Source organism: Rhizobium cerradonense (assembly GCF_030182455.1).
Lineage (GTDB): Bacteria > Pseudomonadota > Alphaproteobacteria > Rhizobiales > Rhizobiaceae > Rhizobium.
The window spans coordinates 1-113046 of the sequence record NZ_JAQJCK010000003.1 but is presented as its reverse complement, the minus strand read 5'-3'; the positions used below and the strand labels follow the sequence as shown (position 1 = coordinate 113046).

Here is a 113046-nt window from a genome sequence, read left to right as displayed (position 1 = left end):
TGAAGATCAGAAACGTGATTCATAAGGGGACGCAGGTTCATCGAAGAGGATGATGCCTCCGGCTTGCAGCCGGCCTTCGTGCCAAAACTACGGCGAATTATTTCCTTCCTCCAGGATATGGAACAAGAGGAGGAATTGCGGACGGTGCCGAGTTGGAAAGCCCATCTACTCACCGGCGACCGCAAAGGCACTTGGAGCCTCTTTGTCACGAAAAACTGGCGACTGACGTTTCGGATAGACCGGACAGAAATTGAGATCATCGACCTCGATTATGAAGATTATCACTAGGAGATGGCCATGAACGCTTTACAGGGCATCCGTATGAAAAACCCAGCCCATCCGGGCGGGTTCGTCAAAAGCGAGATCATTGAAGCTCTTGAGCTTTCCGTCACCGACGCAGCCAAGGCGCTAGGCGTTACGCGCCCGGCCTTGTCCGCGCTTCTCAATGAACGAGCCCACCTATCGCCAGAAATGGCTCTCAGAATCGAGAAGGCATTTGGCGTGTCTATGGATACGCTGATGCGGATGCAGAATAGCTACGACATTGCTCAAGCCCGGAAACGGGAGGGAGAAATCAAGGTGGCACCGTTCAAAGGCAAGCCAAATGATCCGCCATCGACCGCAACCTAAGGACCGCCAACCGGCGACTAAGCTCCCGCCTCCCGCCGCGCCAGAATCTTGTCGATCCGCATGCCGTCCAAATCGACGATTTCGAAGAGCCAGCCGTCGAATGTAAAGCTCTCGCCGACCTCGGGGATATGACCGAGTTGGTAGAGCGCGAAGCCCGCGAAGGTGTGGAAATTGTCTTCGGAACGCTCGCGCAGGCCGAGCCGCTGGAAAGCGTCATAGGCCGGCATCATGCCTTCGATCAGCAAGGAGCCGTCGGCCCGCTCGACGATATCCGGTCCTTCGTTCTCCATATCCGGCAAGTCGCCGGCGATGGCCTCCAGCAGGTCGGTCTGTGTGACGATGCCTTCCAGGCTGCCATATTCATCGATGACCATGGCGAGACGGACAGGCGCGCGTTTGAAGCTCTCGAGAACCTTGAAAACGGCAGTTGCTTCATGAACGATAAGAGGCTGCCGCATAACCGCTATCGGATCGAGCGATTGGCCGTTGAGGAGTTGGTCGAGAAGATCCTTCTTCAGGATCATGCCGATCGGTTCGTCGATCGTCCCGCGACCGACGAGAAGTTGGTCGAAACGGCTTTCGCGAATAGCCTTCAGCATCTCCTCTGGCGAGTCCTCGGCATCGATCCAATCGACCTCCAACCTCGGCGTCATGATATCGGAGACATCGCGGTCGCCGATGTTGAAGACGCGTTCGACCAATTCCTGCTGCGCCTGTTCCAACAGGCCTGCTTCCTGGCTTTCGGCGACCAGCATCTTGATTTCCGCAGGCGAATGCAGCGAGCCTTCACCGGCGCCCGGCCGCAGGCCAAAGAGGCGCAAAACCATATTGCCGAGACCGTTCAGCACGAGGATCGCCGGGCGGAGCAAGAACAGAAACAGGCCCAGCGGCCGCACCACGCCGAGGGCGGTGCCTTCGCTGCGCTGCAATGCCAGGCTCTTCGGCGCAAGTTCGCCAAGGACGATGTGCAGGGCCGTAATGATGATGAAGGAAATCACGACAGCCACGGCATGCGATCCGGCAGCGGCCCAGGAGCCAGGCAGAAAATCGAGAAGCGGCTCCAGGAGATGGGCAAGCGCCGGTTCTCCCACCCAGCCAAGAGCAAGCGAAGATATGGTGATGCCGAGCTGAGTAGCCGCGAGATTGGCGTCGAGATTGTCGACTGCCCTTTGCAAGGCGGTCGCGTTCATCCGCCCCTCGGAAACTAGTTCGGCCACGCGACTGCGCCGAACGGAGACAAGCGAAAATTCGGCCGCAACGAAGAAACCATTCGCAGCGACGAGCAGCAATACGGCGAGTATTCCGAGGAAATCGAAAATACCGCCATCAAATCCAGACATACTTCCCTTCCGGGCGGATTAGCGCCACGTATTATTGATCGAGAACAAATCTAACACGCTTTTTGGCTGTGCGGCAGCCGAGGCGGCAATTTCTTGTCGATATGGGAATAGCTTTTCCTTTTTCCAATCGGAAAGAGGCGCCTCAAGCTATTTCCCGCAGTTGCTCCGCGGTCTGCAGGTCGACGGAAACAAGCTGTGAGACACCCTGTTCGGCCATGGTCACGCCGAAGAGGCGGTCCATGCGGGCCATGGTGATGGGATTGTGGGTGATGACCACGAAACGCGTCTCGGTCGAGGCCGCCATCTCGTCCATGAGATTGCAATAGCGCTCGACATTATGGTCGTCGAGCGGCGCGTCCACCTCGTCCAGCACGCAGATGGGGGCCGGATTGGTGAGAAAGACGGCAAAGATCAGCGCCATCGCCGTCAGCGCCTGCTCGCCGCCGGAAAGCAGCGTCATGGTCTGCGGCTTCTTACCCGGCGGACGAGCGAGAATTTCGAGGCCCGCCTCCAGCGGATCGTCGGATTCGATCAGTTGCAACTCGGCCGTGCCGCCGCCGAAGAGATGGGTAAACAGCCGCTGGAACTGCACATTGACAACGTCGAAAGCAGCGATCAGCCGCTCGCGGCCTTCGCGGTTGAGGCTCTGGATCGCACCGCGCAGCTTGCGGATGGCGTCGATGACATCATCACGCTCCTTGATCAAGGCCCGCAGCCGTTCTGTCAGTTCCCTGCTTTCCTCCTCGGCGCGCAGGTTGACGGCACCAAGGCGCTCGCGCTCGATCTTAAGCCGCTCCAGCTCGCGCTCGACCTCGCGCAAATCGGGAATATTCTGCCCCGCCGACAGGCCGGCAAGCCGCAGCACCTCATGCAGTTCGACATTCAGCGTCTGGCGGATGCGCAACTCGCTTTCCTGGCGGCGCTCGCGGGCGGAAACCAGGCGCTCCTCGATACGGCCACGCTTTTCACGGCTTTCCGCCAATTCCGACAGTGCCGTGGCGGCCTGACGATCGGCCTCGCGCTGAACGATTTCCGCCTCGACCAGGCGGTCGGCCGCGGTGCGGCGCGCCTCCTCCGCCTTCTGCAATTCATTCATCAGCGCGCGGCGCTTGTCATCAAATTCATCCGGGGCAAGGTCCAGCTCGGCAGCTTCATCGCGCGCCTCTTCCTCACGGTCGCGCAGGGTCTGGATATGCTCTTCGGCGCTGGCGGCGCGCTGGCGCCAACCGTCACGCTCCTGGCGAATCGCCAGGATGCGGCGCTGCCGGGCCTCATTTTCCCGATTCAGCCCTTCGTAACGGGCACGCGCTTCGGCAAGCGCGCCGCGATCCGTGGCGACCTCCGCCTGCTGGTCGCGCAGCTTCAAGTCGATGTCCGCCAGATCGGGCGCATCCTCTAGTTCGATACGGGCATTTTCATCTCGCACCGCCACCTCTTCCATCTGCGCCTGCAGATGGCTGGCAGCTTCCGTGATGACATCGCGACGGCGGATCAGATCGCCGGAGGCGCGCTCGGCCATCGCCAATGCTTCGCGAGCTTCCGCAAGGTGGCGGGCAGCGAGCCGGCTGGTATCACGCGCAACGACAAGACGGGATTCCTCGGCCCGGATCGCGTCGCCGGCAATCGCCAAACGCTCCTCAGCCTCAGCCAGGATATCGCGCGCCACCTCGGCTTCGGCCTCAAGCTCCGCAAGACGATTCTTCTGTGCCAGCCGCAGAGCCGCCGCGCTGGGAGCGTCTGCCCCGGTCACATGCCCGTCCCAACGAAATACGGCGCCGTCCTTCGTCACCAGCCGCTGGCCTGGCTTCAATGCCGGCATGAGGCGCATAGCGTCTGCGGCAGTGACAAGGCCGATCTGGCGCAAGCGTCGCGTCAATGCCGCCGGTGCGCCCACATACGAAATCAGTGGCACGACACCGTCCGGCAGGGCAGGATCGGCCGCGCCGCTGCCATTGTCGGACCAGTGGGCGGGCGCTTGCGGATCCAGCGGCGATTCCAGATCGTCGCCAAGAGCTGCGCCGAGCGCGGTCTCGAAGCCACGGTCGACGCGCAGCTCTTCCGCAACGGGTGCAAATGCGCCCGAGGTGGCTCCCGCCGCGAGCATATTGGAGATCGTGCGCGCTTCCGTTTCCAAGGCATTCAGCCGCGAACGGGCTTCATCGACCGGCGCGCGCGATAAAGCCTCCGTCTCGCGAGCCTTGGAGAGGGCCGCCTCAACGAACTGGATCGCCACCTCGGTGTCGGCGACGACATTTTCAGCGGCTTCGACCACGTCGCGCTTTTCGCCAGGATCCGGCAGGGCGGCTATCTTTTCATCGATCGCAGCGAGCTCCCCGTTGGCCTCATCCATCTGCCGTTCCAGCCGCATCTTCCGGTCGGCAAGATCGCGGATGGCGCGCTCGAGCTGATTGCGGGCGGCGGCGGCCTCGGCGCGCTCGGCAGTCAGCCCGGTAAAGATACGCTCGCTATCGGCCAGCTTCGCGGCAGCCTCCTCGAAAGCCTCGCGCGTTTCCTCGGCAAGCCGGCCGGAATCGGCGAGAATATCGGCGATATCGGCCTCCTCCGCATCGAGCTTTGCCAGGATTTGGGCATTATCGGCAACGAGGCGCTCTTCACGGCTGATGTCTTCGGCCAGTTGTGCCAGCCGCCGGGTCAGCTCGTCTCGACGCCGCAGAATGCGGTTGGCATCCTCTTCAAGCTGGGTGCGAGCAATTTGCAGACGCTGCAATGCGGCGGCGGCTTTTGCCTCTTCTTCGCGCAGGTCCGGCAGCTTGAAGCTGGCAATGCCCTGCGCCTTCGCCGCCTCCATTTGTATCTGCGCCTTTTCAGCGACCAGAACGGTTGCCTGCTTGAGCGCGTTGTCGGCCTCCGCTTCCGCCTCCTTCGCCTGCACCCAATGGATATGCAGGAGCATCGCCTCGCGGGCGCGGATGTCGGCGGACAACATCTTGAACCGGTTGGCCTGCCGCGCCTGGCGCTTCAGGCTCTCGATCTGGCTCTCAAGCTGCGAGGTCACGTCGTCGAGACGCTCGAGGTTGCCTTCGGCGGCGCGCAGACGAAGCTCCGCCTCATGCCGGCGCGAATGCAGGCCGGAAATGCCGGCGGCCTCTTCAAGAAGCTGGCGCCGGGCCTGTGGCTTGGCCTGGATCAACTCGCCAATGCGCCCCTGCCCAACCATCGACGGCGAACGCGCGCCGGTCGAGGCATCGGCGAATAGCAGTTGTACATCCTTGGCACGGGCTTCCTTGCCGTTGATGCGATAAAGCGAGCCCTGCTCGCGCTCGATGCGGCGGGTGACCTGGATTTCGTCGCTGTCGTTAAAGGCGGCCGGCGCCGTGCGGTCGCTATTGTCGAGATAGAGGCCGACTTCCGCGGTATTGCGCGCGGGACGATTGCCGGAACCGGAGAAAATGACGTCGTCCATGCCGGAAGCGCGCATGTTCTTGTAGGAGTTCTCGCCCATCACCCAGCGCAGCGCTTCGACCAGGTTGGACTTGCCGCAACCGTTCGGGCCGACGACGCCGGTCAAGCCGCGTTCGATGACGAATTCCGCCGGCTCCACGAAGGATTTGAAGCCGACGAGACGAAGCCTGTTGAACTTCATAAGCGCCACTCCCCCTCTCCGCGACAGCGGGGGAAGGAAGAAACCCCATCAGAAGTGAGGCACAAAAAAACGGGCGCGCGGGTTTCCCCGCCGCCCGCCGTTTCGAAAAGGCACGGATCAGAGAAGGCTATCGATGAGCTTCGACATGGCACCAACCGACATGTCCCCTGCATAACGCTTGCCGTTGATCAAGAAGGTCGGCGTAGCATTGACGCCGAAGTCTTTGGCTGCGCGTTCCCTAACTGAGTTGACATCATCCAGAAGCTTCTGGTTCGTCAAGCATTTCGTAAAGCTATCCTCAGTAAAACCGGCAAGTTTCGACATTTGCAGCAGCGCGGCACGGCCATCGACATCCGGTGAAGCCCAGGCGATTTGCTGTTTGAACAGCATATCGACCATCGGCAAGTACTGTTCCTGCGGCGCGCAACGGGCCAGCATGAAGGCGGCGGCAGCGCGCGGATCGAAGGGGAATTCGCGGATGATGAAGCGAACCTTGCCGGTGTCGACGTATTTCTGCTTGATCGCGTCGAAGGTGGTAACGGCGAAATGCGCGCAGTGCGGGCAGGTCAGCGACATGTATTCGACGATCTTGACCGGCGCGTCTTCCTTGCCGAGTGCGATTTCCGGCAAGGGGCCGGGCTTCAGCACCTCGTTCATGTCGACATTGCCTTCCGACGACGGGACTTCATCCTCCGGCGAGGCAGCGGTGTTGGTGGTCTCCTGCGCACCACCGACCGTGGTGGCGTTTGCGGCGGATGCGGTGTCGGCAAAGGCAGCGAACGCCATAGAGAGGGCCGCAACGGCGGTGCCGCCCAGCAGGTGGCGTTTGGTCAAGAGCATGTCGGACATCGGCATATAGTCACCCGTCGTTTAAGAGGTCTTTGAATGGTTCACTGCGATATAACGGCTAGTTGCTGCGAACAAGGCACGGTTGACCAACTTTCTTCAAAGAATTGTGACCTACCGAAGACAAAGAGGTTAAATTATCGTCAGAATTCGCAGGGATGGGCAGACGGCCGTGAAGATGAGCCACTATGCGGCACTATCTTCGATAAATCTCACGGCGATTTCCGATTCGAACAATCAGAATTCGTATAGCGCTATCTTCGATATGCGCGATTACCCGGCAGTCTCAGACCCGATATTTCCAAAAGTCACCAAGATCAGAACCTTTCAAGGCCTCGCCGATGGAGCGCGGATTGTCCAGCTTGGAAACACGCTCATGGAGAAATTTAAGAATGCGTCGCGAAGTCTCATGTCCGAGCTTTTCGAGTTCGCGCTCCGCAGATCGCTGAAACTCAATCGTCCACGCCATAGCGCGCCATTAACTCAGCCAAAGAAACAGTATCGCTCTCGCCCCGGCGAAACTCTTCCAGGCGTTTCTCCGCAAGATAGATATCCTCAAGATCGTCCAGGTGCTCGAGGATTGCCTCACGAGCATAAAAGCTTTTGCTGCGCCCGGTGCGCTTGGCAAGCGCATCGAGCCTTGCTTCAATTTCCGGCGGAAGCCGCAGGGCCAACATCATCTTATCTCCCAAAATAGAGCTATCTTTTACCCCGCTTCCAAACCATCGCGGTGCCCAATCTCTGAATTGCCGCACGCAGTTTGTCGTCCTCGATCCCGTCCATCATGTCTTCCAGCTTTCGCGCCGCCTCGCCCTTTAGCGGCGGGGGAGTGCGGGAGCGTTTTGAAGTGATGGAAACAGGCTTTTGGACGATGCGGATCTGGCTGACGGCATGGAAGCCGAAGAAGCCGTTGATGCGCTGGATCAGTTCGCCCTGCGCATGGGTCAGGAACAGGGCGCGGGCGCCCTCGCAGGCGACGGTCAGCACGCCGGGCTGGTAACCGCCGTCCTCGCCCGAACCGCCGCGTTTGGCCCAGGCAATCTTTTCCGGCCGCGTGCATTCGGCAAAATCCTCGCCTGCGATCTCGTCCCAGGAGCCAAGCAGCGCCGTGTTGATGCCAGCGCGCTTGGCCAAGACGGGATCGACGATGCCGTTGGTCAGCTCGGAAATCTGCTTTTCGCCACGACGCGGCATTTTTAACAGGCGATATTCGCTCATTTTGAGGCTATAGTTCGCTCCCCAGCGTCTCAACGAAGCATTGGCGCAGCAGGAATGTCAAAGAGAACCGCCTTTTCTGTTCTGTAAAAGAGCGTGAAATGATCTCCACTCCTGCACTGCATTGTTACGCATCAGCCCCGCTACAACAAGACCAAGAAGGAAAAACCCCAGAGCCAATAGCTGTAGAGGGAACACATCCTTCTGACCGGTATGCCAGGCAGCAACGAGCAATACGACCGAGGAAGCGGCATATACGCATACCGCCATCATGAGGAAGAAAAACACACCAAACGCATGATAAATCAACTGCGAACGACGAGAGCGCTTCGTTCGTTGCGGCTGAAATTCCTGCTTGAGATAGACGGTAAGAAATTTGAATGGCTGCGTGTGCAACAACTTCCACATCGCGTAGTAGACAAGCGACAAGAAAAGAATTTCCGCTGCGCAGATATTCAGAAGCCCCAGGTTGGGACTCGCATTCAGTAGACGATCGAAAAGCTCGATAAGCATGATGAATTCTCCTTGATGGCTGACTTCTAGGCAGCCCAATATTTTCCGACTTCCGTTTCCAGCATAGTTGCGTCTAGAGAGTTGGATGTAATCGCTTGATCGAAGGAAATTATGGACCTTTCATCGCAAATATCCTCCCTGTCTGGAAAGCTGCTTGCCTGGTACGACCGCCATCACCGCGACCTGCCCTGGCGCGTCTCGCCGCCGATGGCAGCGCGCGGCATCCGGCCCGATCCCTATCATATCTGGCTCTCCGAGGTAATGTTGCAGCAGACCACCGTGCCGGCGGTCAAAGCCTATTTCGCCAAATTCCTGGAGCGCTGGCCGACGGTTGATGATCTTGCGGCGGCGCCCACCGACGATGTCATGGCCGCCTGGGCCGGGCTCGGCTATTACGCCCGCGCCCGCAACCTGAAGAAATGCGCGGAGGCTGTGGCGGCGGAACATGACGGTCGGTTTCCCGACACCGAGGACGGGCTGCGGGCCTTGCCCGGAATCGGCGACTATACCGCAGCGGCGGTCGCGGCCATTGCATTCAACCGGCAGGCGGCTGTCATGGACGGCAATGTCGAGCGGGTTATCTCCAGGCTATATGCCATCGCCACGCCATTGCCGGCCGCGAAACCATTGATGAAGCAGAAGGTGGCATTGCTGACGCCAGCCGATCGTCCCGGCGATTTCGCGCAGGCGATGATGGATCTGGGGGCGACGATCTGCACGCCGAAACGGCCGGCCTGTTCGCTCTGTCCCTTCAACAATGCCTGCGAGGCATTGCGGCTGCATGATCCCGAACATTTTCCGGTCAAAGCGGCAAAGAAGGAAAAGCCGATGCGCCAGGGTGCCGCTTTTGTGGCGGTGAATGACGATGGTGAAATTTACCTGCGCCGGCGCATCGCCAGCGGCCTGCTCGGCGGCATGACCGAAGTGCCGACCACCGGCTGGACAGCACGGCTTGACGGCGAGACCAGTGCTGCGGCCGCCCCCTTCCCGGCCGACTGGCAGGCGGCGGGGAGCGTGACGCATGTCTTTACTCACTTCAAACTGCGGCTATCGATCTATCGCGCTCAAGTGGCATCGAACACTACCCACAATGACGGATGGTGGGAGCCGGTTACAAATCTTGAAGCCCAGGCGCTGCCCACCGTCATGAAAAAAGCGATCATTCAGGCTATTCCACGCGCATTCACAAAGACCAAGACATTCGAAAAGGCAGGACATAATTCATGACGACGGAAATCCGGCACATTGTCTTCGACATCGGCAAAGTGCTTCTTCACTATGATCCGAGCATTCCTTATGGCCGCCTCATCCCCGATGAAGCAGAGCGAACCTGGTTCTTCGCCAATGTCTGCACAAATGAATGGAACATCGAGCAGGATCGCGGCCGGACGTGGGAAGAAGCCGAAGCGCTGCTGATCGCCGACCATCCCGAGCGCGAGGAACAGATCCGTGCCTTCCGCAAATATTGGCACGATATGGTGCCGCATGCCTATGACGATAGCGTCGCCATCATGGAGAAGCTGATTGCCGAGGGCCGTGACGTCACCATGCTGACCAACTTTGCCTCCGATACGTTTCGTGAAGCGCAGACGCGCTTCGATTTCCTCTCCAAGCCGCGCGGCGTCACCGTGTCCGGCGACATCGGCCTGATCAAGCCGGACGTTGCTATCTATGAGGCGCATGTGAAGAGTTTCGAGCTCGATCCGGCCTCGACCATCTTCATCGACGATTCGCTTGCCAACGTCGAAGGTGCAAAGGCTGCGGGTTGGAATGCAGTCCATTTCACCGGCGCCGAGAAGCTGCGCAGCGATCTCGCCGCCTACGGCATCCAGGTTTGAGCCCATGATTTTCGATCCGGCAGAACGCATCACCCTCTTTCATGACGCGATCAACAGGCTCGATTTCGAAGCAATCGAGGATTTCTTCGCGGAGAACGCCACCTATGTCTCGAACGGCGTCGGCAGCCTCGCAGGTCGCGAGGCAATCATGGAGGCCTTCCGCGGCTATTTCGATACCTATCCGGATCAAACCGCAGTCAATTCATTGGTGGAAACGCTGACGCCGCTTTCCGGCCGGAGTGTCTGGTCCGTCCGGGCAACGAACAGCAAGACCGGTAAGCCGCTGATCCGCGAGGGCGAAGAGACGATCACCTTCGACGAAGACGGACGCGTCGTCCGGGTCGAAGTGACGGACTATCAGGAATTCTAAGCCGTCAGGCAAAAAAATGGCGCCCAGGATTCGAGAATCCTGGGCGTCTCGCCTTCCTCCCTAACTGGAGGTACTCGACGGAAGAAGGCGGATATGCGGATCCGGCCGCGGCACCATCCCGATAGTCGGGAAAGGCTTTCGGGTAAAATTATGCCGCTGAAAATAGTTGGAATTATTCCACCTTGGCCAGATCATTGCGGACGATCGAACGCAGCTCGTCGATCGGGCGCAGGGAATGCCCATCGTCGAAGTGCCAGAACGTCCATCCGTTGCATGCATCAAGGCCCTGGACTTTCGCACCGAGGCGATGAATGGAGCCCGCTTCGCCGCCGGAGGCGACCGTGCCATCGGCGCGCACGATGGCACTGTAGCGACGCCTCGCATCCGTCAGCACCTGGCCGGGCTTGATGAGGCCACTTTCGATCAAAACGTTGAAGGCAACGCGAACTTCAGCCTTCTTGCCTGTCATGACGGTCAGTTCCGCCTTACCGAGCGGCTCGACGGCGGCGATGCGGGCGCTGGCCGCATCGATGTAATCCTGCTCGCGTTCGATGCCGACGAAATGACGGCCGAGACGCTTGGCGACGGCACCGGTGGTGCCAGAGCCGAAGAAGGGGTCGAGGATGATGTCGCCGGGCTTGGACGATGCCATGATGACACGGGCAAGCAGGGCTTCCGGCTTCTGCGTCGGATGCGCCTTCTTGCCGTCCTGATCCTTCAACCGCTCGCCGCCGCTGCAGATCGGGAACAGCCAATCGGAGCGCATCTGCACATCGTCATTGGCTGCCTTCATGGCGTCGTAGTTGAAGGTGTAGCCCTTGGCCTTGGCGTTCGGGCTCGCCCAGATCATCGTTTCATGGGCGTTCTGGAAACGACGTCCCTTGAAATTCGGCATCGGATTGGTCTTGCGCCAAACGATGTCGTTGAGGATCCAGAAGTTCAGATCCTGCATCGTAGCGCCGACACGGAAGATATTGTGATAGGAGCCGATGACCCAGATGGTGCCCGTCGGCTTCAGCACGCGACGGCAGGCGAGAAGCCAGGCGCGGGTAAAGGCATCATAAGCCTCGAAGGAGGCAAACTGGTCCCATTCGTCGTCAACGGCGTCGACAAGCGATTGATCGGGGCGGTGCAGCGTACCGCCGAGCTGCAAATTGTAAGGCGGGTCCGCGAAGATGACGTCGACGGAATGGGTGGGCAGTGCTTCAAGAGCGGCTACGCAATCGCCCTTGATGATCGTGTCGACCCAAGAGCCCGGCGTTGCGGAAGTCCTGAGGTCGGCAAGCGGGAAAACTGACGCCATGTGATACTCGCTGTTACACTTACTCGATACGATTAACTGAGTGTTATGGTTACCTAAGTTGGTTACCAAAGGCTAAAGCGGCGGGCGATTTGAGAAATTATTCGCGGCATAGAAAAATAACAGCGAATGCGATAGAACATTCTCATGGATCGAAACGAAACGATAACGCGGCTTAAAAACAACGCGGACGCCATCCGGGCGCTCGGTGCAACGTCGCTTTACCTTTTCGGCTCTGTTTCCCGGAATGAGGCGCAACCATCGAGTGATGTGGATATTTTTGTCGACTATGACCCGGCTAGTCGTTTCAATGCTTTCGATCTGATCAGTATCAAGTTCTTGCTCGAAGAAGATCTTCATGCGCCTGTCGACATTACGACCAGAGATGGGCTACATCCCCGCCTGAGACCGGCGATCGAACGCTCGGCGACGCGGGTATTTTGATGCCGCGGGAATTTAGACACGCGCTCGAGGACATACGCGCAGAACTCCGCGGTATCAGCAAAGCCGCCATGGGAAAAACACTGGACGACTACCGTAGCGATTGGCTGTTTCAACACGCCGTCCAGCGCGCCATAGAAATCATTTCGGAGGCAAGTCGGGCCATGCCCGACGATATCAAAGCTCTGAGGCCGGAGATTCCGTGGCAACAAGTCAAGACCATAGGAAACATATTGCGTCATCAATATCATGGCCTATCCGACCAGATCATCTGGGGCGTGGTCGTCGACGAGCTACCGGCCCTAGAAATTGCTATTGATGCCCTTTGCCTGCGGTTCGGTGTTGATTAGCTCGTCATGCACCGCGCGGCTATCCGCCGGTGCCTCTTCCCTCTCATTCATTCCGTAATCACGCACCACATGGGCTATGCGCAGCCGATAGTCGGCAAATATCACCCCTCGCCCGGCCTTTTGCGCCGCCCGGTGCGTTTCACGATTGCGCCATTCCTTGACCGCCGCCTCATCGCGCCAGAAGGAAAGCGAGAGAAGCTTACCGCGTTGTGTCAGGCTCTCGAAGCGTTCGATGGAGATGAAACCGTCGATCGTTTCGAGTTCTGCGCGCAGCTTGCCGGCAAGATCAAGATAGTGATGACGCTCGCCGAGATAGGGAATGACTTCGAAAATGACGGCGATCATGGCGTCACCTTTGGGCCGTGCGGTAGAGACACGTTTTTCAGGAAGATGCGATCTTCCCTGATGATGAAGCGTTCGTGGCGGGAGAAATCGTAATTCGCCTTGCCGAGCGGATCGGCTGCGAGGCGGGCGCGATAGGCTTCATAGGCAGCCAGGCTCTCGACATTGTAGACACCATAAGCGGTCGTCGCCGAGCCCTCGTGCGGGGCAAAATAGCCAATGAGGTCCGCGCCGTTGCGTGGGATGACCTGGCCCCAGGCCCTGGCATATTCGGCAAAGGCGTCCTTTTTGAAGGGATCGATCTCATAGCGGATGAAACAGGTGATCATGGTTGTCTCCTTTGGTGATGGAGATGTTGTCGCACATTGCGCGACGTCTATGCTTCGGTTACGATCGAAGTATGAAGGAAGGTCCTGACATCGCGCAGATAGGTGCGCTCATTGGCGATCCGGCGCGGGCGAATATGCTGACCGCGCTGATGGGCGGCCGTGCCCTGACTGCAACGGAGTTGGCGGCGGCCGGCGGTATCACGCTGCAGACGGCGAGCACGCATCTGTCGAAGCTCGAAGCAGGCGGGTTGCTCGCGCAACGCAAACAAGGCCGGCACCGCTATTTCGCGCTGGCCGATGACGGCGTCGGCAAGCTGCTCGAAAGTATCATGGGCTTCGCCGCTACGCGAGGGCACCTGCGCCACCGCCCCGGTCCGAAAGAGCCGGCCCTTCGCAAGGCACGCATCTGCTACGACCATCTCGCCGGTGATTACGGTGTGCGCATGCTCGACAGCCTGATTGCGGCCGGTGCGATCTCGGCTCTCGATGACGGCTTGAGCCTGACGGAGCGCGGCGAAAAGCATCTCACCTCGATCGGCATTGATGTGAATGGGCTGCGCTCGACGCGGCGCCCGCTCTGCCGCTCCTGCCTCGATTGGAGCGAACGCCGGGCGCACCTCGCCGGCAGCCTCGGCAAGGCGCTGCTTTCCAACTTCTTCGACAAGGGCTGGGCGCGGCGATCGGAAAACAGCCGCTCGATCCTGTTTACATCAGAAGGCGAACGCCGGTTTCTGGCGCTTTTTCCCATCGACGCGGATGCGACGAACCAAGAACGCGACGGTGTCGACGCCTGAGTGTTGAGACGTCGCTCCAATGAAGGGCGCAACATCATCGGCGCCAGAACATCCAAACTATGATTTACCCAACGATCGCAAAAGCTTCGCGCGTCGAACCCGAGGGCGTCCGTACGGGGGATCGGCCGATCCACTGCACATGTTTCTGCAGGATAGACGCAGCCTCCTCCGTCCGCCCCTGGCGCAGGGCCGCAAGGATGGCGCGATGGTCGTGGTCTGTGCGTTTTTCCCAGCCCGATTGCCAGGCGGAGAAGAGGAAGCGAGCGCTGGCGGCATGCAGATCGTCGATCGATGCGAGCAGCCGCGGCATGCCGCAGGGCGCGAGGATCAGGCGGTGGAAGCGGCGGTTCGCCTCCTCCCAGGCGCGGACATCGGCAGCCGCATCCCCTTCCCGCGTCGCCTCTTCGGCGGCATCGAGAATTGCCGGCGTCAGGTGCTGCGCGGCATGCTTCAGCGCCAGCCCCTCGAGGGCAGCCCGCATTTCCGCGACTTCGCGAACTTCCTTGAGATCGAAGGAGGCGACGCGGACACCACGGCGGGGCACGTTGATCGCCAGGCCTTGAGCCTCCAGCCGCCGGAATGCCTCGCGCACCGGCACATGGCTGGCACCGAACTCCTCGGCAATATGATCCTGCCGCAACCGCGCATCGGGTGCGATCTCGCCGCGGATGATGCGGTCGGCAAGCACCCGGCTGATACGGCTGGCAATCGTGTCGTCGCGCTCTTTGGCCATGGCCGATCCTTAAAGATGACGATCGGCCTTGTCGAGCCATCCTGATCAAGCGCGGTGACAACTTGACTTGGTGCATATGCACAAGCATAGTAAGTTCATGCAAACCGAAGACGATCTTGGTCCCCTTGCGTGCCATTGCCTGGCGACTCGGCAACTGGCGAGGCACGTCTCGAAACTTTACGAGCGCCATATGGCGCCAACCGGCATAACCAGCACTCAGTTTTCACTCCTGAATTTCCTCCGCCAGAATGAGCGGATGACCATGAACGAACTGGCGGCAGCAATGCTAATGGACCGCACGACCCTGCTGCGGGCCGTAAAGCCGCTGCAACAACAGGGGCTGATCATCAGCGCGCCCGAAACGGAAGGGAGCCGTCGGCTGCTGTTGGAGCTATCGCCGGCCGGGGAAAGCAAGATTGCAGAGGCGGAGCCCTGCTGGCGGGCGGCTCAAGAGGAATATGAGTCGCAGGTTGGCCAACTGCACGCAAAAAGCCTGCGCAGCGACTTTTTCAACATGACCCACCACGGTTGACACATTAAGTCAGGCCCGAACCTTTCCGCCAGTGCATTACTGCCATGTCTGCTCATTGGTTGAGCTTTGCCGGAGCATCGTGTAAAGCCGCACGATCCATTTCAGAGCAGGCCCCAAAAAGTGCGAAGCGGTTTTGCACAAGGCCATGCCAATCCAGAGCCCCTTCAAAGGCAGTGTATTCTCATGAGCAATGGCTTCGATCTCATCATCTTCGACTGCGACGGCGTTCTGGTCGATTCGGAAATCATCGCAGCGGATGTTGAATCCAAGCTCCTGACGGAAGCGGGTTACCCGATCAGCGCCGAAGAAATGGGCGAGCGTTTTTCCGGCATGACCTGGCAGAACATTCTGTTCGAAGTCGAGCGTGAGGCGAGCATTCCGCTCTCGGCTTCGCTGCTCGACAAGTCCGAGAAGCTACTCGACTTGCGGCTCGCCAATGACGTCAAGGCTATCCCGGGCGTTCCTTTTGCCCTGTCGCGCCTGCCAATGCCGCGTTGCATCTGCTCGAATTCCAGCTCCGCGCGGATCGACATGATGCTTTCCAAGGTCGGCTACAAGGAGCTGTTTGCGCCGCACATCTATTCCGCCAAGGATCTCGGTGCCGATCGCGTCAAGCCGAAGCCGGATATTTTCCTGCACGGTGCCAAGCAGATGAACGTTCCGCCGGCCAACGTCATCGTCGTCGAAGACTCGGTCCATGGCGTCCAAGCAGCGCGTGCCGCCGGCATGCGCGTCATCGGCTTCACCGGCGCTTCGCACACCTACCCTTCGCATGCCGACCGGCTGACGGATGCGGGTGCGGAAACAGTCATCGCCCGGATGATGGATCTGCCCGGCGTGGTCATGGCGCTGGCGGAGTGGGAAGGGGTTTTGTGAGGCAATAGGCAATAGGCAATAGGCAATAGGCAATAGGCAATAGGCAATAGGCAATAGGCAATAGGCAATAGGCAATAGGCAATAGGCAATAGATGTTGCAGCTATATTGCCGGCAGTAGCAAGGACAAGGTGACCTTTTACTACTGCCTACTGCCTGATTCCAACCCTACTGATGCTTCTTGCGAACGGGCTTCTGGCCCTTTTCGGCCTTCTGCGGCCCCTGATCGAAGCTGATCTGAACAACCGTGAAGCCACCGGAGCCGCCGGCGACGTTGATGTCGTTGTCGGTGAAGAGGAACTGCGTCGTGGTTTCGCCCGGCGGGATTTCGGCGGTGAAATTGACGGTCTTGCTATAGAGCGCGGTGTTGTTGTCCATGACGGCGACATGGATCGGCATGGTCACCTTGCCGGGGCCGCCCACCGGGCCGGCGACAAGACGGCCCTGCGCAACGATATTGATGCTGAGGCTGGTGCCGTCGGTCGTGCACTGGCGCGTCGCCTGGGCGAGCGATGCCTGATAGGTCAACTGGTTCGGATCGTCCTTGGCGCCCTTGGCGTAGGTGCGGTAGCTGGACGCCTCATCGCGGATGACGACTTGTGGGCATTTGCCGGCGACATAGGATTGGCCGCCGGTCACCTGCGGCGCGGGGCTGGCGGCGGATGGATTGCCCGCCGCTGCCTGCGGCGCCACCGTCACATCCGTTCCGGACTGCTTGTCGCTACCGCCGAAACCAAGAGAACTACAACCAGCCAACAATGCCAGAAGCGAAGCGGAAAAAAGACGACGCGAAACCCTGCCAAACACTATATATTCCACCCTCTGCAATAATTTACATTATCGGCCTGCAGCCTGTTCGACGGGCCTTTTATGACACTTGGCGATGGTCTATACCAGCGGCGCAGCGAAAAATCGATTGGGTAGGCACCGTTTTGGCTCACTTTTCGACCTCGACAGATTGGCGCAAGCCGCCGCCCACCGGACGGAGCCGTGCGGGCATTGCGCAAACGCGAAAACCACGCGGCTGATCCGACGCAAAAAGACGGGCTGCCATCGCTTCGTTCTTTTACTCTCTCACCTCACCACTCCGGCAATTTTGCGACCAAAGGAATTCTAGACCGTGGACTATATCTCAACGCGGGGAGAAGCCCCTGCCCTTGGCTTCTGCGACGCCCTTCTGGCCGGCCTTGCTCGTGATGGCGGGCTCTATGTACCCCGTGAATGGCCGACGCTTAAGAAAAAAGAGATTCGCGCTTTCCGTGGCAAGAGCTATCAGGACGTCGCCTTCGCCGTGCTGTCGCCTTTCACCAACGGCGAAATTCCGGATGACGTCTTCCGCGGCATGATCGATGAAGCCTATGCCACCTTCCGCCATCCGGCCGTGACGCCGCTGGTGCAGACAGGTCCGAACAGCTTCGTGATGGAGCTTTTCCACGGCACGACGCTTGCCTTCAAGGATGTCGCCATGCAGTTGCTCGCACGGCTGATGGATTATGCCCTGGAAAAGCGCGGGCAAAGGGCAACCATCGTCGGCGCCACCTCGGGCGACACCGGCGGAGCGGCGATCGATGCCTTTGCCGGACGCGAACGCACCGACATCTTCATCCTCTTCCCGCATGGCAAGGTCTCGCCGGTGCAGCAACGGCAGATGACCACCTCGACGGCGGCCAATGTGCATGCGCTGGCGATCAACGGCAATTTCGATGATTGCCAGAATCTGGTCAAAGCCATGTTCAACGACACCGCCTTCCGCGACCGCGTCAAGCTTTCGGGCGTCAACTCGATCAATTGGGCGCGCATCATGGCGCAGGTGGTCTACTACTTCACTACTGCCGTCGCGCTCGGCGGCCCCGACCGGAAGATTTCCTTCACCGTTCCAACCGGCAATTTCGGCGATATTTTCGCCGGCTACGTCGCAAAGCGCATGGGCCTGCCGATCGACCGGCTGGTGATCGCCACCAACGAGAACGACATCCTGGCTCGCACGCTGAAAACCGGGCGCTACGAGATGCGCGAGGTCAAGGCCACCACCGCGCCGTCGATGGACATCCAGATCTCCTCCAACTTCGAACGGCTGCTGTTCGAAGCCCATGACCGTGACGCGTCGAAGGTGCGCGCCGCGATGGAAAGCCTGAAACAATCGAAGGGCTTTTCGATCAGCGAAGGCGCTCTGAAGACCATCAAGAAGGACTTCCGCGCCGGCCGCGCCAGCGAAAAACAGGTCGCCGCGACGATCCGCAAAACACTCGACAACACCGGCTATTTGATCGATCCGCACACCGCCATCGGCGTCTTTGTGGCGGAGAAAAACGAGAAGCCGGCGAGCCCGATGGTGACGCTCGCGACCGCACATCCGGCAAAATTCCCCGCCGCAGTAAAATCTGCATGTGGTATTGACCCGGCGCTTCCGACGTGGCTTGCTGGACTGATGAACAGGGAGGAGCGTTTCGACGTCCTTGATCCCGAGCTGAAAGCCGTTGAAACTTTCATCGGCAAACATGCCCGGGCGGGGGAATGATAAACGCAGAAAGACAGACGATGACAGTGGAGTGCACCCGGCTTGCGTCCGGGCTGACAGTAGCGACCCAGACGATGCCACACCTCGAAAGCGTGGCACTCGGCGTCTGGATCAAATCGGGTTCGCGCAATGAAACCGAAGCGGAACACGGCATCGCGCATCTGCTGGAACACATGGCGTTCAAGGGCACGGCCCGTCGCACGGCGCGTGAGATCGCCGAGGAAATCGAGAATGTCGGCGGCGAGGTCAATGCCGCCACGTCGACCGAGACAACCTCCTATTATGCCCGCGTGCTGAAGGATCATGTGCCGCTCGCCGTCGATATCCTCGCCGATATCCTGACCGAATCCGCTTTCGACGAGGATGAATTGCAGCGCGAAAAGCAGGTCATCCTGCAGGAAATCAACGCTGCAAACGACACGCCCGACGATGTGGTCTTCGACAAATTTTCCGAAGTCGCCTATCGCGGCCAGACGCTCGGCCGGGCGATTCTCGGCACGCCGGAAACCGTCGTCTCCTTCACGCCGGGACAAATCCGCGGTTATCTCAGCCGCAACTACACGACCGACCGCATGTTCGTGGTGGCCGCGGGCGCTGTCGATCACGAAAGCTTCGTGCGCCAGGTCGAAGAGCGCTTCTCCACCCTGCCGACACAGCCGTCGGCGCCGCCCGTCATCGAGCCTGCGCGTTATATCGGCGGCAATATCCGCGAGACGCGCGACCTGATGGATGCGCAGATCCTGCTCGGCTTCGAGGGACGCGCCTATCACACGCGCGATTTCTATTGTTCGCAGATCCTTGCCAACATCCTCGGCGGCGGCATGTCCTCACGGCTGTTCCAAGAAGTGCGCGAATTCCGCGGGCTCTGTTACTCCGTCTATGCCTTCCATTGGGGCTTTTCCGACACCGGCATTTTCGGCATCCATGCCGCGACCGGCGGCGAAAACCTGCCGGAGCTGCTGCCGGTCATCGTCGACGAGCTGCACAAATCCTCCCACAAGATCGAACAGCAGGAAATCGAGCGTGCCCGCGCCCAGATCCGCGCGCAGTTGCTGATGGGTCAGGAAAGCCCGGCGGCGCGCGCCGGCCAGATCGCGCGACAGATGATGCTCTACGGCCGACCGATCCCGAACCAGGAAATGCTGGAACGGTTGCAGGGCATTACCATCGATCGGCTGACGGATCTTGCCGGCCGCCTGTTCTTCGACACGGTGCCGACGCTGTCGGCGATCGGGCCTTTGGAGCAGTTGGCGCCGATGGAAGATATCGTGACATCCTTATCATCGTCGACCCCAGCCTCCATAAGCGCGAGCGGCTAAAACCGCATCGCGCGCCGATGGGTTCAATCTTCCGGGGAGTACTGGGCGGAATGCAAAAATCGGTCTTTCGGTTTCTGTCACGTCATCCGGACGCGGTTGAACTCGAAAACGCGACCTATCTGCTGCGTCTGCCACGCTATTCCGATTTCAATCAATGGCACCGGTTGCGAGCCGAAAGCCGGCGCTTCCTGGAACCCTGGGAGCCGACCTGGCGACATGACGAACTGACCGAGGGCGCCTACCGCGCCCGTGTCATCAGGGGAAAACAGGAATACAGTTCCGGCCAGGCCATTCCACTTTTTATTTTCCTTAAAGAGAATATGACCTTGCTCGGCGGCATTACGATTGGTTACATCCGTCGTGGTGCTGCACAAAGCTGCATGATTGGCTATTGGATGGGTGAGCGGCATTCAGGCCAGGGCCATATGTTCGCCGCACTTCAGTTGGTTATACCCTATATCTTTTCCGGACTTGAGTTGCACCGTATTGAAGCAGCCTGTATTCCGGATAATGAGCGTAGCATGCGGCTTTTGGAAAAGGCCGGTTTCCAGCGAGAAGGTCATTTGCGCGGTTATCTAAAAATTAACGGTCAGTGGCGTGATCACGTGATGTTTTCCCGGTTGGCGTCCGACGCCGACCCGATTAGAAAATCCGACAAGCGATGACGGCCGATCTCCCGCCTGCCCCGCCGTTGACGAAATGGTTCTCCGCGATCGTCGCGACGCTCGCGGCTGTCATGCTGTTCGTTCTTGCAGGCATGGCGCATGCAGCCGAACCCGTGAAGATTTCACGCGACGACACCGCGCTTGACCTGACGGCGACGACCGAAATCTACACCAATCAGGGCGAGGCCTTCCAGGTCTCCACCGCCGCCGGCGCCGACGGTATTCGCCGCCGTATTGAGGTACGATCCTCGTCGCCGAACCATCAGGGCGACTGGGCCGTCTTTGCGCTCGCCAATGTCTCGGAAGAACAGCTCGAACGCGTCATCGTCGCGCCCCACTTCCGTCTGGTGAATTCGAAATTGTTCTGGCCGGATCTCGGCTCGCAACGCATCATCGCGATTACGCCGAGCGAAGGCTTTGCTCTCGACCGGCAGCCGAGCGACGAGGCGGATGTCTTCCGCATCACACTGAACCCCGGCGCAGTCGTCACCTTTGTCGCCGAACTCTCCTCGCCGAACCTGCCGCAGCTCTATCTCTGGGAGCCGAACGCCTACAAGGACACGGTCAACGCCTTCACGCTCTATCGCGGCATCGTGCTTGGCATTGCCGGTCTGCTCGCGGTGTTCCTGACCATTCTCTTTGTTGTCAAAGGCACTTCAATGCTGCCAGCGACAGCGGCGCTTGCCTGGGCGGTGCTCGGCTATATTTGCGTCGATTTTGGTTTTCTCGGCAAACTCATCAGCATCACCTCCAGCGATCAGCGAATATGGCGCGCCTGTGCGGAGGTGGCGCTCGCATCGAGCCTGGTGATCTTCCTGTTCACCTATCTGAACCTCAATCGCTGGCATGCGCATCTGGGCTATGTGACCCTTGCCTGGGTGCTCGGTCTCGCGCTTCTCTTCGGCGTCGCGATCTATGATCCGTCGATCGCGGCCGGCGTCGCTCGGCTATCGCTGGCGCTGACGGCAACGGCGGGCCTGCTGCTGATCATCTATCTCGGCTTCAGCCGCTATGACCGCGCCATTCTGCTGGTGCCCGCCTGGGCGCTGATCCTGGTCTGGCTGTTCGGCGCCTGGATGACGATCACGGGCAAGCTCGACAACGACATCATCCAGCCGGCGCTCGGCGGCGGCCTCGTGCTGATCGTGCTCCTGATCGGTTTCACCGTGATGCAGCACGCATTTGCCGGCGGCGCATTTCAGCAAGGCCTGTTTTCCGATCTCGAGCGGCAATCCCTGGCGCTCACCGGCTCCGGCGATACCGTTTGGGACTGGGACGTGGCGCGCGACCGCGTGGTGACGACGCCGGATATCTCGATGAAACTCGGCCTGTCGCCCGGCACCATGCATGGCGCGGCGCGCAACTGGCTGCCGCGCTTGCACCCCGACGACCGTGATCGTTTTCGCGCGACGCTCGACGTACTGCTTGAACATCGTCGCGGCCGGCTGAACCACGAATTCCGCATTCGCGCCGAGGATGGGCATTTCCACTGGCTGTCGATCCGCGCCCGGCCGGTGCTTGGCTCGAACGGCGAAATCATCCGCTGCGTCGGTACCGTCGTCGACGTCACCGAGCAGAAAAACTCGATCGAGCGGCTGTTGCACGACGCGCTGCACGATAATCTGACCGGCCTGCCGAACCGCCAGGTTTTCATCGACCGCCTGCAGGCCGTTCTCACCTTGGCGCCGGAAGGCAATCAGGTGCGTCCGACGGTGATGGTGATCGACATCGACCGCTACAAGCTGGTCAACGATACGCTCGGCGTCGCTGCCGGCGACAATATCCTGATCGCGCTGACGCGGCGCCTGCGCCGCCTGATGAAGCCGCAGGACACGCTGGCGCGGCTCTCCGGCGATCAGTTCGGCCTGATCCTCGTTTCCGAGCGCGACCCGGCCAAGGTCGCCGATTTCGCCGATGCGATCAGCAAGGCGATCATGGTGCCGATCAATTTCGCCAACCGCGAAATCATCCTGACGGCGTCGATCGGACTGACGTCCTGGGTCGACCAGCAGGAAAGCGCTATGGGTCTCTTGAGCGATGCCGAACTCGCTATGTACCGCGCCAAGCGCGCCGGCGGCAATCGCGTCGAGCCTTTTCAGCCTGCATTCCGCAGCTTTGGCACCGACCGTCTGCAGCTTGAAACGGATCTTCGCCGCGCCGTCGAACGCAAGGAACTGTCGCTGGTCTATCAGCCGATCGTTCGGCTGGAAGATGCCGAAGTCGCCGGTTTCGAGGCGCTGATGCGCTGGGAGCATCCGAAACGCGGCAATATTCCGCCGTCGGAATTCATCCCGATCGCCGAGGCTTCCGACATTATCGGCCCGCTCGGCATGTTCGCGATGGAGCAGGCAACCAACGACCTGATGGCCTGGCAGCGCCAGACCGGCGACCTGCCGCTCTTCGTTTCCATCAATCTGTCCAGCGTGCAGCTCCTCAACAACGAGCTCTACGATGATGTCCGCGCCTTGCTCGCCAAAACCCATTGCGAGCCGAACCGCATCAAGCTCGAATTGACGGAATCGCAGGTGATGGAGAATCCGGAACAGGCCCGCCTCGTGCTCGGCAAGCTGCGCGAAGCCGGCATCGGCCTGGCGCTTGACGATTTCGGCACCGGTTATTCCTCGCTCTCCTATCTCACCCGCTTCCCGTTCGACACGATCAAGCTCGATAAAGCGATGGTGCGTGATGAAAGCGACAAGAAAGCCGTACTTTTGCGTTCGGTGATCTCCATGGCCCGCGAGCTCAACATGCGCGTCGTCGCCGAAGGCATCGAGTCGGAAGAGGATGCGCTGGAACTCGCCAAGATGGGCTGCGCCTACGGCCAGAGCTTCATCTTCGGCCCGCCCATGGGCTCGGACTCGGTGCTGCGGCTGCTGAAGGAACGCTTTCCGCTGACGAAGCGCGCGTAGCCGATAACCTCCCACGCCTGGGAAAGGTTTGTACAGCGCTCGCGCTTCAGACGCCCTCCTCCTTTGGAGAGAGGGCAAAATCATGCTTCGCCAATCACTTGCCGTATATATTCCAGCTTCGTCACGACCGGGGGCGACAGGATGAAGGGATAGGAATCCGGCTGCCCCATGCTGCGCTGGATGGAATTGATCGCGACGCTCAGCGGTATCCAGGCGCTGACGAGCTGTTTGGCACTCTCAGCCTTGTAAGGATTGAAATCCACCTCCACCGCCATTTCGTGATAGCCACGGGGATCGACCGCCAAGCCGAAGGAGCGAGCGGTCTCCAGCGTGTCGACGATGTGAAGATAGTGCGCGAAACATTCGGCAAAATCTTCCCAGGGGTGGGCGCTGGCATAAGCGCTGATAAAACTTTCCTGCCAATTCGGCGGCGGGCCTTGGTCGTAGTGTTGCTGCAGGGCCGCGCCGTAATCTACGCGCTCATCGCCGAAGACGGCGCGGAAGGCGTCGAACCGATTGCGGTCGCGGATCAATTTGTTCCAGATGAAATGGCCGGTCTCGTGGCGAAAATGCCCGAGCAGCGTGCGGTAAGGCTCGTTCATCGACGTGCGTGCCTGTTCGCGTGTCACATCGTCGGCCTCAGCGGCGCGGATGGTGATGAGCCCCTCCTCGTGGCCGGTCGTCGCCGGCACAACGGTGCCGCCCTGCACCTCGTCCTCGAGGAAGTCGAAGACCAGCCCACCCTTGGGATCCTGTTGGCGATTGGGATGCGGCAGGTTCCAGCGCAACAGTGAATAGAACAGATGCCGCTCGGCCTGGCCGATGCGCCGCCAACGGTCTATACCCTGCTGGCTATCCGTATTCGGCACCAGCCGGTTATGACGACAGGCAATGCAAAAGGGGTCGGGGTCTTGGGCTTCGACCATCCAGTTGCAGATATCGAGCGTGGCATTGGCGCAGAAGCGGACAATACGCGTCGGCTCGGCAACAAGACGCCAATTCGGCACCTCATCAGCCTCCAGTGCATACATCGCAAGACGCTCGGGAACAAAGCCGAGCTGATAGCCGCAGCGCACGCATTGCCGGTTATCGAAATGCACTGGCTGGCCACAATGGTCGCAGGCGAAAAGCCTCATGGAAAGCTCTCCAAAACTTGGCCACGACGGGTATAAAAGACGAGCATAAAAAGAGCCTGTCGCGAATTCGTGACAGGCTCTTTTACTGCGCCGCGCGTTTGACGGCACGCGAAAGGGCGCAGCACTTGACTTGTCGCATACCGAACCGCTGGATTACATGCGGTCTACTGCGCCCTTGGCTTTATCCTTGGCCTTGCCAACAGCTACCTGGGCCTTACCTTTGGCCTTCTGGGCCGTGCCTTCGGCGCGCATGCTCTTGCTCTTCGTAGCCTTGCCAGCAACCTGTTTGGCCTTACCAGCCGCCTCGTTGGCTTTGCCGGATACCTTGTCACTCATGCTGCCCATAGCGAACGCCTCCTCATTCAGCACCGGCGGAGTTGTCGGTGCGGTGACAAGGAAACGTCATTAACAATATTTCGTTCCACAAGGGCGTGGACGGCTCAGGCATGCCCCGCATGCGGCGACAACATGGCGGCATTGATGCCCATCAAGGCCAGGGCGCGTTCATACTTATCGTCAAGGCTGCGATCGAAGATCAGCTCCTCATTGGCCGGGCAGTTGAGCCAGCCATTATTGCTGATTTCCGCTTCCAACTGACCCGCGCCCCAACCGGCATAGCCGAGCAGCATGGTAGCGCGCCGCGGCCCGCCACCCTTGGAGATGGCGCGCACGATGTCCAAGGTCGCCGTCAGGCTGATATCGTCGCTCACCGGAATGCTGCTGTCGCTGATATAGTCATCAGAATGCAGGACGAAGCCGCGGCCGCTTTCGACCGGGCCCCCGGTCTGGATCGGGAAATCACGGGCGACCGGCGGCAGAAGAATAGCGTCGTCATCCTTGATCATTTCGAGATGCAGCAGCACGTCGGTAAAGGTCAGGTTCTGCGCACGATTGATGACGAAGCCCATGGCGCCGGCGGCGGAATGAGCACAGATATAGATCACTGTGCGATTGAAATTCCGGTCTTCCATACCAGGCATGGCAATCAGGAACTGGCCGTCGAGAAAACCTCTTTCGCTTCTATTCTTCAGCGTCGATAGGGACATCGTACCTCCTGACTGCAGTCTGTAACTGCGCCCCTCGAAAAGAAGATGGGGCAATGTCATAAATCAATCAACTGAAAATGATCATTTCTTTTTCGCGCCGTTCTGGCACAGGCCTGCGCCATCCGGTAAATCCTTGTTCCATGACCGGAAAACTCTCTTTTATCCCATTGTTGACAATGCTGACCGCCGCAACGCTGACCGACGGCACCGCCCATGCCGCCATGAGCGACTGGGCAAACAACGAGGGCGGGCGCATGCGGTTGGTGGCGCTGGCGCCGGATGCTCAGGGCCATATCCGTGCTGCTCTGCAGATCGAGCCTGCACCCGGCTGGATCACCTATTGGCGCGAACCCGGCGAAAGCGGAATTGCGCCGCAGGTAAACCCGGCGCCCGATGGCGGCATTACGCTGGAAAAAACCAGCTACCCAACGCCCAAACCGATCGTCGTCGGCAAGATCCAGGAAATCGGCTATGATGAGCCGGTGACATTGCCGCTCGATTTCCGTGTCAACGGCAAACAGCCGGTGACACTCAACCTCACCGCCTTCATCGGACTCTGCAAGGACATCTGTATTCCCTTCCAGACCCAATTCTCTCTGCCGTTATCGGCTGCCGGCCAATCGACGCCGCACGAACAAGCCCTGTTGGATGCCGCCGATGCGTCGCTGCCGCAGGCTCCTTCCTCGGATTTTGCCGTCGAAAATCACCAACTTTCGCCCGATGCAAAAACTCTTTCACTGCGCCTGACGCTGCCGGAGGCAACAGGAAGCACTCCATTGATCTATGTCACCGGCCCGTCCGGGTATGTCTTTTTCAAACAGGCCAACGGCACACGCGACGGCAGGACTTTTGCGACCGACATCGCGATCGGCAAGCTTCCGAAGAATTACGATATTAAAGGCAAAAGCTGGGGCATCCTCGTCATCGACGGTGAACGCGCCATGGAAACCACGCTTGCGTTCGAATAGCGCGGATCTATAGTTTCGCCCGACCATTTTCACTCAAAGGGCGGCGGTTCAGCCGCCCTAAATTGCGACCCCAAGGAGAGTGCCATGACCATCGCTATCGGCGATAAACTGCCTGCCGCCACCTTTAAGGAAAAGACCGCCGACGGTCCGGTGGAGCTCACCACCGACCAGCTTTTTGCCGGCAAGCGCGTCGTGCTTTTCGCCGTCCCCGGCGCCTTTACGCCGACCTGCTCGCTGAACCATCTGCCGGGCTATCTGGAAAACCGTGATGCTATCCTCGCAAAGGGCGTCGACGACATCGCCGTCGTTGCCGTCAACGATTGGCATGTCATGGGCGCGTGGGCGCAATCCTCCGGCGGCATGGGGAAAATCCACTTCCTCGCCGACTGGAACGCCTCTTTCGCCAAGGCGCTCGGCCTCGATATCGACCTTTCCGCCGGCGGCCTCGGCATCCGCTCGAAACGCTATTCGATGCTGGTGGAAGACGGCGTGGTGAAGACGCTCAACATCGAGGAAAGCCCCGGCCAGGCAACCGTGTCGGCCGCGGCAGCGATGATCGAGCAGCTTTAGTCTTCGATTTCGGCAAAGAGGCAAAGGAGCGCGTGGAGTGCTGCTTTGCCTCAATCATCTTGATGGAAATAGCTGTCGAGATCACGATGGCCTTCAAGTACATTCAAGACTTCAAAAACATCGTCGACATAATGAAAGAAGATTATGTAGCCCCGAAAGGCAAAGCTACGCATATCATGTCGGAGTTCTGGCCGGGGACGCCCCATACGGCCAGGTAGCGACGCAAGATCAGAGCATTTGCGGCGCAATGAGGTCGTAAATTTCAAAGCTATCTTCTGACTACCACTCTCATGCGCGATAAATGTCAGGATATTGAGAAAGTCGTTTTGCGCATCTGTCGTATAGCGAAGCCGAGCCACTCAATACCCTTCTTTGGCAAGTTCAGCTGCTCTGGCATCTAAAGCTGCACCAAGCTCCTCATCCGAGATGTCGCCCCCGCTCGCAATTGATGCCTCCAGGGTGAGCCGTAACGATGCGATTTTCGCCTCACGCTCCTCTACAAGACGGAGACCTTCGCGGACGACCTCGCTGGCAGAGCTGTAGCGCCCTTCTTCGACTGTTTTTTCGATGAACTTTTCCCAACGATCACCAATCGAGACGTTCATAGGGATCATCCTTCTTGCAGTTTCGGTCCTTAGCCAAATAACACATAATGCGCAGTATATAGCATTCGGCTGCATCGGTGCAAATCGCAGCACGTTTGCCAGCGATGAATGACATATGCTCACCACCCGCCTCTTTTTCGCCGCATTCTCCTCGTTACAACACGTAATGTTATTACATTATGGAAACCACCCATGCCCTTTAACAACCCCTTCGCCGCATCCCTGATCGGGCGGTCGGCCTTGATGCGCCTCGCCTTCGTTGCAATCGGCATCGCAATTCTCTGGGCCACGATCGGCTGGGCGGTGGCGTTGGCATGAGTGCTCAGATCCGTCTCGACAACCTCACCGTCACCTATGAACGCCATCCAGCCGTGCATCACGTTTCTGGTGCCTTTCAGGCCGGCAGCCTGACGGCGATTGCCGGACCGAACGGGGCGGGCAAGTCGACGCTCCTGAAGGCGATCATCGGCGAATTGAGACCGGCGGAAGGCTCGATCGATCGAGGCGCGCTGACGCGCAATGATTTCGGCTATCTGCCGCAGGCGGCCGATATCGTCAGGCGTTTTCCGATCTCGGTGGCCGATACCATCATGCTCGGCGCCTGGAAAAATTCCGGCGCCTTCAGGCGTTTCTCACACGCGGATGCCGAGCGTGCCCGTGATGCGCTGGCGGTCGTGGGCCTGGCGGGCTTCGAGCGTCGGCACATCGGCTCACTCTCGGCCGGGCAATTCCAGCGCGTACTTTTTGCGCGGCTGCTGCTGCAAGATGCCCGCGTCATCCTTCTCGACGAGCCCTTTACAGCCATAGACCAGCGCACGACACGCGACCTGCTCGATATTGTCTTACGTTGGCACGGTGACGGGCGCACGGTGATTGCGGTGCTGCATGATTTCGATCAGGTGCGCGCGCATTTTCCGGAGACGCTGCTGATCGCCCGTGAACTCGTCAGTTGGGGCCGGACAGAGGATGTGATGAGCTCCGATAATCTCATTAAGGCGCGGGCCATGGCGGAGCGTTGGGACGAGGACGCCGAAGACTGCTTGCCGGAACGGGCGCCTACCCATCGGGGGTTAGCGAAGCGGGAGCCGGCCGAATGACGGCCTATGACATCTTCCTCGCGCCCTTTGCCGATTACGGTTTCATGCGGCGCGCGCTCGTCGCCTGCCTTTGCCTCGGGCTCGGCTCCGGACCGATCGGCGTCTTCCTGATGCTCCGGCGGATGAGCCTGATGGGCGACGCCATGAGCCATGCCGTACTACCGGGGGCGGCCATCGGCTATCTGATTGCCGGCTCGCTGTCGCTGACGGCCATGGGTCTTGGGGGGCTTGTCGCCGGCCTGTCGGTGGCGCTGCTCTCGGGACTCGTCAGCCGCATGACAGTGCTGCAGGAGGATGCGAGTTTCGCCAGCTTCTATCTGACGTCGCTCGCGCTCGGTGTGCTCATCGTATCGCTGCGCGGCTCCAATATCGATCTTCTGCATGTGCTCTTCGGCACCATCCTCGCGATCGACGCCCCTGCCCTCTACCAAATCGGCGCGATCACCACGGTGACACTCCTGGCGCTCGCCGTCATCTATCGGCCATTGGTGGTGGAATGCTTCGATCCCGGTTTTCTCCGCGCCGTCGGTGGCCGGGGCGCGGTCTATCATTTCCTCTTTCTGCTGCTGGTGGTGCTCAATCTCGTCGCCAGCTTCCAGGCACTCGGCACGCTGATGGCGGTCGGGCTGATGATGCTGCCGGCGGCGATCGCGCAGCTTTGGTCGCGCAGCCTGCCGGCGATGATGGCGATCGCAGCGGCAACCGCGACCGCGTCGGGCTATATCGGGCTCATCGCCTCCTATCACCTCGAATTCGCTTCCGGTCCGACCATCATCATCACGGCGAGCCTGATCTACGGCTTTTCCATTCTCTTCGCACCCTCGGGCCTCGCCCGCCGGTTTATTCCCCGTCCCCATCTCAGGGGCTAATTTCGATCAAGGAGATTATCGTGACCAGACACAGACTGCTTCTCTCCGCTGCGCTGCCGGCCTTCATCGCCTTCGGCATAGCGGCGCCCGCTTCGGCGGAAACCTTGGATGTCGTCGCCTCCTTCACCGTGCTTGCCGATGTCGTCAAGCAGGTTGGCGGCGAGCATGTGAAGGTGTCGAGCCTTGTCGGCCCGAACGGCGACCCCCATGAATTCGAGCCTTCGCCGACCGATGCCAAGAGGCTCAATGCCGCCAAGGTCACCTTCGTTAGCGGCGAAGGTCTGGAAGGTTGGATGGATCGGTTGATCAAGGCTTCCGGCTACAAGGGCACGCCGATCGTCGTCTCTGACGGCATCAATACCCGCACCATGGTCGACGACGGCAAGACCGTCACCGATCCGCATGTCTGGAACAGCCCGGTCAATGTGAAGATCTGGGTCGCCAATATCGAAAAGGCGCTATCCGCCGCCGATCCGGCCGACGCCGCCGATTTCAAGGCCAATGCTGAGCGCTATACCAAGACGCTGACGGATCTCGACGCCTATGCGCACAGCAAGTTCGACAAGATTGCAGAGGATCGCCGTAAGATCCTGACCAGCCACGACGCGTTCGGCTATTTCGGGCGTGAATACAACGTCACCTTCCTGTCGCCGCTCGGCGTCTCGACCGAGACCGAAGCCTCGGCCGCCGGCGTCGCCAAGCTGATCGAGCAGATCAGGACCGAACATGTGATGACCTATTTCTTCGAGAATTCGAATGATCCGCGCCTGGTCAAGCAGGTCGCCAAGGCCACCGGCGCGCAGCCCGGCGGCGAACTCTACGTCGAGGCCCTCTCCAAGGCCAATGGGCCGGCTCCGACATATGAAAAAATGTTCCGTTATAACGTTGATCAACTCGCCGCGGCGATGGCGAAATCGAGCTGAGACAGCAGGACGAGCATGGCTGCAGGCATTTGCCTGCGGCCTTTTCATTCAAAGATCGAGAGCGAAGACCAGCAGGTCGGGGACGCGCCGCTTGACCATTGTTTCATAAGAAGTTATATAACCAGTTATGTAAATTGAAGCAGGAATGCGGCGTGGCTGAAGATATCGTGAAATCGCTGGGTTTCCTCTGCCTCGGCAGCCGCTTTCGCCGCATCGGCGAGCGCCTTCAGGCCGATACCCAGCAGATTATGGGAGAGCTCGGCGTCTCCCTCCAATCCGCCCAATATCCTTTCCTCGCGGCGATCGACCGCGCCGGCCCGCTTACCATCGGTGAGCTTGCCCAGGCTGTCGGCATCACCCAGCCAGGGGCCACGCGGACCGTCTCGCAGCTTCTGGAACTGGGTTACGTCGACATGCAGGCCTCACCCGAGGATCAGCGCCGAAGACTGGTTTCCCTAACACCGGAAGGACAGGAACTCGTCGATTACTCGAAACGATCAGTCTGGCCGCGCATCGAACAGGCTGTCATCGAGCTCTGCGGCGAGAGTTCCGGGCCGATCCTGGAACAGCTTACTGCAATCGAGAACGGGCTTGCCGAAGCGCCGCTTGCCCGTCGAGGCAAACTCGACAAGGAGCAGAAACCATGAGCCATATTCTCGACCGCCCGGCCTGGAACGCCCTTCGAACTGCCCATGCGACACTGGCGGAAGGCAACGAGCGCGCCCGCCGCTATCCGCCCTCCATCGTGCCCTTCGCAGCCCCCGCCGATGATACGGCGGAAAGCCTCGAGGCTCTGGAAAATCTGCCGGCCGCTGACGAGGCCATGGCACTCGTCGAAGCCAATCCCATCGCAATCCCGCCGAGACTGACGGTCGTCTCCGAAGGCAAACTGGTACAGATGATCGCCGAACGGCCTTATCAGCAGATCTCGGACAGCCGGATCGAGCCGCTGACGGAAGCCGATGCAGCGGAGATGCTCGTATTGGCTACGCTGACCAAGCCCGGTCCCTTTACGCTCCGCGCCCAAAGCCTTGGCACCTTTTGGGGCGTGAAGACTGACGGCCGCCTCGTCGCCATGGCTGGCCAGCGCATGCGCCAGCCAGGTTTTGCCGAACTCAGCGGCCTTTGTACCCATCCCGATTTTCGGGGACGCGGCCTCGGCACCCTGCTCTTCCGCTTCGTTGCCGGCGAGATCTCCGCGAGGAACGAAACCGCTTATCTGCATGCATATGCAACGAACGCGCCGGCCATCTCGCTTTACAAGGCGATGGGTTTTCGCCTGCGTTCCGAGATGAATCTCACCATCGTCACGCCCCGGCAGTCAGCGTGATCAGGGCCTGTCGCTCTAGTTAAATATTGAGATCGAAGACCAGCAGGCCGGCAAGTCCGCCATCGGTCGAGGAGACGAGACGCTCACCGACGGCAACGTGTTCGGGATGCACGAGATAGGCGTCGCGCGCTTCAGGGCTCTCGAACGTCACCACAAAGCCATCAACGAAGCCGCCATGCAGCCCCTCCGGCGAGACATTCGGCCCGTATTTGACATCGAGAATGCCGGGAATGACCTGCTGCAAGGCGGCGACGGATTCGAAAAGCTCCTTTTTCTCATCCTGTGTCATGGCGGATTTGAGCCGCAGGAAAACGCAATGCAGGATCATATTTATCTCCCTAGCTATTTTGGCGCAGCATAGAGGGAAAGGGCTGAGGGGCAAGATGTGGGGTTACGATGTTTGGGCTTTTTGGTGATCGCCCGCTATAGCGGCTTTTGGGCTATTGCGGCTGTCGGTTTACAATGGTGGGAACTCGGAAAGCCGCACCAGACATTAATACCACCTACGTCCTTGGATGCAGCCCATCGCATCTTGGCGGATATAGTGCTGACGTTGAGCTCGATTCCCTTTCACTGATTCAACTCGAGAATTTCGATGTACGCACGCGACTTAATGATCTGGCTACATGACCGACTTGCGCAAGTCGGCACTTTTGACCAAATGCAGAAGCGCTTTGAGACACTTAGGGGCCATAACCTGTTGCCTCGCGGGAAAGAAAACGCGGACCAAAGGCTATCCGACGAGCATATCGCGAACGCTGTTCTATCGTTTGGGCATCCGCTCCCGGGTTACGGAGGTCATGCATCGCTTATTCTTGGAAACTTGTGCCCCGTTGGCGGCGAATCGGCTGCCTATCGCGGCACGAAGTCTTTGCGAGACGCAGTCGCTGCTCTTGTCGGAGACACCGGTGAAGCTTCCGATCTCGTTCGTTTCACCCTGTCTGTTGAACGGGATTTTGGAAGTGATGAATATGGTGCGGTTATCCGCTCCAAAGGGCCGGAAGGAATAAAGACGACCTCCTACGTTTCAAAATATGCCCTTAGCCTCCTTCGACCAGGAGCCGAGGAGAGATACAATCACGATAGGTTGGACAGGCTTTCGGCGGTCGAGAGGGCGCTAGGTCCGAGGTTTTTTCAGGACCTAGCGCGTGATGTTGCAATTTCCCGATATATAGACCAACCGTTCAAAACCGATTGGCGTGAGTACGAAACCGAAGAAGAAACAGCCGCGTTTCACAAAAGACTCGGTGCCCGCACCTCATCCCACTTCCTTAATCTCCGTGTCGATGCCCAAGTTGCATGGCCAAAAGAACCGACGAGAATGCAGTTCGGCGGGCATAACCTTGTGCTCTTCCCAAAGACAAGGGACTATTCGCATTCAGTTAGCATCGATCTCACGCATGAACGCATGTCAGCGGAAGCCGCGCGTACATTGATAAGCCGGATGCTGAGCATCATGTCTTGGTGCTATGATCAGCCCGCGTCGGTGCATGAGGGCTGGTCCGGCAATCCAGTTCCCATGCCGGTGTCACGGAGGGATCTGGCCTCTATGGCGATGAACGAGTGGCATTTCTATCGCACACTGCCGTCCGATGAGAACCTGACGCGATGCCTTGCATATTATCGCGATGGATTAAACGCGGACTCGGTGGGGTTGGGTAGCCACGCCGTTCTCAGCTTCTTTCGTGTCTTTGAAACCCGCTATGATAAGAAGAAAAAGGTTATCGACTGGGTCAATTCCAACTTTTCTGACGTCGAGAAATCGATCCGGGAAAGTGCTCTTATGGCGTTTGAGGCAGACCGCTTATCGGCGAATGTCGACGCGGGCACATACATCTACGAGAATTGCCGCGTAGCGACCGCCCATGCGGCGCGAGATAGGCCATCTGATCCGGATGGAGCTGAAGAGTTGCGGCGGTTGTTGAATGCGTCGGAGGTAATTCGCCGCCTTGCTCGCTTTTTTATTGAACAAGAGTTCAATTTCTCGTCGTCATACTTATCTGATCGCCCCCTGAAAGCAGGGCAAGCAGCAAGCGATGGCTCTTTGCTACCTCCAGGGCCACCGTTGTGAACCTAAATGATTGCAATTCCGCTATGAACGTCACAGCTATTGACACCGCAAAAGTGTCTCGAAGGATTTTAGCGAAGAACTTCCGCTCCTCCTCTTCCGTCGGCTGGCGCAAAGCGACCATCCAAACATCGCCTCGCGACGCTACTTCCTCTTAAACGGCTCCATGCCCTTGCGCGCCAGTTCGTCGGCGCGCTCGTTTTCCGGATGCCCGGCATGGCCTTTGACCCAATGCAATGTCACCTGATGCCGGTTGCGGGCTTCCTCGAGCGCTTGCCAGAGTTCGGCGTTTTTCACCGGCTTCTTGTCGGCGGTTTTCCAGCCGTTTTTCTTCCAGCCGAAAATCCACTTGGATATGCCATCTTTGACATAGACGCTGTCGGTATAAAGATCGACTTCGCATGGCGTCTTCAGCGCGCCAAGCGCGGAGATGGCCGCCATCAGTTCCATCCGATTGTTGGTCGTCTCCTGTTCGCCGCCGAAAAGCTCCTTTTCGACATCGCCATAACGCAGCACCGCACCCCAGCCGCCAGGACCGGGATTGCCGGAGCAAGCGCCGTCGGTGAAGATATCGACGTGTTTCATGCCTTCAGCCCATATTCGGCACTGGAGGCGATCTGGCGGTGGAAGCGCAGCTTGCGCAGATATTCGATCGGGTCCTTCTTGGTGACCAAGGCGCCGGCCGGCGTCGTCAGCCAATCGTAGAGGCGGGTCAGGAAGAAGCGCAGCGCCGAACCACGCGACAACGTCGGCAGGGCGGCGATTTCCGCGTCGTTCAGCGGCCGCACGCTCTGATAGCCTTCCAGGAGCGCCATGCCCTTGGTGATATTGTAAGCGCCGTCCTTCTCAAAGCACCAGGCATTGAGGCAGATCGAGACGTCGTAGGCAAGCAGATCGTTACAGGCGAAATAGAAGTCGATCAGGCCGGAAAGCTCGTCGCCGAGGAAGAAGACGTTGTCGGGAAACAGATCCGCATGGATGACGCCATCCGGCAGGTCCTTCGGCCAATGCGCCGCCAAGAAATCGAGTTCGCCGCGAATCTCGTCCTGCAGGCCAGGTTCGACCTCATCCGCGCGGGCTTCGGATTTTTCCCAAAGCCCCTGCCAGCCTTCAAGCGACAGTGCATTCGGCCGCTTGATGGCGAAGCCTTCGCCGGCGACATGCATCGCGGCCAGCGCCTTGCCGACTTCGCGGCAATGTTTTGCCTCTGGCTTTCGCAGCCACATTCCTTCGAGAAAGGAGATCAGCGCGGCCGGGCGGCCCGAGAGATGGCCGAGCAACGCGCCATCCTTGCGCGGCAAGGGCAACGGGCAAGACAGGCCGCGGCTTGCCAGATGCTGCATCAAACCGAGGAAAAACGGCAGGTCGCTTTTCTCCACGCGCTTCTCATAGAGCGTCAGGATCAGCGGCTCGCGCGACGTGTGCAGCAGGAAGTTGGAGTTTTCGACGCCCTCGGCAATGCCCTTGTAGGAGAGCAACGTGCCGACATCATATTCCGTCAGAAACCACTTCAGATCGTCTTCAGTAATATCGGTATAAACGGCCACGAATTATTCCCTTTGATACATGCTAGCCACCTAGCCGCCCGCCCTCGTGGTTCGAGACTCCCCTGCGGACCTCCTCACCATGAGGGCTGATTCGGTGTCTGGCGGCGAAACTCTCTTCACCTCATCCGAAAATGCCTTGCCGATGCAGCGTCAGCGCAAGCGGCAGGTCCTCGAAGGACGAGGTGGCCGTTCTTCAATCCCCATTGACAAAGGCCATGTCGGCCACCGTCAGTTCGATATTGCGCAGCTCGCGATTGACGAGGAAATTCTCGGTCTCCTTGACCGTTTCGGCAAGCTCCACCACGGCATTAAAACGGGCGCGAAAGGCCTCGATGATCTCGTTGACGATGACCTCTGGTGCCGATGCGCCGGCGGAGAGGCCGACGGTTTTGATATCGCCGATATCGTCCCAATCAATTTCGGAGGCGCGCTGGACAAGCACGGATTTCTTAGCCCCTGCCCGGAGCGCGACTTCCACGAGACGCTTGGAATTGGACGAATTCGGTGCACCGACGACGATGAAGAGATCGCAGCCTGGAGCGGCTTCCTTCACCACTTCCTGGCGATTGGTCGTGGCGTAGCAGATCGAATCGGCGGCCGGCGCGGTGAGATTGGGGAAACGCTGCTGCAGCCGCGCGATGACGCCGGCGGTGTCGTCGACCGAGAGCGTCGTCTGCGTGACGAAACCGAGATTGTCGGGGTCGGCAGGCTGATAGGCGTCGGCATCCTCCACCGTCTCGATCAGAGACACGGAACCCTCGGGAAGCTGGCCCATGGTGCCGATCACTTCCGGGTGGCCGGCATGACCGATGAGGATGACGTGGCGGCCGAGGCGATTATGCCGCATGGCCTGCTTGTGCACCTTGGACACCAGCGGGCAAGTGGCGTCGAGATAGAAGAGGTTGCGCGCGTCCGCATCCGCCGGCACGGATTTCGGCACGCCATGGGCGGAAAAGACGACGGGCTGGGCGCGATGCTCGGCGGGGATTTCGTCCAGCTCCTCCACGAAGACGGCGCCCTTGGCCTCCAGCCCTTCGACGACATAGCGATTATGCACGATCTCATGACGGACATAGACCGGCGCACCATAGGCCTTCAGCGCCAGCACGACGATCTGGATGGCACGATCGACACCAGCACAGAAGCCGCGCGGGCCGCAGAGCCGGATGGTCAGGTCAGGTTTGGAAACCGCTATATTCATGTCTCTTCCGAAATCCGGGACGATGGCGAGGCTATAGATAGGTTCGCCTTGCCGCTTGCTCCATTTAGTCCGCATGATCTTATCCAAAAACCGCTGCGCACTTTTTGGGACCATGCTCTAGCCGAATATTCCATCGAAATGAAGCTATTCTATTGCGCGAAACTATTGCCGGGGTGCGTCCGGATGACGTTTGCGCCACCAGGAGATGGCGACGATGGCAACCAGCGCCGCGGCCAGGCCATACCAGGTCACGGCATATTGGAGATGGTTATTCGGCAGATCAACGATGGTGACGCCGCCGATCGGCAGGCCCTGAGGATTGGGTGTCTTGTCGGCATCGATGAAGAAGGGCAGCACCTTATCCCTCGGAAGCCCATCGCTGGCAGCCATGGCGTCCAGGTCTTTCCAATAGAATATGTTCTTCGCCAGATCATTGTCCGGCATACCCGAGGGCTGGCCGGCAAGCTTGGCGCGGGCAAGGCCGGTGACGGTCTGTTCGTCCGTCAACTGGCCCTGCATGCGCATTTCCGGCTCCTTGGCGTCGTAGGGCACGAAACCTCTGTTGACGAAGAGGTAGCGCCCATCCGCAAGCTGCAGCGGCGTATAGATATCGAAGCCGGAAGCGCCGCCGAAGGTTGCGAAGAAATGCCGTTCCTTGTTGTTGAGGTAGCGACCGGTCGCAGTGACGACGCGGTATTCGATATCGCCGCCGGATGCGGCCATGGCCTCGATCGCCGATAGCGGTACAGGGGCTGCGGCCTGGCGCTCGGCAATGTCGGCGAGCAGGCCTTCCTTCCAGTGCAGCCGCTCGACCTGCCAGGTGCCGAGAGCCAGCAGGATACCAAGCGCCACGAGCAGGATCAGCACCTTGCCAAACTGCCAGAAAGGGTTGGCGCGGCGAGCGGGCATGGCGGCCTCAGTCACGATGAAGGCGCCCTTCGCTGGCATTGTTGCGATATTGCAGCGCGATCAGGATGCCCTTGCACCAGCGTAGCGACAGAAGCGACAGGATGATGGTCAAGGGGCCGAACAGCAGGATATGCACCCAGATCGGCGGCGCATAGTTGACCTGCAGCCATAGCACCGAGCCGATGACGATGAAGCCGACGATGAGGATGACGAAGACCGCCGGGCCATCGCCCGCATCGGCAAAGGCATAGTCGAGCCCACAAGCTGCGCAACGCGGCTTCAGCGAGAGCAGACCGTCGAAGAGCTTGCCATGACCGCAACGCGGACAGCATCCTTGAATGCCGACCCGGAACGGATCGACGGGTGGAAAGAGGGCGCTGTCACCATTTGCCCCTTGATTTGGGTCTGTCCCGTGACCTGGGGCTGTGTCTTGCTCTGGGCTCAAGGTTTGATCTCGATCGATTGCCATTCACGACGAGCATCCGGGTCTCGTCCTGTCATCATCAGTAACCGCGACGCGGCCATCCGTCCAATTCAAAAGCATGGTGACGTCAGCACAGCAGCCAAACAAGCCCCAATCCCGCATCATGATGTCGCGGTCGTCTCCTCCAGGCCGCTTGAAAATCGTCATCGCGGCCATAAAAAGAGGGTATGGACAATAAGCAAGACATGAAGGCCGGCCAGATCATCATTCTGAACGGCGCGCCGCGATCCGGAAAATCGAGCATTGTCGAGGCCATACAGGCAGGTTTCGACGGCCCATGGATGAATCTGGGCGTCGACGCCTATGTGCGGCATATCACGCCACCGCGTTACCGGCCGGGGATCGGTGTACGGCCGGGCGGCGAACGGCCTGACCTGGAACCGCTGGTTCCGATATTCTATTCGGCGCTCTATGCCTCGATTGCCGCCCATAGCCGCCTTGGGCTCAATGTCATTGCCGAATTCGGCCATCATGACGCCTATTCAAAGCCGCTCGAAATCCTTTCGGATTGCGCCCGCCAACTTGTCGGCCTGCCCGTCCTTTTCGTCGGGGTGCACTGCCCGATCGATACCATCATGCAGCGACGTTTGGCGGAAGGCCCTGAAAGGCACGGCGACTATGTCAGCGTTTCAGCGGACGCACCGATCCCCGCTCCCGTCATCGCCTGGCAAGAACAGGTGCATCAACCAGGCATCTACGATCTGGAAGTGGATACATCCACGCAAAGTCCACAGGCCTGCGCCGAACAGATACGGCAACTGTTGGATCGAGGAGTTCCGCGCCCAACAGCCTTCGAGCGGCTTGCCGTCGGCGCCTGAGAGGCCCCGCAATGAAAAAGGCGGGCGCCGAAGCACCCGCCTTCTATCTCAATTCTGCCCTGGCTCAACCGGCCGCGACCGGCGCGCCCCAGCTTCCCCAGATATAGATGCAGAAGAACAGGAACAGCCAGACGACGTCGACGAAGTGCCAATACCAGGCGGCCGCTTCGAAGCCGAAATGCTGCTTTGGCGTGAAATCGCCGCCGATCGAGCGGATGAGGCAGACCAGCAGGAAGATCGTGCCGATCAGCACGTGGAAACCATGGAAACCGGTCGCCATGAAGAAGGTAGCGCCATAGATCGAGTTTTTGAACTCGAAGGGCGCATGCGCATATTCATAGGCCTGCACGCAGGAGAACAGCGCACCGAGCAGCACGGTCAGAACCAAGCCCTGGATCAGGCCCTTGCGGTCATTGTGCAGCAGCGCGTGGTGCGCCCAGGTGACCGTCGTGCCCGAGAGCAGCAGGATGATGGTGTTGTAGATCGGCAAATGCCAGGGATTGAGGACTTCGATGCCCTTGGGCGGGAACTGGCCGCCGAGGAAGGCCGTCCGCGAAGCCTGTATGGCTTCGTTCGGGAAGAGGCTGACGTCAAAATAGGCCCAGAACCAGGCGACGAAGAACATCACCTCGGAGGCGATGAACATGATCATGCCATAGCGCAGATGCAGTGAGACGACGCGGGTATGCGCGCCCTCATGCGCTTCCTTCACCGTATCCGACCACCAGCCGTACATGACGTAGAGGATCACGGCCAGGCCGATGAAGAACAGCCAGGGCTGTGCGAAGTTGATCCCGAACAGATGCACCGCGCCGCCGTTCAGGTAGCGCATGAAGCAGACGCCGCCAAAGGTAATGACAAAGGCCCCGAAGGCCGCGATGATCGGCCACGGGCTGGGATCGATAATGTGGTAATCGTGTTTCTTGGTATGCGCCTCTGCCATGTCAGCAATCCCCGAATGACTTTTCCCATATCGCCTCCGGCTGAGCCGAAAGCACTCTCCATCAAAGTTTCTTTTCCACCACCTTCGCTGCGCCTTCGTTGGAAGCCACAGGTTTCGCACCGTCGCGCGGATAGAAGGTGTAGGATAGTGTCAGCGCCGTGATCGTCTTGGTTTCTTCCGCCTTGGTGATCTCAGGATCGACGTAGAAAACCACCGGCATCTCGCGTTTTTCCCCCGGTGCCAGATCGGTCTCGTTGAAGCAGAAGCACTGCACCTTGTTGAAATAGGCGCCCGCTTCCACCGGCGAGACGTTGAAAATAGCCTGTCCGCGCGTCGGCTGGTCGGACTTGTTCTCGACCAGGAACTTGATCTCGACCGTCTCGCCGATCTTGGGGGAAACTTCCTTCTGCATCGGCTTGAAGTCCCAGGGTATCCCCGGGGCAACATTGGCGTCGAAGGAAACCTTGATCGGCTTGTCAAGAATGACGCTGGAAGCCTGATCGACGCGCTGCGTCGTGCCGTTGAAGCCGGTTACCTCGCAGAAGATGCGGTAGAGCGGCACGGCGGCGGCGCACATGGCGCTCATGCCGACCACGAAGCTCAAGCACATGGCAACCACCAGGCCGTTGTTTCTTGCCTTGTTTGTTGTCCCCTCCTCCATCACGCCTCCTCAAACGTGTCCGGTGCCGACCTTGATGATGGTGATCGCGTAGAACAGGATCACCAGGCCGGCGAGCACCAAACCGAGCGCGATGTTGCGCCCTCGCCGTGATTTCTTTTGGGCTTCCGTGAGCTTGACGAGTTCGATCACAGCCAGCCTCCCGCACCGCCTGATATCAGCACTATCACGAGCCGGTCGATCAGCAGTGCCGAAAAGATTGCGAAGAGATAGAAGATCGAGAAGGCGAAAAGTTTCTTCGCCGGGATCATCTTGACATCGCCATCCGGCATACGCCGGACGGCGATGGAACAGTATATGAAGATTGCGCCGAGCGCGGCGGCGACGGCACCATAGCCGAAGCTCGCAAAGCCCATGAATGCCGGCACAACACCGATGATGGCCGTCAGCACCGCATAGGCGACGATCTGATTCTTGGTGGCCGGCACGCCGGCGACATTCGGCAGCATGGGGACGCCGACGGCTTCGTAGTCACGCATCTTGAACAGCGCCAGCGCCCAGAAATGGGCCGGCGTCCACAGGAAGATGATCAGGAAGAGCACGATGCTCTCGATCGTCACGTTTCCGGTGACACAGGCCCAGCCGATGACCGGCGGGAAAGCGCCGGCAGCGCCGCCGATGACGATGTTCTGCGGCGTCGAGCGCTTCAGCCACATCGTATAGATGACGACATAGAAGAAAATGGTGAAGGCGAGGATCGCGGCTGAAAGCCAGTTGACGGCGAGGCCAAGGATCGTCACCGAAAAGCCCGACAGCACCAAGCCGAAGGCAAGCGCCTCGGAAGCCTTGACGCGGCCGGCGGGAATCGGACGGCGCGCCGTACGGCTCATGACCGCGTCGATATCGGCGTCGTACCACATGTTCAGCGCGCCGGAAGCGCCTGCGCCGACGGCGATGCAGAGAATGGCGATCAAGCCGAGAACCGGGTTGATGTGGCCCGGCGCCAGCACTAGGCCGGCAAAAGCGGTGAAGACGACCAGCGACATGACCCGCGGCTTCAAAAGCTCGAAATAATCGCGCGCACTCGCTTCAGACAGGCCGGTTTCGCCTTTCTTCGCGAGTACTTCGTGATTGTCGATCACCGTCATTCTTTCATCCAATGTCCGTTAAGCCGGACGCCGTTTATCACGGCGTCCGGAAATAAGCTACTTGATGCGCGGCAGCTCTTCCCACTGGTGGTAAGGCGGCGGCGAAGGAAGCTGCCATTCCAGAGTGGTCGCACCCTCGCCCCAGGGATTGTTGCCGGCGACGCGCTTCTTCACGAACGCATCGATGACACCCCAGAAGAAGAAGCAGAGGCCGACGGCTGCAACATAGGAGCCGATCGAGGAAACGAAGTTCCAGCCGGCGAAGGCGTCCGGATAGTCGATGTAACGGCGCGGCATGCCAGCACGACCGAGGAAGTGCTGCGGGAAGAATATCATGTTGACACCGATGAAGGTGATCCAGAAATGCCAGTTGCCGATCTTCTCGTTGTACATGTAGCCGGTCATCTTCGGGAACCAGTAGTACCAGGCAGCGAAGATGGCGAAGACGGCGCCGAGCGACAAAACGTAGTGGAAGTGCGCGACGACGTAATAGGTATCCTGCCATACGCGGTCGAGACCGGCATTGGCGAGCTGCACGCCGGTGACGCCGCCCACCGTGAACAGGAATATGAAGCCGATCGCCCAGATCATCGGCGTGCGGAACTCGATCGAGCCGCCCCACATCGTCGCGATCCAGGAGAAGATCTTCACGCCAGTCGGAACGGCGATGACCATCGTCGCGAAGACGAAATAACGCTGCGTATCGAGCGACAGGCCGACCGTATACATGTGGTGAGCCCAGACGACGAAGCCAACGGCGCCGATCGCGACCATGGCGTAGGCCATGCCGAGATAGCCGAAGATCGGCTTGCGCGAGAAGGTCGAGATGATGTGGCTGATCATGCCGAAGCCCGGCAGGATCAGGATGTAGACTTCGGGGTGACCGAAGAACCAGAACAGATGCTGGTAAAGGATCGGGTCACCGCCACCTTCCGGCGCGAAGAAGGTCGTGCCGAAGTTGCGGTCGGTCAGCACCATGGTGATGGCACCGGCGAGAACCGGCAGCGACAGAAGCAGCAGGAAGGCCGTGATCAGCACCGACCAGGCAAACAGCGGCATCTTGTGCAGCGTCATGCCCGGGGCGCGCATGTTGAGGATGGTGGTGATGAAGTTGATCGCACCGAGGATCGACGAGGCGCCGGCAATATGCAGTGCGAAGATCACCAGGTCGACCGCCGGGCCGGGATGACCGACGAGGCCTGACAGCGGCGGATACAGCGTCCAGCCGCCACCCGCGCCGTAGGCACCGGCCGGACCTTCGACGAACATCGACAGGATCAGCAGCAGGAAGGCGGGAACGATCAGCCAGAAGGAAATGTTGTTCAGGCGCGGGAAAGCCATGTCCGGCGCGCCGATCATGATCGGCACCATCCAGTTGGCGAAACCGCCGATCATCGCAGGCATGACCATGAAGAAGATCATGATCAGCGCATGGGCGGTGACGAAGACGTTGTACATCTGCTTGCCGCCATCGATGGAGGCGTCGCCCGAATAGCCGTAGACCATGGAAGCCAGACCGCTGAAGATCTGGATGCCCGGCTCCTGCAATTCCATGCGGATCGCAACGGACAGCAGGAAGCCAATGATACCGGCAAAGATCGCAAAGATCAGATAGAGGGTGCCGATGTCCTTGTGATTCGTCGAGAAGAGCCAGCGGTTCGCGAAACTGGGCTTGTGAGCGTGATGGTCGTCATGCGCGTGAGCGTCATGAAGAGCGTGCGAATGATCGTCGTGTGCCGTAGATCCAGCCATTATCCCTATCCCTCTTACTCAGCCGTGTTCGCAGCAACGTTGACAGTAGCCGGCTGATCGACGGCGGCCATCAGGGCCTTGTTGGCCTTGCTCAGGTCGCCGGCAGCAGTGGTCAGCCACTGCTGGTATTGATCCTGAGAGACGATGCGGATGGCGATCGGCATGAATGCATGGTCCTTGCCGCAGAGCTCGGAACACTGACCGTAGTACAGGCCCTCATTGTCGGCCTTGAACCAGGTTTCGTTCAAACGGCCCGGAACGGCGTCAATCTTGACGCCGAAGGACGGCATCGCGAAGGAATGGATGACATCCGTCGGTGCGGCGGTAACAAGGACGCGCACGACCTTGCCCACGGGCAGCACCAGCTCGTTGTCGACGGCGAGAAGCCGCGGATATTTCGATTTGTCTTCCTTGCCGGCCGCAGCGCGGTCCTGATCCTTCAGCAGGAAGGAATCAAAAGCCAGAGGCGTGTTGCCGCTGTTTTCATATTCATAGTTCCACTGCCACTGCGTCGCCGTCGCCTTGACGGTCACGTCAGGATTCTGTGGGAACGTTAGCTGCGCGGTCAGAAGATCGAAGGACGGAACAGCCAGGAACAGAAGAATGAGGACCGGTCCCACGGTCCAGATGACCTCGATCAGCGTGTTATGGCTCGTTCTGGAGGGCACCGGATTTCGCGATGCCCGGAACTTGACCATGACGACGATCAAAAGGACGAGCACCAGCAGCGTAATGGGAACGATAAACCAAAGCGTGTATGCTTCGAACCAGCGTATTTGATGCATGTTGCCGGTTGCTGCCTCTTGCAGGCCGGTTTCCCATGGTTTTGGCTGATCGGCATAGCTGCCGGTCGCAAAAAGCAGACAGGCGATAGCCGCCAGAGCTGCGTAAGCCCTCTTAATCACGATGTCTCTCCCTCCAGCGTTTGATCCCAGATCACTCAAACGCAGTATCCCTACATTCCATTGCGCTTCAAACCACAGTTTGGAGCACTCCGCAACAACTCACAAGCGTTGTCCGTGCGGCATTTTTGCGCGAAGTATATTCCCCCGGCCCGCCGAAACATGGCAAGCATTTCATCATCATACGAAAAATTGCATCGTGGTCCATCGCATTGCCGGGGCAAAATGAGATAGAGGTCGTATTTCCGCCGCAGTCGGTTGGAATTCAGCATGCGGGGCTTTTCATTTGCCGGCATGGGCTTCAACAATAGCAGCACTGATTCGAATCTAGAGGTTTTCATGGGTTTTCGTTCCCTCGCCCGGCTTTGGCTTGTCACCGCCAGCATCGCTGCTGCGGCTGCAGCACCCGTTCTGGCGCAGCAGGCACAGCAAACACAGCCGGCGCCGCAGGCTCAGCAACTGCAAACCCAGCAACCGCCGCAGTCAGGCCAACAGCCGCCAGCCCATACCCAGCAGCTTCCGACCAACCAGGTTCCACAACCACCGGGTACGGTGCGCTCCAGCCATGGTGCATGGTCCGTGGTCTGCGACAAGCCGGCCGGCGCATCGACCGAACAATGCGCGCTGATGCAGAACGTCATTGCCGAGGACCGGCCGGAAGTCGGTCTTTCGGTCGTCGTGCTGAAGACCGCCGATCGCAAGTCGAAGATTCTTCGCGTGCTGGCGCCGCTCGGCGTGCTGCTGCCGAACGGGCTCGGCCTTAATGTCGACGGCAAGGATATCGGCCGCGCCTATTTCGTGCGCTGCTTCTCGGACGGCTGCTATGCCGAAGTGGTGCTTGAGGACGAGTTGCTGAAAACGCTGCGCAGCGGCGCGACGGCCACCTTCATCGTCTTCCAGTCGCCGGAAGAAGGCATCGGCATTCCTGTCGACCTCAAGGGCTTTGCCGAAGGCTACGACGCGCTTCCGTAAATCGACAGGGCTTGCTCTCTCGCCGTCCGAAACCTACATCGGCTCTGAACGGAGCACTTGATCCATGAATACCGATCTTCTTACCTTGTTCGATACCGACGAAACCAAGCTGCGCGGCATCGTTGCCGAAGCACTGGCCGGCGCTGACGATGGCGAGCTTTTCGTCGAGCATGTCCAGGCGGAATCGCTGACCTTCGACAACGGACGCATGAAGGGCGGCAGCTTCAACACCGAACAGGGTTTCGGCCTGCGCGCCGTCGCCGGCGAAGCGGTGGGTTATGCGCATGCGGGCGATCTCTCCGAAGCCGCGCTGAAGCGCGCCGCCGATGCGGTGCGCGCGGTCACGAGCGGCTATGCGGGTTCCTACGCCGCCGCGCCTCAGCGCACCAATAAAGTACTCTATAGCGACGAAAACCCGATTGGGAGCCCAAGCTTCGAGGACAAGGCGAGGCTGCTGCAGGAGATCGACAGCTATCTGCGCGACAAGGATGGCAAGGTGCGTCAGGTCACGGCCTCCATTGCCGCGAGCTGGCAGGTGGTCGATATCCTGCGCGCCGACGGCCATCGCGTTCGCGACGTCAGGCCGATGACGCGCGTCAATATCTCGGTGATGGTCGGCGAAGGCGACCGGCAGGAATCAGGTTCCTTCGGAACCGGTGGCCGCGTCGGCTTCGGCGATTTCGTCACGGAAGAGAACTGGCGCCGCGGCGCTGACGAAGCTTTGCGCCAGGCATTGGTCAATCTCGAGGCGATCGATGCGCCGGCCGGCACGATGGACGTCGTTCTCGGCTCCGGCTGGCCGGGCGTCATGCTGCACGAAGCCGTCGGCCACGGGCTGGAAGGCGATTTCAACCGCAAGAAGACCTCGGCTTTCGCAGGGCTGCTCGGCCAGATGGTCGCCGCTCCCGGCGTGACCGTCGTCGATGACGGCACGATCGAAAACCGCCGCGGCTCGATCACCGTCGACGATGAGGGCACGCCTTCGGCCTACAATGTGCTGATCGAGAACGGCAAGCTGGTCGGCTACATGCAGGACCGGCAGAATGCCCGCCTGATGGGCATGAAGGCAACCGGCAACGGCCGCCGCCAAGGCTATGCCCACACGCCAATGCCGCGTATGACCAACACTTATATGCTTGGCGGCGACAAGACACCGGAAGAGATCATCGCCTCGGTGAAGAAGGGCATCTATGCCGTTTCCTTCGGCGGTGGCCAGGTCGACATCACTTCCGGCAAATTCGTCTTCGGCTGCACCGAAGCCTATCTGATCGAAGACGGCAAGGTCGGCGCACCGATCAAGGGCGCCATGCTCATCGGCAACGGCCCAGAAGCGATGAAGCGCGTCTCCATGATCGGCAACGACATGAAACTCGACACCGGCATCGGCAATTGCGGCAAAGGCGGCCAATGGGTCCCCGTCGGCGTCGGCCAGCCGCATCTGCGGATGGATCAGGTGACGGTCGGCGGGACGAAGGCTTGAAGTCTGCCTAAAGCTATGCCCATAGCAGTGGCCATCAGCCTTCGACGGAGGCTGATGCTGTTGATAGCTTTTGACCGAAGAGGACCTCCATGCGCTTGCTGTCACGCTGGCAGAATTCCGCAGGCGAAAGGGTGCGTATAGCACTTTACCTCAAAGGTATTCCGTTCACTTATACACCGGTAAGCTCATTGGCGCCCGGCGAATATGAGCGATTGAACCCTCAAGGTCTTCTACCTGCTCTCGACATCGGTGGACGTATCATCGCGCAATCGTCTGCTATCCTGGATTATCTTGAGGAAGCGTATCCAGCGCCATGTCTGCTACCTTCCGATCCCGTCGTCCGCGCGGAGGCAAAAGCGTTTGCCGGCCTCATCACATCGGAAATGCATTCTCTGACCGTTCTGCGTGTCAGACGCTTTTTGAAATCGGACATAGGTGCCGACGATCATCAAGTTTCGGCCTGGGTCAGCCACTGGCTGGCTCTAGGCCTTGACGCCCTGGAGGAAACCCTACGGCGCCGACCGGTCCAATGGCCGTATTGCTTCAGCGCAGAAGCGGGATGGGCGGACCTGCATCTTGTGCCGCAACTAAGCGCCTCCCGCCGTCTTGGCGTAGATCTATCCCGTTATTCCACACTCCTGGCAGTCGAAGAACGCTGCAACGAACTCGAAGCCTTTCGGCTTGCACGCCCGGAAGCACAGGTCGACTTCTCTCATTCTTGAACGTGGCAACCCAGTGGCCGCTCTCACCCCTCCTCCGGCCGGAACCGCCATTTCCGCTCGACGGCAGCGGCGAGATCGAGGCTGTTGCGGTGGGCGAAGAGAAGGATATGGCCAAGCACATCGGCGGTTTCGTCGGCCAACGCAGTAGCCAGATCCTCGTCCGACATGCCCTTGCGTCTTCCGCGGCCGGTCGTTTTGTTCCAGATCTGGGTGAGTTCGCCCATCTCCTCCTGCAATTTCAAAACAAACCAGTCGGCATCGCGCTCCAATCCGTTGGCGGCGGCATAGGTGGCGGAAGCCTTTTCGAACTGCTGGATCAGATCGGATAACATCAATATTGTTCCCCGTATGTTCTCAACAGAAGTGAACGATTCTGCCGGAAATAGCAAGACGGCGGAGCTTGTGCCCCGCCGTCTTGATAGTTTCAAAACTTGATTTCCGCTCAGCCCTTGGTCGGCAACAGCATGCAGTTGAAATCCTTGCGTTTCAGCGCGGCGCAGGCGGAATTCGCATCATCGCGGCTGCCGAAGCCAACGAAACGGGCGCGATAGACCGTGTTGCTGCCCTTGCCGACGGCTTCGGTATAGGGCGAAGCGTTGGCAAGAGCGCCGCCCGCCTTGGATTGAGCCTCGGACAGCAGGTCCTTGGCGGCCTGCGCCGTCGGAGTAGCTGCGATCTGCACCTGCCAACCGCCGGTCGCCGGTTTGCCGGCATTTTGGATTTCATCCATCGCCATCGGGCGATCCATCGGCACGGTCACATTTGTCGTGGCGGCATAAGCGAGCGGGGCCTGAGCCGGCGTGAACTCGGCGCGCTTGCGCGTCGTCGTGGCCGTGGTTTGCGCATCGACATCGGCAGCAACATCATCCGTCGCCGAAGCAACTTCGACCTGCTTTGCACCGCCAACACTTGCCATGAGGCGCGATGAAGTGGCGGAGGTCGCTTTCGGCACATAGCGATTGAGAAGGGAAGCCATGAAGGCATCGCGGCCACGGGCAGTCGCGCCGCCCATGACGACGCCGATAACGCGGCGGTTGCCCTGGCGCACGGCGCTGACTATGTTGAAGCCGGAGGCATTGGTGTAGCCGGTCTTGATGCCGTCCATGCCTTCGTAGCGATACATCAGATTGTTATGGCCACGGACGCGGCTGCCGCGATAGGTGAAGCTCGACTGCGAAAACAGCCGATATTCCTGAGGATAATTGTTGATGAGCGCAACGGCGAGCGTCGACATGTCGCGCGCGGTCGTCACCTGCTCCATGCTCGGCAAGCCCGATGGATTGGTGAAGACGGTGCGGCGCATGCCGAGTTCGCGCGCCTTCTGCGTCATGATGCGGGCAAAGCCGCTTTCGCTACCGCCCAGCGCTTCGCCCATGGCAGTGGCGGCATCGTTGGCGGACTTGATGATCATGCCATTGACGGCATCGCGGACGGTGATGGTGCTGCCCGGCTTCAGGCCGAGCTTGGTCGGGCTCTTGCCGGAGGCGTTGCTCGAGACCGGAATCGCCGTGTTCCAACCCAGCTTACCACGATGAATAGCCTCAAACGTCAGGTACAGCGTCATCATCTTGGTCAGCGAAGCAGGGTGGTTGAGATCATCGGCATTATCCGAAGCCAGCACCCTGCCGGATTTCGCGTCCATGATGAAATAGGCGCTGCCCGCAAAGCTCGCTACCGGTGCGCTCAACAGTAAGACGGCCGCAGAAAGGGCCATCAAAAGTTTTTTCATATTCGTCCCCAACTGAAACAAATGCCAATACACCGCATCAACCTGTTGTGCGCATTTGCGACAAGAGCCTGATTTCGGTGCGATATTGAGGCAACACCCTCGACAGAATTCCAATTTTGCCTTTGCTGGTAAAATAACCGTTAACACATTGAAAAGATGGCGCAGATTCAGCAAGACTTAACGGCGGATGGGCTAGAGCATGGGCATTCTTCAACCGGGTCAATCCCCATGGAACAGGGCATCAGAATTCGTCTCAAGCGCGCGGCGATCTCCGGCGGGCTGGAAACCGCCGCAATTCTGAAAAACCTCGGCCTGATGCGCGACGTCGCCGGCCTCGGCGCCATCTTCACCCTGCATCATGTCCGCCCTCCCTTGCCCCGAACCTTTGCCCCGAATGCGCATCTGGAAATTTCGCCCGAATTCCTCGACAGCGCGATCACGCGACTGAAACGGGATGGTTACGAATTCATTTCTCTTGATGCGTTGCCGGACCGTATCGCAAGTGATCGCAACAAGCCACCCTTTGCTGCTTTCACACTCGACGACGGTAATCGCGACAATTTCGATTATGCGCTGCCGGTCTTTGCCCGCCACGGTACGCCCTTCACGATCTTCGTCACCCAAGGTCTGTCGGAGAGGACGCACAGCATATGGTGGGAAACGCTGGCCGAGCTGCTTTCCCAACGAGATCGCCTGACCTTCGATTTCGGTACGGGCGCAGAGAGCTTCGACCTCAACAAAACCGGCCAACGGCAAGCCGCGTTTGCCCGCTTTGCCGCTTATGTTCATGCCCATGACGAGTTGGAGGCGATTGCCCGGATCGACGAGTTCGCCCGGGCGAACGGCATGGAGCCGCTCGATCTCGTGCGCGCAGCGATCATGGACCGGGCAGAATTGAAGCAGCTTATCCGTCACCCCCTCGCCTCGCTCGGCGCCCATACGGTCAGCCACCGGGCGCTTGCCCGTCTTCCGGAAGCGGAAGCCGCGGCGGAAATGGCGTTGTCGGCGGATTATGTCGCTGACCTCATCGGCCAGCGGCCGGTGGCGATCGCCTATCCCTATGGGACCGCCGATGCGGTCTCTCCTCGCGAAGCCCGGCTTGCGGCGGAACTCGGCTTTTCCGTCGGCGTGACGACCCGACCCGGGACGATCGGAGCGGCGAGCGCCGCCACGATCACCCATTTGCCGCGGCTGTCATTGAACGGTCACTACCAGAAGGCCCGATATGCATCGGCACTTGCCTCCGGCATCCCCATGAGGCTGATGGGGTGCCGGGCCTCATCATGATCCGTTACGGATACATCCGCACCTTTTCCCAGGCGCCCTCCGGCACGTCGCGGCGGAATTCGACGCGATCGTGCAGGCGGAACTGGCGATCGTGCCAGAATTCGATCGACAACGGCCGGATGCGGAAGCCGGACCAATAGGCAGGGCGCGGTATGTCGCCGATGGCGTAGCGAGCGGTGTATTCGGCAACCGCCTTTTCCAGGGCGAAGCGGCCCTCGAGCGGGCGCGACTGCTTCGACGCCCAGGCGCCGATGCGGCTGCCGCGGGCACGCGTCTTGAAATATTCATCGGCTTCGTTGTCGCTGACCACTTCAACCAGGCCGCGCAGCCTTACCTGACGCCGGAGCGACTTCCAGTGGAAGCACATGGCCGCTTTCTTTTGGGAAAGAATTTCTTGGCCTTTCTGGCTTTCGAAATTTGTATAGAATACGAATCCCTGACTATCGAAACCTTTCAGAAGAACCATGCGGACATTTGGCAATCCATCCTTATCAACCGTTGCCAAGGCAACCGCATTCGGATCATTCGGCTCATTGGCTTCAGCGTCGCGCAGCCAGGAAGCGAAAAGCGCAAAGGGCTCGTTCTGCTCGGTGAAGTCACCGCTTGTTAACTCGTTTTCCGACATATTAGCTCAAATTCTCCGCATTTCCTAAAATCGCCAGCCCCAACACTGGCCAAGATACTCGGGTGGAAGTCATAGCAAAGTCGACGGTTCATACAAAGCGCAAGCTTGCAAAAGGCGCGACGATGGCGATTGCCATTTTCTCCCTTTTCTCCCTTGGCGGCTGCGTCGGCGGCGGCATGGACATGCTGAGTTCGACGAAGGTGGATCGGAGCGTTTCAACAGGCACCATCCCGACCGCTCCTGTGACAACCGACAGCGTTTCAGACGAGACAACCGTGCGCAATGCGGTGACTTCGGCAGATCTCGCCAAGCTGAACGGACAGCCCGTGCCCTGGGCGAATGCCTCGACGGGAAGCGCCGGCGTCATCGACACGATCGTTGAAAACAACGCCTCGGGACAGGTCTGCCGCCAGTTCCGCACCACCCGTCACTCCTATGACGGCATCGCCAATTTCTTCGGCAAGACCTGTCTTATCGGCCAAGGCGAATGGCAATTGCTGAGTTTCCAGCAGGACGGCTGATCGCCTCCTCTCTTTCTTATTTCATAGTCAGAAGCGGGCCGATTAGCGTGCCCGCCGCAATGCAGTCCGCAAGCGCGTAGATGTCGTTGCTGGGCGAACGGTCCACCTCCAGCGGTGGGACTATCGAGCGGACAACGGTAAACAGCATCCCGGTCCCCTCACCCAACCTGATTGCGCCTCGCAGATCGATGGCCCGCGCGGCTATGATCAGTTCGATCGCCGTCAGATATCGCAGCTTCACCGCCAGCCGTCCGGTCTTGTCGATCACCGACATGGCAAGCGATGCATAATCCTCGACGCGATCGGCGACGGGCGTCACAGCAAAGGGCATGGGCATCGCCAGGTGGCCGATCTCCGCCGTCAGCGCCGCAACGGTCTTCTGCAAGGCGCCAAAGCCGTTGGCGCCGACACCTTCCGGCGCCAGAAAACGCGGCAGATCGGAGAAGCCCGGCGACAGCAACTTCATGATTCGCTCGGCCGCCATAGCCGCAAGGCGGGCGAGCGCCAGCCCCAGCGTGTCGAAGGCCAGCACCATATGGGTGGGATCGAAATTGCCGGTCGGCAGCACGACATCCTCATCGGCAAGAACCGATGGGTTGTCGTCACTGGAGCCCAGTTCCAGCTCGGTAGCAGTCCACGCCGCTCTCAGCGCATGTAATGCGGCGCCGGAGACCGATGGCACGCAGCGAAGGCTGAGCGGGTCTTGAAGGCGCCGCGCTGCCCCCGGCTTCATCAGATCGCCGCCTTCGAGGAGTGAGCGGACGGCTGCCGCGACTTCGCCCTGGCCGGGGCCGGGCCGCAAGCGACTTGCCAGCGGATCGAGCGGATCAAGGCTGGCGCGAAATCCTTCATAGGACAGCGCTGCCGCACCGATATGCGCATCGAAAATACGCCTAATATCCTGCAGCATCAGGCACGCAAGGCCGACGGATGCGGCGTTGGACGAGATCAGCGACAGTCCATCCTTTATGCCGAAGGACGGCTGCACAAGGCTGGCCGCCGCCAAGGCATCGGCGCCGGAGACCTCACGCCCATCCGGAAGAATGGCCCTCCCCTCGCCGACCAATACCAAGGCGATATGCGCAAGCGGCGGGAGATCCGCCTCGCCGATCGAGCCGGTCATCGGCACCTTCGGATGGACGGAACAATTGAGCATGCCGGCAAGCGCTTGCGCCACCTCTGGCGATACACCCGAATAGCCGAGGCAGAAGCGGGCTAGGCGCGCCGCCATCATGGCGCGGACCTCGTCCGCTTCGGCAAAGCGCCCGACGCCGACGGCGCGGGGGCGCGGAATGCGATGTTGCCCGGAATCCTTCGCGGGATCGAGGCGCGTATCGACAGCCGCACCCAAACCGGTGCTGACTCCATAGATCGCCTTGCCCGCGCCCGCATGGCGGAGGAGACAGGCATAGGCTGCTTCGATGCCTGCGATCGCATCGGCGCCGATCTCGACCTCGGCGCCATTGCGAGCCACGGCGCAGATCGCGTCGATATCCGCGCGGGACGCATCGAAGATCACGCTTTTGGCGTCAGCACCCATCCGTCTGTCCGTTTCTCAAACTGTCGGTTTTCAAGCAAAGCGCAGGCGCTGGCCGATATTCATCCGCTTCGCCTTGTCGACCATGGCGGCCCCCAGCGCAACGTCCGTGGTACTGAGACCGCGATGCCAGAAGAGAATGATCTCGTCGTCGTTTTCGCGGCCAGGCCGCGCACCACAGACGATCTGGCCGATTTCGGCATGCAGCGTCTCCGCCGTCACCTTGCCCTCATCGACATGCCGGCGCAATGCGCCAAAGGGACGGCCGGGGCCGCATTGGCCCCAATCGTCGACGACGACTTTGTCCATGATGTCGGTCAGATCGAATTCCAGCGCGCTCATCGTGCCATAAGGAACGACGAAAGCACCCTTCTTGACCCAGGCGGTCTTGAAGAGCGGCGTCGGCTCCGGCAGGCGGCTGGCCTCTACCATGATGTCGGCGTCCTTCAGGCAGTCTTCCCAATTGTCGGTGACGATGATCTTCTTGCCCAGGTCTTCTTCCAATCGGGCGGCGAAAGCGTCGCGGCTTTCCGGCCGGCGGGAATGGACGCGGATTTCCTCGAAATCGAACAGATGGTCGAGCAGGCGGACATTCCAATAGGAGGTGCCGCGCGCGCCGATATGGCCAAGCACCTTGCTATCCTTGCGGGCGAGATGGCGGGCACCGATCGCGGTGACCGCGCCCGTGCGCATATCGGTAATCGCGGTGGCATCGATGATCGCCTTCGGCATGCCGGTGCGCGGATCGAAAAGGTTGAGCACGGCCATTTCAGAAGGAAGACCCTGCTTATAGTTATCGACGAAATCGCCGACCACTTTGACACCAGCATAGTCGAGAGGCTTCACATAGCCGCGTAGCACGTTGAAATGGCCCTTGTCGGAACTTTCGGGCACGAGATGCACGCGCGGTTCGATCACTGTCTCGCCGCGACCCTGCGCGTCCAAAGCTTTGCTGACGGCATCGAGGATTTCGTCGTTGGTCAGCGCCAGCGCCTTGGTATCGATGGCGTTCAGATAGTCGATCCAAATTTCCTGCATGGGATGCCCTGACCCTTCCGCTTGTCGCTATGCTCGCCTCATCATGAAATGAGTTGTCTATACTTATTGTCAAGGCAAATCCGGTGCGAAAGCCGTGCCTTCAGTCTTAAGCAGGGCGTGGCTTCCTTAGCGAACGGCTAACCATTGCGGCAGATCGAACCCTTGCCGCCAGCCGGGCGTAACAACTGATTAGCAACTGCTCGCGCAGGATCACACCATATGCGCGTCAACCTTCTTGCTTCCGGGGGAGTGAGAATACGGCGCGATCCATATGTTTTCTTCCTTTTGGGGTGCCGCAACGAGGCCGGGCACACCCTTCAAAACGGTGGTTATGATGATGCGCGATCCTTACAAGGTGCTTGGCGTAAAGCGCGATGCCGGGGCGGATGAAATCAAGACGGCATGGCGCAATCTCGCCAAGGCCGTGCATCCCGATCACAACATCGGCGATCCCACGGCAACGGAGCGCTTTGCCGAGATCGGCCGCGCCTATGAAACGCTGAAGGATCCGCAGAAGCGCAGCCGTTACGATCAGGTGGCGCGCATGGCCGAGGCGAAGGGTCAAAGCACAGAGCAGACCATCATGCAGCAGCGTCAGGCTGCGCGCGAAGCCGCGGAGCGTGCCAAGGCTGCGCGCGCCAACGCCGAAAAGATCATGGAAGAACTCGCCCGCGCCAATGCCCAGAAGGCGCAGAAGGCTGCGTCGGCCGCCAATCCGCAGGCCGCCGGGGCCGAGTCACCCGAGGATATGGTCGAGCGCATTTTCGGCGCCAAGGCCGCCCGTGCCGCACCGAACCAGGCAGAGACTGCCGCCAGTGCCGCGGAGACGGAAAAGCCACGCGAACCGGAGAGCGGCGAGACGGAAGAAAACTTTGCCGAAGAGGAGCAGCTCGCGACGGGGACCGGCTCAACCGTCTTCCGCTCGCGCTTCGGCATTCTCGGCTCGCTCGTGCGCCGCTTTACGGGCGGCGGCGCTCAGGACAAGGTGCCGGAGAAGACGCCGGAGATCGCTGCCGAAGCGACCGTCACTCTCGATGACATGCTGAAGGGAAACTGGATCACCGTACCGCTGTCCGACGGACGGGAGGCGCGCTTTCAGGCGACGACGGATATCAGCAACGGCCAGGTGGTGCATCTGAAGGGCCAGGGGATGAAATTGCAGGGGATGCTGCGCGGCGATGTCGCGATCACCATCCATCTCTCCACCGACAGCCGCTTCACGCTTAATGGCCTCGACGTCCACACGACCCTTCCCGTGACCATCGAAAATGCGGTGCTCGGTTATGAGACAACGGTCGAGGGATTGAACGGGCCGGTCAAGCTGACAGTCCCCCCCTGGTCCGGTTCGGATCAGGTCATCCGAATCTCCGACCAGGGACTACCGGACGGGCATGGTGCAAAAGGCAATCTCGTGGTGGAATTGCGCCTGATGCTGTGGGAAAAACCGGACGACAAAGTTACCGATTTGATGCGCAGCATGCGCGAGGGGCTTTTTTTGTGAAATTTCAGTGACAACCGCACCCTTTGTTACGATCCCTAACAGTTGATGATCTTTCCGATGCTTGAACAGGGGATCGGCCTATGCCATAGGCAGGATCATTCGAAAGTTCAAGGGAGCAGAATATGGCTCAAGCCACTGGCCTCATGGCAGGCAAGCGCGGCGTCATCCTCGGCGTTGCAAACAACCGTTCCATAGCGTGGGGTATTGCCAAGGCCTGTTCCGAAGCCGGTGCCGAAATCGCGTTGACGTGGCAGGGCGACGCTCTGAAGAAGCGCGTCGAGCCGCTCGCCCAGGAACTCGGCGCCTTCATGGCAGGCCATTGCGACGTTACGGAACCCGCGACGATCGACGCCGTCATCGACTCGCTGGAAGCGAAATGGGGCAAGATCGATTTCGTCGTGCATGCCATTGCCTTCTCCGACAAGGATGAGCTGACCGGCCGCTATGTCGACACCAGCCGCGATAATTTCGCGCGCACCATGGACATCTCCGTCTATTCGCTGCTCGCCGTCGCCCAGCGCGCCGAGCGCATCATGAACGATGGCGGCTCGATCATTACGCTGACCTATTACGGCGCGGAAAAGGTCATGCCGAATTACAACGTCATGGGCGTCGCCAAGGCTGCGCTCGAAGCAAGCGTGCGCTACCTTGCCGTCGACCTCGGCGGTCGCGGCATTCGCGTCAACGCCATTTCGGCCGGCCCGATCAAAACGCTGGCCGCCGCCGGCATCGGCGACTTCCGCTATATTCTGAAATGGAACGAATATAACGCGCCGCTAAAGCGCACGGTTTCGATCGACGAAGTCGGCAACTCCGCGCTTTATCTGCTCTCCGATCTTTCCACCGCCGTCACCGGCGAAGTGCACCATGTCGATTCGGGCTATCACGCCATCGGCATGAAGGCCGTCGATGCGCCTGACATCGCCGTCATCAAGGATTGATCAACAGGAAGTCTGAACCGTGCCGCCTCTTTATGTGATACGCCACGGTCAGACGGACTGGAATGCCGAGCGCCGGCTGCAGGGACAGAAGGATATCGATCTCAACGCCATCGGCCGCGCGCAGGCGCGGCAGAATGGTGTTGAGCTCGGCGAAATTCTCGCCTTTGAAAATCAGCCTTTCGACTTTGTCGCAAGCCCGCTAAGGCGCACCCGCGAAACCATGGAGATCGCGCGCGAAGCCATGGGGCTACCGCCGAAGGACTATCGCACCGACGAACGGCTCGTAGAAGTCTCCTTCGGAGCCTGGGAAGGTTTCACCCTAAAAGAATTGAAGGCGACCGAGGCCGAACGTCTTGCCGAGCGCAATGCCGGCAAATGGGACTTCATCCCGCCCGGCGAGGATGCGGAGAGCTATGAGATTCTCTCCTGGCGCGTCGGCTCCTGGCTGACTTCGGTCGATCGGCCCACCGTCTGCGTCACCCACGGCGGCGTCATCCGCTCGCTGTTCCGGTTGATCGCCGATGTCTCGAAAGAAGATGCCGCTGAAGCGGAAATCCCGCAGGATCGCATTTTGAAGGTCGATACGCAGTTGAACATCATCGGCTGGATCTAACGCCGCCGGCTAAAGGAATAATCCCCGTTCCCTACTGCACGATATCGAGATCGTTGATGACGCGCTTGCCGTCGACCTCGGTATAGAAGACGACCACTTTGACGCCGGCCTTCAGACCCGTGAAATCGAAATCCTGCGGCGCCTGATAATTCTTGCCGTCGTCCAGCGTAATGCTGAAATTCTTCTCATCGACCTTCTTGATCGTGGCCTCGACGTCAGCGCTTTCGGCAAAGCCGGCGACGGGGGCGAGGAGACTTGCCGTGGCCAGGAGCGTCGCAACAAAGAAGCGCATCGGGAGTACCCTTTTGATTCATTATCAGTGCTAAATTTGATCGTTCCAAGGTAACGCTTTGAATATGGCGGAAGTTGCCCGCAACAATGGCTTTCGTCGCCTAATTGATGAATGTGTTTTCACGATCCACAGCATGGATTAATCTTCGTTTACCATATCGAGCGTTTGCGGGTTCTCGCCGTGCGGGATCCATCACGGAAAGAAAGATTTGCCTCGGCAGCTTTTTGGCCTATGAGTGTGCCGCAATTCCAAGAGACAAAGGCGCGGCCGCCGCCGGGCCACAGTAATCCGGTCGTTTCCCATGTCGCACAATACATTCGGTCATCTCTTCCGCGTCACCACCTGGGGCGAAAGCCACGGGCCGGCGCTTGGCTGCGTCGTCGACGGCTGCCCCCCGGGGCTCCGTTTCAAGCTTGAGGACATTCAGGTCTGGCTCGACAAGCGCAAGCCGGGACAGTCGCGCTTCGTGACGCAGCGCCGCGAAGATGATCTCGTCAAGGTACTGTCCGGCGTGATGCTGGATGAAGACGGCGAGACGATGATTTCGACGGGCACGCCGATCTCGATGCTGATCGAAAACACCGACCAGCGTTCCAAGGATTACGGCGAGATCGCGCGGCGTTATCGCCCCGGCCATGCCGACTATACCTATGACGTCAAATACGGCATTCGCGACTATCGCGGTGGCGGCCGTTCGTCGGCCCGCGAGACCGCGGCGCGTGTCGCCGCCGGCGGTATTGCCCGCCTCGTCGTGCCCGGCGTTACCGTGCGCGGCGCGCTGGTACAAATCGGAAAGCACAAGATAAATCGCGCCAATTGGGACTGGGCACAGGTCGATCAGAACCCGTTCTTCTCGCCGGATCCGGAAATCGTGCCGGTCTGGGAGGAATATCTCGACGGCATCCGCAAGGCCGGCTCCTCGATCGGCGCCGTTGTCGAAGTCATTGCCGAAGGCGTGCCCGCCGGTCTTGGCGCACCGATCTACAGCAAGCTCGATCAGGATATCGCCTCGCTGCTGATGTCGATCAACGCCGTCAAGGGCGTCGAGATCGGCAATGGCTTTGCTGCTGCCGAAATGAGCGGCGAGGAAAACGCCGACGAAATGCGCATGGGCAATGACGGCAACCGCATCTTCCTATCCAACCATGCCGGCGGCATATTGGGCGGCATTTCCACCGGCGAGCCGGTCATCGCCCGCTTCGCCATCAAGCCGACCTCGTCGATCCTGACCGAGCGCCGATCGATCGATGCCGACGGCAACAATGTCGATGTCCGCACCAAGGGCCGCCATGACCCTTGCGTCGGCATTCGCGCCGTGCCGATCGGCGAGGCGATGGTTGCCTGCGCCATAGCCGATCATTACCTTAGGGATCGCGGCCAGACCGGCCGGCTGAAATAAGGACGTTTTCATGCCCTATGATCAGAAGCGCGTGGTGGAAGCCCTCCGAGCCTTCGAGGCCGGCGAGATCGTCGTCGTCATGGACGATAACGACCGCGAGAATGAAGGCGACCTGATCGTTGCCGCCGTCCATTGCACGCCCGAGAAGATGGCCTTCATCGTCCGCCATACGTCGGGGATCGTCTGCACGCCGATGCCGCGCGAGGAGGCCAAGCGCCTGAACCTCAATGCCATGGTGGCGGAAAACGATTCCGCGCATACAACCGCATTTACCGTTTCCGTCGACTTCAAGCACGGCACGACGACGGGCATTTCCGCCGACGACCGCACGCTGACGGTGCGCAATCTCGCCAATCCGAATGTCGGCCCGACCGATTTCCTCCGACCCGGCCATATCTTCCCGCTGGTCTCGCGGGAAGGTGGGGTGCTGATGCGCTCTGGCCATACGGAAGCCGCCGTAGACCTCTGCAAGCTCGCCGGCCTGCCGCCGATCGGCGTCATCAGCGAGCTCGTCAATGACGACGGCACGGTGACGCGCGGCCAGCAGGTGGTGGAATTTGCCGAGCGGAACGAGCTGAAGCTCATCTCCGTCGCCGACCTCATCGCCTATCGCCAGCGCAAGGAAACGCTGATCGAACTCGGCGCCAGCTTCGATATCGAAACGCCGTTCGGCAAGGCGCGCGCTCACACCTATTCGCTACCCTGGGACCCGATGCAGCATCTCGCAGTCGTCTTTGGCGACATCCGCGACGGCATCGACATTCCGGTGCGCCTGCATCCGGAAAATGTGGCCGAAGACCTGTTCGGAAAGCGCCGTCCGGTCGATTTCTACATGAAGAAGATCGCTGATGAAGGCCGCGGCATCATCGTTTATCTCCGCGAAGGTTCCGTTGGCGTCGGCCATATCGACAATGGTCGCAAATCCCGCCAGGCCGGCCACGAGACCCATGCCGAGGCCCAGGCCCGCGACAGCGAATGGCTGGAAATCGGCCTCGGCGCGCAGATTCTGAAAGATCTCGGCGTCAGCTCGATCAAACTGCTCACCAGCCGCGAACGGCACTATGTCGGCCTGGAAGGGTTCGGCATCGAGATCGCCCGGACGGAGATTTGCTGATCTTGTTAATGGGTCAGCATTCTTGAATAACCGTAGTCAGCTATCTCCAAGTCAGGCCGAACACGCGAAGCCAATTGTCATAGGCGAATTTTCGCAGGGTCAACTCATCGAATTCATTTTTGCGCATGGCGTCTATGAGATGTGGCAGGCCGCTTGCATCCTTGATTTGGCGGGGCATGACCGCGCCATCAAAATCTGATCCGAGAGCGACCCTATCCGCTCCGACGCGACCTATGAGATAGTCGAAATGACGAACAACAAGGTCGAGAGGCGTGTCGTCTTCAAGGTGGCCATCGGGGCGAATGTCGTTGACGGCCAGGTTCAATCCGATGACCCCGTCAGTATCGCGAATGGCATCTAACTGCCGATCGGTTAGGTTTCGGGTCGATGGGCATAGGGCGTGAGCGCAGGCATGCGTGGCGACAAGCGGAGCGGTGCTCAGGGCGGCCACGTCCCAAAACCCACGCTCGTTCAGATGGGAAACATCGATCATTATTCCGAGAGCATTGCATCTTTTGACCAGGCTCTTGCCTAAATCCGTAAGCCCCGGCCCAGTATCGGGAGACCTCGGATAAGCGAACGGGACGCCATAGCCAAAAATATTCGGACGGCTCCAAACGATGCCGAGAGATCGGAGGCCCGCGTCATATAGGGCATCCAGATATCCGAAATCAGGGCCGATGGCCTCTGCCCCCTCTATATGAAGCACGACGGCAAAGGCGGCGTCCATCTGGGCAGTCCGAATATCATTCACGCTTGTGGCGAGGCGGATCTGGCCGTTGGAGCGTTCGATCAAACCCCTCATCGCGGAAAGCTGGCCATCGATTTGTCCACGGGCATAGTCCGGATGGACGGCATCGGCATAACGAACTTCGTATCCATCACGAGTGATAGTAAGGTCATCCACCGGCTCGTGTTCTGGAGAGGCATGCATTGCAAACAATCCGCCAGCCAAGCGGCCTTCACGCGCTCGCGGAAGATCAAGATGCCCCATCTCCGATCGGACCATAAAATCCCGGCCGGTAGATTTATAATCCACCATGAACTGAACCGCATCATTATGCCCATCGAATACATAAATGCTGCTCATGTGATCTCTGCCCCAAGGTTCAAGTGCAGTTTGGCCTACGCAGTCCTCTCGGAAACCAGCGGGAAATCAGGACGGAAGAACAGGCAATTTATCCCCGCCACCCCTCCAGAAACACCACCTTCTCCACCCCGGCAAAACGCGCCACCCGCTCCAATTCCGCTTCCAACTTTTCCAGCCGTCCGGCGGATGCCCGGACACTTGGTTCCAGCCACAGGCGTTTGACGTCCAGCGTGCCCGCCTTGCGGTCGGCTTTCATATCGATCCGGCCGATCAGCCGGTCTCCTTCCAGGAGCGGGAAAACGTAATAGCCATATTCACGCTTCGGCTCCGGCACGAAGACCTCGATCCGGTAGAAGAAGCCGAACAGGCGTTCGGTGCGGTTGCGGTCGCGTATCGTCGGATCGAAGGGGCTGAGGACGCGCATCCGGGCGGGAGCTTCGGGGAAGCTGTCGAGCGTAGCTGGGAAATCGGCAAAGCCGAAGGAAGGGCGCGGTTTGCCGTCCATGGCGGGCTCGATCAATATTTCGGCGAGTTCCGCGCGATGCGTGTCGACCCAGGTCTTCGCTTCCTGCGGCGTCACCAAGTCCCAGAAGGCGGCGATTTCGCCTGACGTGGCAAACCCAAGGCGTTGCAAAGCGCTGCGGCAAGCCCAGTCGACGAATTCGTCGTGGCCGACTTCGGGCGTGTGGAAATTTTCCGGCAGTACGCGCTCGACGAGATCGTAGACCTTTTGGAAATTGGTGCGGCCGGCGATGGCGAATTTGCCGGTACGCCAGAAATATTCGAGCGCGGTCTTGTTCGGATGCCAGTTCCACCAGCCGCCGGAGGTATGGTTCTCGTCCTTGATCTCACGGGCGGTAATGGCGCCGTTTTTCAGGACGCGCTCGTAGGTCTCCTCGAAGGCGGCTTCGAACCCCTCGCCCCGCCATTTGCGCCAGCGCTCGACGATCGCCAGCTCCTCGCGGCGAAACCGGTGCTTCCAATAGACGAAGAAGGCGCTGGGCAGGATGGAGGCATCATGCGTCCAGTTTTCGAACAGCGCGCCGTCCTTTTCGAGCAGTTCCGTCAGATGTTCGCGCCGATAGGTCTGGTTGCGGGAAAACAGAATCTGGTGATGCGCCCGCTCGACCGTCGAGATGCTATCGACCTGCACGAAGCCGATATCGTGGATCAACTGCAGCAGCCCGGCCTTGGTCAGGGCACGGTTCGGCGGATTGGAAAGCCCCTGCTTGGCGAGGAAGACGCGGCGGGCATCTCGGTTTGAAAGCAGATTCGTCATGCTCAGATCATAGGCATTAATTCCCATGCTTTCAAACGGCGTTGATTTGATAATTCGTTATGATGGGCTATAGGACCGCGATATCACGATGGAACAGGGCCAGCAGCTTGGATATCCGTTTCGACAATGCCGGCGTCAATTTCGGCCCGCGGCTTGCGCTTTCGCCGCTCAGCTTGACGCTGAGCGAGCGGCGCGTCGGTGTGATCGGGCTCAACGGTTCCGGCAAGACGACATTTGCGCGGCTGATCAACGGGCTTGCCAAGCCTACGACCGGCCGGGTCACCGTCAATGGGCTCGACACCGTGACCGACGCCAAGTCCGTGCTCGGCAAGGTCGGCTATATCTTCCAGTCGCCGCAGAATCAGATCATCCTGCCGATCATCCGCGACGATATCGCCTTCGGCCTCAAGGCGCGCGGCCTCGGCAAGAGCGAGATCGAGGCGGCGGTGGACGGCATTCTCGACCGGTTCAGCGTCCGCCATCTGGCGGAGCGGCGCGCACATGAACTTTCCGGCGGCGAGCTGCAGATGGCCGCTCTCTGCTCCGTGCTCGTCACCGGACCCGACATCCTCATTCTCGACGAACCGACCAATCAGCTCGACCTCCGGAACAGGGCGCTGGTTCAGGAAACCATTGCCGGGCTGCCGGAACATGTCATCGTCATCAGCCATGACCTGCCACTGATAGAGGATTTCGATCGGGTGCTGCTGTTCGATCAAGCTCGATTAATCGCGGATGCGCCACCGACGGAGGCAATCGCCCGCTACAGGGAGTTGGCTGCCTGATGCAGACGCTGCACGTCGACGCCAGTACCTGGATGCACCGGCTGACGCCGCGTCTGAAGCTTGGCGCGCTGGCGGCCCTCGGCATCCTGTTGTTCCTGACGGACAACCTCGCACTGCTTGGCCTCGCCGTTGCCATCGGCGCCCTCCTCTATTTCAGCACTGGCTTGCCCGTGAGCGAAGCGTTGAAACGGCTGCGGCCGGTCGTTCTCACCATTATCGTCGTGGCGCTGTTCAGCCTGATCTTCAATCCCGTCCATGTCGCTGCTGTCACCGTGTTGCGGCTGACCGCGCTCACGCTTTTCGCGGCCGTGGTGACGGCGACGACGTCGATCGCTGCTTTCATTGACGAGATCACGGCGCTTGCCGTGCCATTGGAAAAGGTCGGCCTCCTGAAGGCGGCCGATATCGGTCTTTCGGTCGGCCTCGTCGTGCGCTTCGTTCCGGAAATTCTCGACCGTTACCGTGCCATCCGCGAGGCGCATGAAGCTCGCGGGATCAAAATCCGCATGACAACAGCGCTGGTGCCGCTGATCATCCTGACGCTGCGCGATGCCGATAATATCGCAGCCGCGATTGACGCCAGGGGCATTCGGCGGCATTGAAAAGACACTGTTTTCGACTGGAGCCGTCATGACCACCCGCGACCTCGTTCTCTCCGCGCTTTTTGCCGCCATCATCGTAGCGCTCGGCCTGCTGCCGCCGATCTCGATCGGCATCATTCCGGTGCCGATCACGGCACAGTCGCTCGGCGTGATGCTTGCGGGCGTGGTGCTCGGCGCAAAGCGCGGCGCCGTCGCGGTGTTGATCGTCGTCGTGCTGGTGGCGATCGGCCTGCCGGTGCTGTCGGGCGGCCGCGGCGGCCTTGCCGTCTTCGCCGGTCCGACGGCCGGTTTCTTCATCGGCTGGATCTTCGCCGCCTATGTCACCGGCTATCTCTCCGAGCGGCTGGTGAAGGCCGAGCAAACGGCCCTTGCCCAGGGCATCGGCTTCTTCATCGCTTCAGTGATCGGCGGCGTCGTGGTTCTCTACGCCTTCGGCATTGCCTGGCTCGCGATCGGGGCCAATCTCGGCTTCACCAACGCGTTCAAGGGGTCGATGGGCTTCGTTCCGGGTGACCTCGTCAAAGCTGTCGTCGCCGCCCTCGTCGGCCGCGCCGTCATGGTTGGCTACCCCCTGCTGCCGCAGCGAAGCTGAGCCAAAAGTCAATCGAGGTATTTGTAGAGCCAGTCGCGGGTATCTTCCGGAAGCGGCACAGGATCGTGTTCCTCGCCGCGCACGGCGAGCCAGAGAATTTCCACCTCCGCCGCCACCTCATTGCCGGTTTCGACCAGGACCATGAAGCCGATCGACTTGCCGCCGATCTTGTTGACGCTGACCGAAAAGCGGGCGAGATCGTCATAACGCAGCGCCCGGTGCAGCGCGCACGAAGCCTTAGTGGCGATGTAGACCGGCTCGTCGCTCACCAGCGGCCGGGCGCGCCAAAAATTCGACAGCGCCGTTTCCGCCTGGGAGATGTAGGAGGCGATGAACATCTGCCCTTGCCTGTCGACATCGCGAGGCGGTACCCGCATTTCGATGACATCGGATCGTTCTAGACTCATCATCACGCAAAACCCTGGCCGACGGCTCGCACCTTAATGAAAGCTTAACATCGCGCCTCAAGAAGTAAACGGTTGGTAGCCCAACGTGGTTAAGATGGATTGTTGACATTATGGTGATACTGCCCATGTCCGGTAGCAGATGTCATATCCCGTCTGTAGATTGGTTTCATGAGCACACGTCTTTACGAGCACCCGATTTTTCTGGAACATCTTACCCCCCCGGGTCATCCGGAGAGGCCTGACCGGTTGCGGTCTTTGAATATCGCGCTGGAGCATCCGAACTTCGAGCGACTGGACCGGCGCCAGGCGCCAATCGCCAATGAAGACGCCGTGTTGCTTGCCCATCCGGAAGAGCACCTCACCTTTGTGATGCGCTCGATCCCCGACGGGGGTGACGAGGACGAGATCAACCAGCTCGAAGCCGACACCTATGCCAGCCCGAAGACGCTGCAGGCGATCCTGCGTGGCGTCGGCGGCGCAATGGCGGCAGTCGACGACGTATTCTCCGGCGCGGCCGACAACGTCTTTGTCGCGGCCCGCCCCCCTGGCCACCACGCAGAGAAGTCCAAGGCCATGGGCTTCTGCTTCTTCAACAACGTGGCAATCGCCGCCCGCCATGCGCAGAAGGCCCATGGAGCCGAGCGCGTCGCCATCGTTGACTGGGACGTGCATCACGGCAACGGCACGCAGGACATCTTCTGGGACGATCCCTCGGTGCTCTTCTGCTCCACGCATCAAATGCCGCTTTACCCCGGCACCGGCAAGAAGGACGAGCGCGGCACGCATAATACCATCGTCAACGCGCCGCTTTCGCCCAATACCGGCGGCGACCATTTCCGCGAGGCCTTCAAATCGCGCGTGCTGCCGGCACTCGACGATTTTCGCCCCGACCTCATCCTCATCTCGGCCGGCTTCGATGCCCATCATCGCGATCCCCTGGCACAATTGAATCTCACCGGCGAGGATTTCGACTGGGCGACCGGGCGCATTCTGGAAGCCGCCGACCGCAGCGCCAAGAACCGGGTCGTCAGCCTGCTCGAAGGCGGCTATGATCTGGAAGGCCTCGCCGAATCGGCAGGCCTGCATATTCTGCGCATGATGAAGGGTTGATGATGAGCGAAAGCGCCAAAGTGGATGTGTCCGGCTATTCCTTTGAAAAGGCTGTGGCGGAGCTCGAAAGCATCGTCGCGCGGCTGGAACGCGGCGACGTCGCGCTCGACGAATCCATCGCCATCTATGAGCGCGGCGAAGCGCTGAAGAAGCATTGCGAGGCTCTGCTCTCGGCAGCGGAGAACCGCATCGAGAAGATCAGGCTCGACCGCGCCGGCAAGCCCCAAGGCACGGAGCCGCTGGACGGACAGTGAGGCCCGCGCGCGCAAGATTTGAGTTTCCGACCTATTGCCGTTAGGTTGGCTTTCAACCGAATGGAGCGCTCGTCATGTCCTTCTTCCCTGGAAAAGATCCGCTGCCCGGCGATGCCTTCGCCTGCGACGCGATCGAGCATCTCATCATTCCCCGCACCAGCGATCTCGGCGGCTTCTTCGTCCGTCGTGCGCTTCCGAGCAGCCGGCGGCGGCTAGTGGGACCGTTCATCTTTTTCGACCGCATGGGTCCCGCAGTGCTGCGGCCGGGCGAAGCACTGGATGTCAGGCCGCATCCGCATATCGGCCTCTCGACCGTCACCTATCTTTTCGACGGCGAAATCCGTCATAGGGACAGCCTCGGGACGGAAAAGGTCATTCGCCCCGGCGATATCAACCTGATGACAGCCGGGCGCGGTATCGTGCATTCCGAGCGCACGCCAGACAATCTGCGCGGCCATCCGCTGGCGATGTCCGGCCTGCAGACGTGGCTAGCCCTGCCGGACGACAAGGAAGAGATCGATCCGGCCTTTACCCATACCGAAAAGAGCGACATGCCGCTGATCGACGACGGCGGAGCGACGGGCCGCGTGGTCATCGGCAGCTTCGAGGGCGTGACCTCGCCGGTCAAAGTCTTTTCCGACACGCTCTATGTCGATCTTCAGCTTCAGCCCGGCGCAAAGTTTCCGTTCGGCGCCGGGCATGAGGAACGTGCGGTCTATATTCTCTCCGGCTCGCTCATTGTTGCGGGCGACCGTTTCGAACAGGATCAACTCCTTGTCTTCCGCCCCGGCGATGCGATTGCCCTGGAGGCGGCTGAAAAAGGCTGTCATTTGATGCTTTTTGGTGGTGCGGCACTCAATTCAAAGCGCTATATCTGGTGGAATTTCGTGTCTTCTTCTAAGGAACGCATCGAAAAAGCCAAGGAAGAATGGCGCACCGGCCGTTTCGATATCGTGCCGGGAGACGAGGAAGAGTTTATTCCTTTGCCGGAAAGCTAACGAGTTCATAACAATGCCAAATGTTTCTTGTTCAGGCACTCCTTGAATTCGTCGCCTTTTGTCGCAATCTTTTTTGAGATAAAGGCGGGCCGCTGCCCAAGAATAGTAAGAAAGAGGCTTCAGCCTTGACACATATGCCAGAGACGCCCCTGCTGGACCAGGTCCACTATCCTTCCGACCTGCGAAAGCTGGAGGACCGGGATTTGCCGCAACTCGCCCGCGAGCTCCGCGACGAGATGATCGATGCGGTATCGCGCACGGGTGGACATCTTGGCGCCGGCCTCGGCGTCGTGGAACTCACCATCGCCATCCACAATGTCTTCGACACGCCGAACGACCGTCTGATTTTCGACGTTGGTCATCAATGTTATCCGCACAAGATCCTGACCGGCCGGCGCGACCGCATCCGCACGCTGCGCCAGGAGGACGGACTTTCCGGCTTCACCCGCCGCGCAGAGAGCGAATATGATCCCTTCGGCGCAGCGCATTCCTCCACATCGATTTCCGCCGGTCTCGGCATGGCGGTCGCCGCCGAACTCGACAATACCGACCGCCGCGTCATTGCCGTCATTGGCGACGGCGCGATGTCGGCCGGCATGGCCTATGAGGCACTGAACAATGCCGGCGCGCTCGACGCGCGGCTGATCGTCATTCTCAACGACAACGACATGTCGATTGCCCCGCCGACCGGAGCCATGAGCGCCTATCTCGCGCGCCTCGCCTCCGGCCGCACCTATATGGGCTTTCGTGATTTCGGCAAGAAGCTCACCGCCTATCTGGGCAAGAATGTCGACCGCGCCATTACCCGCGCCGTCGAACATGCGCGGGGCTATGTCACCGGCGGGACGATGTTCGAGGAGATGGGTTTCTACCACATCGGCCCGATCGACGGTCACTCCTTCGACCATCTTCTTCCGGTCCTGCGCAATGTGCGGGACCATGCTCAGGGCCCGGTGCTGATCCATGTCGTGACGCAAAAGGGCAAGGGCTATCCCCCTGCCGAAGCGGCGGCGGACAAATATCACGGCGTCAACAAGTTCGACGTCATCACCGGCGCGCAAGCCAAGGTGAAGCCGAATGCACCGAGCTATACCAGCGTCTTCGCCGATGCGCTCGTGCAGGAAGCGATGCTGGACGAAAAGATCGTCGGCATCACCGCCGCCATGCCGAACGGCACCGGTCTCGACAAGCTGCAGGAATTTTTCCCGGCCCGCTGTTTCGACGTCGGTATTGCCGAGCAGCATGCCGTCACGTTTGCGGCCGGCCTGGCCGCCGAGGGTTTTAAGCCCTTCGCGGCGCTCTATTCGACCTTCCTGCAGCGCGCCTATGACCAAGTGGTGCACGATGTCGCGATCCAGGGGCTACCAGTGCGCTTCCCGATCGACCGCGCCGGCTTCGTCGGCGCCGACGGGCCGACGCATGCCGGCTCCTTCGACACGGCCTTTCTCGCCAGCCTGCCCGGCTTCGTGGTCATGGCCGCCGCCGACGAGGCGGAGCTGAAGCATATGGTGCGCACGGCTGCTGCCTACGATCTTGGCCCGATCTCCTTCCGCTATCCGCGCGGCGAAGGCGTTGGCGTCGATTTGCCGGAACGCGGCGAAATTCTTCAGATCGGCAAGGGCCGCATCGTCAAGCAGGGTTCGAAAGTGGCGCTGCTATCCTTTGGCACCCGGCTCGCCGACAGCCTTGCCGCCGCCGAAGATCTCGATGCGGCCGGACTGCCGACAACGGTTGCCGATGCTCGTTTCGCCAAACCGCTCGACCACGATCTGATCCGCCAGCTTGCCAGCCATCATGAGGTGCTGATCACCATCGAGGAAGGCTCGGTCGGCGGCTTCGGCAGCCAGGTCATGCAATTCCTCGCCACGGAAGGCCTGCTCGACAATGGTTTGAAGATCCGCACGCTGGTCATGCCCGACATCTGGATGGAGCAAGCCAAGCCCGAAGTCATGAATGCCAAAGCCGGTCTCGACCGGGCCGGCATCGTGCAGACGGTGTTCAAGGCGCTGGGCCGCAGCCGGATTATCGAGGTCGTCGGGTAAATCCGGCTTGGCCCGCCATCGATCTACCGTTTGTTCGGATGTCGATCTTCCGGCACTTTAACAGGCGCGCCCTGAGGCGTGGTCGCCCTGTGGGCGAAGCGCGTTGATTTGAATGTGGAAAGGTCGCTGGCTTTGCCTCCACGGCATCTAGTCCGCTTTTGCTGATTAGAATTGAGTGCGGCGTGCTTCGTCTCTTCGCCCTGCGGCAATCAGTCATCTAACTGTCATGAACAAAGCGGAACTTGCAGCAATGCAGGAACGGGCATGTTCGCGTTTTTAAGAGCGATCATGCATCGACTGCTGTCGTTAGCTGCCATCGAGAAGCGGAGAGAACCTTGAACAATTCAGACAAAGAGCACCAGTATTCCGACTGGCTTGAAGCGGAACTGGCCGATACGCTAGACGAAGACTATGAGTTGGAACTCTCGGAACCGGCTCTTTCCGAAGAGATCCGAAAGATTTACCAGAAGGCACATCCGGCTGCGATGCCGCGTATCGACTACTTCCGCACCCTGCTGTCGCTACAGGCCGAACTGATCAAGCTCCAGGATTGGGTGACCTATCACAAGGAGAAGGTCGTCGTGATCTTCGAGGGCCGAGACTCGGCGGGCAAAGGCGGGGCAATCAAGAGGATCACCCAAAGGCTCAACCCGCGCGTTGCCAGGGTCGTGGCGCTGCCAGCGCCATCCGACCGCGAAAAGTCCCAATGGTATTTCCAGCGCTATGTGCCCCATCTGCCGGCGGGCGGCGAGATCGTTCTCTTCGACCGGTCCTGGTACAATCGCTCCGGTGTCGAGCGTGTGATGGGCTTTGCGACGGAAGATCAGGTCGAACAGTTCTTTCACGACGTACCCGAGTTCGAACGCATGCTGGTTCGCTCCGGGATTCGGCTTGTCAAATACTGGTTTTCGATCACCGACGAGGAGCAGCAGCTTCGCTTCCTCGTGCGCATCCACGATCCCTTGAAGCAGTGGAAGCTCTCGCCGATGGATCTGCAGTCCCGCGTGCGGTGGGAAGCCTATACGAAGGCGAAAGAAGAAACCTTCGCGCGCACGAACATTCCGGAAGCGCCCTGGCACATCGTCGAAGGCAATGACAAGAAGCGCGCCCGCCTGAACTGCATCGACCATCTGCTCAGGCAGATTCCCTATGAGGACGTGCCTCACGAGGACATCACCCTGCCGGAGCGCGTCTTCAACCCCAACTATGAGCGCAAGGTGCTGCCGCCGGAGCTTTACGTTCCGTCCAAGTACTAGGGAACGCTTTCGCGGTAGCACTGGCCAAGGGTCATAGCCACCCTCGGCAGCTACCGCTAACTGATATCTGTCTCGCCTCGAAACAGGCGAGACAGATCTCCCCGACCTCCGATGCCCGTCAGAAAGAGCATCAGAGGTTCGGCGTCATCAAGACGCCAGCCTCAGAACTCCTCCCACTCATCCTGGGCAACAGCCGCCGCGGTGGCCTTGCCGCCAAACGCCTTGGCAACCGTGCGGCCCAATGCCCTCGCAGGCGAAGCAGCCGGTCGTGACTGGGCGGTAACGGCCGCAGGACGTTTGGATTCGCGGGGCATGTCACTCAGACGGAACTGGTGCAGGAGCTCATTGAGGGAGGCTGCCTCGCGGGCGAGTGCATGGCTCGCCGCCGTCTGTTCCTCGACCATGGCGGCATTCTGCTGCGTGCCCTGGTCCATATTGTTGACGGCAGTGTTGATTTCCTGCAAGCCGGTCGACTGTTCGCGGGTGGCGATGACGATGGCGCCGACGTGGCGGTTGATCTCCTGCACTTCGGAAACGATCAGTTCCAGCGCCTTGCCGGTTTCGCCGACCAGCGACACGCCGGTGTTGACCTGATCGCTCGAGGTGGTGATCAGTGCCTTGATCTCCTTGGCGGCGCTGGCGGAACGCTGGGCCAGCTCGCGGACTTCCTGGGCGACGACCGCGAAACCCTTGCCGGCATCACCGGCGCGGGCAGCTTCGACACCGGCATTCAGAGCCAGGAGGTTGGTCTGGAAGGCGATATCATCGATGACGCTGATGATGTTGCTGATCTCACCCGAGGACTTTTCGATCTGCTGCATGGCGGAGACCGCCTTGCGCACGACATCGCCGGACTTCTCAGCGCCCTGACGGGCACGTTCGACGAGATGGCCGACATCTTCAGCGCGCTTGGCGGAATCGCGAACCGTCGTCGTCACCTCTTCGAGGGCTGCTGCGGTCTCTTCGACGGCGGCCGCCTGCTGCTCGGTGCGGCGGGCAAGATCGTCGGCGGCCGAACGAATTTCGCCGGCACCGGCATTGATCGCCGAAGCATTGTGGCCGACCGACTGCAGGGCGGCTTCCAGCTTTTCGACGGCATTGTTGAAGTCGACGCGGACGCCGTCGAGCTGCGGTGCGAAGGTACGCTCGAGGCGCGCGGCGACATTGCCGGAGGCCAGGGCGGCAAGCCCGCCGGCCAACGCCTCCATCGCGAAGCGGATCTCGCCCTCTTCCCGCGCCTTCTGCTCGTCGTTCATCTGACGTTGACGCTCGGCATCGCCGCGCATGCGGTCGGTCTCGCCGGCAAGACGCAGTTTCTCGATCGCCGCTTCCTTGAAGACGACGACGGCGTCAGCCATGCGGCCGACTTCATCGCCCCGGCCGATGGCCGGCACGTCGATATTATGCTCACCGCCGGCAAGGCGGGCCATGGCGGCAGTCATGCCGACGATCGGGCGAACGATGGTGCGTGCGAGCAGCCAGGCAAGCACGGCTGCGGCCAGCGAGGCAATGATACCGCCGGCAATCAATGTCAGACGCAGTTCGCTGTTGGCATCATCCTGGATGGCCGACTGGGCATCTGCCTTGGCGCGGGCAGCCTGTTTGATCTTGGCTGCAGCCTCACGGAAACCGTCGAGCTGACCCTTCGTCTCGTTCTGGCCGATCTTGACGATCTGGTCGAGCGGCATCTCGGTTTCCTTGCGCGCCTTCATCTGCGGCTCGGCGAGCTGATGGAAATAGAGATCCGCGGCCTTCTGCATGCCGTCGATCGCGGCAAGCAGGTCCGGCTCGTCGGCGGCAACCGTCTTGGCGGCCGCCATGCTCTTCAGCATGCGATCGCGATTGGTGCCAACGTCGCCATAGGTGCTATTGCTGCGCAGCAGCAGGAAGCCGCGCAAGTTGACCGCCTGTTCCAGCATGGCCTGCAGGGAATCGTCGATCAGATTGACGAGCTGCTGTGACTTGACCTGTTCGGCGGCGGCCGCGGTCGATATTTCTTCCTTGGCGTAAACGAATGCGGAAACGCAGGCGAAGATAGCGATAAGTGCGGCAAAGGTGATGGCGAGTTTGCCATTCAAGGAAAGGTTCTTCGCAAACATGGGCAAGCGCCTCCTGAGCGCCGGTCCTGGCGAACATCGACGAACCCGCTGGGAGAGCGCAGCCGGATGCTCCAAAATTCTGGGAAGAGGCATGATTGGGCGCGAGAGGCGCGGAGCCGTCATGGCAGGCGATTATCCCCGAAAAGGACAATCGCAATCGCATGCATAACTAGATGCTACAGCTTTAAAATTATTTAACTCTGCTCAGTGCAAGAGGCGCAACAATACTCTAATTCTGAGATCCGGCATTGAGGATCAGAATATCGAGATCGTGCTCAGGAGAAAAATCCTCTGCGGTCATCTGAAAACTCGTGGGGCCGATCTTCTTGACACCGCTGCCGCAGAAGCTGACGTAGTTATCCGGGCTGCCCTTATCGACCGTTAGCTGGAAATGCTTGATCGGACCGGACCAGTTGGCGCCCGTGCTCAAAACGTAGGAAATCCAGCTTTCGGTATAGGCGCGGCCGCCCTTGTCGGAGGCTGCGGATAGTTTGGTAGCGGTTTTAAGGAAAGCGTCGTCCACGCAATATTTGGTCTGATAGATCTTGAGCTGCTCCTTCTCGTAGTCCTCGTTGCCAGCAAAGGTGATGGCGACCGTGCCGCCGACACTCGGCTTATAGCGGTGCTGCACACTGATTTTGGCGCGGGCCGGAAATTTGGTGCGCCACCAATAGGTCGTGTGCAGGATCCACATCGGCGTCGGGTGATGCTTCATGCCCTGGCCGTCACTGTCGTATTCGTCATCGGCAATGAGGCCGCGCGCCTTCCAGTCCTCGAGCACATCAGGCGGCAGCTTCGCAACCGCGTTGAACGCGGCTGCGCCGAGCGGTCGCAGCGGAATATTGTGCGCCTTCAGCTCGGCCGTCAGATCGATACCGGAGACTGTCACGTTCTGCTGCAAAGTCGGCGTGATCGGGTTGCCGTCCTGCGTGACGGTGAAATCGAGGAAATTGTCGGCATCGGCGTCCTCGATGGCGACCGTGCTGTCGAGGACGCCCTCGATATCCGGCATGGGGAAGGCGACAACGCTTTCGACATCCTTATCCGAGGTGTTCTCAAAGATATAATCGACCTTCACCTCCGTCGGAGAAATGAAGAGCTTTTCGTCATCCATGCTGATATCGCCGGTGCGGACATAGGCGAGGCCGCCGGTCTTCAGCTCCGCCATGCTATCATTCGCCAAGGCCGGCGTGGCAAGCATCGCCAGAGCCGTCGCATAGCCGCAAATCCCGCGCATTCGAGCCCCCATCTGCTGCCGGTTTGCGGCGATTATGGCGAGATACCGCATAGCGTCAACGCCGACATTGGCCGCCATCAACACAAAACGCTTGCAACGCAGACCATTGCCCGGCATGGACAGCCCATGTCCGAACCGCAACGCCTCGACCAGCTTCTCGTCTCCCTCTCGCTTTTCGCCAGCCGCTCGCGGGCGCGCGACGCCATTCAGCGCGGTACGGTGACGGTTGACGGCAAGATAGTGAGCAAGCCCGGCGCATTGTTTACGGAAGATGCGGAGATCGCGATCGATGATCCCGCTCAGGACTATGTTTCGCGGGCCGCGCTGAAACTGGTGGCCGCGCTGGATCATTTCCAACTCGATCCGAAGGGGCAGCACTGTCTCGACGTCGGCGCCTCGACCGGCGGTTTCACCGAAGTGCTGCTGCAGCGAGGTGCGGCTCATGTCACCGCTATCGATGTCGGCCATGGGCAGATGCATCCGCGCATATCAGCGGATCCGCGCGTGACCAATATCGAGGGACTTAACGCCCGCAATCTGACAGCCGAAGACATTGGCGAGCCCGTAACTTTCATCGTTTCCGACGTCTCCTTCATCTCACTGAAGCTGGCGCTGGCGCCGGCTCTCAGCCTTGCAGAACCAGGCTCGCGCTGCGCGCTGCTGGTGAAGCCGCAATTCGAGGCCGGGCGCGAGGCGATCGGCAAGGCCGGCTTGTTGAAGGACCCCTCCTCCGCGCCAACGGTTGCGGCGGAGCTGGAACGCTGGCTCATCGAGGACATGGGCTGGCGCAGCCTCGGCCTCATCCCCTCGCCGATCGCGGGCGGCGACGGCAACCAGGAATTTCTTCTCGCAGGGATCAAGCCATGAGCACCGAAACCGTGACCATCCAGAAGCTCGGCGCCCAGGGCGACGGCATCGCGCAAGGCGCCGACGGGCCGATCTACGTACCCTTCACGCTGCCCGGCGAGACGGTTGCCATCGCGCGAGTGAAGAGCCATGGAACGTTGATGTCGATCGCGGCGGCCTCGCCCGACCGGCAGGAGCCACACTGTCGGCATTTCGGCCCCGACGGCGTCAATGGCACTTGCGGCGGCTGTACGCTGCAGCACTATGCCGATGCGCCCTATCGCGCCTTCAAGCGCCAGCTCGTGATCGATGCATTGCGCTCCAAAGGGCTGACGCCAGAGGTGGACGAGCTCATCGCCGCCCATCCGGGCGAGCGCCGGCGCGTGGTCTTTGCCGCACGCAAGACCGAGAAGGACATGCTGATCGGCTTCAATCAGGCCGAAAGCCACCATATCGTCGCCATTCAGGAGTGTCCGATCGCCTCGGCCGGGATCATGTCGCGACTGCCGGCGATCAGGGCTGTCGGCGCGGCTCTCGCTGTCAGCGCGGAAGCATTTCGCATCTCCGTTCTGGAGACGCTCTCCGGCCTCGATATCGCTGTCGATGAGGTCAAGAAACTCTCCGACAAACAGCGGCGCAGCGCCATCGAAACCGTGCTTGCCCTTCGCGGTATCGCCCGCGTCTCCCTGAACGGCGAGATCCTGGTTGAGCCGATGAAGCCGATGGTCGATTTCGGTGGCGTGCAGGTTTCGCCGCCGCCGGGCGCCTTCACCCAGGCGACAAAGCCGGCCGAAGAGGCTATGGCCGAGCTGGTTGCTGCCCATGTCGGCAAGGCGAAGCGCATCGCCGATCTCTTCGCCGGCAGCGGCACATTCTCGCTGCGTCTGGCGCGCATCGGCCGCGTGCATGCCGTCGAAGGCGAAGACAAGCCTTTGGCCGCCCTCGACTACGCAGCGCGCAACACGCAGGGGCTGAAGCCCGTAACCATCGAACGCCGCGACCTTTTCCGCCGGCCGCTGATGGCGCAGGAACTGAAAGCCTACGACGCCGTCGTCTTCGATCCGCCGCGCGCCGGTGCGGAGTTCCAGAGCAAGGAACTGGCTCGCTCCGCCGTCAAAAAAATCGTCGCCGTCTCCTGCAACCCGCTGACGCTCGCGCGCGATCTGGCCCTGCTGGTTGAAAGCGGCTACCGCATCACAAGGGTCACGCCCATCGACCAATTCCTGTGGAGCTCACACGTTGAAGTGGTGGCGGCGCTGGAGAAGTGACGACACGAACTTGGGGGCCGACCCTCGTGGTTCGAGACCGCCCTGCGGGCCTCCTCACCATGAGGGCGGAGTGAGATCGCATAGTCTTCATCTCAACCTTCTCTTTCTTCGACAAAATCGGAACGAGTTTGGGATTCTGTGCCGAGTTTTGGAAGGCCAGGAAAGATTAGCCCTCATGGTGAGGCGGGAGCGAAGCGACCCTCGAACCACGAGGGCGGATGAGGGAAAAGAATTGATCATTCAGTACACTTAATGGTAGAGAAATTCATCCCTGCTTGAAAGCTCGTCATGGAAGCTACCGTCTACATCCTTCGCTGCAGTGATGGCTCCTATTATACCGGTCTCACCAAACAGGAGATCGAAGCGCGGGTATGGGGGCACAATGCGGGCATCTACGATGGCTATACCGCCAAACGCCGGCCGGTCGAATTGGTGTTTCATGAAGTCTATGATCGGATCATCGATGCGATTGCGCGAGAACGACAGATCAAGGGTTGGTCGCGCCGGAAGAAGGAAGCCTTGATTGCCTTGAATTACGAAGCCTTACCTGCCTTGTCGCGACGGGGACCCGCAACGAAATAGCGATAACGTCAACTCTCCGGGCCACCTCGCCCTTCGAGGCTCGCTGCGCTCCCGCCTCAGGGTGAGGCGGAGAGAGTGCTATGGTCGCGGCAAAGCCAGAAAATGGCTTCTCTTCTGGATCGGCGAGTTCCTCTGCAACACAGAGGCAGGTCATAGTCAAATCCACAGTTCTCGGCCGAAAGCAGGTAAGGTTTTCGGGGGACGCTATGAGAAACAGATGCGATCGGAGCAGCCTCGTGGTTAAGCGAGCAGATCAGCCCTCACCCTGAGGCGGGAGAGCAGCGACCCTCGAAGGGCGAGGGCGGGTGAGAGAAAGAATATACCTCACCGCTTCATGAACGCCTCAAACGCCGCCCGAGCCTCCGCGCTCTTCAACTGCGCCGCAAAGTGCCTTGCTTCCACGTCGATACGGGCGAGAATATTCTCGGCGGAGCCGCGTATCAGATCACGTGCGATCCGCAGCGCTTCCGGCGGTTTGGCTGCAAGTTTGGCGGCGAGCGCCAGGGTTTCGGCTTCCAATGCCTCCGGCGTGGTGACCTTCCAGATCAGACCGGCATCCTTTGCTTCCGCGGCGGAAAAGCCCTCGCCGAGGGCGAGCAGAGCGAAGGCGCGCTGATGGCCCATGACGCGCGGCGCGATCAGGCTGGAGGCGGCTTCGGGGACAAGGGCGAGATCGACGAAAGGCGTCTTGAACAGGCTGCGGTCGGAAGCAATCGTCAGGTCGCAATGGAGATGGATCGTGGTGCCGATGCCGATCGCCAGGCCGTCGACACCAGAGATGACGGGCTTCTTCGCCGTGGCCAGCACGCCCAGGAAGTCCAGCACCTCGCGGCCCATGCTGCCGCTCATGGCGAAGGCGAGGAAATCGGCAAGATCGTTGCCGGCGGAAAAGCAGCCTTCACTACCAAGGAAGGCGGTGACGCGGATATCCGAGGCCTCATCCGCCGCCCGCAGAGCGTCGGTCATCGTCTGATACATGGCGCGGGTGAAGGCATTTTTCTTTTCCGGCCGGTTGAAGCGGATCACCTGCACATGGGGGGCAGTCTCAGGGCGTTCGATCAAAATGTGGTCGGTCAAGTGTATGTCCTTAAGCAAGAGCGATGCGCGCAGCTTCGAGGCTGGAAGCGCCGGCGACGATGCGATCGGTGAGTGCGGTGGTTTCGGCCAGCATGTTTTCCGCAGCAAAGCGGCAGAGCGCAATGCGCTTTTCGCCCTCGCCGTCCGCAACATCCACCAGGCCGCCCTTGGCGAGATAGCAGCCCGTGAGTACGAGGCCGAAGAGCCGCTGATAGGGTGTGGCCCCCGCCAGTGCCTCCGCGATACGGCCCTCCGCCTGGCGCGCGAGAAGCCATTCGCTTGCCGCCTCGAGATCGGTGATAGCGGCATAGAGCCGTGTCGCCGTGTCGCCGAAACCGTCCAGATTGGATTTGGCAACGGTATCGGCAATCTCGCGCAGTTCGTGGGTGAAGCCACGCATATGATCACCATTGGTAATTGTCAGCTTACGCGTTACGAGATCGATCGCCTGGATGCCGTTCGTGCCTTCATAGATCGGCGCGATACGGGCGTCGCGCAGCAGGCGGGCCGCACCCGTCTCTTCGATAAAGCCCATACCGCCATGCACCTGGATGCCGAGCGAAGCGACATCGACGCCGGCATCGGTGGAAAAGGATTTGGCGATCGGCGTCAGCAGGGCGGCGCGCTCCTGCCAGTGCCGTGCTCTGCTGGGATCGCGATGCGACATGTCGATCGCCTCGGAGCAGGCATAGCAGATGGCGCGCGACCCCTGCGTCAGCGCCTTCATCGTCAGCAGCATGCGGGCGATATCGGGATGTTCGATGATCGGGCTCATGCCTGTCGCTGTCGTACCTGGAGCCCGCCCTTGCGTGCGCTCTTTTGCGTAAGCGATGGCTTTTTGTGTCGCGGCCTCGGCGATCGCCACACCCTGAATGCCGACGGCGAGCCGCGCATTATTCATCATCGTGAACATGCAGGCGAGGCCCTTGTTCTCTTCGCCGACGAGCCAGGCAACGGCCCCCTTCTCGGTTCCGTATTTGCCGTCGCCATAGATCATCGTGCAGGTGGGTGAGCCGTGGATGCCGAGTTTATGCTCCAGCGAATGGGCGAAATAATCGTTGCGCGCACCGAGCGAGCCGTCATCGTTGACCAGGAATTTCGGCACCAGAAACAGGGAGATACCGCGCGTGCCTGCAGGCGCATCCGGAAGGCGCGCAAGCACGAAATGGACGATATTCTCCGCCGCCTCATGATCGCCCCAGGTGATGAAAATCTTCTGGCCGTATAGGCGATAGGTGCCGTCATCGCGGCGTTCGGCGCGGGTGCGCAGCGCCCCGACGTCGGAGCCGGCGTGCGGCTCTGTCAGGTTCATCGTGCCGGCCCATTCGCCCGAAACGAGTTTTGCCAGATATTTGCGCTTAAGGTCCTCGCTGCCGTGAGCGATCAGCGCCTCGACCGCACCCATGGTCAGCGTCGGCGCGAGACCAAAGGCCATGGAAGCGGAATTCCACATTTCCAGCGTCGCAACGTTCAGCATGTGCGGCAGGCCCTGGCCGCCGAACTCCTCCGGCGCCGTCAACCCGTTCCAACCGCCGGCAATCCAGTCGCGATAGAGTTTCTCCCAGCCATCGGGCAGCACCACCTTGCCATCGACGAGTTTGGAGCCCTGCCTATCGCCGATCTCGGCCAGCGGTTCCATCACGTCCCCGGCAAAACGGCCGGCCTCGGTCAGAATGGCGTCGACGACATCGCCGCTGAGATCGCCGAGGCGTCTCTCCTCCATCGCTTGCCCCATGCCAGCGACATGCTTCAGCGTAAACGCGATTTCCTCGACCGGCGCCTTGTACATGGTGTCTTCCTCCGTGGTGACGATGCCGACAGTCTACCTCACCCAAGCTATCGGCCGCATGATGTTTATAGCTAATTGATTTTTACGTAAACGTCAATTTTGGGCAGGCACCTCAATGTATCGAGACAAATCCGCATTCACTTCCCTGAATGATTTGTGCTAACAATTATCACCTTGGTTATACGCTGGAAGAGGAATGAACATGGCTAGCAGCGCAAATCTTGGCAAGCGGCTCGAAAGCTATGTGGATGAACTCGTAACAAGTGGACGTTACAACTCCCGCAGCGAAGTCCTGCGCGAAGGCGTTCGCTTGGTCGAAGAGCGAGAAAAACGCCTCGCTGCGCTCGATACCGCGATTGCACAAGGCCTTGCGGATGTTAAAGCAGGGCGAGTGGAGCCTCTTGAAGAGGTTGCTGCCAGACTGACTGCAAAATACGAAAATATGGCAAAAGACCGCCGCTCGTGATCGTCGTTTTCTCCGCCAGAGCTCAAGCCGATGTTGAACATATTGGCGACTACATTGCTCAGGATAATCCCCAACGCGCGGCAAGCTTCATCATGGAGCTTGTCAAGCGGTGTAGGCATCTAGCGGACATGCCGTACCGCTTTCCGCTGGTACCGCGCTATGAACACACAGGCGTCCGCCGCTTCCCGCATGGTGCCTATCTCGTTTTCTATCATGTCAGCGAAGACGCCGTAGAAATTCTGCATATCTTGAATGGCGCCCAGGATTTCGAAGCAATTTTGTTTCCCGAGACCTAAGTTACGTCGAAAACTAACTGGCGATCCTCCAATCGGCCTTGCCCCACCTGCGGCATATCCGCCTTCCTGCGCGATTGTCGCGCCATAGCCGGGACTTGCATAAACAATCGTCATGAACAATGAGTATGGCAACTCCCTTGACGATGCGAACAACTCGGCCATGAACACGATCACATCAGCCACCACGATACCTGGCCTCATCTGGGCCTATCGCCTGCGTCCCGGCGCGAATAAGCCGGAGCGGCTGTCCGATGATACCGATCGCGCCACGCTGTTTGCGGACGATGGTTTCCTGTGGCTGCATCTGAGCCTTGTCGATGCCCGCGTACCTGCTTTTCTGGAGGATGCGCCAGGTCTGAACGAACCTGCCCGTGTGGCGCTGACGACGCATGAGACGCATGCGACCATCACCGTCGACGAGCAGATGCTGTTCGGCACGCTGGTCGATTTCCAGCGCGAATTCGATCAGGATACGCGCGACATCGGCTGGCTGCATTTCGTGCTCACCGACCGCATGCTCATCACCACCCGGCTGCAGCCGCTACGCAGTGTTGAGCGGGCGCGCATGCTGATCGAAAAAAACGCAGCCAAATTCACCCGGCCGCTCGATATATTCGAGCTGCTGGTCGTCGAGTTCCAGCGCACCCTCATCTCGCTGGTCATCGAGATGACCGAGGAGCTCAATCTCATCGAGGATTTCGTCTACGAGAACGCGCCGCGAGACGAACGCCGGCGATTGGCGCCCGTGCGCCGGACGATTGTGCGCCTGCACCGGCATCTGCGCACCGTCTTGACACTGATGCGGCGCGCTGCAGCATCTGACGACGAAGAGATGCCGCTCGGGTTCGAGGATGTCGCCGGCCGATTGACGGGCCGGCTGGAGGCGGTCGATCACGATGTCTACGCGCTGCAGGAGCGCGCAAGGCTGCTGCATGAAGAAATCGACTCGAAGCTTTCCTCCGAGATCAACCGCCACCTCTATATTCTGTCGATCATGACGGCCTTCCTGCTGCCGCCGACGCTGGTCACCGGCTTTTTCGGCATGAACACGTCAAATCTGCCGTTTTCAGGCGGCGGTGCCGGCACGGAATATGCCGTGGCCCTCATCATCGCTTCGATGGTACTCGCCTGGTGGCTGCTGAAGCGGGTCAACATTCTCTGACGGCAGGACGTTCATCCATAAAAAACCGCCCGGCGAGTGACCGGGCGGCGGGGGCTGATAGGTCCAAATCTCTCGCTCAATAGAAGGGCGAGTAGCACTGCTGCCGGGGACCGCGATTGGGTTGGAACGTATTGTCATAAGCCCGATAGGAGCGATAGCGCGCCTCGCACCATTCGACGTGGCGCGGGTTGATGCCTCCGGCCGGGGCAACATAACGCGGCTGGCTGGCAATCGCGCCGCCAATGATGGCTCCGGCGCCGAAGGCCGCCAGCGGGTACCAATAGCCATCATAATAGCGATAGCCATAACGATAGCCCGGATAACCGCGGTAGCCGCCATACCAACCACGGCGATAATACGGATAGTACCCGCCGTGATAACCGCCATAGCGGCGCCACTGAACCTGCTGAACGTCGGCAGGGGCAGCCTTATCTGCTGCCGCAACGGGCGCGGCAGGCATCTGCATTGCGAAGGACGGGGTGAAGCTCGTCAGAGCCACAGCGGCCGAAACAACGATAGTCGCAATTCTTGCACGGAAACCAAGCATTTATATCTCCATTCCCTGGCTTACATTGTGCTTAAGGCAATGAACGTTCCTAATTGGGGAAGGTTCCCCAAACAGGGTTCGAATACCTGCTGCGCCGCGCGTCCAATATGACGCGGCGGGACGTAGCGGCGCATAGTGTTTCCCTTAAATCGGTACAAATTTAAGGGGTTATGCGGACCCAACGGTAAATTTTTAGCGATCCCATCCTTAACCAGGGATTAACCACCGATCCTTACCATTGTTTCATGAAGGGATACCGGCAGACTCACCCTCTGATTTGCAGTTTCCTGATGGTTCTGGCGCTGCTCGGACCGGCTTCCCGGCTTGCGGCCGCTGAGAACCCACCCTGGAACGACCCCCAGAACGCCCTTATCGTCGATGCCTATGAGTTGAATACCATCGATTGGGATCAGCTTCTGCAAGACAAGCGCATAGCCGCTTTCATCTCCAAGGCTTCCGACGGCCTGCCAGAGAGCTTTAGCTGCACGGGCGATCATGCCGGCGACACCTTTGCGCACTGCAAGACGATGTGGCGCAAATATGCCGTCAGCCGCGAGCTGTATCAGACGCGCCGCATACTGGCCAAAATGAATGGCCTGCTCTGGGGCGCCTACCACCTTGGACGGCCCGGCAACCCGGTCGACCAGGCCAATCACTTTCTGGATTATGCCGATCCGAAACCGGACGAATTGATGGTGCTCGATATCGACGGCTTGGACGCGACCCAGTTCATGTCGCTCGATGACGCGCAGATCTTCGTCGGTCACATCAAGGTGAGAACCGGCCGCTATCCCATTCTCTATACCAATCACAACACCGCCCGGTATATTGCCGATCATCGCGAGGACTATCCGATCCTGTCGCGGCTGCCGCTGTGGTATGCGCGCTACAAGCCGGATGTAAAAGGCACCTTCCCGCTCGGCAATTGGGACAATTATGCGCTCTGGCAATTCTCCTCATCCGACAATTGCTCGGAGAAGGCCTGTCCTTACCGCGTGCCGGGGACGCTTACCGATATCGATGTCAATGTCGTGGCGATGACGAAGGTGCAGCTCGCCAAGATCTGGCCGCAGGGCGATCTGCTGCCCGCAAAGCCGGAACCTGCACCCATGATCATTGCCAAGGGACCAAGCTGTACCGCGCCGTTGCAGACGCTCGTCTCGCTGATGGTCGACCCAATCGTCACCGCCGCAACGCAGCCGAAGACGGTCGAGATCAACGAGTTGAATTATCAGGATTTCTAGCGCATCCGCTATCGGGCGGGAGCCGCCCGATAGCGGATAAGTAGTCTCGATTCAAAAGGCTTAGGCTTCTATCTGCACATCCGTTTTAGGCCGCGAACAGCAGGCCAGAATGTAGCCTTCGTCGATTTCGTCGTCGAGGATGCCGCCATTATGGTTCATCTCGACCTCGCCCGACAGTTTCATCACCCTGCAGGTGCCGCAGAGACCGGATTCGCAGGCAGCACCGATGCGTACGCCGGCGCCGCGCGCGGCCTGCAGGATCGTCTGGCCTGGGGCGCAGGCGACATCCCTGCCGGCCATGGTGAAGCGGATCGAGGTCGCCGCGTCCATCGACGCGTCATCGCTGACTTCGGCCAGCGGCGTTGCCGCCTGCGCCGGCTGGAAGCTTTCCTGATGGTAGCGCGCCATGTCGAAGCCGTGGGCTTCCAGCATGGAGCGGACGGCATCCATGAAGACTTCAGGGCCGCAGCAGAAGATGGTGCGTTCCATGAAATCTGGCGCGAGCAGTCCGATCTTTGCCTTGTCGATGCGGCCCTTCAGCCCCGACCAGAGATCGGTGCGGCCGCAGCCTTCGACGATGAAGCCGAGATCGAGGTTCGGCATGAAGCGGGCGAGATATTCCAGCTCCGAGCGGAAGATGATGTCGGCGGGGCTGCGCGAGCAATTGACGAAGGTGATGTCCGACAAGGGCCCTGTGTCGGCCATGTAGCGCGTCATCGCCATCATCGGCGTGATGCCGGAGCCGGCCGAAACGAAGAGATATTTTTCGCCGGGATGACGGATGTGGCTGAAATCGCCGAGCGGGCCGAAAGCCTTGATGCGCATACCGGGCTTCAGGTTCTCGAACATCCAGCGCGTGCCGATGCTGTCCTTCTGCGCCTTCACCGTGACGGCCACGGAAAAGGGCCGCGACGGTGTCGAGGAAAGCGTGTAGGTGCGCATGACCGGCTCGGGCGCCGTCGGCAGTTCCAGGGTTACGAACTGGCCCGGCAGATAGCGGAACCAATTATCCTTGTCGGAGCGGAATGTGAAGGTCATCACATCGGGCGCTTCCGGCGTTGCCGACAGGCATTCGAGCAGATGCTGCCTGTCGCTCCATGGCTGCATCTGATCCAGGTGCTGATGACGGAGAGAGATGGTCATGTTCATACTCAGGCAACCGCCGACAGCTTGGCCTGATCGCCCTGCAGCCGGTTGATCATGAAATTCGAGTACCACTCGACGAACTGCATGACGCCGCCCTCGTGGAGTTCCGAATAGGGGCCGGGCTCATAGGCCGGCGAGCGTATACCGAAGGCATTTTCCTCGACGATGCGACGGTCCTGATCGTTGGTTTCCGTCCAGACATGGGTCAGTTCCTCGAGGTCATAGTCGACGCCCTCTACCGCATCCTTATGCACCAGCCATTTGGTGGTGACCGCGGTTTCCTCGGCGCTGATCGGCAGCACGCGGAAGGAAATGGCGTGGTCGCCGAGAAGATGGTTCCACGTTGTCGGGTAATGGAACAGGATCATCGCACCGATATTGTTGATGGTGACGTCAGGCGATAGCGGCCGCTTGACGGCGCGCCTGCCGGACATGGTGTAGCTTTCAGCCCCTTCGATCAGCGGCATGCGGGCGGCGCGGAACTGACCATCGGGTGCGATCTTGAATTGGCTCGGCAAGCCGGCGGCTTCGCAGCGCTGCCAGTGCTCAGTGATGAGGGGATCGTTCATCGCACCTTGTACACCCGTGATGGTCGGCGCTTCCGGGTAGGTACGGCAGAGCTCCGGATGATTGGCGGCGCAGTGATAGCACTCGCGATTGTTCTCCCATACCAGCTTCCAATTGCCCTTTTCGATAATGGTGCTCTGGAAGGCGACCTTCGTCTCGCCGATGCGATGCGGCGCCATGTAAGGCTCGATCGCGGCGCGGACCGGGGAGAAATCCGGGGCGTTTTTCGCCAGACAGATGAAGATGTAGCCGCCGACGCTCTCGCAGTGAACCGGCTTCAGGGAGAACTGGCTCTTGTCGAAATCCTCCGCCATCTGCCGGGCGAAGAGCAGCGAACCGTCGAGTTCGTAGGTCCACTGATGGTAAGGGCAGACAAGCTTGGCCGAAGAACCGCGCTCGGATGCGCAGACACGCGAGCCGCGGTGGCGACAACTATTGTGGAAGGCGCGGATGACCTGATCCCGGCCGCGGACGATAACGACGGGATAATCGCCGACCTGGACCGTGAAATAATTGCCGGCCCGCGGCACTTCGCAATCATGGCCGATGAACAGCCAGTCGCGATAGTAGATCATCTCCATGTCGAGCTTGAAATAATCGGGGTCGGTGTAGAAGGCCTGCTCCAGGCTGAAACCCTGGCGGCGGTTCTTCAATTGTCGCAAAACGTCGGTGCCGATATCCATGTGCCTATCCTCGTGCAATACCAGGCAGTAGGCAGAGGACATGCACCGGCCGGCCTTAAACAGCCCAACGCATTACCCCCCGACTGCCCGCCGCGGTCAGTGAAATCTGTCGTCCCCAAGGCTGGTTTCCGGGCTCTGGAGCGGTCCTCAAGAGGACCCCATGGCGCCTTCCCAGGTTGTTCTCGACCCAGTGGCTTTATCTGCCATGCCTCACTCCACCACCGTTGCGGGGGCAGCGCCGGATTTTGACCGGCTTCCCAATTCTCCGCCTCCCTAATAGACGGCACCTTGAGATTGAGGTCATCATAGCTCCCGCCTCACGCGTCGCTCTGCTGCAATGCGACATCGGCTTCGAAATTGGCGACAGGTGAGATGAAGCTTGGAAATGACGCGAATTTTGTCGCGATAATACGAACCAATTCAAACTATTAGCTCGGTCCCGGCAAGACGATCGTCCGTGTGAACCATTCTGCGCTCCATGACGCTTTATCTTGATTGCGACAGAGCGATGGGCGATGAATTTTAGGGACGATCTTGTCCGGCGGAGAGCGCCTTCAATGCCGCCATGGCACGCTCGGCATCGGCGATCGGCACGAAGATATGGTCATGATAATAGGCCGCAACGACATTGGCGCTGATGCCCTCGCTTCCGAGTGCCATAGCAAAGGCCGCCGTCAAGCCCACGGCCTCCAGCGAGGAATGGACGTCTAGGCTAATCATTCGCATGGCGGGTTCAGCCGGAAGCCCCGCCTGCCGGGCGGCCTCGATCGGAAGGATCAGCGTCATTCCCTCTTTTTCGTGGAACATTCCGATCGGCTTCAAATGGATATAGTCTGTCAGCATTGAAGGCGGCACGCAGCAAAAGACGAATTCGCCTTCAATGAGATTTGGCTTCATGCTCGCAATCAGCAGTTTGAGTTCGGTGATACCCGGCATGGCTCTGATCCTTCCAAACATCCCAGCGTGGCGCGCTTAAGCCCGGCTCAAGCTAGGCGATCTATTAACTGCTATCCATACCCATACCGAGAGTGCCGCCATGGCCAAGCTCAGATATTTCGACGCCAAGAAGCCCGCCGAACCGGAACCGGAATTGCCGGCGGCCTCCCATAGCGAATTCCTGCGCACCGGCCGCATCACCCGCGACAGGGCGCATTGGCTGGCCGAAGAGCGGCGCTATCTCAGCTATGAGGAAGTGGCCGAGCGCACGGCGAATAAGCTGCGGAATGCTGGCGAAAAGACCCACGATCGGCTGAACAGCTTTCACCAATCGATTCGTTTTCCGAAGCTGATCTTCCATCACACGCTGAAGGACACGCCGCATCTCGGTTATTGCCATGTCACTGCGGCGCGAACGCAATTTGCGCAGTATGAAGAGGTGAGCTGGGCCTTCTACATCGCCAACTTCTTTGCCCGCATCGGGCAGAACGACAATTTCTTCGAAAATATCAGCCTGAAATATTCGCGGATGTATTTTGCCGTCGCCGTCTTGCCGGATCAGGAATCGCCGGAAAAGAAACTGACGATCAACCGCGAGGTCCGAGGCAACGGCGTACTCTTCCACACACACGATCCGCAGATCGCCATCCGCAACGTGTTGCTGCTTGGCGCGCGCAACGAACAGCTCCGCGACATCATTCGCCAGCTTTGATCATTGATCCCCAAACTTGAAAAGCATAAGAACGGCCTGAACTACAACGGTCAGGCCATGGCGCGACACATAGACATTCTCCAGGATCCCGAAACGGCTATAGCTGCGGCGTCGGAAACGCTTGCCGAGGGGCTGCCGATCGGGTTGCCGACCGAGACGGTCTATGGGCTTGCCGCCGATGCCACCAATCCCGCTGCTATCACCCGCATCTATGAGACCAAGGGGCGGCCCCGCTTCAATCCGCTGATCTGCCACATGAGCGATCTCGCCATGGCGGAACGCCATGCGATCTTCGACCCGATCTCGCGGAAGCTGGCCGAAGCCTTCTGGCCCGGTCCGTTGACCCTTGTGCTGCCGCTGCGGCCGGAAAGCGATATCCATCCGCTGGCGACCGCGGGGCTTGATACGATCGGCATCCGTGTGCCGCAGGGTTTTGCTGGCGAGCTGATCCGCGCCTTCGGCCGGCCGCTCGCCGCCCCCAGCGCCAATACGTCCGGCAAGATCAGCGCCACCAGCGCCGATCATGTTCATGACGATCTCGGCGAACGGATTACACTCATCCTCGATGCCGGCGCTTCGGTTGTCGGCGTTGAATCGACGATCGTCAAGGTTGAGGACGGGGAGATGCGCCTGCTGAGGCCGGGGGGCCTCGCGGCTGAGGAGATCGAGCGGATCGCAGGTCAGCCGCTCAAGCGCAAGAACGGCGCCTCGCCGGCCATTGAAGCGCCAGGCATGCTTGCCTCGCACTATGCGCCAGGTGCTGCGGTGCGGCTCGATGCGACTGCTGTTTTACCGGGCGAGGCGTTGATCCGTTTTGGGCGACCGGACATTGCCGGTGCGGAGAACGCGGCCATGGTGCTCGATCTCAGCCCATCCGGCGATCTTGCGGAAGCCGCCGCCAATCTGTTCGATTTCATGAAACGCGCCGATGGCAGCGGCGCGGCAATGATCGCCTTTTCCAGCATTCCCGACGAAGGCCTCGGCGAAGCCATCAACGACCGCCTGCGCCGCGCGGCCGCGCCCAGAGAGTAAATCCGGTCAAAGACACATCGGCAAAGGACACGCCATGAGCAGCTCCGCCCCCTCCTCCGCCCTTCTGGATCGCTTTGCCGCGATCGTCGGCGAAAAGCATGCCGTGCAGGACCCTGCGGAGATCGCACCGCATCTTATCGAAAATCGCGGGCTCTATCGCGGCGCATCGCCCCTGCTCCTGAAGCCGGGCTCGGTAGAAGAGGTTTCGGCAATCCTGAAGCTCGCCAGCGAGACCGGCACGGCCATCGTGCCGCAGACCGGTAATACCGGCCTTGTCGGTGGCCAGACACCACGCGAGGGCGGCTCTGACATCATCCTCTCATTGGAGCGCATGAACCGCATCCGCGACATCGATCCGGTCGGCAATACCATGATCGTCGATGGTGGTTGCATCCTGGCTGATGTGCAGAAAGCGGCGGAAGAGCATGGCCGCATGTTTCCGCTGTCGCTCGGCTCCGAGGGCTCCTGCCGCATCGCCGGCAATCTCTCCACCAATGCCGGCGGCACGGCCGTTCTTGCCTACGGCAATATGCGCCAGCTCTGCCTCGGCCTTGAAGTGGTGCTGCCGACCGGCGAAATCTGGAACGGTCTTCGGCGGCTGAAGAAGGACAATACCGGTTACGACCTGCGCGACCTCTTCATCGGCGCCGAGGGAACGCTCGGCGTTATCACCGGCGCGGTGCTGAAGCTTTTCCCGCAACCGCTTGGCCATCAGGTGGCTTTTGCCGGTATCCAATCGACCGAAGACGCACTGACACTGTTCAAGAATGCGGCCAGCCTCTGCGGCCCGGCGCTGACCGGCTTCGAGCTGATGCCGCGCATCGGCGTCGAGTTCACCGCTCGCCATATTCCGGGCGTGCGCGATCCGCTGGAAACAGTGCATCCCTGGTATGTGCTGATCGATATCTCCACATCGGATTCGGCCGAGACCGCCGAGAGGATGATGACGACGCTGCTGGAGCAAGGTTACGAGGCCGGCCTGATTCAGGATGCGACCATCGCCAATTCCGAGGCGCAGCGAAAGGCGCTGTGGCACATGCGCGAGAGCATGTCGGACGCGCAGAAGCCGGAGGGCGGCTCGATCAAACACGACGTCTCCGTGCCGGTCGCGCAGATCCCGAAATTCATGCACGAGGCGGAGAAGGCAGTGATGGCCGCCATGCCCGGCGCCCGCATCTGCGCTTTCGGCCATATGGGCGACGGCAATATCCACTACAACATCTCGCAGCCCGTGGGAGCGGACAAGGCGGAGTTCATCGGCCGCTGGCGCGAAATGAACAAGATCGTGCACGGGCTGGTGCTGCAACATGGCGGCTCGATCTCCGCCGAACACGGCATCGGGCAATTGAAGCGCGACGAACTGGCTTCGATCCGCCCTGAAATCGAGATGGATCTGATGCGCCGGATTAAGACGGCGTTCGACCCGGCAGGGATCATGAATCCGGGAAAAGTCCTCAAGATCTGAGAGCCGGTTGGCTGCCTTAAACGGGTAGCAACACGCTATGGAAGGGTTCGGCATGGGCGACAAACGCGTATATGTGACGTCAGTCAGCAGCAGCGGCGTGCATAGTTTCAGCAAGCAGAACAAGGATCACATTCAACTGCTGACGGGGCTCGGCGTGGAAGGCGACGCGCATATGGGGGTGACGGTAAAGCATCGCTCGCGCGTCGCGGTCGATCCGACGCAACCCAATCTGCGTCAAGTGCATATTATCCACGAGGAGCTGTTCGACGAACTCACAGAAAAGGGATTCTCTGTTGCTCCGGGCGACATGGGCGAGAATATAGCGACCCGAGGGATCGACCTACTTTCCCTGCCTCAAGGGGCGCGCCTGCATATCGGCGAGGAAGCGATCGTGGAAGTGACTGGGCTTCGCAACCCGTGCAAGCAAATCGACGATTTCCAGAAGGGCCTGCTGCATGCGGTGCTCGATAAAGATGCCGATGGAGGTCTGATCCGCAAGGCTGGCATCATGGGTATCGTCTCGCAGGGTGGCCGCGTGCAACCCGATGACGCCATCCGCGTCGAGCTGCCGCCGCTGCCGCATATCAAGCTCGAGCGCGTCTGATAAAAAAGAAGCGGCCTTCCGTTGGAAAGCCGCCTCGTTATGCCGCTCTCATGTCGCGCTAGCCTTGCAGCCTGCTTGATCAATCGAAATCGTCTTGGCCCGAATTGCCGCCGCCATTGCGGTTGCCCGAGATGATCTCACGCTTGCCGACATGGTTGGCGGGGCCGACCAGACCGTCCTTTTCCATGCGCTCGACGAGCGAGGCAGCGCGGTTATAGCCGATGCCGAGGCGGCGCTGGATGTAGGAGGTCGAGCACTTCTTGTCGCGCATGACCACCTTGATCGCCTGTTCGTAGAGATCGTCGCCGTCTTCCGAGGCGATGGCGCCCTTGTCGAAGACAGCCGTGTCTTCTTCCTCGTCGTCTTCTTCCTCGTCGGCGGTGACCGTATCGAGATATTCCGGCCGCCCTTGAGTCTTCAGATGTGCGACGACCTTTTCGACCTCTTCATCCGAAACGAAGGGACCATGGACGCGCGAGATGCGCCCGCCGCCGGCCATATGCAGCATGTCGCCCTGGCCGAGGAGCTGCTCAGCGCCCTGCTCGCCGAGGATGGTGCGGCTGTCGATCTTCGAGGTCACCTGGAAGGAGATGCGGGTCGGGAAGTTTGCCTTGATCGTACCGGTGATGACATCGACCGAGGGACGTTGCGTCGCCATGATTAGGTGGATGCCTGCGGCGCGCGCCATCTGCGCCAGACGCTGGATCGCGCCTTCGATTTCCTTGCCGGCAACCATCATCAGGTCGGCCATTTCGTCGACGATGACGACGATATAGGGCATCGGCGTCAGGTCCATTTCCTGCTGTTCTTCGATCGGGGCACCCGTGCCCTTGTCGAAGCCGGTCTGGACCATGACATGGATCGTCTCGCCCTTTTCACGGGCGGAAGCGACGCGGCTGTTATAGCCGTCGATATTGCGCACGCCGAGGCGCGACATCTTGCGATAGCGATCCTCCATCTCGCGCACAGCCCATTTCAGCGCCATGACGGCCTTCTTGGGATCGGTAACGACCGGGGTCAGCAGATGCGGGATGCCGTCATAGACGGAGAGTTCGAGCATCTTCGGATCGACCATGATCAGGCGGCATTGCTCCGGCGTCATACGATAGAGCAGCGACAGGATCATCGTGTTGATGGCGACCGACTTGCCCGAACCGGTGGTGCCGGCGACGAGCAGATGCGGCATCTTGGCGAGTTCGGCAATGACAGGCTCGCCGCCGATCGTCTTGCCGAGGCCAAGCGCCAGCTTGTAGCCACTCCTCTCGAAATCCGCGGACTCAATCATTTCGCGGAAATAGACGGTCTCCCGGGTGACGTTCGGCAGTTCGATGCCGATGACATTGCGACCGGGAACGACGGCGACGCGGGCTGACAGAGCCGACATCGAGCGAGCGATATCGTCGGCGAGATTGATGACGCGCGAGGATTTGACGCCGGGGGCCGGCTCGAATTCATAGAGCGTTACCACAGGACCTGGACGGACATGGATGATCTCGCCCTTGACGCCGAAGTCTTCGAGCACGCTTTCTAGAAGGCCGGCATTCTGCTCCAGCGTTTCCTGCGTCATGATCACGCCGGTCCGGGCGGCAGGCTCCTGCAGCAGTTCGCGGGGCGGGAGCTCATATTCACCCTCACCGCTGCGGGCGATCGGCCGCCATTCCGGAAGAGCCAAGGCATTAGCCCTGCGCGGTGTAATCTGCGACGGCGGCGGATCGATCAGACGCTGTTTGGCAGCTTCGACGGCGGGAATGACCGGCTTTGCTTCAACCATGGGAGCGGCCGCAGCCGGCGCCGGCGTGCGAACCGGTATCGGCGCGACGACCATGACCGGAGCCGGAGAAGGCAGGCTCGGAGCCGCAGCCGGCTGAACCTCGACAATGGCCTCTGCCTCACCGGCAAATACTGCGGTGACGAAGGCGGGCGGGATGAACGCGACAGGTTCCGTCACCTTTGCGTCCGCTTCGACCGGCGCTGCGGCCTCGATCGAGGCCGGCACAAAGGGCGCCAGTACCGCAGCTTCGAGCGCGGCAAGCTCGTCCATCACGAATGCGCCGACCGGGGCCGGCTCCATAGCCGGAGCAGGTGCGGCGGAGGCAACGGCCGTTAAAATTTCGGTCTGTAGCGGTGAGTCTACGGCAGGCGACGGGCGGCGGCATTCGACGACGCGGAATTTCGCGACGATCGATTCGACCTCAGATTGGATCTCAGGAACGAGCATCGGCTGGACCGGCTTGCCCTTGATGGCGGAGAGGAATTCACCATCGAAGGGCATGGCGTCCCAGAAGGCGAAATCCGAGAGATGGGCAAGCCGCGATTCGACCACAGGCGCGGCGACTGATTCTTCAACTTTCGGCAGCGACGAGGAGGCATCCAGCGCGATCGCGGGAGCTCTATGGAATGCGGTAGCGATGACGGTCATCTCCAATGCGTCCGGCTGCATCGCCGGAGATTTCTGAATTACGGTAGGCTTGAAGGTCTCACCCACGAACGGCATGTCTTCCCATGGCGGCAGTTGGAATTCTGCCGACTGGTCCATCTGCGGACGATCGATAGAGCCATGTGATTCGGGCACCGGCGGCTCAATGACGCGCATTGCGGCGTGGTTGACGGCCGCGGGCGCCGAGGTGGGCGCAGGTTCCACGGGCGGACGCCGGCTGATGATCTCGGTCTCGCGCGTGCGGGTGAAACGGACGTTCGGTCCCATCAGGAAGGCGTTTTGCCAGCCGGGCGAGGCAAGCTCCTCTGCGGAGATCCCGTGCGGCGTGACAGGCATGATGGGGCCGCTTGCCGCCGTGCTGGCTTGCAAGGCCTCCACGACAGGTTTTGGCGCGGCGGCGATTCGCAGGCGAGCTTCTTCGGCATGCCGCAATTCCTCGGCACGGCGCTGTTCTTCCGCGCGCCGCTTTGCTTCGCGCGCATTGCGGATCTTTTCTTCCAGGAATGCGCGGCGGGCAGCGATCTGCTCGGCCCGGCGGGCCTCTTCTGCGACCTGCTCCGGGTCCGGCTCACCCTCCTGCTGGAAGCCGGTTGCCGCATTCGAAATGTTCGTTCGAGAAAGACGCATGAGACCTGCAACCCAGTCATTGATATTGCCGATGGCTTCTCAAATCGAATAGGGCAAGGACGGTTAATAAGTTCCTTCTTATCGGCCTCGAACGCACTTATTCCGCGTCTCCAGAACCCGAGGGCGACCCATACCGGCACGGCTGCAACAGGTATGCCGACGGCTTTCGCGCCGCACATCGAAGCGGCGCGAGGCATCAATTTTGGCGCTGTTCGTTATTTATTGGAAAGCTGGGCGATCGAAAGCAGCGTATCGGCACTGATGCCGACGCTCGAGGAACCCGACAGAATCGATAGGGCGGGCGATGTCGACGAAGTGGTGTTGTTCTCGATATCGTACATGGCGGAGAACCGCTGCAGAAGCTTGTTGACCTTGTCCGGGTCCTGCAGGTCGGTGACATCAAGATAGCTGCCCAACACCTTGGCCTGCTGATCGACATCCATCGAGGAGATCGAGCTCGGCAGGTTAAAGGTCGTCGTCATGACCGAATAGAGCGCGCTATCGCCCATGATGTCGTAGATGGAATGGATGTCGGGCGCCTTACGCTGGAAATAAAGCGCCAGGCGAACACCAGGATTGGTCTCTCCCTGTTGATCCTCGAGGGTCTGATGCAGGAAGAGGTCGTTCGTCTGAGAGATCGCGCCTTGGTTTTGCGCCGTACCCTGTTTCGCGTCCGTCAGGTTTCCATCCGTGTCGAAGTTGAACGCCTCGACAATGCTCTTGAACTGAGCGCCATCATCCGTGTTGACGAAGCTCTTGGAGTCAGTCGTATCGGAGGCGAAGGCCTTCTTCAGCGTGGCGGTGGTGACCTTCTTCGGGTCGATGCCATTGGCAGTCAGGATGAAATCGGTAAGCTTGCTGTCAGCGAGAAGGTCACTGACACTGGTGATCTTAACGATATTGGTCGCGAAATAGGTAGCGGCATCCTTGGCGTCGCTGGTGGCCTTCGTGAGCTGAGCGCCCGTCAGTCCGGCCCGCTTGTCGCTGGAATATTCGGAAATGTAATTATTAATCTGCGTCTCCGACAGAGCCTGGACCGGCTGCTTCAGCTTGCCATCGCTGCCGAAGTTGAAGGCCTTGGCGAGATCGGTGAAACGCGTGTCCTTGAGCGAGTTGACATAGCTCTTCGAATCATAGGGATCGCTTTCAAGAACCTTCTTCATCTGCGTCTTCGACATCTCGTCCGAGCTGATGCCGTAAGCGCGCAGCGCCATTTGGTAGAGCTCGGGAAGATCGTCATTGGAATCGTCGCTGTCGGCGGTCGCATTGGTGGCGAAGAAGTCGTCAATATCCTTCACGCTGGCGATGCGGGTCTTGTAATTGTTGACCGCATCCGTGGTGAGCGACGTCTGCGACGTCGCGTAATTACTCATATAGCCGGTCGATGCCGCATTGATCTCGGCCTGAGACTGCGCCACGTCGCCGGACGCCAGCGTACCATCCGACTGAAAGTTGAACGCCGCAACAACGTCGGTGAGGCCAAAAATGGAGGCCGTCTTGGAGTCGGCGAACGCGTTTTTGAATACGATAGCGGGGGTGCTCGCATCGATCCCGTAGGCTGTCTTGACGTAATCGAAAAGCCGGGTGTCTGAGGTCAGTTCATCGACCGAAGTGATGGAACCGATGTGATCCTTGTAATAAAGATCGTTATCGGTAGCGCCGACCTCGGTCGTGTATGAGGGAACGGTGGAATTGTAGGCGCTCATGACCTCGGCCGTCTGGCCGAGCGTCTGCGGACCGCCCGGATAGTTGGTTGCGTAGGCGGCCGTCGTCGTGCTGAGCTGAGTGGAGGACTGCGCTTGCGAACCGCTGGCAACCGTGCCGTCGGCCTGGAAATTGAACTGCGCCATCACATCGGTGAGCCCGTTCGTCTTGGCAACACCCGCATCCTCGGCCGAGGCATTGAATTGGTCAGCGGTGATGTAGGTTGGGATGTCGAAAGCGATTTTGACATAGTCGAACAGCTTGGGATTGGAGGTAAGCTGGTCGACGGAGGTGATCGAGCTGATCTGGTTCTGATAGTAGGTCGTATCGGCGTCCGCCGTCGACGTCTTCACGCTTCCGTCGGAATTGAAATTGAATTCCGCGACGAGCGCCTTGTCGGCAGCGCTGCCGTTCTGATTCACAAAGCTGGTCGAATCGCTGACATCACTCGTCAGCATCTTTTTCAGAGTTGAATTCGACACGTAGGTCGGATCGATCCCGTAGGCCTGCAGCACGTAATTGCGCAAGCGCGTATTGCTAAGGAGATCGTCGACGGTTTTAACGCTGCTAATGTTCTGGCTGTAATAATTGGTTTCAGTCTCGGCGTTGGTTTCCTCAGTCGTAAAGGACTGCTGATAAAGACCGACCAGATCGCCTTCCTGTTCACTGGTTTGCGCCGTCGTATCGCTGCTCGTGCCGAAATTGAACGCGGCGGCGAATTCCTTGTAGCGCGAATCCGTCAGCTTGTTCGCGAAACTAGTGGAGTCGCTGAGGTCGCTGGTCAGCACCTGTTTCATAAAGGCCTTGGCATAGGTCATGTCCGAAAGGCCGTAAGCTTCCATAGCGTAGCTATAGAGCTGATAGTCGTTCATGAAATCGTCGACGCTGGTGACTTTGCCAATATTGGCATTGTAATAGTCGATCGCACGCTTGTTCTGCGTCTGCGATGCCACCTGATTGAGGGTCGTCGCCATGCTTCGGGTCGCGATCGAATAGCCAAGATAGGTGGATATCATCAGCGGGCGTCCAATAAATCTCTAATATATAGCGGCGAATCTATCGGCATTCTCGCAGATAAACCTTACCTGAGACTTACAATACTTCGGCCGCCGCGTGCACCAAATCGGCACGACCGGTTGCGCGCTCCCATTCACGTTATGGAAACCCTGATGCATTCGACTTTGCTAACCATTTGAGGACGCAAAGTTTTCTTAACCGCGATTTTTAAGCTGTCTGGAAGGGGGGCCGCCTAATCTGCACCCAACGAGAGGACATGACGTTCTCCGTAAGAAGACCGGAAAACCGGCTCTCAGGTAAAGCAAGGGTAGAGATTAGATGACAAATACCGTCCTGAAGCCCGATTGGGCTGGAACCACACTGCGGCTGGATCCGACGCGCTTTCCGCAACAGGTCAGCTATGCCATGCGGGGTGCCGCGGGTGATGTCACCATCACGATCGACGAACGCGGCGCGGTGCTGCGCAAGATCTTGCCGTCCAGTGGCCTGCCGCTGTCGGTCGCATTGCCGAAGCGTGCCTTCAAGGGCGTTGCCGCCCGCGCCATCGACCATGGCGACGGCGAAGTCACGGTGACGCTGGAATTGCATCATGAGGATCCCGATCTCTGCATCCCCCTCCTCGTCGCCCATGATTTGAGCGACATCGCCGCCGACTGGCGCTCCTGGTCGGAAGCCTTCCGCATTCCGATGATGATGATCGAAGCCGACGGCGTCGCCCGTCCGCTGGAAGAGCATCTGGGCGGCGTCGCCACCCGCGACATCCAGCCCCGTCGCCGCCACTCCTATTTCGCCAATCGCCGCCCGCGCTTCCTCGTGCGCCGCTCGACCGGCAAGCTCGGCGTCAAGATGAAGATCGAAGGCCGCGAGATTATCGCGCGGCGCTGAGGCGCATTCGTTCGCTTACTAAATTCTCAAGAATCGGCCGCGGGAGAGGCAATCCCGCGGCCGAAATCTTTATGGCGTCAGTGAGCGCTCCATGATGATGGTTCGTTCGTCGCCGTAGAAACTGTCTGAGACACTGTTGAAGCCGAGCTTCTCGTAAAAGCCCTGTGCAGTGATGGACGACGGCACGGACAAGGTGGTGATGCCGCCTGTGATAGCCGCCTGTTCGATTTCAGCCATGAGGCGGGCGCCAATGCCGCGCCTTTGTGCGGAAGGAGCAACGAACACCGTGCGGACAACGGCGCCATCGAGGCTGGCAGTACCAACGATGCTTCCGCCATCGATCGCCACGAAGACCGTTCGGCTGCCCAACAGCTTGCGCACGGCAGCGGGACTGAAACTATCGGCAACGCGATCGATGATATCGGGAGAATAGTCCTTCGCATTGACCTCCCGAAGTGCTGCAAGGATCACGTCGCTGATTGCTTCAGCGTCTACCTTGGCAGCAGGGCGGATTTCACATGCCATGACGCGCCCTTGAGAACCGCATGTGGCAAACCCCCTCCCCTCACGGGACGAGGAACAAGAACGACAGAAAGAGGCCGGCAAAGACGATCAGGCCGACCCGATTGTTGGACTTGAACAGGGCAAGGCACTGCGCGCCATCGTTGATATCAAGCACGGCGATTTGATAGGCGAACATGCAGCCGGCGACGATCAGGCCGAGATAGGCAAGCCAGCCTGCTCCCGCCAAGGCGAAGGACACCAGCATCAGAAACAATGTCGCGCCATAAAGGCCGATCAGCCAGAGGCGGGTCTGATCACCGAAAAGCCGCGCGGTGGAGCGCACGCCGATCAGCTCGTCATCCTCCTTGTCCTGATGCGCGTAGATCGTGTCATAGCCGATCGTCCAGAGAATGGAGGCGGCATAGAGCACGATCGGGGCAAAGGACAGGCTGCCGAAGAGGCCGGCCCACCCCATGAGAGCGCCCCAGGAGAAGGCGAGGCCGAGGAAGAATTGCGGCCAATCGGTAAAACGCTTTGCAAAAGGATAAAGCGCGACGACGGCTAGCGACAGGATGCCGAGAACGACGGCGAACCAATTGAATTGCAGCAGCACCAGCAGGCCGACCAGAGCCTGCAGCGCAATGAACATCTTGGCCTGCCAGCGCGTCACCCGGCCGGACGGCAGCGGACGTGAGCGCGTGCGGGCCACTTCCATGTCGATCTCATGATCGACCAGATCATTATAGGTGCAACCGGCGCCGCGCATGGCGACGGCCCCGATGAAATAGAGGATGAGGTGGTAGATCAGCAGAAAGCCGGGCGAAGGCTGGCCCGCCGCAACAGCAGCATTAGCCGCCAACGCGGCCGACCAGAAGCAGGGCCACATCAGGAGCTGCCAGCCGATCGGCCTGTCCCAGCGCGCGAGCTGCGCATAGGGCCAAAGCGCCGCAGGCAGGATGCGATAAACCCAGTTGCCGGATGATGCGTCTGCGACGCGCCCGTTAATGTCGCCTGTCTTTTGCATAGACGACTAGTAGTGACATCTGGCGGGCGCGGTCAAGCGGCAGGGCTGACGCCCCGCTCTTTTCAGTTCAGCGTGAAATTGAACTTGTAGCTGGCGGAAACGCCGACCAGCAACTGGTTGCGGTCGCCGCGTTCTCGCACGAGGCTGCTATCGGCAGCCGGGCCGGTCAGGCGGGAATATTCGACGAAGGCGCTCGTGGTCCAGTTTTGGCTGGCCTTCCAGGTCAGCGCACCGCCAGCGCCGACGGACTTCACGCCGCCGCCCGGATTATAGCGGCTGAGGCCGGAGGCTGCGGACTGCTTGGCGTTAACGCCATAATAGGTGTCGAAATAATCAGGGGAAGCGAGCGTCATGCGCGGGCCGCCGGAGAGGCGCAGTTCCGGCGTGATGTCGGTGAACGCGTCAATGGCAGCGTCGGCGACGACACCGCTATGCGCGCGAATGCCCTGGCGGACTTCGACACGGGCGCGCAACCAGTCGGTCGGATAGGCTTCGACGAAGCCGCCCACTTCGGCGCCCCACTTGACCTTCTTCAGGCCCTTCAGCTCGTGACCGTCGCTGGAATCCCGGCTCGGCACGAATTTGCCTACGATACCGGCGCGGATGCCGTCATTGTCGATGAACGCGAAAGAGGGATTATCGTTGCGCGAGGAGAAACGCGGGCCTGGGCCTTGCTTGCCGACGGAGATCAACGGCGCCCATTGCAGCTTGTTGTGTTTGCTGCCTTCGAATTTCGGCGCGGTGAAACCGGCTGCACCGACGCTTAGATACCAATCACCCGACCAAAAGTGCTGACCGTCCCCGGCCGAAGCGGCGCCCGCAGAAACAGCGAGCAGGCCGAAGGTGAAAAACAAACGCGATTTCACAAACACAATCAACTCCATAATACGCAATACAAAGGGCCATACACGCCCTTAGAGTTGCCGCAAATTATCCCGATCGCGTTACCGCTCTCTTAACCAAATGCGACTGAATTCGGGGGATAAGGCGAAACTTAAAAAGGCAATTTCACCGGCTCCGAGCCTGCGCCGATGTGTCGCGGTGATTTAATTCCGGCACAGGTTACTCAATCATTGGTATTGCCTACGCCGCTATTGGGATTCCGATATCGGCAATTCAAAAAGAGAGCGGAATGAATACTATATCTTTGATTTCTCTCAGTGCATTTCTCGGTATCGGCTTGACGCTTTCAGGCTGTGTCGGCACGCCAATCGATGGCACCAAGCAGAACCAATATTCCCACAGAGCGATCTCCGGCAAAAAGACCGCGCTTGGCATGGTCGCGTCCGTGAAGCGGGATTGTACGTTCGACGCCTACCCCTATACGGGGATCATCAAGCAACCTAGCCACGGCAAGGTCACTTTCGAACACGGCCCGGTTCGGGTTAAATACGATAAGGACAGTGACGCCTATGTCTGCAGCGGCAAGCCGGTCGAAGGTACGACGGTATATTACACGTCCGATCCTGGCTTCACCGGCACGGATCAGTTCACCCTGCGCATGACCGTGTTGTATGCAAATAAAGTCAGCGACGAGAATCTGACCATTCAAGTGGTCAAATAACGGACACGCCGCCCTGTCCGGATGGGCCAAAATCAAAACGCCGAGCCATGGCAATCCACGGCTCGGCGCAACCTCAAAACAGCGGCGGATGTTTAGAACGTCACCTTTTCCAGCGGCGCACGGGTTGCCTCAAATAGCCTGAGCTTCGCTTCCCGCTCGGCAATGTAGTTGCGATTATCAGGAACAGCGAACTGGTTCTTGGCAATCTGGATCTGCATGATGAAGAGTTCATCCCAGCGGAAGCCCATTTCCGAGCCGGCCAGATAGAATTCCCACATGCGGAAGAACTTCTCGTCATAGAGCGCGACAGCCTCGGCCTTGCGCGCCACGAAGCGATTGCGCCAATGCCGCAGCGTATGGGCATAATGCATCGGCAGGATTTCGACATCCTTGACCAGCAACCCGGCCTTTTCCAGCGGTGCCACGGTCTCTCCGACGGATGGAATATAGCCGCCAGGGAAAATATACTTCTCGATGAAGGCGTTCGTTCCAAAACTCGGCTTCGGACGGGCGATGGAGTGCAGCACCATGACGCCGTTGTCGTCGAGCAATTCGTGGACCTTGCGGAAGAACTTGCCATAGTCGCCGATGCCGACATGCTCGAACATGCCGACCGAGACAATGCGGTCGAACTTCCTGCCGGTCATATAGCGATAGTCCTGAAGCTCAAAGCGCATGCGGTCGGACAGGCCGCGCTTGGCGGCGCGATCGCGCGAAACCTTGAGCTGCTCTTCGCTGAGCGTGATACCGGTGAAATCCAGGCCGGGATTGGCTTCGGCTAGATACATGCCCATGCCGCCCCAGCCGGAGCCAATCTCCAGAACGCGCTGCCCTGGCTCGACCAGCAGCTTGGCGGCGATATGGCGCTTCTTGGCCACTTGGGCTTCGTCCAGGCTGATGCCAGGCGGCACGAAATAGGCGCAGGAATATTGCCAGTCCTCATCGAGGAAGAGATCAAACAGCTTGGCCGACAAATCATAGTGATGCGCAACATTGTATCTGTTGCGATTGATCGGCGAGCGGCTTTTGATCTGCTGCCAGGCAATGCGACCGATCAAGAGCGCCGCCATGCGCAGATCAAAGATTTCGTTGGTCGTATTCTGCTTAACCAGCGAGAGGAATTCATAGATATCCCCTTGCTCCAGAATGAAGCGGCCTTCCATGTACATTTCGCCGAGCTTCAAGGTCGGATCGCGGGCAATCGCGTCCTCAGCCTGTTGGTCGGCGACGCGGACGGCAACCGTCTCGCCGGACCCATCCCCGATCATATGCGTCTCGCCGGATGCGAGCGTAAGTCTCAGGGAGCCTTTACGAACGATTTTTTTAACAATCGAGAAGAGTGCCGACGCCATGGACGCCTCGCCTATGATGACATGACATTAGCACTGACTTTAACGCGTCACATCAATGTGGCAAGCGCACCTTTTCGCACTCGTTGGCACTCCGGCAACAACTCTGCCAGAGTGTGACATTCTTGCACTGAGTCTCGCTAAGCCCTTATTTTCGCTTGAGTGCATCCGCCAGAGCGGCACCGAAGCTGCCGTGCTGCTCCGGCTTCGGGCCGCTATCACGCCTACCGCCAGCGTTGTGCCCCCCACTTTTTTCGCGCGATTGATGCTGAGGCGCCGCAGCCGCAGTGCTGCCATCCTTGCGCATGGAGAGGCCGATTCGTTTGCGCTTGACGTCTACCTCCACAACTTTCACTTTTACGACGTCGCCGGCCTTGACCACTTCATGTGGGTCCTTGACGAAACGGTCGGCGAGCTGCGAGACGTGGACAAGGCCATCCTGGTGGACACCGATATCGACAAAGGCGCCGAAGGCGGCGACGTTGGTTACTGTGCCCTCCAGCAGCATGCCGGGCTTGAGATCGCCGATCTCGTTGACCCCCTCGGCGAAGGTCGCCGTTTTGAAGCTGGGGCGCGGATCGCGGCCGGGCTTTTCCAGTTCCGCGATAATGTCGCGCACTGTCGGCAAACCGAATTTTTCGTCGATGAACTGGCGCGGATCGACCGCCTTCAGCGCAGCAGCATCACCCATCAGATTGCGCAGATCACGGCCGCATGCCGCCACGATCCGCTTCGCCACGCCATAGGCTTCCGGATGCACCGATGAGGCGTCGAGCGGCTCCTTGCCATCGGGAATGCGCAGGAATCCGGCGCATTGCTCGAAGGTGCGCTGGCCGAGACGGGCAACCTTCAGGAGATCGCGGCGGGTCTCGAAACGTCCCTCCCCGTCGCGATGCTTGACGATCGCGTCGGCAATGGACGGGCCTAGACCCGAGACGCGGGAGAGCAGCGGCGCGGAGGCGGTGTTGAGATCGACACCGACCGCGTTCACCGCATCTTCGACGACGGCATCGAGCGAGCGCGACAGCTTCTGCTGGTCGACATCGTGCTGATACTGGCCGACGCCGATCGATTTCGGCTCGATCTTCACGAGTTCCGCCAGCGGATCCTGAAGACGGCGGGCGATGGAGACAGCGCCGCGCAGCGATACGTCGAGACCGGGGAATTCCAGCGCCGCCGTTTCGGAAGCCGAATAGACGGAAGCGCCTGCCTCCGAAACAATCACCTTGGTCGGTTTCGGTGCCGGCAGATCCGCCAGCATGTCAGCCACCAGTTTCTCCGTCTCGCGGCTGCCAGTGCCGTTGCCGATTGCGATCAGCTCGACCTGGTGCTTGCGCACGAGCGCAGCCAACGTTGCCTGCGTGCCGCGCACATCGTTTTTTGGCGGGAAGGGATAGACCGTCGTCGTTTCCAGCAGCTTGCCCGTGCCGTCGACCACGGCAACCTTGACGCCGGTGCGGATGCCGGGATCGAGGCCCATGGTCGCACGCGATCCGGCCGGAGCCGCGAGCAAAAGATCCTTCAGATTGCGTGCGAAGACGTGGATGGCCTCCTCTTCGGCGCGTTCACGCAGCTCTCGCATCAGGTCGAGCGACAGCGACATGGAGAGCTTGACGCGCCAGGTCCAGCTTGCCACCTCCATCAGCCAGCGGTCGCCGGGCTTGCTCGTGCCGATCTCGTAAGCCGTCGCGATCATCCGCTCTACCGGCTTGTTCGGCGAGACGGCCTCGACGTCGACCTCGATGGTCAGTGTCAGCATCTCCTCATTCCAGCCGCGCAGCATGGCAAGCGCGCGATGGCCGGGAGCGGTTGCCCAACGTTCCTGATGATCGAAATAATCGGCGAATTTCGCACCCGCCTCCTGCTTGCCGTCAACGACCCTCGCTTTCAGCAATGCATTCGTTTTCATATAGGTGCGCAGCTTGCCGAGCAGATCGGCATTTTCGGCAATGCCTTCGGCGATGATGTCGCGCGCCCCTTCGAGTGCCGTCTTCACGTCGGGTACGTCAGCGGTGATGAAACCCTCGGCAAGGGAAGCCGGCTCCCTGGAGCGATCGGCAACAATGGTATCGGCAAGCGGGCCAAGGCCGCGCTCCCTGGCGATTTCGGCACGGGTGCGGCGCTTCGGCTTATAGGGTAGATAAAGATCTTCCAGCTCAGCCTTGGTGGCGACCACGGCGATCTTGCGCATCAGCTCGTCGGTCATCTTGCCCTGACCGGTAATCGACTCGACGATAGCCGCCCGGCGGGCTTCCAGCTCGCGCAGATAGACGAGGCGCTCCGCCAGCGTACGCAACTGACCGTCATCAAGACCGCCGGTCACCTCCTTGCGATAGCGAGCAATAAAGGGCACCGTGGCGCCTTCGTCGAGAAGCTCGATCGCGGCCTTGGCCTGATCCGCACGCGAATTGATTTCAGTGGCGATGGTTGCGGCAAGGGAGCGGATGTCGGCGGCCATAGGATTCTCTGAACTGAACAAGGGTGAGGAGACCATAAGCATGATCCCAAAAAGTACGAAGCGGTTTTCGGATCAGATAGTGCCGATCCAAGCAACGAAAGCGGACCGACGATTCGAAAACCGACGTCTCGCATTAGCGACATAAAAAGGCGTTGCAATGTTGTAGCCTGCGCCTCCACAGGATTTGCCGCTTGACCTTTGGTCCAGCGGCCCTTAACCGCGCAAATGGACGCAAGAAAAGGGCAAGCCATGAAAGTTCTGTTGATCGGATCGGGCGGACGCGAGCATGCGCTCGCCTGGAAACTGGCGCAATCGCCGCTGATGACGGAATTCTACGCCGCGCCGGGCAATCCCGGCATTGCCGACCATGCCACACTTGCCGCCATCGATATCGAAGACCATGGTGCGATCGTCGCCTTCTGTAAGGAAAAAGCCATCGACTTCGTCGTCGTCGGCCCGGAAGCGCCGCTGGTTGCCGGGCTTGCCGACCGCTTGCACGCAGAAGGCATCGCCGTGTTCGGTCCATCCGCCGCAGCCGCGCAGTTGGAAGGCTCCAAGGGGTTCACCAAGGATATCTGCGCCCGCTACGATATCCCGACCGGCGCCTACCAGCGTTTCAACAATGCGCCAAAGGCGAAAGCCTATATTCGCGCACAGGGCGCGCCGATCGTCGTCAAGGCCGATGGGCTTGCCGCCGGCAAGGGTGTCACCGTTGCCATGACGGTCGAGGAAGCGCTCGCCGCGATTGACGACTGCTTCGAAGGCGCATTCGGCGCGGCCGGAGCCGAGGTCGTGATCGAAGCCTATCTCGACGGCGAGGAGGCGAGCTTCTTCTGCCTTTGCGACGGCAAGCATGCGCTGGCTCTTGCTACCGCCCAGGACCACAAGCGCGTCGGCGACGGCGATACCGGCCCGAATACCGGCGGCATGGGCGCCTATTCCCCCGCTCCGGTCATGACATCGGAAATGGTCGAGCGCACGATGAAGGAAATCATCGAACCGACGATCCGCGGCATGGCGGAAAGCGGCCATCCCTTCTCCGGCGTCTTCTTCGCCGGGCTGATGATTACCGCCAAGGGGCCGGAATTGATCGAATACAACGTTCGCTTCGGCGATCCGGAGTGTCAGGTGCTGATGATGCGGCTGAAGAGCGATCTGCTGCCGCTGCTTCTCGCCTGCGCCAACGGCACGCTGGATCAGGTCAGCGCCGAGTGGAGCGACGATGTGGCGCTGACCGTTGTCATGGCCTCGAAAGGCTATCCCGGCTCCTACGCGAAAAATACGCCGATAGCTGCCCTGCCCGCCGACAGCGAAGGCGCCAAGGTGTTCCATGCCGGCACAGCGCTGAAGGATGGCGCGCTGGTCGCGACCGGCGGTCGGGTGCTGAACATCACAGCGACCGGCAACTCCGTCAGCGACGCGCAAAAGCGCGCCTATGCCCTTGCTGGCGAGGTGCAATGGGAGAATGGTTTTAACCGCAGCGACATTGGCTGGCGCGCGATCGAACGCGAAAATATTTGAGGCGAAAACCGCCAGCCTGTGCCGATTTCTGCGGTTCCGCTAAACTTTTATCGAATCTCCTGACAGGATGGAAACAAAGGGACGCTAATCTCTCCAACATGTAAGACGGAGTGGTTTTGTTATGCGTCCCTTTTTCCTGACTTTGGCATGTGTGCTGGCCGCCGGCTCGGCCATGGCTTCGTCGATCCAGCCCATCGACAGCAAGACGGAAACCGGTGGCGATAGCATCATCGACAGGGTCTGCACAGATTGCCCGGCGATCAAGCCGCCAATGGTCAAGAAGGACTACGTGGTGCCGGACCTGGCGCCGGGCACGCAGTCCGTCGTCGTGCGCGACATCGATGGCCAGAGGAAGGTGGTGCGCACCGAGGCCTGGATGGGCGGCTCACCGGTCGTCTTCATTTCGAAACCGACGCCCGAGGCGCTGGCGGCCGCCAATGTTCCGATCGACGGCATCGACCTCACCGCAAAAACCGCTGCTTTGCCCCAATCCGCCAAAGCGAAGACACCCCCGCCACTCGATCTCTCCGGCTTTGAACTTCGCCAGTAACAATAGCTGTTCGACCCCGTTCCCTGCCCCGCCCCGGCCAAAGTTTCGGTCGACGGGGTCTGCCGCAAGGCGGACCAATGCGCCCCTGAAGAGAAGCAGGGGCGCATTTGTTTTGCATAGCAAACTACAGAATTTTTCCCGTCCGCTCCGGATAGTCTTGAAAGCGAGCCTAGTATTATTTATTGCGAGGCAACAAAGTTTACCTCGAGAGTTTTTTAATTTCCGATCACGCTGTTTTGATTAAATCTTTATTAGATATAAAGCGCCACTTTGCTTGCACCGGACAGCAGCATGTCATTTCGAGCAGCGGCAAGCGTATTGGGGTTTCTCCCAGGCGATCGCACAGGCGGTAGGATACCGCGCCGGTATTCATCCTACCCTGTTGCGAGGCATTATGAAGAATCTCAAGATCGCCCATCAACTCTTCGCCCTTCTGGGCGTGCTTATGGCAGCTTTTGCCGTGGCGACCTATTTCGAGATCCGGTCGCAGGCGGACTCGATCTATGACGACCGTTTCGATATGCTCCGCACGCAGGTCGAGTCCGGCATTTCGGTTCTGAATCAATATTATCAGCGCGAAAAATCCGGTGAGATGACACATGAGGCCGCCCAGGCCGAAGCCTTCAAGCTCCTCTCGCATGTCAGCTTCCAACCGGCGGGCTATCTCTTCGGCTTCGACTACAGCGCCACTATGCGCTTTCATCCCAACCCAGCCAATGTCGGCAAGGATATGTCCGGCCAGGTCGACAAGAACGGCACGCATTTCAGCAAGGAAATGGTCGAAAAGGGCATCAAGGGCGGCGGCCGCACCGTTTATTACTGGGTCAAGCCCGGTCATCCTGACAGCGAGCTTTTCCTGAAGGGCAGCTATTCCGCCGCCTTTGCACCATGGCAGATCGTTCTCGGCTGCGGCGTCTATATGGACGACCTCGAAGGCCAGATCCACGCGGCAATGTGGCGCGCGCTGCTGATCTGCGGCATCGTCTTTCTCGTCGGCATTGGTGCCGCATTCTACTTCATTCGCGGCATCACCAAGCCATTGGCCGATGTCCATACCGCTCTCAAGGCCGTGGCTGATGATGACGTGACGATAGTCATTCCTCACGCCGAGATGCGCAACGAAATCGGCCTGATGGCGCAGGCGACCCGGTCGCTGCAGGAGAAGGTCCGCGAACGTCACGCCCTGGCGGATCGTCAAGCCGCGCAGGAGCTGGAAATCAGCAGTGAGCGCGAACAGAACCTTCGCCAGCAGCAAGACGAAGCGCATGAGCAGGCGCGTGTCGTCTCCATCATCGGCCGAGCGCTCGAAGACCTCGCCCAGGGCGATCTGACCGTGCGCTGCGGCGATATCGGCATCGGCTATGCCGGCCTGCGCAACAACTTCAACGAGGCGCTGTCACATCTGGAAGCCGCCATGGGTCGCGTCAATGCCAAGGGCAACGACATCGGCGTCAGCAAGGAAGAGATCCGCCGCGCCTCCAACGAGCTTTCGCAGCGCACCGAACGCCAGGCCGCCAGCCTGGAGGAAACCTCGGCGGCGCTTGACGAGCTCACCGTCGCGGTGCGACAGACCGCCGAGGGCGCACACGAGGCCAGCAAGCGCGTGCATGCCGTCTCGACTGAGGCATCGCGCAGCGACGCCGTCGTCGCACAGGCGATCGATGCCATGAGCGGTATCGAGAAATCATCCGAAGAGATCAGCAAGATCATCGGCGTCATCGACGAGATCGCCTTCCAGACCAACCTTCTGGCGCTGAATGCCGGCGTCGAGGCGGCGCGTGCCGGCGAATCCGGCAAGGGCTTTGCCGTCGTCGCCCAGGAAGTGCGCGAACTGGCGCAGCGCTCCGCCGCTGCCGCCAAGGAGATCAAGGACCAGATCGCCCGCTCCTCGGGCCAGGTCGACCAGGGTGTCCGCCTCGTCGGCGAGGCCGGTGAAGCGCTGAAGCGCATCTCCGACCAGATCAAGGCGGCCAACGAGATCGTCTCGAAGATCGCCCATAGCGCCTCCGAGCAGGATACGACGCTGCGCTCGATCTCGTCTTCGATGAACCAGCTCGACGCCGCCACACAGCAGAACGCCGCCATGGCGGAAGAAACGACGGCATCGGCCGAAACGCTCGCCGCCGACACCGAGGATCTGCTCGGCCTCATCCGCGGCTTCCGCGTCAACGACGGCCGGCCGCTGGCACAACAAAACCGCCGCGCCGCTTAAACTATAACGTAACAGCATCATGAACCGCCGGGCACAAACCCGGCGGTTTTTCTTATGGGGATGTCGAAGGCTTCAGTCGGCCGCAGCAAGCCGCTCGATCAGACGGTCAATCTCACCGCCGGAATAAACCTCGATACCGGCTTGCTTCAGTAGCGCAGCCGTAACGCCATTGCCCGCATGCCGGCCGCCGGAGAAGGTGCCATCATAGATGAAGCCTGAGCCGCAGGACGGGCTTCCGTCGATCAGGAGAGCGTAGCGGCAGCCGGTTTCTTGTGCGAGCGCCAGAGCATTTTCGGCCGCCTGACGAAATTCCGCCGTGACATCGCCGCCGGTGATCTCCATCACGCGTGCAGCGCCGGCAAGCACATCCTCGCCGGTCGCACCATCGGCAATTTCGGCCGGCGGTCGCGGCACGACCATGCCGGCGGACATTTCCGGACAGATCGTCACCAGCCGCCCCTCCTCACGCCAACGCTCGATGGCCGGATGGATGAGCGGCTTGGAACGGCCGTCGTAACGGACGGCATGGCCCATGAGGCAGGCGCTGACGAGGATCTTTCCGGTCATCGCGCCTCCATGCTTTATCCCGCGATCTTCGAGAAGTCGGCCACCGTTCCCGTCGCTTCACGGATCAGGCGCAGCAGCGCCAGGCGATTGGCGCGGATGGCAGCGTCTTCGTCGTTGACGAATACCTCCACGGCGAAGCGGTCGACAGGCGCGCGCAGCTTGGAAAGTGCTGCCATGGCCGAGCGGAAATCCTCCTTGGCGATCGCATCGGAGGCTTCGGCAGAGGCTGCAGTGATGGCGACAAAAAGGGCCTTTTCAGCATCGAGCTTCAGCAGGTTTTCGGAAACGCCGTCAGCTATGACGGTGCCCTTCTTCTCCTCGGCGGCAAGAAACTGGGTGGCGCGCTTGGTGCCGGCGAGCAGGTTCTTGCCGTCTTCCGAGGTGATGAAAGCGGTCAGCGCCTCGACACGGCGGGCGACCATCAGGAGGTCGTCGGCTTCCGGCGTCAGCACGGAGTCGATAAGGTCGTAGCGGGCGCCCTGATCGCGGAGATAGACCTTCAGGCGATCGTGGAAGAAGGCGAGAAGATCGATGTCTTTTGTCGTCGCGAGCAGCGGCAGCCGAACCTTGCGCTCCAGAAGAATTCTCACCACGCCCAAAGCCGCGCGGCGCAGCGCGAAAGGGTCCTTAGAGCCTGTGGGCTTCTCATCGATCGCCCAGAAGCCGATTAGCGTGTCCAGCTTGTCGGCCAGCGCGACCGTGATCGCCACCTTGTCCTCCGGCACGCGGTCTGACGGGCCTTGCGGCTTGTAGTGATCTTCGATCGCAGCGGCGACGGAAGGATCTTCGCCCTGCAGCACCGCATATTTGCGGCCCATGAGGCCCTGAAGCTCCGGGAATTCGCCGACGGCTTCGGTGCGTAGGTCAGCCTTGGCGAGGACTGTGGCGCGGTCGACCTTTGCCGGATCGGCGCCGGTGATTTTGGCGAGTTCAGCGGCCAGCGCGCGGATGCGGGCGACGCGCTCGCCCTGGCTGCCGAGTTTGGCGTGGAAGGTGACGTTCAGCGCATCGAGCTTTGCCATGCGCTGATCGAGCGGCTTCTTCAGGTCGAGGCCGAATTTTTGGGCAGAGGCTTCCAGCGTTTCAAGGTCCGGCAAATCGCCCTGGTCGCGCTTCCAGAAATGCAGCGCATCGGAAAGACGGGCGCGCACGACCTTGCCGTTGCCGTGAATGATCTCCTTGCCGCCATCCGTCGCCTGGATATTGGACACGAGAATGAAGCGGTTGGAGAGCGTCTCACCGGCCTGCGGACGAGTGACGAAGCATTTCTGATTGGTCTTGATCGTCAACCGGATGATTTCCGAGGGGATCGACAGGTAATCCTCTTCGAAGGAGCCCATCAGCACCTGCGGCCACTCCACCAGGCCAGAGACCTCTTCGAGCAAGCCCTCGTCCTCGACCAGTTCCAGGCCGTTGGCAAAGGCGACGTCGCGGGCATCGTGCAGGATGATGTCCTTGCGGCGCTCGGCGTCGAGAATGACCTTCGCCCTCTCCAGGCTCGCCACATAGTCATCGAAGCGCTTGACGATGATTGCCTGCGGCGCATGGAAACGGTGACCATAAGTCACGTTCGAAGCGACGATGCCGTCGATCTCGAAGGGAATGACGGCGGTCTCCTCGTGCTCAGTGCCGAACAAGCAGACGATCGACTGCAGCGGGCGCACCCAGCGCAGCGAGCCGGGCTTGGCCGACGCCTTGCCCCAGCGCATGGATTTCGGCCAGGGAAAATCCTTGATGATCCCAGGCATGACGTCGGCAATGATTTCCTCGGCGGCGCGGCCGGGCTTGGAAATGACCGCGACGTAGAAATCGCCCTTCTTCGGATCGCTCTGCACTTGCGCTTCCGACACGGAAGACAAGCCGGCGCCGCGCAAAAAGCCTTCGATCGCTTTTTCATTGGCGTCGGTGCGCGGACCCTTGCGCTCCTCGCGCACATCGGCGGAGCGTGCCGTCAAGCCGCGAATGTCGAGCGTCAGGCGCCGCGGTGTCCAATATTCGCGCGCACCCTCATAGGAAAGACCCGCTTCGACCAGCGCGTCGGTGACGAGCTTCTTCAGATCACCGGCAGCCTTGCGCTGCATACGGGCGGGAATTTCCTCGGAGCGGAGTTCGAGAAGGAGATCGGGCATGGGAGCTGTCTTTACGTTGAGGCAAAATGATCCGGGCGGACTTAGCAAGCCCGGCGGCAAAAGTCATCCCGCCAAACGGCGAAATTACCATCCGCCGCCGCCACCGCCGCCTCCGCCACCGCCGACAGCACCACCGCGCTGGTTCGGTGGATCATCGGAAGAATCGTTCCGGCTGGTCGACTCCGACGATTCGTTTCCAGAGAAGGCAGAAGCGGTGGCCGAAACCGGGGTTGGGGAACTGGTGGATGGGATGAATGCCGCGACGGCCGACGGCAGTGCGGCGACATCGCTCACCCAGCCCAACCCATGATGATGGTGATGGTGATAGTGTTCGTGTCGTCTGCACCATGATGGTTGGTAGGAAGATGCCCGCTCCAGCCCCGCCGAACCGCCGGCAGCCTTCGTGATCCACGTCTCGAACACCTGCGACCACTTCTTTTCCACGCCGAGGGCAACCGCATAAGGCAATAGCTCCTCAAAATGCTCCGGCGACGTGCGGATATCGTCCTGCACCACCATGCGCCCTTCATCGACCAGAGAAAGATACTGCCGCAAACGCTCGATCTTCCCGATCGCCCTGGCACCGAGCTTCGTCCATGTTTCGATGAAGGGAGCAAAGACGAAATTGACACCGACTATGGCCATGATCAACCCGGCCAGCAGAATTCCTTCCGGGCGCACCGTCCCGGGCCGGTCGGACGCGATGGCGCCTACAAACACCAACGCGATAAAGCCGAACAGGACCACAAGGCACCAGATCGCGGAAAGGCGCGTCTGCCGACTGACGCCGCGCCGGCGGAGAAACGTGGTGAGTCCTCCGATCGTTAATGCAAACAGGCCAAATACTAGCGCCATTACAAAACCGCCGCTATCCCGGCCGCTCATCGAGACGACACCAAGCGCCGCTAGCGTCAATAGAAGGCTCCCTCCCCTATACGAAGCGTTGGACTTGAAGTATCGCCCCTCATGATCCCGCTCGATCACCTTTCGAAACGCCCAGGCGACGCGCTTTAATTCGGCGTCGTTTTTGCGATCGAACACCAGCGGATCACGCGGTCCGACAGCGTTCATTAGTACGAATTCGGAGTTATCAAGCGCTTCCGGCAACGGCTTTCCGGTGGAGTGCACCAAAAGCCTCTCGCCGAGATCATCGAGCTTTACGTAACCCTTGACGGCAAGGCCGAGAAGAGCGGCCGACATCGCCGCTCCCACGCCATTGGGGAAGCCCTTGTTGTCGATATAGTTTGCGACGGCAGGCGAAACATTCTCGGGCGGGTCCCAACCCGGCACGAGAACTCTAGGAGAAGATTTTCGCCCGGCGCGGCGCCAGGCCACGAGGTGATATACGACGAGGACAAGCAGGCCGAGCGCGGCAGCCGCAATCAGCGCCGGTGCATCGTCCGGCACCACAATAGAGCCTTTCGGCAGCATAACCGAGACCGTCAACCCCTCGCCTTTTGCCAGAGGACGGGTCGTGGAGAAGACAATCTTATCCGGCTGCTGAACTGCCGTTGCGTTCTTGCCGGTCGCATTGGCAACGCCGGTGAAATAGGCAAGCCTCTGTGGCTTCACGCCATCAGGTAGGATGATCGTTGCTGATGCCTGCAGTATAGGAAACTGCCAGCCATTGCCGGTAACGTTCCAATAAAGCTCATCATAATCATCGAAGAAGCGGAACTGCCGGTCCGTCTTATAGGTGACACGGAATGTGTGCTTGCCACGGTCGAGCAAGAAAGTCTTACCATCCTTGTCGGGACGTCCGATGTAGATACGCGTGCCGCCGTCGATCGTTTCCTGACGCCACTCCTCCGGCTGACCGTCGCGCTCGACGGATATCACGCTGAAATCGACTCGCCTTTTGCGTCCGGCGGCATCAACGAACTCCAGTGGAAAGTCACGAAAATGCCGCGCCGAATGGCTTTTCCCTCAGCGTTGGCGGTGATCGTCTCGACAACCTGCAACGCGCCGTTTCACGCGACAGTCATCGTCTGATCAAAACTGACAATTGTTTCGGCCGCTATAGCGGCGTGCCACCAACAGACCGACAGAAATGCAACGAGCAGGCTTCTGACCGAAAACGATATTCTCATGCCCCACCCCACAATGACGGCTCACCCCCGTGAAGCCGATTTTTAGATAACTACCATCCGCCACCAC

General features: G+C 60.0%; 113 protein-coding genes, 1 pseudogene and 1 riboswitch. Of the genes and pseudogenes, 58 read left to right on the top strand and 56 right to left on the bottom strand.

Annotated elements, in window-relative coordinates; all coding sequences use genetic code 11:
- The first annotated feature begins 63 nt into the window (after positions 1-63).
- Together PH547_RS08125 and PH547_RS08120 are read left to right on the top strand one after the other, a co-directional pair.
- Positions 64-288 (top strand): type II toxin-antitoxin system RelE/ParE family toxin, encoded by a 225-nt coding sequence (locus tag PH547_RS08125; RefSeq protein ID WP_285167972.1) that lies wholly within the window; start codon positions 64-66, stop codon positions 286-288.
- A gap of 9 nt (positions 289-297) precedes the next feature.
- Positions 298-630, top strand: a complete 333-nt coding sequence (locus PH547_RS08120; protein ID WP_285167971.1) for a HigA family addiction module antitoxin — start codon at positions 298-300, stop codon at positions 628-630.
- 17 nt (positions 631-647) lie between these two features.
- Here the strand turns inward: PH547_RS08120 and PH547_RS08115 are convergent, their stop codons facing one another.
- The 7 genes from PH547_RS08115 to PH547_RS08085 form a co-directional block, all read right to left on the bottom strand.
- Positions 648-1970 carry a hemolysin family protein gene (locus PH547_RS08115; RefSeq protein ID WP_283049499.1) on the bottom strand — a complete coding sequence of 441 codons (1323 nt, stop codon included), beginning with the start codon at positions 1968-1970 and terminating at the stop codon, positions 648-650.
- Positions 1971-2112: 142 nt separating this feature from the next.
- On the bottom strand, positions 2113-5574 hold the full coding sequence (locus PH547_RS08110; protein ID WP_285168204.1) for a chromosome segregation SMC family protein: 3462 nt from the start codon (positions 5572-5574) through the stop codon (positions 2113-2115).
- 117 nt (positions 5575-5691) lie between these two features.
- Positions 5692-6429 (bottom strand): DsbA family protein, encoded by a 738-nt coding sequence (locus PH547_RS08105; protein WP_104822271.1) that lies wholly within the window; start codon positions 6427-6429, stop codon positions 5692-5694.
- Positions 6430-6706: 277 nt separating this feature from the next.
- On the bottom strand, positions 6707-6889 hold the full coding sequence (locus tag PH547_RS08100) for a type II toxin-antitoxin system RelE family toxin (protein WP_311319437.1): 183 nt from the start codon (positions 6887-6889) through the stop codon (positions 6707-6709).
- Positions 6873-7097: a type II toxin-antitoxin system RelB family antitoxin gene (gene relB / locus PH547_RS08095; RefSeq protein ID WP_104825010.1), complete on the bottom strand. Its 225-nt coding sequence runs from the start codon at positions 7095-7097 to the stop codon at positions 6873-6875. The genes PH547_RS08100 and relB overlap by 17 nt, the downstream gene beginning before the upstream one ends.
- A gap of 22 nt (positions 7098-7119) precedes the next feature.
- Positions 7120-7638, bottom strand: coding sequence for a DUF721 domain-containing protein (locus PH547_RS08090; RefSeq protein ID WP_285167969.1), 519 nt, complete (start codon positions 7636-7638; stop codon positions 7120-7122).
- A gap of 57 nt (positions 7639-7695) precedes the next feature.
- Positions 7696-8148, bottom strand: a complete 453-nt coding sequence (locus tag PH547_RS08085) for a hypothetical protein (RefSeq protein WP_104822270.1) — start codon at positions 8146-8148, stop codon at positions 7696-7698.
- A 111-nt stretch (positions 8149-8259) separates the two neighbouring features.
- On the opposite strand from PH547_RS08085, the gene mutY reads away from it, so the two are divergent.
- From mutY to PH547_RS08070, 3 genes are read left to right on the top strand one after another with little or no spacing between them, the layout of a single operon-like run.
- Positions 8260-9375, top strand: a complete 1116-nt coding sequence (gene mutY / locus PH547_RS08080) for an A/G-specific adenine glycosylase (RefSeq protein WP_285167968.1) — start codon at positions 8260-8262, stop codon at positions 9373-9375.
- Positions 9372-9986, top strand: coding sequence for an HAD family hydrolase (locus tag PH547_RS08075; RefSeq protein ID WP_285167966.1), 615 nt, complete (start codon positions 9372-9374; stop codon positions 9984-9986). The genes mutY and PH547_RS08075 overlap by 4 nt, the downstream gene beginning before the upstream one ends.
- Positions 9987-9990: 4 nt before the next feature.
- On the top strand, positions 9991-10356 hold the full coding sequence (locus tag PH547_RS08070) for a nuclear transport factor 2 family protein (protein ID WP_285167965.1): 366 nt from the start codon (positions 9991-9993) through the stop codon (positions 10354-10356).
- A gap of 172 nt (positions 10357-10528) precedes the next feature.
- On the opposite strand, the gene PH547_RS08065 is transcribed toward PH547_RS08070, so the two are convergent.
- Positions 10529-11659: a site-specific DNA-methyltransferase gene (locus tag PH547_RS08065; protein ID WP_285167964.1), complete on the bottom strand. Its 1131-nt coding sequence runs from the start codon at positions 11657-11659 to the stop codon at positions 10529-10531.
- Between the two features lie 144 nt (positions 11660-11803).
- On the opposite strand from PH547_RS08065, the gene PH547_RS08060 reads away from it, so the two are divergent.
- Together PH547_RS08060 and PH547_RS08055 are read left to right on the top strand one after the other, a co-directional pair.
- Entirely contained in the window at positions 11804-12100 is a 297-nt protein-coding gene (locus PH547_RS08060; protein ID WP_104822265.1) for a nucleotidyltransferase family protein, read from the top strand.
- Positions 12101-12168: 68 nt separating this feature from the next.
- On the top strand, positions 12169-12447 hold the full coding sequence (locus PH547_RS08055) for a HepT-like ribonuclease domain-containing protein (protein WP_260303403.1): 279 nt from the start codon (positions 12169-12171) through the stop codon (positions 12445-12447).
- On the opposite strand, the gene PH547_RS08050 is transcribed toward PH547_RS08055, so the two are convergent.
- Complete coding sequence (locus PH547_RS08050; protein WP_104822263.1) at positions 12400-12792, bottom strand: antibiotic biosynthesis monooxygenase family protein; 393 nt, start codon at positions 12790-12792, stop codon at positions 12400-12402. The two genes, PH547_RS08055 and PH547_RS08050, sit on opposite strands and share 48 nt — an antisense overlap.
- The gene (locus PH547_RS08045) at positions 12789-13118 is read right to left on the bottom strand and encodes an NIPSNAP family protein (protein ID WP_104822262.1); all 330 of its coding nucleotides are present in this window, start codon (positions 13116-13118) and stop codon (positions 12789-12791) included. Before PH547_RS08045 ends, PH547_RS08050 begins: the two co-directional genes overlap by 4 nt.
- Before the next feature lie 71 nt (positions 13119-13189).
- On the opposite strand from PH547_RS08045, the gene PH547_RS08040 reads away from it, so the two are divergent.
- Positions 13190-13912 carry an ArsR/SmtB family transcription factor gene (locus PH547_RS08040; RefSeq protein WP_104822261.1) on the top strand — a complete coding sequence of 241 codons (723 nt, stop codon included), beginning with the start codon at positions 13190-13192 and terminating at the stop codon, positions 13910-13912.
- A gap of 64 nt (positions 13913-13976) precedes the next feature.
- On the opposite strand, the gene PH547_RS08035 is transcribed toward PH547_RS08040, so the two are convergent.
- Entirely contained in the window at positions 13977-14645 is a 669-nt protein-coding gene (locus tag PH547_RS08035; protein WP_104822260.1) for a GntR family transcriptional regulator, read from the bottom strand.
- Between the two features lie 97 nt (positions 14646-14742).
- Here PH547_RS08035 and PH547_RS08030 point away from each other — a divergent pair, with 97 nt between their 5' ends.
- Complete coding sequence (locus PH547_RS08030; RefSeq protein ID WP_158704418.1) at positions 14743-15177, top strand: MarR family winged helix-turn-helix transcriptional regulator; 435 nt, start codon at positions 14743-14745, stop codon at positions 15175-15177.
- A 183-nt stretch (positions 15178-15360) separates the two neighbouring features.
- Positions 15361-16053, top strand: a complete 693-nt coding sequence (locus PH547_RS08025) for an HAD family hydrolase (protein ID WP_104822258.1) — start codon at positions 15361-15363, stop codon at positions 16051-16053.
- 166 nt (positions 16054-16219) lie between these two features.
- Here PH547_RS08025 and PH547_RS08020 read toward each other — a convergent pair whose 3' ends face one another.
- Positions 16220-16858 carry a hypothetical protein gene (locus PH547_RS08020; RefSeq protein WP_283049489.1) on the bottom strand — a complete coding sequence of 213 codons (639 nt, stop codon included), beginning with the start codon at positions 16856-16858 and terminating at the stop codon, positions 16220-16222.
- Positions 16859-17171: 313 nt separating this feature from the next.
- Between PH547_RS08020 and thrC the strand changes: the two genes are divergently transcribed.
- The 4 genes from thrC to PH547_RS08000 are packed head-to-tail and all read left to right on the top strand — an operon-like array spanning position 17172 to position 23462.
- Positions 17172-18569 (top strand): threonine synthase, encoded by a 1398-nt coding sequence (thrC, locus tag PH547_RS08015; RefSeq protein WP_285167961.1) that lies wholly within the window; start codon positions 17172-17174, stop codon positions 18567-18569.
- A 20-nt stretch (positions 18570-18589) separates the two neighbouring features.
- Entirely contained in the window at positions 18590-19888 is a 1299-nt protein-coding gene (locus PH547_RS08010) for a M16 family metallopeptidase (protein ID WP_104825008.1), read from the top strand.
- 50 nt (positions 19889-19938) lie between these two features.
- Positions 19939-20553 (top strand): GNAT family N-acetyltransferase, encoded by a 615-nt coding sequence (locus tag PH547_RS08005; protein WP_104822255.1) that lies wholly within the window; start codon positions 19939-19941, stop codon positions 20551-20553.
- The gene (locus PH547_RS08000; protein WP_483315533.1) at positions 20550-23462 is read left to right on the top strand and encodes an EAL domain-containing protein; all 2913 of its coding nucleotides are present in this window, start codon (positions 20550-20552) and stop codon (positions 23460-23462) included. Before PH547_RS08005 ends, PH547_RS08000 begins: the two co-directional genes overlap by 4 nt.
- 80 nt (positions 23463-23542) lie before the next feature.
- Here the strand turns inward: PH547_RS08000 and PH547_RS07995 are convergent, their stop codons facing one another.
- The 3 genes from PH547_RS07995 to PH547_RS07985 form a co-directional block, all read right to left on the bottom strand.
- A complete protein-coding gene (locus PH547_RS07995; RefSeq protein WP_285167960.1) occupies positions 23543-24598 on the bottom strand; it encodes a zinc-binding metallopeptidase family protein in 1056 nt (351 codons plus the stop codon).
- Between the two features lie 153 nt (positions 24599-24751).
- On the bottom strand, positions 24752-24943 hold the full coding sequence (locus PH547_RS07990; RefSeq protein ID WP_104822252.1) for a CsbD family protein: 192 nt from the start codon (positions 24941-24943) through the stop codon (positions 24752-24754).
- Between the two features lie 95 nt (positions 24944-25038).
- Positions 25039-25644, bottom strand: coding sequence for a YqgE/AlgH family protein (locus PH547_RS07985; RefSeq protein ID WP_104822251.1), 606 nt, complete (start codon positions 25642-25644; stop codon positions 25039-25041).
- Between the two features lie 176 nt (positions 25645-25820).
- Here PH547_RS07985 and PH547_RS07980 point away from each other — a divergent pair, with 176 nt between their 5' ends.
- On the top strand, positions 25821-26612 hold the full coding sequence (locus PH547_RS07980) for a protein-disulfide reductase DsbD domain-containing protein (protein WP_245463928.1): 792 nt from the start codon (positions 25821-25823) through the stop codon (positions 26610-26612).
- A gap of 84 nt (positions 26613-26696) precedes the next feature.
- Positions 26697-27182, top strand: coding sequence for a peroxiredoxin (locus tag PH547_RS07975; RefSeq protein WP_285167957.1), 486 nt, complete (start codon positions 26697-26699; stop codon positions 27180-27182).
- Between the two features lie 50 nt (positions 27183-27232).
- Here PH547_RS07975 and PH547_RS07970 read toward each other — a convergent pair whose 3' ends face one another.
- On the bottom strand, positions 27233-27541 hold the full coding sequence (locus tag PH547_RS07970; RefSeq protein ID WP_285167955.1) for a type II toxin-antitoxin system RelE/ParE family toxin: 309 nt from the start codon (positions 27539-27541) through the stop codon (positions 27233-27235).
- The gene (locus PH547_RS07965; RefSeq protein WP_285167954.1) at positions 27542-27787 is read right to left on the bottom strand and encodes a type II toxin-antitoxin system ParD family antitoxin; all 246 of its coding nucleotides are present in this window, start codon (positions 27785-27787) and stop codon (positions 27542-27544) included.
- Positions 27788-27979: 192 nt separating this feature from the next.
- On the opposite strand from PH547_RS07965, the gene PH547_RS07960 reads away from it, so the two are divergent.
- The 6 genes from PH547_RS07960 (at position 27980) to PH547_RS07935 (ending at position 32006) form a co-directional block, all read left to right on the top strand.
- Positions 27980-28105: a hypothetical protein gene (locus PH547_RS07960; RefSeq protein ID WP_285167951.1), complete on the top strand. Its 126-nt coding sequence runs from the start codon at positions 27980-27982 to the stop codon at positions 28103-28105.
- A complete protein-coding gene (locus tag PH547_RS07955; RefSeq protein WP_285167950.1) occupies positions 28102-28884 on the top strand; it encodes a metal ABC transporter ATP-binding protein in 783 nt (260 codons plus the stop codon). The genes PH547_RS07960 and PH547_RS07955 overlap by 4 nt, the downstream gene beginning before the upstream one ends.
- The gene (locus PH547_RS07950; RefSeq protein ID WP_104822245.1) at positions 28881-29753 is read left to right on the top strand and encodes a metal ABC transporter permease; all 873 of its coding nucleotides are present in this window, start codon (positions 28881-28883) and stop codon (positions 29751-29753) included. Before PH547_RS07955 ends, PH547_RS07950 begins: the two co-directional genes overlap by 4 nt.
- Before the next feature lie 20 nt (positions 29754-29773).
- Positions 29774-30676: a metal ABC transporter solute-binding protein, Zn/Mn family gene (locus PH547_RS07945; RefSeq protein WP_285167948.1), complete on the top strand. Its 903-nt coding sequence runs from the start codon at positions 29774-29776 to the stop codon at positions 30674-30676.
- Between the two features lie 152 nt (positions 30677-30828).
- Positions 30829-31323, top strand: coding sequence for a MarR family winged helix-turn-helix transcriptional regulator (locus tag PH547_RS07940; RefSeq protein WP_104822243.1), 495 nt, complete (start codon positions 30829-30831; stop codon positions 31321-31323).
- Complete coding sequence (locus PH547_RS07935) at positions 31320-32006, top strand: GNAT family N-acetyltransferase (protein WP_285167947.1); 687 nt, start codon at positions 31320-31322, stop codon at positions 32004-32006. Before PH547_RS07940 ends, PH547_RS07935 begins: the two co-directional genes overlap by 4 nt.
- A 19-nt stretch (positions 32007-32025) precedes the next feature.
- Here PH547_RS07935 and PH547_RS07930 read toward each other — a convergent pair whose 3' ends face one another.
- On the bottom strand, positions 32026-32334 hold the full coding sequence (locus PH547_RS07930) for a Dabb family protein (RefSeq protein ID WP_104822241.1): 309 nt from the start codon (positions 32332-32334) through the stop codon (positions 32026-32028).
- A gap of 267 nt (positions 32335-32601) precedes the next feature.
- On the opposite strand from PH547_RS07930, the gene mauJ reads away from it, so the two are divergent.
- A complete protein-coding gene (gene mauJ, locus PH547_RS07925; protein WP_285167946.1) occupies positions 32602-34077 on the top strand; it encodes a methylamine utilization protein MauJ in 1476 nt (491 codons plus the stop codon).
- A gap of 141 nt (positions 34078-34218) precedes the next feature.
- On the opposite strand, the gene rnhA is transcribed toward mauJ, so the two are convergent.
- From rnhA to PH547_RS07900, 5 genes are all read right to left on the bottom strand, one after another.
- Positions 34219-34659, bottom strand: a complete 441-nt coding sequence (gene rnhA / locus PH547_RS07920) for a ribonuclease HI (protein WP_283049473.1) — start codon at positions 34657-34659, stop codon at positions 34219-34221.
- Positions 34656-35621 carry a homoserine kinase gene (locus tag PH547_RS07915; protein ID WP_285167944.1) on the bottom strand — a complete coding sequence of 322 codons (966 nt, stop codon included), beginning with the start codon at positions 35619-35621 and terminating at the stop codon, positions 34656-34658. Before PH547_RS07915 ends, rnhA begins: the two co-directional genes overlap by 4 nt.
- Before the next feature lie 193 nt (positions 35622-35814).
- Positions 35815-36822, bottom strand: coding sequence for a 4-hydroxy-3-methylbut-2-enyl diphosphate reductase (gene ispH, locus PH547_RS07910; protein WP_285168202.1), 1008 nt, complete (start codon positions 36820-36822; stop codon positions 35815-35817).
- A 162-nt stretch (positions 36823-36984) separates the two neighbouring features.
- Complete coding sequence (locus PH547_RS07905) at positions 36985-37731, bottom strand: SURF1 family protein (protein WP_285168201.1); 747 nt, start codon at positions 37729-37731, stop codon at positions 36985-36987.
- Positions 37732-37738: 7 nt separating this feature from the next.
- Complete coding sequence (locus PH547_RS07900) at positions 37739-38176, bottom strand: DUF983 domain-containing protein (RefSeq protein WP_483315532.1); 438 nt, start codon at positions 38174-38176, stop codon at positions 37739-37741.
- A gap of 206 nt (positions 38177-38382) precedes the next feature.
- Between PH547_RS07900 and PH547_RS07895 the strand changes: the two genes are divergently transcribed.
- Positions 38383-39033 (top strand): chloramphenicol phosphotransferase CPT family protein, encoded by a 651-nt coding sequence (locus PH547_RS07895; protein WP_285167943.1) that lies wholly within the window; start codon positions 38383-38385, stop codon positions 39031-39033.
- A 64-nt stretch (positions 39034-39097) separates the two neighbouring features.
- Here PH547_RS07895 and PH547_RS07890 read toward each other — a convergent pair whose 3' ends face one another.
- The 6 genes from PH547_RS07890 to coxB all read right to left on the bottom strand — a co-directional run bounded on the left by PH547_RS07890 (position 39098) and on the right by coxB (position 44400).
- Positions 39098-39976, bottom strand: a complete 879-nt coding sequence (locus tag PH547_RS07890) for a cytochrome c oxidase subunit 3 (protein WP_104822234.1) — start codon at positions 39974-39976, stop codon at positions 39098-39100.
- A gap of 61 nt (positions 39977-40037) precedes the next feature.
- Entirely contained in the window at positions 40038-40637 is a 600-nt protein-coding gene (locus PH547_RS07885) for a cytochrome c oxidase assembly protein (RefSeq protein WP_285167941.1), read from the bottom strand.
- Positions 40638-40646: 9 nt separating this feature from the next.
- Positions 40647-40787 (bottom strand): hypothetical protein, encoded by a 141-nt coding sequence (locus tag PH547_RS07880; protein ID WP_034488087.1) that lies wholly within the window; start codon positions 40785-40787, stop codon positions 40647-40649.
- Positions 40784-41743, bottom strand: coding sequence for a heme o synthase (locus PH547_RS07875; protein WP_285167939.1), 960 nt, complete (start codon positions 41741-41743; stop codon positions 40784-40786). The genes PH547_RS07880 and PH547_RS07875 overlap by 4 nt, the downstream gene beginning before the upstream one ends.
- 57 nt (positions 41744-41800) lie before the next feature.
- Positions 41801-43495, bottom strand: coding sequence for a cytochrome c oxidase subunit I (gene ctaD / locus PH547_RS07870; RefSeq protein ID WP_104822231.1), 1695 nt, complete (start codon positions 43493-43495; stop codon positions 41801-41803).
- A 14-nt stretch (positions 43496-43509) separates the two neighbouring features.
- Positions 43510-44400, bottom strand: coding sequence for a cytochrome c oxidase subunit II (gene coxB, locus PH547_RS07865; protein WP_104822230.1), 891 nt, complete (start codon positions 44398-44400; stop codon positions 43510-43512).
- A gap of 336 nt (positions 44401-44736) precedes the next feature.
- Between coxB and PH547_RS07860 the strand changes: the two genes are divergently transcribed.
- The 3 genes from PH547_RS07860 (at position 44737) to maiA (ending at position 47571) form a co-directional block, all read left to right on the top strand.
- The gene (locus tag PH547_RS07860) at positions 44737-45369 is read left to right on the top strand and encodes an invasion associated locus B family protein (protein WP_104825006.1); all 633 of its coding nucleotides are present in this window, start codon (positions 44737-44739) and stop codon (positions 45367-45369) included.
- A 64-nt stretch (positions 45370-45433) separates the two neighbouring features.
- Positions 45434-46849 (top strand): metalloprotease TldD, encoded by a 1416-nt coding sequence (gene tldD, locus PH547_RS07855; RefSeq protein WP_104822229.1) that lies wholly within the window; start codon positions 45434-45436, stop codon positions 46847-46849.
- 89 nt (positions 46850-46938) lie between these two features.
- Positions 46939-47571 carry a maleylacetoacetate isomerase gene (gene maiA / locus PH547_RS07850; protein WP_104822228.1) on the top strand — a complete coding sequence of 211 codons (633 nt, stop codon included), beginning with the start codon at positions 46939-46941 and terminating at the stop codon, positions 47569-47571.
- Positions 47572-47594: 23 nt separating this feature from the next.
- Here maiA and PH547_RS07845 read toward each other — a convergent pair whose 3' ends face one another.
- Both PH547_RS07845 and PH547_RS07840 read right to left on the bottom strand, forming a co-directional pair.
- Positions 47595-47903 carry a nucleoside triphosphate pyrophosphohydrolase family protein gene (locus PH547_RS07845; RefSeq protein ID WP_104822227.1) on the bottom strand — a complete coding sequence of 103 codons (309 nt, stop codon included), beginning with the start codon at positions 47901-47903 and terminating at the stop codon, positions 47595-47597.
- A 110-nt stretch (positions 47904-48013) separates the two neighbouring features.
- Positions 48014-49300, bottom strand: a complete 1287-nt coding sequence (locus PH547_RS07840; protein ID WP_104822226.1) for a D-alanyl-D-alanine carboxypeptidase family protein — start codon at positions 49298-49300, stop codon at positions 48014-48016.
- Positions 49301-49528: 228 nt separating this feature from the next.
- Here PH547_RS07840 and PH547_RS07835 point away from each other — a divergent pair, with 228 nt between their 5' ends.
- Positions 49529-50587: a polysaccharide deacetylase family protein gene (locus PH547_RS07835; protein ID WP_285167935.1), complete on the top strand. Its 1059-nt coding sequence runs from the start codon at positions 49529-49531 to the stop codon at positions 50585-50587.
- Between the two features lie 4 nt (positions 50588-50591).
- On the opposite strand, the gene pdxH is transcribed toward PH547_RS07835, so the two are convergent.
- Positions 50592-51212: a pyridoxamine 5'-phosphate oxidase gene (pdxH, locus tag PH547_RS07830; RefSeq protein WP_285167933.1), complete on the bottom strand. Its 621-nt coding sequence runs from the start codon at positions 51210-51212 to the stop codon at positions 50592-50594.
- A 62-nt stretch (positions 51213-51274) separates the two neighbouring features.
- On the opposite strand from pdxH, the gene PH547_RS07825 reads away from it, so the two are divergent.
- Complete coding sequence (locus PH547_RS07825; protein WP_285167932.1) at positions 51275-51733, top strand: RT0821/Lpp0805 family surface protein; 459 nt, start codon at positions 51275-51277, stop codon at positions 51731-51733.
- 16 nt (positions 51734-51749) lie between these two features.
- Here PH547_RS07825 and PH547_RS07820 read toward each other — a convergent pair whose 3' ends face one another.
- Together PH547_RS07820 and PH547_RS07815 are read right to left on the bottom strand one after the other, a co-directional pair.
- Positions 51750-53273, bottom strand: coding sequence for an HAL/PAL/TAL family ammonia-lyase (locus tag PH547_RS07820; protein ID WP_285167931.1), 1524 nt, complete (start codon positions 53271-53273; stop codon positions 51750-51752).
- 30 nt (positions 53274-53303) lie between these two features.
- On the bottom strand, positions 53304-54308 hold the full coding sequence (locus tag PH547_RS07815) for an ornithine cyclodeaminase family protein (protein WP_285167930.1): 1005 nt from the start codon (positions 54306-54308) through the stop codon (positions 53304-53306).
- 337 nt (positions 54309-54645) lie between these two features.
- Here PH547_RS07815 and PH547_RS07810 point away from each other — a divergent pair, with 337 nt between their 5' ends.
- The 3 genes from PH547_RS07810 to PH547_RS07800 all read left to right on the top strand — a co-directional run bounded on the left by PH547_RS07810 (position 54646) and on the right by PH547_RS07800 (position 57363).
- A complete protein-coding gene (locus PH547_RS07810; protein ID WP_285168199.1) occupies positions 54646-55809 on the top strand; it encodes a DnaJ domain-containing protein in 1164 nt (387 codons plus the stop codon).
- Positions 55810-55931: 122 nt separating this feature from the next.
- A complete protein-coding gene (fabI, locus tag PH547_RS07805; RefSeq protein WP_104822220.1) occupies positions 55932-56750 on the top strand; it encodes an enoyl-ACP reductase FabI in 819 nt (272 codons plus the stop codon).
- Between the two features lie 19 nt (positions 56751-56769).
- Positions 56770-57363, top strand: a complete 594-nt coding sequence (locus PH547_RS07800; RefSeq protein ID WP_285167928.1) for a histidine phosphatase family protein — start codon at positions 56770-56772, stop codon at positions 57361-57363.
- 31 nt (positions 57364-57394) lie between these two features.
- Here the strand turns inward: PH547_RS07800 and PH547_RS07795 are convergent, their stop codons facing one another.
- On the bottom strand, positions 57395-57655 hold the full coding sequence (locus PH547_RS07795) for a DUF1344 domain-containing protein (protein ID WP_104822218.1): 261 nt from the start codon (positions 57653-57655) through the stop codon (positions 57395-57397).
- A gap of 301 nt (positions 57656-57956) precedes the next feature.
- On the opposite strand from PH547_RS07795, the gene aroC reads away from it, so the two are divergent.
- Positions 57957-59054, top strand: coding sequence for a chorismate synthase (gene aroC, locus PH547_RS07790; RefSeq protein WP_104822217.1), 1098 nt, complete (start codon positions 57957-57959; stop codon positions 59052-59054).
- 10 nt (positions 59055-59064) lie between these two features.
- Positions 59065-60168 (top strand): 3,4-dihydroxy-2-butanone-4-phosphate synthase, encoded by a 1104-nt coding sequence (gene ribB, locus PH547_RS07785; RefSeq protein WP_104822216.1) that lies wholly within the window; start codon positions 59065-59067, stop codon positions 60166-60168.
- Positions 60169-60208: 40 nt separating this feature from the next.
- Here the strand turns inward: ribB and PH547_RS07780 are convergent, their stop codons facing one another.
- Positions 60209-61258, bottom strand: a complete 1050-nt coding sequence (locus PH547_RS07780) for a dipeptidase (protein ID WP_104822215.1) — start codon at positions 61256-61258, stop codon at positions 60209-60211.
- Between the two features lie 88 nt (positions 61259-61346).
- Positions 61347-62537, bottom strand: coding sequence for a winged helix-turn-helix domain-containing protein (locus tag PH547_RS07775; protein WP_104825004.1), 1191 nt, complete (start codon positions 62535-62537; stop codon positions 61347-61349).
- Between the two features lie 107 nt (positions 62538-62644).
- Between PH547_RS07775 and PH547_RS07770 the strand changes: the two genes are divergently transcribed.
- Genes PH547_RS07770 through PH547_RS07760 form a run of 3 tightly spaced genes read left to right on the top strand, consistent with a single transcriptional unit; the run spans position 62645 to position 64516 of the window.
- Complete coding sequence (locus PH547_RS07770) at positions 62645-63322, top strand: energy-coupling factor ABC transporter ATP-binding protein (protein ID WP_285167926.1); 678 nt, start codon at positions 62645-62647, stop codon at positions 63320-63322.
- Complete coding sequence (locus tag PH547_RS07765) at positions 63322-63924, top strand: energy-coupling factor transporter transmembrane component T family protein (RefSeq protein WP_104822213.1); 603 nt, start codon at positions 63322-63324, stop codon at positions 63922-63924. The genes PH547_RS07770 and PH547_RS07765 overlap by 1 nt, the downstream gene beginning before the upstream one ends.
- Before the next feature lie 28 nt (positions 63925-63952).
- Positions 63953-64516 (top strand): biotin transporter BioY, encoded by a 564-nt coding sequence (locus PH547_RS07760; protein WP_104822212.1) that lies wholly within the window; start codon positions 63953-63955, stop codon positions 64514-64516.
- A gap of 8 nt (positions 64517-64524) precedes the next feature.
- On the opposite strand, the gene PH547_RS07755 is transcribed toward PH547_RS07760, so the two are convergent.
- On the bottom strand, positions 64525-64926 hold the full coding sequence (locus PH547_RS07755) for an acyl-CoA thioesterase (protein WP_104822211.1): 402 nt from the start codon (positions 64924-64926) through the stop codon (positions 64525-64527).
- A 165-nt stretch (positions 64927-65091) separates the two neighbouring features.
- Here PH547_RS07755 and PH547_RS07750 point away from each other — a divergent pair, with 165 nt between their 5' ends.
- From PH547_RS07750 to ppk2, 5 genes are all read left to right on the top strand, one after another.
- Positions 65092-66033, top strand: a complete 942-nt coding sequence (locus PH547_RS07750) for a histone deacetylase family protein (RefSeq protein WP_104822210.1) — start codon at positions 65092-65094, stop codon at positions 66031-66033.
- Positions 66034-66035: 2 nt separating this feature from the next.
- Complete coding sequence (locus PH547_RS07745) at positions 66036-66287, top strand: exodeoxyribonuclease VII small subunit (RefSeq protein ID WP_104825003.1); 252 nt, start codon at positions 66036-66038, stop codon at positions 66285-66287.
- Between the two features lie 74 nt (positions 66288-66361).
- Positions 66362-67285 carry a pirin family protein gene (locus tag PH547_RS07740; RefSeq protein ID WP_104822209.1) on the top strand — a complete coding sequence of 308 codons (924 nt, stop codon included), beginning with the start codon at positions 66362-66364 and terminating at the stop codon, positions 67283-67285.
- Positions 67286-67410: 125 nt separating this feature from the next.
- Positions 67411-69327, top strand: a complete 1917-nt coding sequence (dxs, locus tag PH547_RS07735) for a 1-deoxy-D-xylulose-5-phosphate synthase (protein WP_104822208.1) — start codon at positions 67411-67413, stop codon at positions 69325-69327.
- Positions 69328-69662: 335 nt separating this feature from the next.
- A complete protein-coding gene (gene ppk2, locus PH547_RS07730; protein ID WP_104822207.1) occupies positions 69663-70583 on the top strand; it encodes a polyphosphate kinase 2 in 921 nt (306 codons plus the stop codon).
- A 161-nt stretch (positions 70584-70744) separates the two neighbouring features.
- On the opposite strand, the gene PH547_RS07725 is transcribed toward ppk2, so the two are convergent.
- Together PH547_RS07725 and PH547_RS07720 are read right to left on the bottom strand one after the other, a co-directional pair.
- Positions 70745-72682: a methyl-accepting chemotaxis protein gene (locus PH547_RS07725; RefSeq protein WP_104822206.1), complete on the bottom strand. Its 1938-nt coding sequence runs from the start codon at positions 72680-72682 to the stop codon at positions 70745-70747.
- 229 nt (positions 72683-72911) lie between these two features.
- Positions 72912-73919, bottom strand: a complete 1008-nt coding sequence (locus PH547_RS07720; protein ID WP_285168198.1) for a DUF4424 domain-containing protein — start codon at positions 73917-73919, stop codon at positions 72912-72914.
- Positions 73920-74045: 126 nt separating this feature from the next.
- Here PH547_RS07720 and PH547_RS07715 point away from each other — a divergent pair, with 126 nt between their 5' ends.
- The 3 genes from PH547_RS07715 (at position 74046) to PH547_RS07705 (ending at position 76615) form a co-directional block, all read left to right on the top strand.
- Entirely contained in the window at positions 74046-74786 is a 741-nt protein-coding gene (locus tag PH547_RS07715; RefSeq protein ID WP_285167924.1) for a TlyA family RNA methyltransferase, read from the top strand.
- Entirely contained in the window at positions 74783-76033 is a 1251-nt protein-coding gene (locus PH547_RS07710) for a class I SAM-dependent RNA methyltransferase (protein ID WP_285167922.1), read from the top strand. The genes PH547_RS07715 and PH547_RS07710 overlap by 4 nt, the downstream gene beginning before the upstream one ends.
- Before the next feature lie 288 nt (positions 76034-76321).
- Positions 76322-76615 (top strand): GIY-YIG nuclease family protein, encoded by a 294-nt coding sequence (locus PH547_RS07705; protein ID WP_285167920.1) that lies wholly within the window; start codon positions 76322-76324, stop codon positions 76613-76615.
- A gap of 324 nt (positions 76616-76939) precedes the next feature.
- Here PH547_RS07705 and PH547_RS07700 read toward each other — a convergent pair whose 3' ends face one another.
- Both PH547_RS07700 and PH547_RS07695 read right to left on the bottom strand, forming a co-directional pair.
- A complete protein-coding gene (locus tag PH547_RS07700; protein ID WP_285167919.1) occupies positions 76940-77692 on the bottom strand; it encodes a crotonase/enoyl-CoA hydratase family protein in 753 nt (250 codons plus the stop codon).
- A gap of 10 nt (positions 77693-77702) precedes the next feature.
- A complete protein-coding gene (locus PH547_RS07695; RefSeq protein WP_285167918.1) occupies positions 77703-79481 on the bottom strand; it encodes an acyl-CoA dehydrogenase family protein in 1779 nt (592 codons plus the stop codon).
- Between the two features lie 202 nt (positions 79482-79683).
- On the opposite strand from PH547_RS07695, the gene PH547_RS07690 reads away from it, so the two are divergent.
- The 3 genes from PH547_RS07690 (at position 79684) to PH547_RS07680 (ending at position 81405) form a co-directional block, all read left to right on the top strand.
- Positions 79684-79947 (top strand): type II toxin-antitoxin system ParD family antitoxin, encoded by a 264-nt coding sequence (locus PH547_RS07690; RefSeq protein WP_104825001.1) that lies wholly within the window; start codon positions 79684-79686, stop codon positions 79945-79947.
- Positions 79944-80243 (top strand): type II toxin-antitoxin system RelE/ParE family toxin, encoded by a 300-nt coding sequence (locus tag PH547_RS07685; protein ID WP_104822200.1) that lies wholly within the window; start codon positions 79944-79946, stop codon positions 80241-80243. Before PH547_RS07690 ends, PH547_RS07685 begins: the two co-directional genes overlap by 4 nt.
- Positions 80244-80403: 160 nt before the next feature.
- Complete coding sequence (locus PH547_RS07680) at positions 80404-81405, top strand: transporter (protein ID WP_104825000.1); 1002 nt, start codon at positions 80404-80406, stop codon at positions 81403-81405.
- A gap of 76 nt (positions 81406-81481) precedes the next feature.
- Here PH547_RS07680 and PH547_RS07675 read toward each other — a convergent pair whose 3' ends face one another.
- Positions 81482-81952, bottom strand: coding sequence for a BA14K family protein (locus tag PH547_RS07675; protein ID WP_285167916.1), 471 nt, complete (start codon positions 81950-81952; stop codon positions 81482-81484).
- 290 nt (positions 81953-82242) lie between these two features.
- Between PH547_RS07675 and PH547_RS07670 the strand changes: the two genes are divergently transcribed.
- Positions 82243-83196 carry a glycoside hydrolase family 25 protein gene (locus PH547_RS07670; RefSeq protein WP_245463927.1) on the top strand — a complete coding sequence of 318 codons (954 nt, stop codon included), beginning with the start codon at positions 82243-82245 and terminating at the stop codon, positions 83194-83196.
- A gap of 60 nt (positions 83197-83256) precedes the next feature.
- Here the strand turns inward: PH547_RS07670 and PH547_RS07665 are convergent, their stop codons facing one another.
- The 3 genes from PH547_RS07665 to PH547_RS07655 form a co-directional block, all read right to left on the bottom strand.
- Positions 83257-84345, bottom strand: a complete 1089-nt coding sequence (locus PH547_RS07665; protein WP_104822197.1) for an FAD-binding oxidoreductase — start codon at positions 84343-84345, stop codon at positions 83257-83259.
- Positions 84346-84347: 2 nt separating this feature from the next.
- Positions 84348-85592: an aromatic ring-hydroxylating oxygenase subunit alpha gene (locus PH547_RS07660; RefSeq protein WP_104822196.1), complete on the bottom strand. Its 1245-nt coding sequence runs from the start codon at positions 85590-85592 to the stop codon at positions 84348-84350.
- A gap of 102 nt (positions 85593-85694) precedes the next feature.
- Positions 85695-85898: riboswitch (cobalamin riboswitch) on the bottom strand.
- Between the two features lie 216 nt (positions 85899-86114).
- Positions 86115-86528, bottom strand: a complete 414-nt coding sequence (locus PH547_RS07655; protein WP_104822195.1) for an ACT domain-containing protein — start codon at positions 86526-86528, stop codon at positions 86115-86117.
- Between the two features lie 100 nt (positions 86529-86628).
- Here PH547_RS07655 and PH547_RS07650 point away from each other — a divergent pair, with 100 nt between their 5' ends.
- From PH547_RS07650 to PH547_RS07635, 4 genes are read left to right on the top strand one after another with little or no spacing between them, the layout of a single operon-like run.
- Positions 86629-87240, top strand: coding sequence for a DUF6656 family protein (locus tag PH547_RS07650; protein ID WP_104822194.1), 612 nt, complete (start codon positions 86629-86631; stop codon positions 87238-87240).
- A gap of 57 nt (positions 87241-87297) precedes the next feature.
- Complete coding sequence (locus PH547_RS07645) at positions 87298-88272, top strand: L-threonylcarbamoyladenylate synthase (RefSeq protein ID WP_104824999.1); 975 nt, start codon at positions 87298-87300, stop codon at positions 88270-88272.
- A 34-nt stretch (positions 88273-88306) separates the two neighbouring features.
- Entirely contained in the window at positions 88307-89737 is a 1431-nt protein-coding gene (locus PH547_RS07640; protein ID WP_104822193.1) for an FAD-binding oxidoreductase, read from the top strand.
- Between the two features lie 52 nt (positions 89738-89789).
- The gene (locus tag PH547_RS07635; protein WP_104822192.1) at positions 89790-90341 is read left to right on the top strand and encodes an MOSC domain-containing protein; all 552 of its coding nucleotides are present in this window, start codon (positions 89790-89792) and stop codon (positions 90339-90341) included.
- A gap of 79 nt (positions 90342-90420) precedes the next feature.
- On the opposite strand, the gene PH547_RS07630 is transcribed toward PH547_RS07635, so the two are convergent.
- Together PH547_RS07630 and PH547_RS07625 are read right to left on the bottom strand one after the other, a co-directional pair.
- A complete protein-coding gene (locus PH547_RS07630; RefSeq protein WP_285167914.1) occupies positions 90421-93405 on the bottom strand; it encodes a DNA translocase FtsK in 2985 nt (994 codons plus the stop codon).
- A 215-nt stretch (positions 93406-93620) separates the two neighbouring features.
- On the bottom strand, positions 93621-96125 hold the full coding sequence (locus tag PH547_RS07625; protein WP_260303385.1) for a DUF1217 domain-containing protein: 2505 nt from the start codon (positions 96123-96125) through the stop codon (positions 93621-93623).
- Positions 96126-96444: 319 nt separating this feature from the next.
- Between PH547_RS07625 and PH547_RS07620 the strand changes: the two genes are divergently transcribed.
- Positions 96445-97011: a DUF6101 family protein gene (locus tag PH547_RS07620; RefSeq protein WP_283049417.1), complete on the top strand. Its 567-nt coding sequence runs from the start codon at positions 96445-96447 to the stop codon at positions 97009-97011.
- A gap of 69 nt (positions 97012-97080) precedes the next feature.
- Here PH547_RS07620 and PH547_RS07615 read toward each other — a convergent pair whose 3' ends face one another.
- From PH547_RS07615 to PH547_RS07605, 3 genes are all read right to left on the bottom strand, one after another.
- Positions 97081-97536 (bottom strand): GNAT family N-acetyltransferase, encoded by a 456-nt coding sequence (locus PH547_RS07615; RefSeq protein WP_283049415.1) that lies wholly within the window; start codon positions 97534-97536, stop codon positions 97081-97083.
- A 40-nt stretch (positions 97537-97576) separates the two neighbouring features.
- Positions 97577-98539, bottom strand: a complete 963-nt coding sequence (gene ubiA / locus PH547_RS07610; RefSeq protein ID WP_283049413.1) for a 4-hydroxybenzoate octaprenyltransferase — start codon at positions 98537-98539, stop codon at positions 97577-97579.
- 62 nt (positions 98540-98601) lie between these two features.
- The gene (locus PH547_RS07605; RefSeq protein ID WP_457898457.1) at positions 98602-99411 is read right to left on the bottom strand and encodes a MipA/OmpV family protein; all 810 of its coding nucleotides are present in this window, start codon (positions 99409-99411) and stop codon (positions 98602-98604) included.
- A gap of 260 nt (positions 99412-99671) precedes the next feature.
- Between PH547_RS07605 and PH547_RS07600 the strand changes: the two genes are divergently transcribed.
- Positions 99672-100103: a hypothetical protein gene (locus tag PH547_RS07600; RefSeq protein ID WP_285167913.1), complete on the top strand. Its 432-nt coding sequence runs from the start codon at positions 99672-99674 to the stop codon at positions 100101-100103.
- Between the two features lie 92 nt (positions 100104-100195).
- Here PH547_RS07600 and PH547_RS07595 read toward each other — a convergent pair whose 3' ends face one another.
- Together PH547_RS07595 and PH547_RS07590 are read right to left on the bottom strand one after the other, a co-directional pair.
- On the bottom strand, positions 100196-101455 hold the full coding sequence (locus PH547_RS07595) for a cyclopropane fatty acid synthase (protein ID WP_104822185.1): 1260 nt from the start codon (positions 101453-101455) through the stop codon (positions 100196-100198).
- A 291-nt stretch (positions 101456-101746) separates the two neighbouring features.
- A pseudogene (locus PH547_RS07590) lies at positions 101747-103910 on the bottom strand (Tex family protein); the annotation flags it as partial.
- Between the two features lie 249 nt (positions 103911-104159).
- Here PH547_RS07590 and purD point away from each other — a divergent pair.
- The 3 genes from purD (at position 104160) to PH547_RS07575 (ending at position 108193) form a co-directional block, all read left to right on the top strand.
- Positions 104160-105431, top strand: coding sequence for a phosphoribosylamine--glycine ligase (gene purD, locus PH547_RS07585; RefSeq protein ID WP_285167907.1), 1272 nt, complete (start codon positions 104160-104162; stop codon positions 105429-105431).
- A 121-nt stretch (positions 105432-105552) separates the two neighbouring features.
- Positions 105553-105981 carry a plant virulence effector HPE1-like domain-containing protein gene (locus PH547_RS07580; RefSeq protein ID WP_283049403.1) on the top strand — a complete coding sequence of 143 codons (429 nt, stop codon included), beginning with the start codon at positions 105553-105555 and terminating at the stop codon, positions 105979-105981.
- A 394-nt stretch (positions 105982-106375) separates the two neighbouring features.
- Complete coding sequence (locus PH547_RS07575) at positions 106376-108193, top strand: methyl-accepting chemotaxis protein (protein WP_285167905.1); 1818 nt, start codon at positions 106376-106378, stop codon at positions 108191-108193.
- Between the two features lie 72 nt (positions 108194-108265).
- Here the strand turns inward: PH547_RS07575 and PH547_RS07570 are convergent, their stop codons facing one another.
- From PH547_RS07570 to PH547_RS33830, 3 genes are all read right to left on the bottom strand, one after another.
- Positions 108266-108760, bottom strand: a complete 495-nt coding sequence (locus PH547_RS07570) for a 2-thiouracil desulfurase family protein (RefSeq protein WP_285167904.1) — start codon at positions 108758-108760, stop codon at positions 108266-108268.
- Between the two features lie 14 nt (positions 108761-108774).
- Positions 108775-110889 carry a glycine--tRNA ligase subunit beta gene (gene glyS / locus PH547_RS07565; protein ID WP_285167903.1) on the bottom strand — a complete coding sequence of 705 codons (2115 nt, stop codon included), beginning with the start codon at positions 110887-110889 and terminating at the stop codon, positions 108775-108777.
- Between the two features lie 84 nt (positions 110890-110973).
- The gene (locus PH547_RS33830) at positions 110974-112776 is read right to left on the bottom strand and encodes a DUF2207 domain-containing protein (protein ID WP_104822178.1); all 1803 of its coding nucleotides are present in this window, start codon (positions 112774-112776) and stop codon (positions 110974-110976) included.
- Positions 112777-113046: the final 270 nt, after the last annotated feature.

Excerpts from the sequence above, each read along its gene's own strand:
- PH547_RS07935 (WP_285167947.1), top strand. The coding sequence starts at position 31,320 with ATGAGCCATATTCTCGACCGCCCGGCCTGGAACGCCCTTCGAACTGCC.
- PH547_RS07780 (WP_104822215.1), bottom strand. The coding sequence starts at position 61,258 with ATGAGCAGCATTTATGTATTCGATGGGCATAATGATGCGGTTCAGTTC.
- PH547_RS08040 (WP_104822261.1), top strand. The coding sequence starts at position 13,190 with ATGAAGGAAGGTCCTGACATCGCGCAGATAGGTGCGCTCATTGGCGAT.
- PH547_RS08000 (WP_483315533.1), top strand. The coding sequence starts at position 20,550 with ATGACGGCCGATCTCCCGCCTGCCCCGCCGTTGACGAAATGGTTCTCC.
- PH547_RS07620 (WP_283049417.1), top strand. The coding sequence starts at position 96,445 with ATGACAAATACCGTCCTGAAGCCCGATTGGGCTGGAACCACACTGCGG.
- PH547_RS07955 (WP_285167950.1), top strand. The coding sequence starts at position 28,102 with ATGAGTGCTCAGATCCGTCTCGACAACCTCACCGTCACCTATGAACGC.
- PH547_RS07840 (WP_104822226.1), bottom strand. The coding sequence starts at position 49,300 with ATGAAAAAACTTTTGATGGCCCTTTCTGCGGCCGTCTTACTGTTGAGC.
- PH547_RS07595 (WP_104822185.1), bottom strand. The coding sequence starts at position 101,455 with ATGGCGTCGGCACTCTTCTCGATTGTTAAAAAAATCGTTCGTAAAGGC.
- PH547_RS07575 (WP_285167905.1), top strand. The coding sequence starts at position 106,376 with ATGAAGAATCTCAAGATCGCCCATCAACTCTTCGCCCTTCTGGGCGTG.
- PH547_RS07890 (WP_104822234.1), bottom strand. The coding sequence starts at position 39,976 with ATGGCAGAGGCGCATACCAAGAAACACGATTACCACATTATCGATCCC.
- maiA (WP_104822228.1), top strand. The coding sequence starts at position 46,939 with ATGCGCTTGCTGTCACGCTGGCAGAATTCCGCAGGCGAAAGGGTGCGT.
- PH547_RS08005 (WP_104822255.1), top strand. The coding sequence starts at position 19,939 with ATGCAAAAATCGGTCTTTCGGTTTCTGTCACGTCATCCGGACGCGGTT.
- PH547_RS07715 (WP_285167924.1), top strand. The coding sequence starts at position 74,046 with ATGTCCGAACCGCAACGCCTCGACCAGCTTCTCGTCTCCCTCTCGCTT.
- PH547_RS07615 (WP_283049415.1), bottom strand. The coding sequence starts at position 97,536 with ATGGCATGTGAAATCCGCCCTGCTGCCAAGGTAGACGCTGAAGCAATC.
- PH547_RS08060 (WP_104822265.1), top strand. The coding sequence starts at position 11,804 with ATGGATCGAAACGAAACGATAACGCGGCTTAAAAACAACGCGGACGCC.
- PH547_RS08100 (WP_311319437.1), bottom strand. The coding sequence starts at position 6,889 with ATGGCGTGGACGATTGAGTTTCAGCGATCTGCGGAGCGCGAACTCGAA.
- PH547_RS07895 (WP_285167943.1), top strand. The coding sequence starts at position 38,383 with ATGGACAATAAGCAAGACATGAAGGCCGGCCAGATCATCATTCTGAAC.
- PH547_RS07775 (WP_104825004.1), bottom strand. The coding sequence starts at position 62,537 with ATGACGAATCTGCTTTCAAACCGAGATGCCCGCCGCGTCTTCCTCGCC.
- PH547_RS08075 (WP_285167966.1), top strand. The coding sequence starts at position 9,372 with ATGACGACGGAAATCCGGCACATTGTCTTCGACATCGGCAAAGTGCTT.
- PH547_RS07650 (WP_104822194.1), top strand. The coding sequence starts at position 86,629 with ATGGCCAAGCTCAGATATTTCGACGCCAAGAAGCCCGCCGAACCGGAA.
- PH547_RS07630 (WP_285167914.1), bottom strand. The coding sequence starts at position 93,405 with ATGCGTCTTTCTCGAACGAACATTTCGAATGCGGCAACCGGCTTCCAG.
- PH547_RS07985 (WP_104822251.1), bottom strand. The coding sequence starts at position 25,644 with ATGTCCCTATCGACGCTGAAGAATAGAAGCGAAAGAGGTTTTCTCGAC.
- PH547_RS07570 (WP_285167904.1), bottom strand. The coding sequence starts at position 108,760 with ATGACCGGAAAGATCCTCGTCAGCGCCTGCCTCATGGGCCATGCCGTC.
- PH547_RS07580 (WP_283049403.1), top strand. The coding sequence starts at position 105,553 with ATGCGTCCCTTTTTCCTGACTTTGGCATGTGTGCTGGCCGCCGGCTCG.
- PH547_RS07690 (WP_104825001.1), top strand. The coding sequence starts at position 79,684 with ATGGCTAGCAGCGCAAATCTTGGCAAGCGGCTCGAAAGCTATGTGGAT.
- PH547_RS08085 (WP_104822270.1), bottom strand. The coding sequence starts at position 8,148 with ATGCTTATCGAGCTTTTCGATCGTCTACTGAATGCGAGTCCCAACCTG.
- tldD (WP_104822229.1), top strand. The coding sequence starts at position 45,434 with ATGAATACCGATCTTCTTACCTTGTTCGATACCGACGAAACCAAGCTG.
- PH547_RS08070 (WP_285167965.1), top strand. The coding sequence starts at position 9,991 with ATGATTTTCGATCCGGCAGAACGCATCACCCTCTTTCATGACGCGATC.
- PH547_RS07905 (WP_285168201.1), bottom strand. The coding sequence starts at position 37,731 with ATGCCCGCTCGCCGCGCCAACCCTTTCTGGCAGTTTGGCAAGGTGCTG.
- glyS (WP_285167903.1), bottom strand. The coding sequence starts at position 110,889 with ATGCCCGATCTCCTTCTCGAACTCCGCTCCGAGGAAATTCCCGCCCGT.
- PH547_RS07755 (WP_104822211.1), bottom strand. The coding sequence starts at position 64,926 with ATGATGAGTCTAGAACGATCCGATGTCATCGAAATGCGGGTACCGCCT.
- PH547_RS07760 (WP_104822212.1), top strand. The coding sequence starts at position 63,953 with ATGACCACCCGCGACCTCGTTCTCTCCGCGCTTTTTGCCGCCATCATC.
- ribB (WP_104822216.1), top strand. The coding sequence starts at position 59,065 with ATGCCCTATGATCAGAAGCGCGTGGTGGAAGCCCTCCGAGCCTTCGAG.
- PH547_RS07820 (WP_285167931.1), bottom strand. The coding sequence starts at position 53,273 with ATGGGTGCTGACGCCAAAAGCGTGATCTTCGATGCGTCCCGCGCGGAT.
- PH547_RS07815 (WP_285167930.1), bottom strand. The coding sequence starts at position 54,308 with ATGCAGGAAATTTGGATCGACTATCTGAACGCCATCGATACCAAGGCG.
- purD (WP_285167907.1), top strand. The coding sequence starts at position 104,160 with ATGAAAGTTCTGTTGATCGGATCGGGCGGACGCGAGCATGCGCTCGCC.
- PH547_RS07710 (WP_285167922.1), top strand. The coding sequence starts at position 74,783 with ATGAGCACCGAAACCGTGACCATCCAGAAGCTCGGCGCCCAGGGCGAC.
- PH547_RS08120 (WP_285167971.1), top strand. The coding sequence starts at position 298 with ATGAACGCTTTACAGGGCATCCGTATGAAAAACCCAGCCCATCCGGGC.
- PH547_RS07705 (WP_285167920.1), top strand. The coding sequence starts at position 76,322 with ATGGAAGCTACCGTCTACATCCTTCGCTGCAGTGATGGCTCCTATTAT.
- rnhA (WP_283049473.1), bottom strand. The coding sequence starts at position 34,659 with ATGAAACACGTCGATATCTTCACCGACGGCGCTTGCTCCGGCAATCCC.
- PH547_RS08045 (WP_104822262.1), bottom strand. The coding sequence starts at position 13,118 with ATGATCACCTGTTTCATCCGCTATGAGATCGATCCCTTCAAAAAGGAC.
- PH547_RS07665 (WP_104822197.1), bottom strand. The coding sequence starts at position 84,345 with ATGAACATGACCATCTCTCTCCGTCATCAGCACCTGGATCAGATGCAG.
- PH547_RS08065 (WP_285167964.1), bottom strand. The coding sequence starts at position 11,659 with ATGGCGTCAGTTTTCCCGCTTGCCGACCTCAGGACTTCCGCAACGCCG.
- ubiA (WP_283049413.1), bottom strand. The coding sequence starts at position 98,539 with ATGCAAAAGACAGGCGACATTAACGGGCGCGTCGCAGACGCATCATCC.
- PH547_RS08115 (WP_283049499.1), bottom strand. The coding sequence starts at position 1,970 with ATGTCTGGATTTGATGGCGGTATTTTCGATTTCCTCGGAATACTCGCC.
- ispH (WP_285168202.1), bottom strand. The coding sequence starts at position 36,822 with ATGAATATAGCGGTTTCCAAACCTGACCTGACCATCCGGCTCTGCGGC.
- PH547_RS07875 (WP_285167939.1), bottom strand. The coding sequence starts at position 41,743 with ATGACGGTGATCGACAATCACGAAGTACTCGCGAAGAAAGGCGAAACC.
- PH547_RS08035 (WP_104822260.1), bottom strand. The coding sequence starts at position 14,645 with ATGGCCAAAGAGCGCGACGACACGATTGCCAGCCGTATCAGCCGGGTG.
- PH547_RS07960 (WP_285167951.1), top strand. The coding sequence starts at position 27,980 with ATGCCCTTTAACAACCCCTTCGCCGCATCCCTGATCGGGCGGTCGGCC.
- PH547_RS07640 (WP_104822193.1), top strand. The coding sequence starts at position 88,307 with ATGAGCAGCTCCGCCCCCTCCTCCGCCCTTCTGGATCGCTTTGCCGCG.
- PH547_RS07670 (WP_245463927.1), top strand. The coding sequence starts at position 82,243 with ATGGTTCTGGCGCTGCTCGGACCGGCTTCCCGGCTTGCGGCCGCTGAG.
- PH547_RS07625 (WP_260303385.1), bottom strand. The coding sequence starts at position 96,125 with ATGATATCCACCTATCTTGGCTATTCGATCGCGACCCGAAGCATGGCG.
- PH547_RS07765 (WP_104822213.1), top strand. The coding sequence starts at position 63,322 with ATGCAGACGCTGCACGTCGACGCCAGTACCTGGATGCACCGGCTGACG.
- PH547_RS07980 (WP_245463928.1), top strand. The coding sequence starts at position 25,821 with ATGCTGACCGCCGCAACGCTGACCGACGGCACCGCCCATGCCGCCATG.
- PH547_RS07635 (WP_104822192.1), top strand. The coding sequence starts at position 89,790 with ATGGGCGACAAACGCGTATATGTGACGTCAGTCAGCAGCAGCGGCGTG.
- PH547_RS07720 (WP_285168198.1), bottom strand. The coding sequence starts at position 73,919 with ATGCGCGGGATTTGCGGCTATGCGACGGCTCTGGCGATGCTTGCCACG.
- PH547_RS08010 (WP_104825008.1), top strand. The coding sequence starts at position 18,590 with ATGACAGTGGAGTGCACCCGGCTTGCGTCCGGGCTGACAGTAGCGACC.
- PH547_RS08050 (WP_104822263.1), bottom strand. The coding sequence starts at position 12,792 with ATGATCGCCGTCATTTTCGAAGTCATTCCCTATCTCGGCGAGCGTCAT.
- aroC (WP_104822217.1), top strand. The coding sequence starts at position 57,957 with ATGTCGCACAATACATTCGGTCATCTCTTCCGCGTCACCACCTGGGGC.
- PH547_RS08110 (WP_285168204.1), bottom strand. The coding sequence starts at position 5,574 with ATGAAGTTCAACAGGCTTCGTCTCGTCGGCTTCAAATCCTTCGTGGAG.
- PH547_RS07740 (WP_104822209.1), top strand. The coding sequence starts at position 66,362 with ATGTCCTTCTTCCCTGGAAAAGATCCGCTGCCCGGCGATGCCTTCGCC.
- PH547_RS08030 (WP_158704418.1), top strand. The coding sequence starts at position 14,743 with ATGCAAACCGAAGACGATCTTGGTCCCCTTGCGTGCCATTGCCTGGCG.
- PH547_RS07810 (WP_285168199.1), top strand. The coding sequence starts at position 54,646 with ATGCGCGATCCTTACAAGGTGCTTGGCGTAAAGCGCGATGCCGGGGCG.
- fabI (WP_104822220.1), top strand. The coding sequence starts at position 55,932 with ATGGCTCAAGCCACTGGCCTCATGGCAGGCAAGCGCGGCGTCATCCTC.
- PH547_RS07695 (WP_285167918.1), bottom strand. The coding sequence starts at position 79,481 with ATGTACAAGGCGCCGGTCGAGGAAATCGCGTTTACGCTGAAGCATGTC.
- PH547_RS07995 (WP_285167960.1), bottom strand. The coding sequence starts at position 24,598 with ATGAGGCTTTTCGCCTGCGACCATTGTGGCCAGCCAGTGCATTTCGAT.
- PH547_RS07745 (WP_104825003.1), top strand. The coding sequence starts at position 66,036 with ATGAGCGAAAGCGCCAAAGTGGATGTGTCCGGCTATTCCTTTGAAAAG.
- PH547_RS07725 (WP_104822206.1), bottom strand. The coding sequence starts at position 72,682 with ATGTTTGCGAAGAACCTTTCCTTGAATGGCAAACTCGCCATCACCTTT.
- relB (WP_104825010.1), bottom strand. The coding sequence starts at position 7,097 with ATGTTGGCCCTGCGGCTTCCGCCGGAAATTGAAGCAAGGCTCGATGCG.
- PH547_RS08055 (WP_260303403.1), top strand. The coding sequence starts at position 12,169 with ATGGGAAAAACACTGGACGACTACCGTAGCGATTGGCTGTTTCAACAC.
- PH547_RS07930 (WP_104822241.1), bottom strand. The coding sequence starts at position 32,334 with ATGATCCTGCATTGCGTTTTCCTGCGGCTCAAATCCGCCATGACACAG.
- mauJ (WP_285167946.1), top strand. The coding sequence starts at position 32,602 with ATGTACGCACGCGACTTAATGATCTGGCTACATGACCGACTTGCGCAA.
- PH547_RS07675 (WP_285167916.1), bottom strand. The coding sequence starts at position 81,952 with ATGCTTGGTTTCCGTGCAAGAATTGCGACTATCGTTGTTTCGGCCGCT.
- PH547_RS08105 (WP_104822271.1), bottom strand. The coding sequence starts at position 6,429 with ATGCCGATGTCCGACATGCTCTTGACCAAACGCCACCTGCTGGGCGGC.
- pdxH (WP_285167933.1), bottom strand. The coding sequence starts at position 51,212 with ATGTCGGAAAACGAGTTAACAAGCGGTGACTTCACCGAGCAGAACGAG.
- PH547_RS07600 (WP_285167913.1), top strand. The coding sequence starts at position 99,672 with ATGAATACTATATCTTTGATTTCTCTCAGTGCATTTCTCGGTATCGGC.
- PH547_RS07680 (WP_104825000.1), top strand. The coding sequence starts at position 80,404 with ATGAACACGATCACATCAGCCACCACGATACCTGGCCTCATCTGGGCC.
- PH547_RS07645 (WP_104824999.1), top strand. The coding sequence starts at position 87,298 with ATGGCGCGACACATAGACATTCTCCAGGATCCCGAAACGGCTATAGCT.
- PH547_RS07750 (WP_104822210.1), top strand. The coding sequence starts at position 65,092 with ATGAGCACACGTCTTTACGAGCACCCGATTTTTCTGGAACATCTTACC.
- PH547_RS07990 (WP_104822252.1), bottom strand. The coding sequence starts at position 24,943 with ATGGGCAGCATGAGTGACAAGGTATCCGGCAAAGCCAACGAGGCGGCT.
- PH547_RS07655 (WP_104822195.1), bottom strand. The coding sequence starts at position 86,528 with ATGCCGGGTATCACCGAACTCAAACTGCTGATTGCGAGCATGAAGCCA.
- PH547_RS07975 (WP_285167957.1), top strand. The coding sequence starts at position 26,697 with ATGACCATCGCTATCGGCGATAAACTGCCTGCCGCCACCTTTAAGGAA.
- PH547_RS08025 (WP_104822258.1), top strand. The coding sequence starts at position 15,361 with ATGAGCAATGGCTTCGATCTCATCATCTTCGACTGCGACGGCGTTCTG.
- PH547_RS07835 (WP_285167935.1), top strand. The coding sequence starts at position 49,529 with ATGGAACAGGGCATCAGAATTCGTCTCAAGCGCGCGGCGATCTCCGGC.
- PH547_RS07950 (WP_104822245.1), top strand. The coding sequence starts at position 28,881 with ATGACGGCCTATGACATCTTCCTCGCGCCCTTTGCCGATTACGGTTTC.
- ctaD (WP_104822231.1), bottom strand. The coding sequence starts at position 43,495 with ATGGCTGGATCTACGGCACACGACGATCATTCGCACGCTCTTCATGAC.
- PH547_RS07965 (WP_285167954.1), bottom strand. The coding sequence starts at position 27,787 with ATGAACGTCTCGATTGGTGATCGTTGGGAAAAGTTCATCGAAAAAACA.
- PH547_RS07845 (WP_104822227.1), bottom strand. The coding sequence starts at position 47,903 with ATGTTATCCGATCTGATCCAGCAGTTCGAAAAGGCTTCCGCCACCTAT.
- PH547_RS08090 (WP_285167969.1), bottom strand. The coding sequence starts at position 7,638 with ATGAGCGAATATCGCCTGTTAAAAATGCCGCGTCGTGGCGAAAAGCAG.
- PH547_RS07860 (WP_104825006.1), top strand. The coding sequence starts at position 44,737 with ATGGGTTTTCGTTCCCTCGCCCGGCTTTGGCTTGTCACCGCCAGCATC.
- PH547_RS07885 (WP_285167941.1), bottom strand. The coding sequence starts at position 40,637 with ATGGAGGAGGGGACAACAAACAAGGCAAGAAACAACGGCCTGGTGGTT.
- PH547_RS07795 (WP_104822218.1), bottom strand. The coding sequence starts at position 57,655 with ATGCGCTTCTTTGTTGCGACGCTCCTGGCCACGGCAAGTCTCCTCGCC.
- mutY (WP_285167968.1), top strand. The coding sequence starts at position 8,260 with ATGGACCTTTCATCGCAAATATCCTCCCTGTCTGGAAAGCTGCTTGCC.
- PH547_RS07660 (WP_104822196.1), bottom strand. The coding sequence starts at position 85,592 with ATGGATATCGGCACCGACGTTTTGCGACAATTGAAGAACCGCCGCCAG.